The sequence below is a fragment of the Cellulomonas sp. P1_C4 genome (assembly GCF_056406355.1).
The window spans coordinates 1-115343 of sequence record NZ_JBFUAI010000011.1; the positions used below are offsets into that span (position 1 = coordinate 1).

Here is a 115343-nt window from a genome sequence, read left to right on the forward strand (position 1 = left end):
GAATTGTGGCACCCGCCCCCCACGGAGGTGAAGAAACGGACACCAATCTCAACCAAGACCCACCACCTCAGCACCCACACCCCAAACAGGGCATGACCACCTCTGATAGCGAGCCATATGGCATCGACTATTTGGCACACTGTTGAGTTCTCAAGGAACAGACGCGCATCCCTCCAGGCCTTTCAACCTGTCCGGAGGCAACCGTTCTAACTTAGCGGAGCGGCCCCTCCGCGTCAAACCCCCTCGTCAGAGGGTGTTTGTTGCGGTGGGAACCAGAGGTTCCGCTTCCGGACGCTCCACGCTGACCGACGATAAGATCGCCGGTCGAAGCTTCCGATGTGGTCTACCCGGGGGACCAGCCACTGCGGTTCGATCCGCGGTGTCCGTTCCTCCCTGCCGGGCGACATCGAGAACATTACGCAGCGTTCGGCGCAGGTGGCAAATCCGCGGCCGGTGACGCGGGTCACGTGGGCTCGCGGGGCGCTGACCTGCGCGAACGCTCAGTAGAGCGCGTTGGCCATGGCTCGGCGTGCGGCGATGACGCGGGGGTCGTCGCCGCCGATCACCTCGAACAGGTCCACCAGGCGTACGCGGACACGTTCGCGCTCCGGGCCGGCGGTGGCACGCAGCAGGTCGATGAGTCGCGCGAAGGCGTCGTCCACCTTGCCGCCGAGGATGTCGAGGTCGGCGACGGCCAGCTGCGCGTCGACGTCGCCGGGGTCCGCTGCGGCTGCGGCGCGTGCGGCCTGGAGGTCCGCGTCGCGTGTCCGGGCGAGGAGGCCGACCTGAGCCAGGCCGGCTCGGGCCTCGGCGTCGCGGGGGTTCTCCTTGAGCGCCTGCTCGTAGGCGGCTGTCGCGGCGGCGAGGTCGTCGCGCTCGATCGCGTCGTAGGCGGCCTGGTGCAGGGGCGGGAGCTCGGGCTCGGGCTCCTCCTGCGGCGGCTGCTCCCCCGTGCTCGGGGTGGCTCGGCCCGTGATGCCGTTCGCCTCGGCGGCGGCAAGGACCTGGTCGAGGACGGCGCGAACCTGGTCGGGCGGGTAGGCGCCCTGAAAGAGCGGGAGCGGCTGGCCGGCCAGGACGGCGACGACCGTCGGCACGCTCTGCGCCTGGAACGCCTGGGCGATCTGCGGGTTGGCCTCAGCGTCGATCCGCGCCAGCAGCCAGCGGCCGGCGTCCTCGTCGGCGAGCGCGGCGAGGTCGGCGGCGACCGTTGCGCTCGCCTCGCTCCGCGGCGACCAGAGGACGACGACGACCGGGTACTGCGTCGACGACTGCACCAGCGCCGGGAACGACCCCTCGTCCACGTCGACCACGTACGTGCCGGGCGACGGCAGGCCGCCGGGGGTCCCCGGGGCGGGGGTCGCGGGACGGTTGAGCGTCGACAGGTCGACTGCTCCGCGGACGTCGAGGCGGGGGCGGGGTCCGGTGGGCTGGGACATGCGTCGTCTTCCTTCGGGGCCTGCTGCGGTCGGGTCGGGTCGGGTCAGAACAGCTCAGTCGTGCGGCGCTGCGGTGTCACTCGGCCGTCGCCGACGTCACGGCGTGCTCCGCGGCGAGGAGCAGCACCTGCGCGCCGCTGTCCGCCGGGGGCACGTACATGACGAGGACGTCGGTGAAGGTACGGACGAAGTTGCTGCCACCGCTCTGCTTGCCGGTGAGCGCTGCGTAGAACGGGTCGGAGATCGGGATCGTCCCACCCGCAACCGTCAGCGTCACGGTGGACACGGTGGTGAGCTGTCCGACGACGATCGCGCCGCCGTCGACCGTACCGAGGGAGACGGTGGGTGCAGGCTCCGCCGTATAGGTCTCGGTCGCGGTGCCGGCCGCCTGCACGCCCGCTGCCGTCGCCGCCCGCGCCGCCTCGATGCTCGACCGGAACGTGTCCGGGGCGAAGGTGGCGGCGAACGTCGACGCGTCGCCGTTGGCGAGCACGTCGGCGTACTGCTGCAACGCCTCGGTGGGGGTCACCACGAGGCCGGTCGCGTCCGGGGCCAGGACCGGGCTGCCCGTCGCGGGGGCCGCCGTGGCCGGCATCTGGACGCCCGCGCCCATGCGTCCCCAGCCCCAGAGGCGGTAGGGATCGCGCGGGGCGTTCTGCTGCATCACCAGGATGCGCGGGGCCTGCAGGTCGTCGGGCTGCTTGGTGACGACCAGCTGAGTCCGCGGCCACACATCGGTCTGCGGCACGATCAGGGCCTGGGCGTCCGTCGGAAGCGCCGTCGGAGGCTTCGCGCCCGCCGTCGCCGTGGCGCGCACGTACTCCGCGGTGCGCACGGCCAGGGCCGGGCCCTCCACGCGCGGCGGGAGCTGGGCGGGGTCGAGCCCCGCGTCCGCGGAGGCCAGGACGGCGCCGAGGTCGGTGAGGACGTCCTGCGACTGCACGACCGTCGTGGCTGCCGGCGCCACCGCGGGCACGGGTTCGGGCGCAGGCTGCGGGAGCGGGGTGGAGCACGCGGCAAGCCCGAGGAGCAGCACGCTGCCGAGGGCGGCGAGGAGGCGGCGGGATCGCGGGCTGCGGGTCATCGTCCGTCCTCCTTCGTCGTGTCGTCCGTGGGCTGGGTGCCGGCAGTGCCGTCAGCACTCGAGGAGTCCGCGTCGGTCGGCGGGAGTCCCCAGGCGCGGCGCCAGGCGTCGGCGCGCGAGCCCGCGTGGGCGGTCTCTTCCACCGGCGCGGGTGGCTGTTCTGCCGGGACGATCCAGGTGGGACGGCCCGCGTGCACCGGTTCGGCGTCGGGTCCCGAGGGGGAACCCGGCCGGAGCTTCGCGCCGGGCGGCGGGGGGACAGCCGACCACGCCGCGGGTCCCCGGGGGACCGAGGCGGGGGTGGGTGCGGCGGGGGTGGGGACCGGAGCCGTGGTCGGGACCGGGGCCGTGGCGACATGCGCCCAKGACGGGCGGCCGTGCGGGGTGGTGCCCGGCTCGGTGGGCGCGGCGCCTGGCTGAGCGGGATCGGCGCCCGGCTGAGCGGGGGCGTCCGACCGGGTGGTTGCGGTGCCCGACTGGGTAGGTGCGGTGCCGCGCTCGGCGTCGCCTGGCGTAGCCGGGGTGGTGCCCGACTGAGTCGGTGCGGTGCCCGGCTTGGCGTCGCCCGGCTTGGCGTCACCAGCCTTGGCATCGCCTGGCTTGGTCGGTGCGGTACCCGACTGAGTCGGTGCGGTGCCCGGCTTGGCGTCGCCTGGCTTGGCCGGCGTGGCGCCCGACTGCGCGAGTGCGGTGCCTGGCTTAGCCGGCGTGGTGCCCGACTGTGGCGGTGCGGTGCTCGGCTCGGCCGGGGCGGTGCCGGGCTGCGCGGGAGCAGTCGCCCGGGCGGCCGTCGTGGCGCCTGCGGCCGAGGCGGTCGGTGTCCAGCCTGCGGAAGCCGGCACGGCGGACGGAGCGGAGGACGCTGGAACGGCCGGGACCGAGCCGGTCGGCGGGCGCAGGTCGCGACGGCTGGTCACCACCGGGACCGGCGTCGACGTCGGTGCTGGGTCCACGGTGCCCTGCTGCCCGGAGTCGGGCGCGGGCACGCGAGGGATGGAGCCCGTGCGCGGCTTGTTCGCGCGGGCCTGCTCGGCTTCGCGCAGCTGGCGGCGGGTCAGGACGGGCACGGCATCGACATCGCCCACGGCGACGGCCGGGATCGCGCCGGTGTTCACGGGGTGCCACACCGGCTCGTCAAGCCCGGCGCGGCGGCGGCGGACGTCCCGCAGGAGCAGCCAGGCAGCCAGCAGGACGAGCAGGGTTCCGAGGAGGACGCACGGCCACAGCCACGGCGTCGTCACCACGCGGGGCCACTCGAGGGCCAGCGTCGGGGCGGACTCGCCGGTGCTGACGGCGAGAAGGCTCCAGCGCCCCTCCTGGGCGGGCCACTCCAGCTCGGCGGAGCCCGTCCCGGTGACCTCCGCTACCCACAGGTCGGAGCCGGTCGGGTCGGCGACGGGCACCTCGGCGGCCGCCGCACCCTCCGAGGGGGCCGGGGTCGCCGCGTCGGCCGGCGGTGCCGCTGGCGAGTCCGTGGGTGCGGGCGCCGGTGCTGCGACGTCGTCGACGGCCAGCGCGTGCCAGTCGGACAGTCCCGTCACCGTGCCGTGCGCGTCGGTGCCCACCCAGCCGGCGACATCGGTGTCCCGGCCGATGGCAAGGACGACGTTGCCGTCGTCGGGCACGGTCACCTTGACCGTCACAGGATCGCCGCCGAGCTCGAGCACACCCGGCTCGGTGACGAGCGTGTGGGGTCCGCCCGACGTCGTCGCGACGAGGACGTCGTCGGCCCGCCACACCGTCGCGGACGCGATGCCGAGACCGATGACGACCAGTCCGACGACGCCGACGGCGGCGATGATCAGTCGCTTGAGCACGCAGGATCCTCCAGGGAGCGAAAAACCCAGGATAGGCAGAGGCGCACGTGACGGCCGAACCGGGACCGAGTGGACGGATCGGCGCAGGTGTGCGTCGGAGGGCCGACCCCCGTCCCCGGCACCATGAACACGCGTATCCTGTCCGGCGGACTCCCGAAGTCGACGAGCGCCTCGACCGAGGCAGCTCGCACGGGGTCACAGTGCCCAGGAGGACTGCTCGTGCCCGACGCCCGGACCCCCTTCCCCGTCGTCAACTTCCGTGGATACGAACGTGAAGCCGTCGACGCCCGCATCAGCGGGCTCGAGAAGGCCCTCGCGGACGCCCGCGCCCAGGTCGAGTCGCTCGACGGCCGCGCCATGCAGGTGGCCGGCGAGCTGTCGGAGGCGCACCGCCAGCTCCGTGAGGCCGAGCGTCCGACCTACTCGGGGCTCGGGTCGCGCATCGAGCAGCTGCTGCGGTCCGCCGAGGAGCAGTCGTCGGACGTCGTGACGCAGGCCAACGCGCAGGCGGCCGACGCCCTCGCGCGCGCCAAGCTCTCTTCCGGTCAGCTGCGTGCGCGCGCCGAGAACGAGGTCGCCGAGCTCGTCGCCACCGCCCGCCGCGAGGCCGACGAGGTCCGCACCACGGCGTCGGCAGAGGCCGAGAGCACCCTGACCGCCGCGCAGCGTCGCGCGGAGGAGCTCGTGGGGTCCGCCGAGCGCGAGGCTGCCCGCATCCAGAGCGCCATCACGACCGAGGAGAGCGAGCGGCGCAGCTCCCTCGAGCGCGAGCTCGGCACGCTGCGCGCGAGCGTCGAGCACGAGGCCACGCAGCTGCGCGTCGCGACCGAGCGGACCGCGAGCGAGCTGCGGTCACGCGCCGAGATCGAGACCGCCGCGCAGCGCGAGGACGCCGAGCGCTACGCGCAGGACCTGCGCCAGAGCGCCGACGCCGACACCACCGAGCTCCGCCAGCGGGTGGAGGGCGAGCTGGCCGCGGCGCGCGTCGAGGTCGACCGGTACGTCGCGCAGCAGCGCAGCGACGCCGCGGCCGAGGTCGGTGCCGCGCGGCAGCAGGCCGCCGAGGAGGTCACCTCGCTGCGGGTGCAGACCCAGGAGTACGCCGACGGGTTGCGAGCAGCCGCCGAGCGTGACGCCGCCGCGCTGCAGCAGCGCGTGGCCGCCGAGGTCGCGGCCCTGCGGGTCGAGGCCGAGCAGTACGCGGCCTTCGTCCGTGCGCAGGCCGAGCGCGAGACCGGCGAGCTGCGCTCGAAGACGTCCGACGAGCTCGCGGCGGCGCGGGCCGACGCCGAGCAGGTCGTCGTCGCCCTGCGCGGAGACTCCGAGCGGTATGCGGCCGACCTGCGGGCGCAGGCCGAGCGCGAGACCGGCGAGCTCCGCGAGCGGGCCGCGCACGAGACGACGCACCTGCGCGATGTCACGGCGCGCGAGGCTGCCGAGCTGCAGGAGGTCACCGCGCGCGAGACCGGTGAGCTGCGCGCAGCCGCCGACCGCGAGACGGCCGAGCTGCGCGAGCGCACCCGGCTCGAGACCGAGCGCGCACTCACCGACGCGCGCCGAGCGGCCGCCGAGCTGACCGCGTCGGCGAAGGCTCACGCCGACGAGCTGGTGCGGTCCGCCGAGCAGCAGCTCGCGGACGCCGAGCTGACCATCGCGTCCCGCCGCGAGGCCGCCGAGCGCGAGGACGCCGAGCGTCACGAGAACGCGCGAGCCGAGACCGAGCGCCTGGTGCGCGACGCGGAGGCGCACGCGGCCGAGGCCGAGCAGCGGGTGGCCAAGGCGCTGGCACAGGCGGACAAGGTGCGCACGGACGCCGAGCACCACGCGAAGGAGCTCATCTCCAACGCGCGCAAGAACGCCGACCGCGTGGTCGCCGAGGCGCGCGAGCACGCCGAGAAGCAGATCTCCGACGCCATGATCGAGTCGGAGCGCGAGCGCACGTCGGCCACGCGGCAGGTCGAGGACCTCAACCGCCAGCGCGAGTCGATCACTTCCTACCTCGACGAGCTGCGCAACCTGCTCGGCCACAACCCCGACCGCGCGACGCTCGAGCGGGCATCGCGGGCCGAGGCGGCGTTCGAGAAGGAGCAGAAGGCTGCGCCGGCTCCGGCCAAGGCGCCCGCCAAGGGTGCCGACGCGCCGACGCCCGCGAAGCCCGCCCGCCCGACGTCGCGACCGACGAAGTCGCGTCCCGCCCCCGTCTCGGCGGCCGTTCCCGTCGTCGCGGAGCCCGATGCGTCCGACGAGACGAAGCCCGGGCCCGAGGCCGTCGTGGAGAAGTCCGACGTGGTCGTCGAGAAGACCGACGTCACGGACGAGCACACCGGTGCCGACGCCCACGACGAGCAGCCGGCCGAGAAGGACGACGCAGCCGCGCCGACCCGTTGACGGGCACGTCGGAAGGGCAACCGGTGACCGATCAGACGTCGTCCGACGCCGCCCGGTGGCGCGAGGAGCGTCGGGCGGCCGCGGCCGCGCACGGTGAGCTGCTGGCCGAGCGCCAGCGCGCCGAGTCCGCGCGGGCGCAGGAGCTGATCGACGCGTTCCTGGTGCGGGTCACGAGCTCCGGGCCGCAGCCGGTCGGGCTCTCGGCGCGCAGCTACGACGGTCGAGCGCGGTACAAGACGCCGCTGACCGGGTGGTACCTGCGGCGGGACGAGACCGTCGCGATCGACACGGCCGGCAAGTTCTACGTGCTCACCACGCCCTCGAGCCTGGCCGCGCGGTTCCGCGGGGTCACGCCCGAGCCGTCCGCTCCCCCGCTGGTGATCGGCGCGGGCGGCAAGGACGGCGAGTCGCTGGACATGTCCGAGGCGCTGACGCGGGTGCTGGGTCGCTAGCGGCAGAGGACGCAGCCGCTAGCGGCAGAGGACGCAGCCGCTAGCGGCAGGGGACGCAGCCGGTAGCGGCCAGGGTCTTTTCTGCGCGTTAAGCAGAGTCGGTGGCCTGGGCCAGATCGGCGATGGCTGCCGCGACGGCGGCGGGCTGCTCCACGGCCGACAGGTGCCCGGCGTGCGGGATCACGACGAGGCGCGCCTCCGATGCGGTGGCGACGAGGTGCTCGGCGGCCTCGACCGGCGTGACCGTGTCTTCGTCGCCGACCACGACCAGAACGGGTCCGCGGTAGGCGCCGAGCACCTCCGACCGATCGGGGCGTGCCGCCATCGCTCGCTGCGACCAGGCGACGCCCACGGGTTCCTGCTGGTCGATCCAGCGGCCGACCTCGTCGGCAATCTCGGGCCCCGCCGCCCGGGTCGTCTCTCCCACGAGCGACGACGCCATCGGTCGGACCGCGTCGACCGTGCCGGTCGCGTCCACCTCCCCGGCGATGCGGAGCCGGTTGGCGTGCGCCTCGGGGGCGTCGGCGGTGGACTTCGTGTCCACGAGCGCGAGCCCCGCGACCAGGCCAGGGTGCCGCTCGAGCAGAGCGAGCGCGACGTAGCCGCCCATCGACAGGCCGGCGATCACCGCGCGCTCGATGCCGGCCGCGCGCAGGGTCGTCGCGACGTCGTCGGCAGACGCCTCGAGCGCGGGCCCGGGCAGGTCGTCCGCCCGGCCCGGCGTGCCGAGCAGGTCGACCGCGTGCACCGCGCGTCCCGCCGGAATCGCGGCCGCCACGGCGTCCCACATCCGGTGGTCGAGCGGGAACCCGTGCAGCAGGACGACCGGCAGGCCGTCGCCGTCCTCGCGGTAGGTGTGCAGGCTCATGCGTCGTCCTCCGCCGTCGTGCTCGGGCCGGCCCAGTGCGTGGGCAGCGGGACCTCGTGGTCGGGCAGCACGTGCCCGACGATCTCGTCGAGCACCCGCCGGACCGCGGTCTCGCCGACCCACAGGTGCTTGGCACCGTCGACACCGATCACCTCGGCCTGCGAGACGCGCGCGAACCGACGTCGTGCCTCGTCCGGGCGCAGGTAGTCGTCGAGCTCGGGGACCAGGACCACCAGCGGCTTGCCGAACTMCGCCCAGGCGTCGAGGTCCGCGTCCGTGGCCCGGTGCAGCGGCGGCGACAGGAGGATCGCGCCCTCGATCGACGGGTCACGGCCGTGCATGAGCACGAGCTCCGTGCCGAACGACCAGCCGACCAGCCAGCGCTTCGGCAGGTCGTGGAACTCGGCGAACTCGATCGCGGCGTGCACGTCGAACCGCTCGGCGACGCCGCCGTCGAACGCGCCGCCGCTGGTACCGCGGGGGCTGGCCGTGCCGCGCGTGTTGAAGCGGAGGACGGCGAGGTCGGCGAGCGCGGGCAGGCGCCACGCGGCCTTCCGGTAGACGTGCGAGTCCATGTAGCCGCCGTGGGTCGGCAGCGGGTGCAGCGTCACCAGCGTCGCGACCGGTGGCTTCTCGGCCGGCCGTGCCAGCTCGCCGACGAGCGTGAGGCCGTCGGCGGTGTGCAGCTCGACGTCCTGGCGGACGGCCGGCAGGACCGTGAGCGAGCGGATGAGTCCGGGATCGGTCGTGTTCGTGGTCATCGGGACGAGCCTAGGCCGCGCTCGGCGAGGGCACCCGCGAGGTCGAGCACGTCGGCCACGCCGTCGTCGGCGTTGGAGCCGCACCGCTGCGTCGCGGCCGCGAGGACCGTCGGGTGCGCGTTGGCCACGGCGAAGGACACGCCCGCCCAGCCGAGCATCGACAGGTCGTTCGGGGCGTCACCGACGGCCCAGACGTCCTGCGGGTCGATGCCTCGGGCCGCGGACCAGTCGGCGAGCGTCGCGGCCTTGGTCACTCCCGGGCCGGAGATCTCGCCCAGGCCGACGGCGCCCGAGTCCGACACGATCGCCAGGTCGCCGACGACGGTCGCCAGCTCGGTGGCAAACGCGTCGGTGGTCGGCCGCGTGGTGCGCACGAGCAGCTTGTAGGTCGACGATCCGAGCACGTCCTCGATCCGGTCGGCCGTCGGGCTGCCCGGCGGTACGTGGTGCGTGGAGCGGAACCGGGTCTCGTACGCGAAGCCGTCGGCACTCTCGGCGGCGAGGTGCACCTCCTCCGGGCCTCCCCAGGCCGCGCGGACGCGATCGGCGATGCGCCCGACGGTGTGCGGCGGCATCCCGTGCTCCGCAAGCACCCTGCCCGTGCCGACCTCCAGGACGGCGGCGCCGTTGGCGCAGATGGCGACGCCGTGGCCGGCGACGTGCGGCGCCAGGTCGCGCAGCCAGCGTGGCGGTCGGGCCGTCACGAAGACGACCTCGATGCCGGCGTCGGCGGCGCGCACCAGGGCCGCGGCCGTGCGCGCGGACAGCGAGCCGTCGGGGCGCAGGAGGGTGCCGTCGAGGTCGGTGGCGAGGATCCGCGGGGCACGCAGGGTGGGGGTCATCGGCGGGTGGGTCCGCGGCGGGCGCGGGCCTGCCAGCACGACGTGTGCCAGTGCCGACGGTCGTCGAGGGCCTCGCCGAACAGCCCGTCGGTCCGCCACGCCACGACGTGGGCCGTGCCCGGGGTCACCAGCTGGTCGCAGCCGGGGCAGCGGAACTCGCGGTCGGAGCCGCGGACCTGCTGGACGACCCACTCGCCGTCCGTCGCGGACTCGGAGCGTCGGCCGCCGGTCGCCCGGTCGAGGTCGAGCTCGACGTGCTCGGCGCCGTACGGCCGCTTCGTCGATCGTCGTCCCACGCCCCCATCCTCCCCCACGGCTGCGCGACGTCCGCACGATCGAGCGCCCCGACGACCGGATGTGCGGACGCCGGGCGGCGGGTGGAACGCGGAGGTCCGCACTCGTGAGGGTCAGGGGCCTATCGAGTGCGGACGTTAGGAGGGGTGCGCGCGGACGTCCGCACTCGTGCGGGGCAGGATCCCCTCGAATGCGGACGTTAGGAGGTGTGCGCGCGGAGGTCCGCACTGGTGCGGAACAGGGCCTCATCGAGTGCGGACGTTGGGCGGGGTGGCATGCGGACGTCCGCTCTCGTGGGGGTCTTGGGCCCATCGAGTACGGACGTTGGTGGTGCAGACGGCGACGGCCGAGCTCCCCGGAAGGGGGCTCGGCCGTCGGCGGGCGGTGTCAGAGGGCCGCGGAGTCCGGGGTCGGGATGGTGCCGGTGCGCAGGAGCTCGCGGTACCAGCGGCCCGAGTCCTTGACCGTGCGCTCGAGGGTCTCGTAGTCGACGCGGACGACGCCGAAGCGGCGGTCGTAGCCGTAGGACCACTCGAAGTTGTCCATCAGCGACCAGACGAAGTAGCCGCGCACGTCGGCGCCGCGCTCGATGGCCTCGCCGACGGCGTCGATGTGGTCGTGCAGGTAGGCGACGCGGTCGGCGTCGTGGACGCGGCCGTCGGGGCTGACCTCGTCGTAGAACGCGGCGCCGTTCTCGGTGATGGCCATCGGCACGCTCGGGTAGCGCTCGTGCACGTCGAGGAGCAGGTCGACGAGGCCCTGCGGCTCGATGTTCCAGCCCATCGCGGTGTACGGGCCGGGCTGCGGCAGGAACTCGACGTTCGTCGCGCCGACCCACGGGCTGTTCTCCGACGAGCGGTGCCCGTCGGGACCCGGGGTGCCGTCGCCGCCCGCGGGCGTGCCCTGCTGCACGCGGCCGGTCGAGTAGTAGTTGATGCCCAGCAGGGCGAGCGGGACCTGGATGAGGTCGAGGTCGCCGTCGAGGACGAAGGACCAGTCGGTGATCGCCTCGGTGTCGGCGAAGACCTCCTTGGGGTACTCGCCGTCGAGCATCGGGCGCAGGAAGACCTCGTTGGCGATCGTGTCGATGCGGCGCTTTGCCTCGACGTCCTCCGGCGAGTCGGTCGCGGCGCGCGTCACGTGCAGGTTCAGGGTCACCGAGATCGGGGTGTCCTGGCCGAGCACGTCCTTGATCGCCCGACCGGCGAGCCCGTGCGCCAGGTTGAGGTGGTGCACCGCGGCGAGGGCCTTGGCGTCGTCGGTGACGCCGGGGGCGTGCACGCCGGACGCGTAACCGAGGAACGCCGAGCACCACGGCTCGTTGAGCGTGGTCCACAGGTGGATGCGGTCGCCGAGCACCTCGGCGAGCTTGCGCGCGTACTTCTCGAAGTTGAGCGCCGTCTGGCGGTTGGCCCAGCCGCCCTCGTCCTCGAGGGGCTGCGGGAGGTCCCAGTGGTAGAGCGTGGCGACGGGCTTGATGCCCGCGGCGATGAGGCGGTCCGCGAGGTCGACGTAGAAGTCGAGGCCCGCCTGGTTGAACTCGCCCGAGCCGGTCGGCTGCACGCGCGGCCACGCGATGGAGAACCGGTACGCCTGCAGACCGAGGTCCTGCATGATCGCGACGTCTTCCGGGACCCGGTGGTAGTGGTCGGCTGCGACATCACCCGTGTCGCCGTCGAGCACCTTGCCCGGCGTCCGGGAGAACGTGTCCCAGATGGACGGCAGGCGGCCGTCCTCGTCGAAGGCGCCCTCGATCTGGTAGGACGCGGTGGCCGAGCCCCAGAGGAAGTCGGCGGGGAACTGGCGGCCGGAGGGGCGCGTCGTCGGCATGGGGTGGTCCTTCGGTCGGGCGGATGGTCGCGGTGGCCCGGGAGACCGTGGGAGCGCAGCCATGCAACTACCGGACGGTCGGGTCACCGGAAGATCGAATCGATACGATACACGGCTACGGCCCGGTGCGACAGGTGGGCAGGGATGCCCGGTGCCGGCACCCTGCCGCGCGGGCTCTCAGTCGATCGTGAGCGTGAGGACGTCCTGGCCGGCGTCGGCGGTGCCCGCCGGACCACCGCTCACGGCGGCCGACCAGGCGGCGTCCGTGCCTCGCGCCTCGATGCGGACGGTCGACCCGTCGCGCGTCACGACGAAGCTCGCGTCGCCCACGCGCGTGACGGAGCGGTGCCCGTCGGCGAGCTCGAACAGGCGCAGCGTGACGCCGTCGGCCCACGCGTAGTCCGGACGGTCGTCGCGCGCGCCGACGGGCAGCACCGAGTCGGGGCGGACGTAGAGGGGCAGCGACAGGGCGTCGTGCCGCTCGCGGAACCAGCGGGGTCCGGCGACGACCTCGCCGGTGAGCAGCGAGGTCCAGGTGCCCTCGGGCACGTAGACGTCGACCCCGCCGTCTTCCGCGAACACCGGCGCGACCAGCAGGGTGTCGCCGAGCATGTACTGCGTGTCGACGCCGGCGACGCCCGGGTCGTCGGGGAACTCGAGCACCATCGGCCGCATGACCGGCAGCCCGTGCTCGTGGGCGTCCTGCCCGAGCCGGGCCAGGTAGGGCATCAGGGAGAGCTTGAGGCGCGTGAACAGCCGCGCGACGTCGACGGCCTCCTCGTCGAAGGCCCACGGCACCCGGTAGGAGTCGGAGCCGTGCAGGCGGCTGTGCGACGAGAGCAGGCCGAACGCCAGCCACCGCTTGAACACGTCGGCGTCCGGCGTGCCCTCGAAGCCGCCGATGTCGTGGCTCCAGAACCCGAAGCCCGACGACGCCAGCGACAGGCCGCCGCGCAGCGTCTCCGCCATCGACTCGAACGTCGACTCGCTGTCGCCGCCCCAGTGCACGGGGAACTGCTGGCCGCCCGCGGTGGCCGACCGGGCGAACAGGACGGCCTCGCCCTCGCCTCGCTCGGCCTCGAGCAGGTCGAAGACCGCCCGGTTGTACAGGTGCGTGTAGTGGTTGTGCATGCGCTCGGGGTCGGAGCCGTCGTGCCAGACCACGTCGGTGGGGATCCGCTCGCCGAAGTCGGTCTTGAACGCGTCCACGCCCTGGGCCAGCAGCCGGCGCAGGTAGCCCTGGTACCAGGTCACCGCGTCCGGGTTGGTGAAGTCGACCAGCGCCATGCCGGACTGCCACTGGTCCGTCTGCCAGACCGAGCCGTCGCCGCGGGTGACCAGGTAGCCGGCCGCCCGGCCCTCCTCGAACAGGGCGGACCGCTGCGCGATGTACGGGTTGATCCAGACGCAGACCTTCAGGCCCTTGGCGTGCAGCCGGGCCAGAAGGCCCTCCGGGTCCGGGAACGTCGCGGGGTCCCAGGTGAAGTCGGTCCAGTGGTACGCCCGCATCCAGAAGCAGTCGAAGTGGAAGACGCTCAGCGGCAGCCCGCGCTCGGCCATGCCGTCGACGAACGACATCACGGTGGCCTCGTCGTACTGCGTGGTGAACGAGGTCGAGAGCCACAGCCCGTACGACCAGGCGGGGACCTGGGCCGGGCGGCCGGTCAGGGCTGTGTACCGGCGGAGCACGTCCTTGGGCGTCGGCCCGTGGATGACGTAGTACTGCAGCGACTCCCCCGGCACCGAGAACTGCGTGCGCGACACCGCCTCGGAGCCCACCTCGAACGAGACCCGCCCGGGGTGGTCGACGAACACGCCGTAGCCGGCGTCGGAGAAGAAGAACGGGACGTTCTTGTAGGCCAGCTCGCTGGACGTGCCGCCGTCCTCGTTCCAGATGTCGACCGACTGCCCGTTCTTCACCAGCGGTCCGAACCGCTCGCCCAGGCCGTAGACGTGCTCGCGGACCCCGAGCGTCAGCTGCTCGTGCACGTACGCGTCGCCGCGGGCGTCGGTGACCACGCCGACGGACCGGGCGGTCGACGACGTGAGGACACGGCCGTCCGCCTCGAACTCGACGCGCCAGGGGCCCCGGGTCGAGACCCGCGCGGTCAGGCCGCCGGCCCGGAAGGTCGCGACGCCGTCGGCAGCAGCCTCGGCCTCCACAACCGTGACCTCCGCCGTCGCGTGGGCCACGTCGAAGGACGGGCCCCGGTCGACGCCGCCGAGGTGGTGCTCGATCCGCACTCCGATCACGTCGTCCATCGGGCTGTGGAACGAGACCGTCACGAGCGCCTTGTTGAGCGTGTCCCCGCGCGACGTCAGCGGCACCGTCGAGGCGAACACCGTGAGGGTGTCCTCGCCGACGACGACGTCGGCCACATCCCGAGGGCGCAGGACCGTGACGCCGGGAAGGTGCTGCCAGTAGCCGTCCGTGAACTTCATCGGGTCGCCTTCGCGTAGTGGGTGGTTCATCGAAGCGTTTCGATGACGAGAATACGGTAGGGGCCTCGGGGAACACTGTCCAGGACGGGCCGGTCGCGGCCGCCGCTTCGACGGCGGTTCGACTCCCTAGGGTGGGCCCGGCGGGCGACGAGGGGATGATCCGATGGCGACGATCGACGACGTGGCGCGGGCCGCGGGAGTCTCCGTGTCCACCGTCTCCTACACGTTCTCCGGCAAGCGGCCCATCTCCGCCGAGACCCGCGCCCGCGTCGAGCGGGCCGTCCGCGAGCTCGACTACCGACCGCACGCCGGCGCCCGGGCGCTGGCCTCGCAGCGCACCCAGGTGCTGGCCCTCATGGCGCCGCTGCGCGTCGACGTCAACGTCGGCGTCATCATGCAGTTCGTCACGGGCGTGGTCACGCGGGCCGGGTCGTACAAGCACGACGTCCTGCTGCTCACGCAGGACGACCACGACGGAATCGAGCGGGTCGCGGCCGGGTCGATGGTCGACGCCGTGATCATGATGGACGTCGAGGCGGAGGACCCCCGGCTGGCCATCCTGCGCCGGCAGCGGCAGCCCGCCGTGCTCATCGGCCTGCCGCGCGACGCCACCGGGTTCTCCTGCGTCGACCTCGACTTCGAGTCGGTCGGGCGCACGGCGGTCGACCACCTCGCCGGGCTCGGGCACCGGCAGATCGCGCTCATCGGTTCCCCGCGGGCGGTGCTGAGCCGCCGCACCACCTACGCCGCGCGCCTGGTGCGCGGGTTCACGCAGGAGGCCACGCGCCTCGGCATCGACTCGGTGTTCGAGACCTGCGAGTCGTCGCACAGCGGCGCGGTCGAGGCCGTCGACCGGGTGCTGGCGGCTCTGCCGGGCGTGACCGCGCTCATCGTCCACAACGAGGTCGCGCTGCCGGCCGTGCTGGAGACGTTGCGCGCCCGCGGCAAGGAGGTGCCCGGCGACGTCTCCGTGGTCGCGGTCTGCCCGCAGGACGTGGCCCTCGGGCAGACCCAGCCGCTCACGGCCGTGGACATCCCCGCGCACACCATCGGCAGCGTCGCCGTCGACATGGCGATCGGCCGGCTCACCGGGGACGAACCCGCGGAGACCCGCCTGCTCGCGCCGGTGCTCACGACGCGCACCAGCACCGCCGCGCCAAGGGGATAGCGGCCGTGGCGGGGGGCGCCGACCTGCGGTGATGCCCTAGACCCAGGCTCCGCCGCGCAGCACGCGGACCGGCCGGAGGTCGTCGTCGGTCACGACGAGGTCCGCACGGCGGCCCGCCGCGAGCGCCCCGAGGTCGCGCCGACCCAGGACGTCGGCGGGGGTGGTCGCGGCGGCGAGGACGGCGTCCTCCAGCGGGATGCCGGCGGCGACGACGTTGCGCACGACGTCGAGCAGGTGGGCGACCCCTCCCGCGATCGCGCCGGGCCGACCCGTGTCGTCGACGACGCGCGCGACGCCGTCCGCGACCGCGACCTCCATGGGACCGAGCCGGTACGCGCCGTCGGGCATGCCCGCGGCCGCCATCGCGTCCGTGACCAGCGCGACCGACCCGGCGCCCAGCAGGTCGAAGACCGAGCGGACGGTCCCGTCGGCCAGGTGGGTCCCGTCGGCGACGAGCTCCACCACCAGCTCCCCTCGGGCGGCGGCCGCCAGGCACGCGGCGATCGGTCCGGGGTCGCGGTGGTGCAGGGGGCGCATGCCGTTGAACAGGTGCGTGGCGGTCAGGCGACCGTTGCGGCGTGCGGCCAGCAGGTCGAAACCGCGATCGACCGCCTCGTCCACCTGCTCCGCCGACGCGTCGGTGTGCCCGATCGACGGCACCGCGCCCACGTCGACCAGGGCCTCGATGGCCTGCTCTGCGCCGGGCACCTCGGGCGCCACGGTCATGGTCACCAGGTGCCCGCCTGCGGCCTCGGCGATCCGCCGGACGAGCCCGGCGTCGCCCGCCTGCATGTCCGCGGGGTTCTGCGCGCCGCAGCGGTCCGCCGACAGGAACGGCCCCTCGAGGTGGATGCCGACGATCTCGCCGGCGTCCGCCAGGCCGGCGAGCAGGGCCGCGCGCTCGAGCAGGACGTCCGCCGGGGCCGTGACCAGCGACGCCACCAGGCTCGTCGTGCCGTGCCGGCGGTGCTCGTCGACCGCACGCCGGGCGTCGTCGGCGTCGACCGCGTCCGGGAAGCTCGCGCCGCCCCCGCCGTGGCAGTGCAGGTCCACCAGTCCCGGGAGGATCGTGGTGCCGCTCGGCTCCGGGGCCCGCCACCCGGGCGGCAGGCGGTCGACCGGGCCGACCCAGACGAGGGTGGTGCCGTCGACGACCACGACCCCGTCGTCGATCACGCCTCGGGGGGTGACGAGCCGACCGCGCAGGACGAGGGAGGTGTCGGTGCTCACGAGGCAATCCTTCCCCATGGCAGCGCTGCTCCCTGCGCGGCGGACCACGGTTCGCGCCGGAGATGCACCCGACCGGTCCACCACCGCGCGACCCCGGCGCCGATCGCACCCTCGGCAGCGGCGACGAGCGCGAACCACGGGTTGGCGGCCAGGAGGTTCACCATCGCGCAGAGTGCGACCGACAGGACCGCGCCGACCACCGCGAAGGCCGCGACGTGCACCCACTCCCGCGACGAGCTCTGAAGCAGGTTCACGAGCACGAGGCCGGCCGGTATGCCGACCAGGCCGACCGGCACGCAGGCCACCACGAGCGCCACGAACAGCAGGTAGAAGCCGCTAGGCCCGTCGTCCGACGCGCCGTTGCGACGGACTAGAAGAGGCGGGAGCCCGAGTCGTCGACGCCCTTCATGGCGTCGTAGTCGAGCACCAGGCAGCCGATGCCGCGGTCGGTGGCCAGCACGCGCGCCTGAGGCTTGATCTCCTGCGCGGCGAACACCCCGCGGACGGGCGCCAGGTGCGGGTCGCGGTTGAGCAGCTCGAGGTAGCGGGTCAGCTGCTCCACGCCGTCGATGTCCCCGCGGCGCTTGATCTCGACAGCGACGGTGCCGCCGGAGGGGTCCTTGGCCAGGATGTCGACCGGGCCGATCGCCGTCGGGTACTCGCGGCGGACCAGCGTGTGCCCCGTGCCGAGCAGGATGATCTGCGCGGCGAGCAGCTCCTGGAGGTGGGCCTCGACGCCGTCCTTGACCAGGCCCGGGTCGACGCCCAGCTCGTGCGCCGAGTCGTGCTGCACGCCGTAGAGGTCGATCTCGAGGCGGTCGTCGGACTTCTGGTGCTGGACGGTCCAGACCTGCGTCACCCCGGCGGCCCGGGCCTCGTCGGACGGCTCCGAGACCGCGAGTGTGCACGGCGGGCTCATCCAGTTGAGCGGCTTGTACGAGCCGCCGTCCGAGTGCAGCAGCACGCTGCCGTCGGACTTCACCACGAGCAGGCGCGTGGCCAGCGGGAGGTGGGCGTTGAGGCGACCGCTGTAGCGCGCGGAGCAGGACGCGACGACGAGACGCATCGGATGTCTTCCAGACTGTGCAGAAGGAGGGGTCAGATGACCGAGCCGACGCGCGACGGCGTCGCCTCGATCCACGACGTGAGGCCGGCGTACGCCTCGGCGCTCATGAGCAGCTGCACCGTCTCGGTGGAGGAGCCCGGCCGGCACGTCACGACGACCTGGCCGGCGCCGTGCTCGCGGCGCTCCACCACGGTGAGGCCCACGCGCTGCCAGCGCGCACGGGGTCGCGTGGCCAGGGAGCGGTACCGCCACCAGTAGAGCCGGTCGGCGCCGTACTGCGCGACGCCGGACGACCAGGGCCCGTCGGCGGTGCGGCCGACCGCGCAGGAGAACGAGCCGACGCGGCGGTTCAGGGTGTGCACCCGGGAGAACCAGAGTGCGGCGACGGCGAGCAGCAGGACGACGACCACACACCCGAGTGTGACGACGACGCCGCTCACCGTCGCGACGACCTAGTGCGCGGCCGGCGTCGCGGGGCGGGCGCCCTCGACGACGTTGTCGGCGACGATGGTCAGGTGGTTCGAGTCGAAGGACAGGAAACCGCCCTCGACCTGCCAGCGCTTGGGCTGCGCACCCTGCGTGGGGAACACGCGGAGCTCGCCGGGCTGGAGCACGGACAGCACGGGCTCGTGACCGGCCAGGATGCCGATGTCACCCTCGCCCGCCTTGGCCGAGACCATGTAGGCAGTACCGGACCACAGCTTGCCCGCGGTCGCGACGATCTCGACCTCGATCTCAGCCACAGGACCCTCCTTCGATGATGTGCGGGACTACGTGCATCGCGGGGCGCCGTCCATGACAGCGCCCCGCGACGGGCATCGTCAGACGCCGTAGTCCTTCTGGATGCGGGCCCAGTTGCGCTCGAGGTCCTCGAGGCCACCGATGTTGAAGAAGGCCTGCTCGGCGATGTGGTCGAACTCGCCGTCGGCGATCTTGCCGAAGGCCTCGACCGTCTCCGTGAGCGGCACCGTCGAGCCGACGACGCCCGTGAACTTCTCGGCCATGTACGTGTTCTGCGAGAGGAACTGCTGGATGCGACGGGCGCGTGCGACGACCGTCTTGTCCTCCTCCGACAGCTCGTCGACGCCGAGGATCGCGATGATGTCCTGGAGCTCCTTGTTGCGCTGCAGGATCGACTTCACACGGGTCGCGGCGTCGTAGTGCGCCTGGCCGACGTAGCGCGGGTCGAGGATCCGGCTGGTGGAGGTCAGCGGGTCCACGGCGGGGTACAGGCCGCGCGACGCGATCTCGCGCGACAGCTCCGTCGTCGCGTCGAGGTGCGCGAACGTCGTGGCGGGGGCGGGGTCGGTGTAGTCGTCGGCCGGCACGTAGATCGCCTGCAGCGAGGTGATCGAGTGGCCGCGCGTCGAGGTGATGCGCTCCTGGAGGATGCCCATCTCGTCGGCGAGGTTCGGCTGGTAGCCGACGGCGGACGGCATGCGGCCGAGCAGCGTCGACACCTCGGAGCCGGCCTGCGTGAACCGGAAGATGTTGTCGATGAAGAGCAGCACGTCCTGCTTCTGCACGTCGCGGAAGTACTCCGCCATCGTCAGGGCCGACAGGGCGACGCGCAGACGCGTGCCCGGCGGCTCGTCCATCTGGCCGAAGACGAGCGCCGTCTTGTCGAAGACGCCGGCCTCCTCCATCTCGACGATGAGGTCGTTGCCCTCACGGGTGCGCTCGCCGACACCGGCGAACACCGACACACCACCGTGGTTGAGCGCGACGCGCTGGATCATCTCCTGGATGAGGACCGTCTTGCCGACGCCCGCACCCCCGAAGAGGCCGATCTTCCCGCCGAGCACGTACGGCGTGAGCAGGTCGATGACCTTGATGCCGGTCTCGAACATCTGGGTCTTCGACTCGAGCTGGTCGAAGGCCGGGGGCTTGCGGTGGATGGGCCAGCGCTCGGTGATCTCGAGCTTCTCGCCCTCCTTGAGGTTGAGCACCTCGCCGATGACGTTGAAGACGTGGCCCTTGGTGACGTCGCCGACGGGCACGGAGATCGCCTCGCCGGTGTCGCGCACCAGCGCGCCGCGGACCAGGCCGTCGGTCGGCTTGAGCGCGATGGCGCGGATGAGCGAGTCGCCGAGGTGCTGGGCGACCTCGAGGGTCATCGTCGTCGCGCCCTCGGCCTCGCCCTCGCCCTGCGCCGACAGGTCGATGTCGACCTTGAGGGCGTTGTAGATCTCGGGGATCTGGTCGGACGGGAACTCGATGTCGACGACGGGGCCGATGACCCGCGCGACCCGACCCACGCCAGGACCGGACGCGTGCTGGACAGCAGCTTCGGTAGTGGTAGCAGTCATGGTGTTTCTCCGGTTCGTCTCTGTGCGGACGTAGTCGTCAGGAGGCGAGCGCGTCGGCGCCCGACACGATCTCGCTGATCTCTTGGGTGATCTCGGCCTGGCGGGCCTGGTTGGCGAGCCGGGTGTACATGCGCACCAGGTCCTCGGCGTTCTCGGTCGCGGTGTGCATCGCCCGCTGACGGGCGGCGAGCTCGGAGGCCGCGGCCTGCAGGAGGCAGGTGTAGATGCGGCTGCGCACGTACATCGGCAGCAGCGCGTCCAGCACGGCCTCCGGCGACGGCTCGAACTCGTACAGCGGCGGCACCTCGTTCTCGTCGCGCGCCTCGACGCCCTCGACGATCTCGAGCGGGAGCAGCCGGATCACGCGCGGCGTCTGCGACACCATGTTCTTGAAGTTCGTGAACACGACGTGCAGCTCCGCGACGCCACCTTGGTCGACCGGTGCCTCGAACGCCGCGAGCAGCGTCTCGGCGATCTCGGTGGCGGTGTCGACGGACGGCGCGTCCGAGTTGCCCGACCACTGCTCCGCGAGCTCACGACCGCGGAACGCGTAGTACGAGATGGCGCGGCGACCGACGGCGTAGACCACCGGCTCCTTGCCCGCCTCGGTGAGGCGACCGATGAGGCGCTCGGCCTCGCGGATCGCGCTCGCCGAGTACGCACCGGCCATGCCGCGGTCCGACGTCACGACGAGGACCGCGACCCGCTTGGTGTCCGTCCGCTCGGTGACGAGCGGGTGGGTCACGTTGGAGTGCGTGGCCACGGCCGACACCGCACGGGTCAGCGCCCGGGAGTACGGCGTCGCCGCCGTCACCCGGTCCCGCGCCTTGCCGATGCGCGAGGCAGCGATGAGCTCCATCGCGCGGAAGATCTTCTTCAGCGACTGTGTCGACCGGATCCGCTGCCGGTAGACGCGCTGCTGACCTGCCACGGTCAGCCCTTCTTCTGCCGGACGATCTGCTCCTGCTCGACCTCGACCTCGGCGCCGTCGTCGACGGAGCCGACCAGCGTCGAGCCGTCACCCACGAGGAACCCGTTGCGGAACTCGTCGATCGCGTCGCCGAGAGCCTTCTCGGTGTCGTCCTCGAGCTTGCCGGTCGACGCGATGGTCGACAGGACCTCGGTGTTGCGGCGCAGGTGGTCGAGCAGCTCGGTTTCGAACCGGCGGACGTCGGCCAGCGGGACGTCGTCCAGCTTGCCCTTCGTGCCGGCCCAGATCGACGCGACCTGGTCCTCGACCGGGTACGGCGAGTACTGCGCCTGCTTGAGCAGCTCCATGAGGCGGGCGCCACGGGTCAGCTGCGCGCGGGACGCCGCGTCGAGGTCGGACGCGAACATCGCGAACGCCTCGAGCGAGCGGAACTGCGCGAGGTCCAGCTTCAGCGTGCCGGAGACCTTCTTCATCGCCTTGACCTGCGCGGCGCCACCGACGCGGGACACCGAGATGCCCACGTCGACGGCCGGGCGCTGGTCGGCGTTGAACAGGTCCGACTGCAGGAAGATCTGGCCGTCCGTGATGGAGATGACGTTGGTCGGGATGTACGCCGACACGTCGTTGGCCTTGGTCTCGATGACCGGCAGACCCGTCATCGAGCCGCCGCCCAGGTCGTCGGAGAGCTTGGCGCAACGCTCGAGCAGGCGGGAGTGCAGGTAGAAGACGTCACCGGGGTACGCCTCGCGGCCCGGCGGGCGGCGCAGCAGCAGCGACACGGCACGGTAGGCCTCGGCCTGCTTGGACAGGTCGTCGAAGACGATGAGGACGTGCTTGCCCTGGTACATCCAGTGCTGGCCGATGGCCGAGCCGGTGTAGGGCGCGAGGTACTTGAAGCCGGCCGGGTCGGACGCGGGGGCCGCGACGATGGTCGTGTACTCGAGCGCGCCGGCCTCCTCCAGGGCGCCGCGGACGGCGGCGATGGTGGAGCCCTTCTGGCCGATGGCGACGTAGATGCAGCGGACCTGCTGCTTCGGGTCGCCGGTCTCCCAGTTGGCCTTCTGGTTGATGATCGTGTCGATCGCGATCGCCGTCTTGCCGGTCTGGCGGTCGCCGATGATGAGCTGGCGCTGGCCGCGGCCGATCGGGATCATCGCGTCGATGGCCTTGAGGCCGGTCTGCAGCGGCTCGTCGACCGACTTGCGGTGCATGACGCCGGGGGCCTGCAGCTCGAGGGCGCGGCGGCCCTCGGTCTTCAGCTCGCCGAGGCCGTCGATCGGCTGGCCCAGCGGGTCGACGACGCGGCCGAGGTAGCCGTCACCGATCGGGACGGAGAGGACCTCGCCCGTGCGGCGGACCTCCTGGCCCTCCTCGATGCCGGTGAACTCGCCCAGGACGACGACGCCGATCTCGCGGACGTCGAGGTTGAGCGCGAGGCCGAGCGTGCCGTCCTCGAAGCGGAGCAGCTCGTTCGCCATCGCGCCCGGGAGTCCCTCGACCTGCGCGATGCCGTCGGCGGTCAGCGTCACGCGGCCGACCTCTTCGGACACCACGCCGGTCGGCTCGTAGGACTTCACGAAGCTGTCCAGCGCGGCCCGGATCTCGTCCGGCCGGATCGTCAGCTCAGCCATTGCTCTTCTCCTGTCGCGACCGCCGGTCGGGCGGTCAAAGTGTCGTACACGTCGTTCAAGGGGCCGGCCTGGGGCCGATACTCAGCTGGCAAGTCGTCGTCGTGCGTCGGCGAGCCTGGCGAGCACGGTCGAGTCGACCACGTCCGCGCCCACCTGGATGCGCAGTCCCCCGAGGATCTCGGGGTCCACGGTCACGTTGAGCTGCAGGTCCTGCCCGTACGCCTGCTGCAAGATGCTGCCGAGGCGCTCCAGCTGGGCGGGCGAGAGCTCGCTGCCCGACGTCACGGACGCCACGAGGCGCTCACGACGCGCGGCTGCGAGATCGGCCACGTGGCCGAGCGTCGCGACGAAGCGGCGACCGCGGGGGGCCTCCGCCGCGCGCCGGGCCACCGCGAGGGTGGCGTCGGCGACCTTGCCCCGCAGGAGGTTCTCCGCGAGGTCGGCGCGCTTGTCGCCGGGGACCCGGGGGTCGAACAGCGCCTGCCGCACCTCGCGCTGGCCGACGAGCGACCGCGTGATGCGGAACAGCTCGTCCTCGACCCGCTCGAGCTGGCCGCCGGCCTGCGCCGACACGAGCAGGGCGTCGAAGCCCAGCCGCTCGACGGCGTCGACCAGGTCCTCGGCCGACGACCAGTGCGCCTGCGCGAGCAGGGTCACCACGTCGACGACGCGCTTGTCGGACCGGGCGAGCACGCCCGCCACCAGGCCGGCCTTGGCGCCCGACTCGATGGACTGGTCCGACAGGGTCCGCCGCAGCGAGCCCGAGGAGTCCAGCGCGTCCACGACGGCGAACAGCTGCTCGCCGAGCGTGATCGCCTGCGTGCCCGCCGCGGCCAGCACCGGCTCGAACCGGACCTGTGCCGCGGACAGGGACGCCAGACTCGTGCCGCGCATCAGTTCTCCTTGCCTGCGCTCGTCGCTGCCGTGGACGCCTCGAGGTCGGCCAGGAAGCGGTCGACCACGCGCGACTGCCGCGCGGCGTCCTCGAGCGACTCGCCGACGATCTTGGAGGCGAGGTCGGTGGCGAGCGCACCCACGTCGGCACGCAGCGAGACCGCCGCCTGCTGACGCTCGGCCTCGATCTGGCGCTGGGCCGTCTCGACCGTGCGCGCCGCCTCGGATGCTGCCTTCGCCTTGAGCTCGGTGACAATGGCACCGCCCTCGGCGCGGGCGGCCTCCTTGATGCGGGCGGCCTCCGTGCGGGCGTCGGCGAGCTGCTGCTCGTACTCGGCACGCAGAGCAGCGGCCTCGGCCTGGGCAGCCTCGGCGTGCTGCAGCCCGCCTTCGATCTTCTCCGTGCGCTCATCGAGGATCGCCTGGAACTTCGGCAGGGCGTACTTGATGAACACGAGGCCGATGATCACCACGATGACCAGGGACCAGACGATGTCGTAGGTCTCCGGCAGGAGGGGGTTGATGTCCTCCGTCTCGGTGGCCGCCGCCACGCTGTGCGCGGCAGCGACGAGCTGCGCGGTGATCACTTCAAGAAGAACGGCGTGGCGATGGCGAGCAGAGCGAGGATCTCGATGAACGCCAGACCGATGAACATGGTGGAGCGCAGCTGGCCGGACATCTCAGGCTGGCGCGCCATGCCCTCGATCGTCTTGCCGAACAGGATGCCGAGGCCGATGCCGGGGCCGATAGCCGCGAGACCGTAGCCGACGAGGGCGAGACCGGTGATTTCCACTGGATCTGGTTCCTTTCATCTGCGCGCCGCTCGGCGCGTCCGTTTGCGGGCGACGACCCGGGGATCAGGCCGTCGCGGGTTCGATCAGTGATCTTCGACGGTCGCCATCTGCAGGTAGACGGCCGTGAGGATCGCGAAGACGTACGCCTGCAGGGCTGCCACGAAGACCTCGAGCAGGAAGAACCCGAAGCCGGCGACGAAGGTCACGACGCCGAAGGCCTTGAGACCGGCCGAAGCCTCGAAGAGGAGGAAGGAGGTGGCGGCGAAGCACAGCGCCAGCAGGAGGTGACCCGCGAGCATGTTGGCCAGGAGCCGGATGACCAGCGTGGCGGGCCGCAGGATGAAGACCTGCAGGAACTCCACCGGCGTCAGCAGGATGTAGATCGGCCACGGGACGCCCGGGGGGAACAGGCTGTGCTTGAGGTACCCACCGACGCCGAACTTCTTGACGCCCTCGTACTGGTACACGACGTAGACCCAGAGCGCGAAGATGATCGGCAGGCCGATCACCGAGGTGCCCGCGATGTTGAGGAACGGGATCACGCCGGTGATGTTGAAGACGAGCACGGCGAAGAAGATCGTCGTGATCATGGGGACGTACTTCTTGCCCTCTTTCTCGCCGAGGATCTCGTACGCGATCGAGTTGCGGCAGAAGTCCAGGCCCATCTCGAGGACGTTCTGGAAACGGCCGGGGACCAGCTTCGCGCGCCGGGCGCCGATAACGAACACCAGCAGCAGCGCGATGACGGCGACGAACCGGACCAGGATGATCCGGTTGATCTCGAACGGGGTGCCCTCGAACAAGATGGCCGGCGGGAAGAAGTCGATGAGCGACGGGGCGTGGAAGCCCCCGCTACCGTCTTCCTCCGCGGCGAGCGGCAGGATCGTCGCAAGGCTGAACAGGGCGGTCTCCTGTGGTCGTGGGCGCCGAGTGCCGCATCAGTGCGGGCACGAGCACGGCGTCGGGCCGTCTTGGATGGGAGGAAGCCTAACCTATGAACCGGCTTGGTCCGGACCCGCTCCAGCGCTGCCCGACGGCCCCTGGGAGGGTGCCTGACCCGCCGCCGGCTCGAAGTACCCGACCCGTCCGCGCGACACCGCGCGGGCGTCCAGGACGGCCGACCCGATGACCCCGAGGAGCATGACGATCGCCAGCACCTGCGGGTTGTAGAAGTCGAGCGGCTTGAGGGCCACGAGCAGCACGATCACCACGATGATCTTCACCAGCCAGGCGCCGAGGATGACCGCCATCATGGTCGCGGGCGCCGAGTGCGTGGTGCGCTGGACCGAGATCACGGTGGTCCCCGAGAACAGCAGCGCGACGCCGACGCCGATCAGCGCACCCCAGACCCCGGGCAGGCCGTCGACGAGGTAGCCGACGAGCACGCCGGCCACCGTGAGGACGCTGAGCAGCAGGAGCATGTCCCGCAACGCCTGGCGGAAGACGAGGTCGGTCGAAGAGGGGGTCGTGCTCATCGTGGTGCAGCCTCCAGAGGCGGTGTGGCGGCCCGGCCGCGCAGCGGCCCGAGCGTCAGCAGGATGGCGGCGAGCACGGCTGCGCCGAAAGCGATGAGCACCACGGTCGTCGACCAGCGCACGAGGGCGGCGACCCCGAAGGCGAACACCGCGGTCCACACGTACATGATCGCGACGGCACGGCGGTGGGAGTGGCCGAGCTGCAGCATCCGGTGGTGCAGGTGCATGCGGTCGGGGTGGAACGGCGACTTGCCGGCGCCGACGCGGCGGATGATCGCCAGCCCCATGTCGAGCAGCGGGAGCAGCAGCACCGCGAACGGCAGGAGCATCGGCAGGAACGCGGGGAACCGCTGCCGCTGGAGCACCTGCTCGGGGTCGATCTGCCCGGTGACGACGATGGCCGCGGCGCTGAACACGAAGCCGAGCAGCATGGCCCCGGAGTCGCCCATGAAGATGCGCGCCGGGTAGACGTTGTGCGGCAGGAAGCCGATGCACGCGCCCACCAGTACCGCGAGCACGAGCGTGGCCAGGTTGGCGTTGGCGTAGGCGCCCGGGTTGGCGCCCTCGGTCAGCAGGTACGCGTAGAGGAAGAAGGCGGTCCCGCCGATGGCCAGCACCCCGGCCGCGAGCCCGTCCAGGCCGTCGACGAAGTTCACGGCGTTCATCGCGATGACCACGGTGAGCACCGTGAGGAACATGGCCATCCGGGTCGAGCCGAGGGTCGGCATGCTGCCCGTCGGCAGCTGGTAGACCAGCACGCCCTGCCAGGCCAGGAACCCTCCCGCGAGCACCTGGCCCATGAGCTTGGTCAGCCAGTCGAGGTCCCAGATGTCGTCGGCCACGCCCAGGGCACACACGATCGCGGCGCCACCGACGATGCCGACGAGCGGCCGAGGGTTGGAGTACACGCCCTCGAGGAACGGCAGCCGGCTCGCCATGATGATCGCCACGAGGATGCCGGCGAACATGGCCATGCCGCCCAGCCGCGGCGTCGGGATGGCGTGCACGTCCCGGTCGCGGACCGCGGTGATCGCCCCCCAGCGCAGCGCGCACCACCGGGCCACGGGGGTCATGAGGTACGCGACCGTCGCCGAGATCATGAGGGCGAGCAGGTAGACCCTCACGCGGTGGTCCCCTCGACGGGGGTGACCTCGCACAGCTGCTCGAGGCTCAGCGCGCCGGCCCGGACCAGCCGCAGCGTGGCACCGGTGGCGTCGACGATGCTCGAGGCGACCTGGCCCGGGGCGTCGCCGCCGTCGAGGTAGACCGCCACGGAGTCGCCCAGCTGGTCGTACGCCTGCTGGGCCGTGACCGCCGCGGGCGAGCCGGTGGTGTTGGCGCTGGAGACCGCGAGCGGACCCGTGCGGCGCAGCAGCGCCAGGGCGGTCTCGTGGTCGGGGACGCGCAGCGCGACCGTGCCGCGGGTCTCCCCCAGGTCCCAGGCGAGCGACGGCTGCGCGCGGACGATGAGCGTGAGCCCGCCCGGCCAGAACGCCTGGGCCAGGGCCCGCGCGCCCGCGGGCACGTCGGTGGCCAGGCCGTCGAGCGTGCGCACGTCGGGGATGAGCACCGGCGGGGGCATCTGTCGGCCCCGGCCCTTGGCGTCCAGGAGCGCCTGCACGGCGGGCGGGGTGAAGGCGTCGGCGGCGATCCCGTAGACCGTGTCCGTCGGCAGCACGACGAGGCCCCCGCGCGACAGGGCGTTGACCGCCTCGTCGAGCGCGGGGCCCCAGGTCGTGGGGTCGCTCGCGGGGGTGATCCGGTCGTTCACGGCGCCGAGTCTGTCACGTGGAGACGGGCGGCCCGGCGCGCGACGAGCATCCGGGGGCGGCCGGTGAGGTCCGGTCGGGACTCGACGTCGACGAATGCGCCGGTGGCGAGCGCGTCGGCCCGCGCGGCGGCGTCCTGCACCTCGGCGTGCTCCATGACCAGCAGTCCGCCGGGGACCAGCAGCCGCGCGGCGGCGCGCAGGACCGCGCGCGGCACCTCCAGGCCGTCGAGGCCGCCGCCGTAGAGGGCGAGGTCGGGGTCGTGGTCGCGCACCTCGGGGTCCACCGGCTCGGCGTCCGGCGGGATGTAGGGCGGGTTGGCGACGAGCACGTCGACCGTGCCGTCGAGCGCGCTCAGCAGCGTCGGGTCGGCGACGTCGCCGTGCTCGACGCGCAGGGTCGCGCCGTTGTGCTCGGCGTTGCGCCGCGTCAGGTCCACGGCCTCGGGCGACAGGTCCACCGCGACGACCCGGGCGCCCCGGACCTCGGTGGCCACCGCCACGGCGATGCCGCCGGCGCCGCAGCAGAGGTCGACGACGAGCGGGTCGGTGAGCCGGGCCGCCTCGTCGATGGCGACCTGCGCGACCACCTCGGTCTCCGGCCGTGGGACGAAGACCCCCGCCTCGACCAGCAGGGTCAGGTAGCGGAACCCGGTGGTGCCGACGAGGTGCTGCAGCGGCTCGCGCAGGCGGCGACGCTCGACCAGGCCCGCGAACTGCTCCGCGAAGCCGTCGGGTACCGGCGGCGCCAGAGCGAGCTCGAGCCGCTCCTGCCCGAGCACGTGCGCGGCCAGCGCGGTCGCGTCGTGCCGCGGCGACGGCACGCCCGCCTCGGCGAGCAGCCGCGTCGCGCCCTCGACCAGCGCGCGCATGTCGGGTCCGGTCATGAGTCGCCCGCGGCGGCCAGGCGCGCGGCCTCGTCGGCGTCGATCGCGGACTGCACGACGGGCCCCAGCTCGCCGMCCAGGACGGTGTCGAGGTTGTACGCCTTGTAGCCCGTGCGGTGGTCGGCGATGCGGTTCTCCGGGAAGTTGTACGTCCGGATGCGCTCGGAGCGGTCGACCGTGCGGACCTGCGACCGGCGCGCCTCGCTCGCGGCGGCGGCGGCCTCCTCCTGGCGAGCGGCCAGGATCCGGGCGCGCAGCACGCGCATGCCGGCCTCCCGGTTCTGCAGCTGCGACTTCTCGTTCTGCATGGACACGACGATGCCCGTGGGCAGGTGCGTGATGCGGACGGCCGAGTCGGTCGTGTTGACCGACTGCCCGCCCGGGCCGGAGGAGCGGTACACGTCGATGCGCAGGTCGTTCGCGTCGATGGCGACCTCGGCCTCGTCCTCGGCCTCGGGGAACACGAGGACGCCGGCCGCGGAGGTGTGGATGCGGCCCTGCGACTCGGTGACGGGGACGCGCTGGACGCGGTGCACGCCGCCCTCGTACTTCAGGTGCGCCCAGACCCCGTCCTCGGGAGCGACCGTCCCACGGGCCTTGATCGCCAGCTGCGCGTCCTTGTAGCCGCCGAGGTCCGACTCGGTGGCGCCGAGCAGCTGCGTCGCCCAGCCCATCTTCTCGGCGTACCGCGTGTACATCCGCAGCAGGTCCGCGGCGAACAGCGCCGACTCCTCGCCGCCCTCCCCCGCCTTGACCTCGAGGATGACGTCACGCGCGTCGTCGGGGTCGCGCGGGATGAGGACCTCGCGCAGCCGCGCGGACGCCGCGTTCGCGGCCTCCTGCAGGCTCGGCAGCTCGGCGGCGAAGCTCTCGTCGACCTCGGCCAGCTCGGCCGCGGCGTCGGCGTCGTCGGCCGCCGCCCGCCACGCGGTGTACGCCTGCGCGACCCGGCCCAGCTCGGCGTACCGGCGGCCCAGCCTGCGCGCGTTCGCGGCGTCCGCGTGCACCGCGGGGTCGGCCAGCTGGGCCTCGATCTGCGCGTGCTCGGCGAGCAGCGGCTCGGCGGCGGCGAATGCCTCGCTCATCCTCGTGTCCTCTGGCTCGATCGGGCTCCGACAACGACGCAGCGCCGGTGCCCTCGCGGACACCGCCATGGAGGGCGGTCGTCCGCGCCGGGCACCGGCGCTGCGGGAGTGCTAGTTGGCGGCCTTCTTGCCGTACCGCGCCTCGAACCGGGCCACGCGGCCACCGGTGTCGAGAATCTTCTGCTTGCCCGTGTAGAACGGGTGGCAGGCGCTGCAGACGTCGGCGTGGATCTTGCCGGAGGTCACGGTCGAACGCGTGACGAAGGTGCTGCCACAGGTGCAGGTGACCTCGGTCAGGACGTACGCGGGGTGGATGTCAGCCTTCACGAAAACTTCTCCTCGGGTGGATGTCTCCGGGTCCGGACGCGCGAGACGGCGCCGGTGAACCGCAGACCAGCGAACCATTGTGCCAGAACAGCGGGACCGCCCGAAATCATCCCGGGCGCTCGCTCCATGAAGTACGTCACGCGCGCTCAGAACTTCTGCGCGTCGAGCCTGGCCAGCTCGTCCTCGACGTCGAAGTCCGCGGGCGGCCAACCGAGGTGCAGGCCCTCGAGTGCGTCGCGCAGCAGGCGCCCGACGGCCAGCCGCGCGTACCACTTGTTGTCCGCCGGCACCGCGTACCACGGCGCGTGCTCCGTGCTCGTGCGGTCGAGGACGGCCTGGTACGCCTCGCGGTACGCCGGCCACTTGGCCCGCTCGTCGATGTCGCCGGGGTTGAACTTCCAGTACTTGTCCGGGCGCTCCAGGCGCTCGCGCAGCCGGGCCTTCTGCTCCTCGGGCGAGACGAGAAGGGCCACCTTGACGATCACCGTGCCCGAGTCGACGACCTCCTGCTCGAACGCGTTGATCTCGTCGTACCGCGGCTCCCACACCTCGGGCGGCACCAGCTTGTTCACGCGCACCACCAGCACGTCCTCGTAGTGCGACCGGTCGAACACCCCGATGTGCCCGCCGCTGGGCAGCGCCTCGCGGATGCGCTGGAGGTAGTGCTGCGACCGCTCCTTCTCCGTCGGCACCCCGAAGGAGTGCAGCTGGACGCCCTGCGGGTCCACCAGGCCGAGCACGTGCCGGACGATCCCGCCCTTGCCCGCGGTGTCCATGCCCTGCAGGACCAGCAGCACCGAGCGGTTGCCACCCGCGCGGCCCTGGGCGAAGAGCCGCTCCTGCGCGTCGCTCAGGTGCTCCCCGTCGGCGACCAGCCGCTTGTCGGCCGCCTCCTCGCTATGCTCCCAGCCCGGCGTCGCGGACAGGTCCGCTCTCGCCAGGTCGTACCCGGGCCTGACGCGCAGGACCTCGCGCGGGGGTGTGCTCCACGACTTCGCCATCGAAACGCCTCCTGGGTGCGCAGCGGACGAGTGCACGGTAGCGGGACGACGACGGCCCCGCTCCCCTGACCGGGGAACGGGGCCGTGCGCAGGTCAGGTCAGTCGCTGCCGGGCGTCGTCTTCTGCACCTGGAGCAGGAACTCGACGTTCGACTTGGTCTCGCGGAGCTTGCCGATGAGCAGCTCGATGGCCTGGGTCTGGTCGAGCGCACCCATCACGCGGCGCAGCTTGTAGATGATCTTCAGCTCGTCGTGCGGCATGAGGATCTCCTCGCGGCGGGTGCCCGACGCGTTGACGTCGACCGCCGGGAAGATGCGCTTGTCGGCCAGGCCGCGGGAGAGCCGGAGCTCCATGTTCCCGGTGCCCTTGAACTCCTCGAAGATGACCTCGTCCATCTTGGAGCCCGTCTCCACCAGCGCCGAGGCGAGGATGGTGAGCGAGCCGCCGTGCTCGATGTTGCGGGCCGCGCCGAAGAACCGCTTGGGCGGGTAGAGCGCCGAGGCGTCGACACCACCCGACAGGATGCGCCCGGACGCCGGTGCGGCCAGGTTGTAGGCCCGCGAGAGGCGGGTCAGCGAGTCGAGCAGCACGACGACGTCCTGGCCCAGCTCGACCAGGCGCTTGGCGCGCTCGATGGCGAGCTCGGCGACGATCGTGTGGTCCGAGGCGGGGCGGTCGAAGGTCGAGGCGATGACCTCACCCTTGACCGTCCGCTCCATGTCCGTGACCTCTTCGGGGCGCTCGTCGACGAGCACGACCATGAGGTGGACCTCGGGGTTGTTGGTCGTGATCGCGTTCGCGATCTGCTGCATGATGATCGTCTTGCCGGCCTTGGGGGGCGCGACGATGAGGCCGCGCTGGCCCTTGCCGATGGGCGCGACGATGTCGATCACGCGCGGCGACAGCTTGCCGGAGTCGCTCTCGAGGCGCAGGCGCTCCTGCGGGTACAGCGGCGTGAGCTTGTTGAACTCGGGGCGCACGCGGGCGCCGTCCGGCTCCAGGCCGTTGACCGAGTCGAGGCGGACCAGCGCGTTGAACTTGCTGGGCCGGTTGCCCTGCGCCGGCGGCGGCTGCTCGCCCTCGCGGGGCTGGCGCACGGCGCCGGTGACGGCGTCGCCGCGGCGCAGGCCGTAGCGCTTGACCTGGTTGAGCGAGACGTACACGTCGTTCGCGCTGGGCAGGTAGCCGGTGGTGCGGACGAACGCGTAGCTGTCCATCAGGTCGAGGATGCCGGCGACGGGGAGCAGGACGTCGTCGTCGTTGACCTCGATGTCGTCCAGGCCGGCGAGCTCGCCGGGTCCCGGGCGTCCGCGGGTTCCGCGGCCCTTGCGGTCGCGGTCACGGTCGCGATAGCGGTCACGCGAGCGCCGACGACGACCGCCGCGCTCGTCGAGGCCGTCCTCGTCCTGGTCGCGGCGCGGCTGGGTGCCCTGCTGCGGGTTGGCCTGCTGGACGTTGCCGCCCTGCTGACGGGCGCCCTGCTGGGCGTCGCGCTGCTGGCTGCCCTGGCGCTCGCCCTGCTGGGAGTCGCGCTGCTGGCGCTCCTGGCCGTTGGCCTGGGTCGGCTGGCCGTTGGTCTGGGCGCGGTCGGCCTCGTCGCCCTGCGGGGCTCCGGCGCCGCGGCCGGCCCGGCGCGAACGCCGCTCCCCGGTCACGCCGCCGACGGCGTCGGCGGCACGCGCCGCGCGGTCGTCGCGGTGCTCGACGGGTGCGAGCTTGGCGTCGAGCGCGGCCTCGAGGCCGGCCAGCGCGTCGCCGCGAGGGGCACGCGCGGGACGCTCCTGCGAGGTGGCGGGGGCGTCGACCGTCAGGTCGAGCTGGGGCGCCTCGGTGCGCGGCGCGMGCCCGCGACGCGCGGGGGCGTCGGCGACCGCCACGGTCTCGGCACGGCGCGGCTCGAGGGCCTGCGGCCGAGAGCCGCCGCGGGCGTCCGAGATGGCCTGGACGAGGTCGCCCTTGCGCATCTTGGACGTGCCCTTGACGCCCAGCTCGGACGCCATCGCCTGCAGCTCGGGCAGGCGGAGCGCCGAGATCCCGGCGCTGCGGGCGGACCCGCCGGTGGTGCTCACGGCGGGTTCGATGGTGTCTGTCACGAAGGACCCTTCCCCTCGTCGGTGGCCGGGACCCGATGAGACGGGGATCGGCCGACGTCCGGTCGCGGTGACCGAGACGGTGTTGGAGCCACACGCGCTGCGTACGACGACGTCTGCGCGCGGTGGGCTGGATCGTTCCCGGATCGTCTACTCACTCTGAGGCGGCCGGTCACTGACGACGCGGGCCACCGGAGGACGAGATCCGGGGAACGCATCGATGTTATCACTGTCGGCTCGGCCACCCTCCCGGGTGAACGACCTGGCTGTACTTCACCCGGTCAACCCACCCGCAGGACGGTCGCACCCTCGCGATCCACCGGGAGCGGCAGGATCTGCCAGCCCCCCATGGCGCCGCCGAACGCGGCGCGCACGGCATCGTCTGCGTCGGTCGCCACAACGCCGCCGGCGGGGTTCGTGTTCCCGAGCCGCCGCGCGAGCACCAGGACCGTCGGGCCCGCACCGGACACGACCGCAGCGACGCCGCGGGCCCGCAGGACGTCCACGAGCGCGAGCGAGCCCGGCATCACCGCGCGCCGGTACTCCTGGTGCAGCCGGTCCTGCGTGGCGGCGAGCAGCAGCTCGGGGCGCCGGCCCAGGGCCTCGACCAGCAGCGCTGCCCGTCCGGCTTGGAACGCGGCGTCGGCGTGCGGGACCGTCGCCGGGAGGACCCCGCGGGCGGCCTTCGTGGACAGGTGGTGCGGCGGGACGACCGCGAGCAGCGCCACGTCGGCGTGCACCGCGAGGTCGACCGCCCGGAACCGGTCGTCGCGCCAGGCGAGGGTCGCGCCGCCGAGCACCGCGGGCGCGGCGTTGTCGGGGTGGCCCTCGATCTGTGCCGCGAGGTCCAGCGCGACGTCGTCGGACAGCGCGTCGGGGTCCGCGATCAGCCCGCGGGCCGCGACGATGCCGGCGACCACGGCCGCGGCGGACGAGCCCAGACCGCGGCCGTGCGGGATCCGGTTGTGGCACACCAGGTGCAGGCCGGTCTGCGACGCGCCGACCAGGTCGAGGGCGGCCCGCAGCGAGCTGATCACCAGGTGCTGCTCGTCGTCGGGAACCTGCCCGGCCCCCTCCCCCGTGACCTCCACCTTGACGCCCGGCGAGGCGAGCGCCCGCACCTCGAGCTCGTCGTACAGCCCGAGGGCGATGCCGAACGCGTCGAACCCCGGTCCGAGGTTGGCGCTGGTGGCGGGGACGCGGACGCGGACGTGGTCCGCACCCAGGCGCATCGCGAGCCTCAGTCCAGGCCGAGGGCGGTGGCGATGGACACCACGTCCGACGAGATACGCACCGGCACGACGTCGCCGCCGTCGGGCGTGCGAAGCGCCCACTGCGGGTCCTTGAGCCCGTGCCCGGTGACCGTGATGACGATCCTCGCGCCGGCCGGCACGCGGCCCTCGTCGCTCAGGCGCAGCAGGCCCGCCACGCCGGACGCCGAGGCGGGCTCCACGAAGATGCCGACCTCGGCCGACAGCACGCGGTGCGCGGCGAGGATCTCCTCGTCGGTGACCGCCTCGATGAGGCCGCCGGACGAGTCCCGCGCCTCCTCGGCCTGGTGCCAGGACGCGGGGTTGCCGATGCGGATCGCCGTGGCGATGGTCTCGGGGTGGTCGATCGGGTGGCCCTTGACGAGCGGGGCGGCGCCGGCGGCCTGGAAGCCCCACATGATCGGGGTCTTCGTCGCACCGGCCGCGTGGGACGCACCCGCGTCGAGGCCCGCGTACTCGCGGTAGCCCTTCCAGTACGCGGTGATGTTGCCGGCGTTGCCGACGGGCAGCACGTGGATGTCCGGGGCGTCGCCCAGCGCGTCGACGATCTCGAACGCGGCCGTCTTCTGGCCCTCGATGCGGTCGGGGTTGACCGAGTTCACCAGCTCGACCGGGTACGCCTCGGCCAGCTTGCGGGCCGCGACCAGGCAGTCGTCGAAGTTGCCGTCGACCTGCAGCAGCGTCGCGCCGTGCGCGACGGCCTGGCTCAGCTTGCCCATCGCGATCTTGCCGTCCGGCACCAGCACCGCGCAGACCATGCCCGCGCGCGTGGCGTAGGCCGCGGCCGACGCCGAGGTGTTGCCGGTCGACGCGCACACGACGGCCTTGGCGCCGCGACCGGCCGCCGCCGACATCGCCGTCGTCATGCCGCGATCTTTGAACGAGCCGGTCGGGTTCATGCCCTCGACCTTGATGAACACCTCGGCGCCGGTGCGCTGCGAGAGCGTCGGCGACGGAACGAGCGGCGTGCCGCCMTCCCCCAGCGTGACGATGCGCTCCTGGACGTGCGCGGGCAGGCGGTCGGCGTACTCGGCGATGACGCCGCGCCACTGGTGGGCCATCAGGCTCCCTCGACTCTCAGGACGGACACGACACGTCGGACGACGTCGAGGCCGGCGATGGCGTCGACGGTGCTGCGCAGGGCGTGCTCGGGAGCGACGTGCGTGGTGATGACCAGGCGCGCGAAGTCGGCGTCGGGCGTCTCCTTCACCGGCGACTGGCGGACGGCCTCGATCGACACGTCGTGCGACGCCAGCACGGCGGCCACCGTCGCGAGGACGCCGGGGCGGTCCGCGACCTCGAGCCGGACCTGGTACCGGGTCCGCGCGGCGGCCGCGGGCAGCACGGGCAGCTCGGCGTACCGGGACTCGACGGGGCCCTTGCCGCCGAGCACGCGGTGCCGGGCCACGGAGACGACGTCGCCCAGGACGGCCGAGGCCGTGGGCTCCCCGCCCGCGCCGCGCCCGTAGAACATGAGCTCGCCGGCGGCCTCGGCCTCGACGAACACCGCGTTGTAGGCGCCGCGGACGCCGGCCAGCGGGTGGCCGACGGGCACGAGCGCGGGGTGCACGCGGACCTGCACGCCCTCGACACCATCGGCGGACCCGCGCTCGGCGATGGCGAGCAGCTTGAGGACGTAGCCGGTGCGCTGCGCCCACAGGACGTCGTCGGCCGTCAGCGACGTGATGCCCTCGCGGGACACGTCGTCGATGGACACGCGCGTGTGGAACGCGAGCGACGCGAGGATCGCCGCTTTGGCCGCGGCGTCGTACCCCTCGACGTCGGCTGTCGGGTCCGCCTCGGCGTAGCCCAGCGCCTGGGCCTGCTTGACCGCCTGGTCGAGATCCAGGCCCTCCGACGCCATCTTGTCGAGCACGTAGTTGGTGGTGCCGTTGACGATCCCGAGCACGCGCGTCACGCGGTCGCCCGCGAGCGACTCGCGCACCGGGCGCACGATCGGGATGGCACCGGCGACGGCGGCCTCGAAGTACAGGTCCACGCCCGCCTCGTCGGCAGCCGCGTAGAGCGTGGGACCGTCCTGCGCGAGCAGGGCCTTGTTGGCGGTGACCACCGACGCGCCGCCCGCGATCGCCCGCAGCAGCAGGCTCCGGGCGGGCTCGATCCCGCCCATGACCTCGACCACGACGTCGGCGCGCTCGACGAGCGACTCGGCGTCGGTGGTCAGCAGCGCGCGGTCGACGATCTCGTCCCGCGGGGCGTCGACGTCGCGGACCGCGACACCGACCAGCTCGAGCGGCGTGCCGACCCGGGAGGCCAGGTCCGACGCCTGCGTCGTGAGCAGCCGCACCACTTCCGTGCCGACGACGCCGCAGCCGAGGACGGCGACGCGCAGGGGCGGGTGGGCGGGCACGGGCGAGGGCACGGGACGCACCTCCTGATCGGGTCGGGCGGGAGCGCCCCCAGGATAGGGGTGCGTCCCGACCCGTGGGACGCGCGGTCCGACCGGTGAGCCGGGTCAGCCGAGGTCGAGCGCCAGAAGGTCGTCCTCGGTCTCGCGGCGGACCAGGACACGGGAGGTTCCGTCCGCGACGGCGATGACCGGCGGGCGCGGGACGTGGTTGTAGTTGGACGCCATCGACCGCCCGTAGGCGCCCGTCGCGGCGACCGCCAGCAGGTCGCCCGCGCGGACGTCGGCGGGCAGCTGCACCTCGTGCACGAGGATGTCGCCGCTCTCGCAGTGCTTGCCGACGACGCGCGCGAGCACCGTGTCGCCGCTCGCGAGCCGACCGACGACCTCCGCGTGGTACTGCGCGCCGTACAGAGCGGGCCGGATGTTGTCGCTCATGCCGCCGTCGATCGAGACGTACGTGCGGGTGCGGCCGTCGTCGATCCGGACGGGCTTGACCGTGCCGACTGTGTAGAGCGTGAGGCCGGCGGGCCCGACGACCGCGCGGCCGGGCTCGATGGAGAACCGCGGCAGCGGGGTGCCGAGCTCGGAGGCGCTCGCCGCGACGGAGGCCGCGACGTCCTTGGCGATCCGGTCGGGGTCGAGCGCGACCTCCCCGGGCAGGTAGGCGATGCCGTAGCCGCCGCCGAGGTCGACCTCGTCGACCAGCACGCCGGTCCGCTCGGCCAGCTGGGCGCGCAGCGTGAGCACCGCACGCGCGGCGACCTCGAAGCCCGACGGGTCGAGGATCTGGGAGCCGATGTGCGAGTGGATGCCGAGCAGCCGCAGCTCGGGCCTCGCCAGCACGGCGAGCAGCCCGCGCATGGCCGGGCTGTCGCCCTCCGCGGACGCGATCGAGAGGCCGAACTTCTGGTCCTCGTGGGCCGTGGAGATGTACTCGTGGCCGCCCGCGTGCACGCCCGTGGTCACCCGGACCATCACGGGTGCGGGACGGTCGACGGACGCGGCGTCGGCGACCCGCTCGATCTCGACCAGCGAGTCGACGATGATCCGGCCGACGCCGGCGTCGAGCGCGCGCGCGATCTCCGCGTCCGACTTGTTGTTGCCGTGCAGGCCGATGTCCGCCCCGGGGACGCCGGCACGCAGCGCGACGGCGAGCTCGCCGCCCGTCGCCGTGTCGACGCGCAGGCCCTCCTCGTGCACCCAGCGCGCGACCGCGACGCTCAGGAACGCCTTGCCCGCGTAGTACACGTCGACGCCGGCGCCGATCTCGGCGAACGCCGTCTCGAACGCGCGGCGGTAGCCCCGGGCGCGGGCGCGCAGGTCGGCCTCGTCGAGGACGTAGGCGGGGGTGCCGTGCTCGGCCGCGAGCGTCCGGACGTCGACGCCGGCCACGCTCACGATGCCGTCCGCACCCCGCGCGACGCCCGCGGACCAGGGCTCGCCGGGGATGTACGTGGTCACATGCGGTCCGGGGCGGTGACGCCGAGCAGGCCGAGCCCGTTCGCGAGGACCTGGCGGGTGGCGTCGTTGAGCCACAGCCGGGTGCGGTGCGCGTCGGTGACGGGCTCGTCGCCCTCGGGGACCACGCGGCGCTTCTGGTCGTACCACTTGTGGTACGACCCGGCGAGCTCCTCCAGGTAGCGCGCGACGCGGTGTGGCTCGCGCAGCTCGGCAGCCTGCGCGACGACCCGCGGGAGCTCCGCGATCTGGCCGATGAGCACCGACTCGCTCGGGTGGTCGAGCAGCGAGGCGTCGAAGCCGTCCTCGCGGCGCACGCCGGCGTCGGCCGCGTTGCGGGCCACGCTCGACGTGCGCGCGTGGGCGTACTGGACGTAGAACACCGGGTTCTCGTTGGTCGCGCGCGTGAGCAGGTCCAGGTCGAGGTCGATGCTCGAGTCCGCCGACGAGCGCGCCAGCGCGTACCGGGCCGCGTCCACGCCCACGGCGTCGACGAGGTCGTCGATGGTGACGACGGTGCCGGCGCGCTTGCTCATCCGGACGGGTGCGCCGTCCTTGACCAGGTTCACCAGCTGCCCGATGAGGATCTCGAGGTTGACCCCGGGGGTGTCGCCGAACGCGGCGCAGACCGCCATCATCCGACCGATGTACCCATGGTGGTCGGCCCCGAGCATGATCACGACGCGGTCGAACCCGCGCTCGCGCTTGTCGAGGTAGTAGGCGATGTCGCCGGCGATGTAGGCGGCCTCGCCGTTGGACCGGATGATCACGCGGTCCCGGTCGTCGCCGAACGTCGTCGTGCGCAGCCACACCGCGCCGTCGGCCTCGAAGATGTGGCCGAGCTCGCGCAACCGGGCGATCGCGTGGTCGACGGCGCCCGACTCGTGCAGCGAGTCCTCGTGAAAGTAGACGTCGAAGTGGACGCCGAAGTCCTCGAGGGACGTGCGGATCTCCGCGAACATCAGCTCGACGCCGCGCGCTCGGAAGGCCTCGTTCGCCTCGTCGGCAGGCAGCGTGCGCGGGTCGGGCTCGCCGGCGGCCAGGGCGTCGGCCACCACCTGCTCGGCGATCTCGCTGATGTACTGGCCGCCGTAGCCGTCCTCGGGCGCGTCCTGGCCCAGCGCGCGGGCGAGCAGCGAGCGCGAGAAGCGGTCGATCTGCGCGCCGTGGTCGTTGAAGTAGTACTCGCGGGCGACGGATGCGCCGGACGCCTGGAGCACGCGGGCGAGGCTGTCGCCGACCGCCGCCCAGCGCACGCCGCCGATGTGCAGCGGGCCGGTCGGGTTGGCCGAGACGAACTCGAGGTTGAGCGAGACGCCGGCCAGCGTCTCGTTCTGGCCGTACTGCGCGCCCTGCTCGACGACCGAGCGGGCGAGCTCGCCGGCGGCGGACGCCTCGAGCCGGATGTTGAGGAAGCCGGGGCCGGCCACCTCGACCTCGGACACCCCGGGGGTGTTGGTCAGGCGGCGCGCCAGCTCCTCCGCGAACGCGCGCGGGTTGGTGCCGGCCTTCTTCGCCAGCTGCATCGCCACGTTGGTCGCCCAGTCGCCGTGCTCGCGCTGCCGGGGTCGCTCGAGGTGCACGGTCGCGGGGATCGCGGCGGGGTCGAGGGCGAACGTGCCGTCGTCGACGGCGTGCACGAGGGCGGCCTTGAGGGCCTCGGAAAGCTGGGCGGGAGTCACCGGAGAAGGGTACCGAGCCGCCGGGAGCGGTTATGCAGCGGGCTCAGGGCCGAGCATGGTCGGCCGGCAGGCGAACCAGCCCGCCACGAGCAGGAGGGCCACCAGGCCGAGGAGCACGAGGAACGGCTCCCGCCACGAGCCCGTCGCGACGTGCAGGACGCCGATGCCCACCGGTCCGACGACCGCGAGCCCGTACCCGACGCCCTGCACCATCCCGGACAGCGCCACGGCGATCGCGGGCGTGCGCGACCGCAGGCCGATGAGCGCGAGCATGATCGGGAACGACCCGGGCCCGATGCCGACCAGCACCATCCACACCGCCGTCCCGTGCGCGGGAGCGAGCATCAGGCCGAGCAGTCCGACCACCCAGCACGCGACGAAGCCGACCACCAGCGGGTACGGGTTGCGCATCCGCGCGGTGAGCACGGGCGAGACGATGGAGGCCGGCAGGCCGAGGATCGCGAAGACCGCCAGCCACCGGCCGCCCACGTCGGCGCCGAGGCCGGCGTCGGCCAGGATCTCCGGCAGCCAGGCGAACAGCACGTAGGTGCAGGTGGTGTTGGCGAAGAACGTCAGCACCAGGGCCCAGGCAAGCCCCGAGCGCCACACGATCCGGCTCTCCTCCGCCCCGGCGCGCTCCAGCGCCGCGGGCCGGTCCGTCCTCGTTCGGGGCTGCGCCCGTCGCACCAGGATGCGCAGGTGCGAGCGCGCCGACACGGACTGCGCGATCACGATGACCCACGGCACGACGGTCGCGAACCCGAGGACCGCCCACATCCCGACCGACACGCGCCAGCCCACGGCCTGCGCCACCGGCAGCGCCACCAGGGGCGGGACCGCCGCGCTGACGGACATCGCCACCGAGTACGCCGCCGTGACCGTCCCGATGCGGTCGGGGAAGTACCGCTTGACCAGCGGCGGGAGCAGGACGTTGCCCATGCCGAGGCCCCCGAGCGCGACCACCGACCACGCCAGGAACGCCGGTGCCCCGTCGGCGAGCGCCCGCAGGAGCTCCCCGCTCATGGAGAGCAGCAGCGCGAGGATCATCGTCGGTTCGAGGCCCAGGCGGCGGGCCAGCGGCGTGGCCAGCGAGCCGAAGACCGCGAACGCCGCCACGGGGATGGTGCCCAGCAGCCCCACCTGCGTCGCGCTGAGCGCGAAGTCCTCGCGAACCACCCCGATGATCGGCGAGACCGCCGCCACCGCGATGCGCAGGTTGAGCCCGACGAGGACGATGCCCGCCAGGACGACGAGCCGGCCGCGCCAGGGCGCGGGCGAGGGGGTCGACGGGGGCACGGGCACCTCTCTGCTCGGCGTCGGCGCGGGCCCACAGATCATCCGTATGGGGGTCTGGCGCCGGCCGACCCGCCAGTGTTGACTGCACCGCATGCCTGGACACGGAGCGTAACCGGATGGCGCGACGGACCGGACTGATCGACACCGCAGTGGACGAGCTCCGCGGCCGGATCGAGTCGGAGCAGTGGCCGGTGGGGTCCCGGATCCCGCCCGAGCCTGCCCTCGTGGACCTGCTCGGCGTCGGCCGCAACACGGTGCGCGAGGCTGTGCAGTCTCTCGTCCACGCGGGCCTGCTCGAGCGCCGCCAGGGCTCGGGCACCTACGTGCTGTCGCGCTCTGAGCTCGCGGTGACCATGGGCCGGCACATCGCCGACGCCCGGCAGCGCGACGTCGTCGAGGTGCGCCGAGCCCTCGAGGTCGAGGCYGGCCGCCTGGCCGCCCGACGCCGCACGGCGGCGGACGCCGCTGGCCTGCTCCGGCGTCGCGACGAGCGCGCGGCCGCCTACCAGGCGGGCGACCTCGACGCGATGGTGGCCACCGACCTCGACCTGCACCGCGCGATCGTCCGCGCGACCGCCAACCCCGTCCTCGTCTCCCTCTACGAGAACCTGCTCGACGCGATCGGCGAGAACATCCGCTTCAACTTCGTCACCGACACCCACGGGCACGACGCCCACGACGCCCTGGTCGAGGCGATCGTCGCCGGCGACGACGGCCGGGCCGCCAGCGAGACCACGCGATACCTGTCCGCGCTGCTGGGCGAGTGAGCGACGGCTGGTAGTGTCGTGCACCGCATCGACCCCCGGGTCGGTGTGCCCGCCCGCGTAGCTCAGTGGATAGAGCGTCTGCCTCCGGAGCAGAAGGTCGAAGGTTCGAGTCCTTTCGCGGGCACACTCACTGCAGCTCGTCAGGCCTCGTCGAGCCGGGAACGCAGCTCGTCATCGAGCACGAGGTCGAGCGCGCCCAACGACTCGTCGAGCTGCGCGACAGTGTGCGCGCCGACGATCGGGATGACGGGCGTCGGCCCACCGAGCAGCCACGCGAGGGCGACCTGGTTCGCCGTGGCGCCGGCGTCGCGCGCGACCTCGTGCAGCACCTCGACCCGACGCCGGCTGCTCGGGTGGTCGGCGCCGCCGAACAGCGACTTGTCGGCGCGCGTGTACGCCCCCTGGTGCAGCGGCGAGTACACGGTCACGGCGAGCGGCGGGCGGCCGTCGACGCCGGTGGACGCGGCGTAGTCGAGCAGGTCGCCGGACACCCAGCCGGACCGGAACGGCGTCGGGCTCGGGTACACGTAGCTGCCCTGCTGCTGGACGAGGCCGTACGGCTCGACACCCAGGCGCGCGGCCGTCTCGCGGGCCTCGACGACGCGCCACGTCGTGACGTTGGAGATGCCCGGCACGCCGATCACCCCGTCGGCCACGAGCTTGCCGAAGGCTCCGACCGTCTCCTCCAGGGCGGTGTCGCGGTCGTCCACGTGCCCGTAGAGGACGTCGATCCGGTCGACGCCCAGGTGTCGCAGGCTCGTCGCGGCCTCGCGGTGGATGGTCTCGGCGCCCAGGCCCTGGAAGTTCGTCGGCGGTGTGTTCGACAGGGGCAGCGCCGGGTCCTTCTTGGCGGCGCCGCACTTCGTCGCGATGCGGACGCGGTCCCGCAGGCCGCGCGACGCCAGCCAGGCGCCGATCACGTCCTCGCTCTCGTGCCCCTGGCCGCCCTCGTCCCAGGCGTTGTAGTTGTTGGCGGTGTCGAGGAACGTGCCGCCCGCATCCACGAAGCGGTCGAGGACGTCGAAGGCGGTCTCGCGCGGGGTGTGCGTGCCGAAGTGCATGGTGCCGAGGCACAGGACGCTGACGTCGGTGGAGCTGGGGCCGGAGCCGATGGTGCGCTGCTGCATGGTGTTCTCCTCGTGGATCTGGTGACAGATCCGACGCTAGGCACGCAGCGGACCGGGAGTACGGTCCATTCCTGTGGCGGACGACCAGACCAATCGATGGGTCGGCGACGCGCTCGTCACCCTCCAGGGCGGCCAGCCGGTCCACGTCGCGCTCGAGCAGGCACTGCGTGCGGCGGTGCGCGAGGGGCGCCTCCTCCCCGGCGACCCGGTGCCGCCGAGCAGGGCACTGGCCCGCGACCTGGGCGTCTCGCGCTGGGTGGTCACGCAGGCGTACGGGAGCCTCGTGGCCGAGGGCGTGCTGGACGCTCGCACGGGCGCGGGCACCCGCGTCGCGTCCACGTCGTGGCCCACCCTCCCGCCGACCCGAGCTTCCGACCAGGAGATCCATCCGCGGCCTGCGTTCGACCTCGGGCCGGGCGTCCCGGACGTGCGCCACCTGCCGCGTGCGGCCTGGGTCTCGGCAGTTCGCACGGCCGTCGCGTCCGCGACCCCTGGCGACCTCGTCGCGCCGGACCCCCGCGGTGTGCCCTCGCTGCGACGGGCGCTCGCCGATCGACTGACCGTGACGCGTGCGGTGCTCGTCCACGCGGACTCCGTCGTCGTGACGCACGGCGCCGCGGACGGGATGACGCGCCTGGCGAGAGCCCTGCGCGCTGCGGGCCACGATGCTCTGCTCGTCGAGGACCCGAGCTGGCCGCGGCTGCGCGACGTCGCCGCTGCCGCCGGCCTGCGCCCCGTGCCGGTGCCGGTCGACGAGGACGGGGTGGACATCGACGCGCTCGTGGCGGCGGCCGAGCGCACCGGCGCTCGCGCCGCGCTGGTGACCCCCTCGCACCAGTTCCCGGTCGGTGCCGCGCTCGCCCCGGCGCGGCGCGAGGCCCTCGTCCGATGGGCCCGCTCCGTCGACGCAGTGATCGTCGAGGACGACTACGACGCCGAGTTCCGCTACGACCGCCGCCCGGTCGCGGCCCTGCGCGCGCTCGCGCCCGACCGCGTCGCCCTGCTGGGCTCGTGGAGCAAGACGCTCGCTCCGGGGCTCGGCGTGGGGTGGCTGGTCCCTCCTGACGACGTCCCCGCCGCGCGCGCGGGGCTCGACGTCGACGCGAGCGCTCCGCCGTCGCTGCACCAGCTCGCCTGCGCGGCACTGCTCGCCGACGGCGCCTATGACCGGCACCTGCGTGCGGCCCGCGCTCGGTACCGGCGCCGCCGGGCGGCGCTGCTCGCCGCGCTGGAGCGATGGCTGCCCGGCCGGCCCGTGACGGGGCTCGCCGCGGGTCTGCACGTCGTGCTGGGGCTGCCGCCCGGAGTCGACGAGGACCGCGTGGCCCGGCTGGCTGCGCGACGCGACGTGCGCGTGGTGCCGGCAGGTCGCTACCGCGTCGGGGCCACGGCCCGCCCCCCGGCGCTCGTCGTCGGGTACGGCAACCTGGTCGACGCGCGGCTGGACGAGGCGGTGGCCCGCGTCGCCGCGGCCGTCGGCGAGGCGGCGTCGTCGGGCGCTCGCGAGCCTGCCGAGTCATAGCCGGTGCCGTCGGTGCGCTGAGAGGATTACCGCGTTGCCGCGGGTGGCGTGGTCCCCCCGGCGCAACGTCGCTACAGTCGCAGGCGGCCCGCCCCGACAGGAAGACACGATGGACTCCACACTGGATCTCGACGGATACCACCCCGGGGCGGAGGACAACCTCCGCGAGTACATCGACCGCCTCGTGGCCGAGGGCTACACGGTCTCGGGCGGCGAGGGGGCGGACCCCGTCCTCATCGACCCGGGCGGCAAGGCGGTCGAGACCTGGCGCGAGGACTACCCCTACGACGAGCTGATGGATCGCGAGGAGTACGAGGAGGCCAAGTACCGCCTGCAGGTCGAGCTGCTCAAGCTGCAGTACTGGGCGGAGGACAACGGCGAGCGCCACATCGTGGTGTTCGAGGGCCGGGACGCGGCCGGCAAGGGCGGCACGATCAAGCGGTTCATGGAACACCTGAACCCGCGTGCGGCACGCGTGGTGGCGCTGACCAAGCCGACCACCACCGAGCAGGGCCAGTGGTACTTCCAGCGGTACGTCCAGCACTTCCCGACCGCCGGCGAGATCGTGCTGTTCGACCGGTCCTGGTACAACCGCGCGGGCGTCGAGCGGGTGATGGGCTTCTGCTCCGACGACGAGTACGCGACGTTCATGAGCCAGGCCCCCGAGTTCGAGCGGCTGATCGTCGCCGACGGCACCCACCTGACCAAGTTCTGGTTCGGGGTCACGCGTCGCGAGCAGCGCACGCGCTTCGCGATCCGGCAGATCGACCCCGTCCGCCGGTGGAAGCTCTCCCCGATGGACCTCGAGTCGCTCGACCGCTGGGAGCAGTACTCCGCGGCGAAGGAGGCGATGTTCGAGGGCACCGACACCGACCCCTCGCCGTGGATCGCGATCCGCAGCAACGACAAGAAGCGCGCCCGGCTCAACGCCATGCGTTACTTCCTCAGCCAGTTCTCCTACGAGGGCAAGGACGAGGCCGTCATCGGCCAGGTCGACCCACTGCTCGTCCAACGCGGCCGTCAGACGGTCGGCGACTGAGAGGCACCCGTGAAGGTTTTCGCGTCGTACAACATCAAGGGCGGCGTGGGAAAGACCTCCACTGCCGTGAACCTCGCCCACCTGGCGGCCCGGGAGGGGCGACGCACGCTGCTGTGGGACCTGGACCCGCAGGGTGCGGCGACCTACATCTTCCGGGTCCGCCCGCGCGTCAAGGGGGGCGGGCACGCGCTCGTCACCGGGAAGCGCCCGATCGAGGACGCGCTCAAGTCGACCGACTTCGACAACCTTGACCTGCTGCCCGCGGACTTCAGCTACCGCAACATGGACCTCGAGCTCGACGACGCCAAGAAGCGCACCCGCAGGCTGCGGCAGCTGGTGACCAGCCTCTCCGACGACTACGACGTCGTGTTCCTCGACTGCCCGCCGAGCATCTCGCTGATGTCCGAGAACGTCCTGCACGCCGCCGACACCCTGCTGGTGCCGCTGATCCCCGCGACGCTGTCGATGCGGACGTTCGAGCAGCTGAAGGGCTTCGTCGCCGAGTCCGAGAAGCCGCGCCCGAACCTTGTCGCCTTCTTCTCGATGGTCGACCGTCGCAAGCGGCTGCACCGCGACGTGATCGACTCGATCTCCCGGGACGGCGCACGCATCGCGAGCACTGAGATCCCGGCCCTGTCGATCGTCGAGCAGATGGCCGAGCGGCGGGCACCCGTGACCGCGTTCGACCCGACGAGCCGCGTCGCGCAGGCCTACGAGAAGCTCTGGGCCGAGGTCCGCAAGGCGTAGGGCGTTCCCGGCCGTCGTCCGGACGTGTCGCAGCAGACATGAGTGCGGCGAACCCGCCGGTGCGGTAGACGTTGGTCCGACAGATCGCCGTCTTTCGGAACAGGTGACTCGATGGCCGCACCCCAGGACACCGCGAGGCGGCGCTGGTCCGACCACGTCCCCCTCGTCGGCGCCCTGCGCGGCTACCAGCGCCCGTGGCTGCGGACGGACATCGCGGCGGGTGTCGCGGTCGCGGCGCTGATCGTGCCGAAGAACCTGGGGTACGCGGGGATCGCGGGCATCCCGCTGCAGAACGGTCTCTACGCCGCGGCGGCCGGGGCGATCCTCTACGCGATCTTCGGGACGAGCCGACAGATCTCGACCGGGCCGAGCTCGGGCCTGGCCGCCGTCGCGGCGAGCGCCGTGCTCACGGCGGGCGTCGTGGGCGACCAGGTCGCGCCGTTCGTCGCGGGGATCACGCTGGTCTCCGGGCTGATCTTCCTGCTGCTGTCCGTGCTGAAGATGGGGTGGATCGCGCAGTTCCTCTCCCGGGCCGTGGTGACGGGCTTCCTCTTCGGTGCCGCCATCGACGTGGTCATCGGGGAGCTGCCCAAGATCACCGGCACGAGCGTCGAGGGGTCGACGCCGCCGCAGGAGCTCGTGTCGTGGCTCGGGACGCTGGGAGACGCCAACAGGGCGACCGTGCTCGTCGGGGCGCTCGCGCTGGTCACCGTCTTCGGCCTGCGCCGCGTCGCCCCGCGGGTGCCCGGCGCCCTGGTCCTGGTGGTGGGCGGCCTGCTCGCGACGTGGCTGCTGGACCTCGGGGCGCGTGGTGTCGCGCTCGTCGGGGACGTCCCGCGCGGCCTGCCGTCGGTGGTCGTGCCGGCCCCGACGCTGCTGCTCGACAACGCCGCGACCGTCGCGCTCGCCTCGGTTGCCCTCGTGATGATCGGGTTCTCGCAGACTGCCGGCGACGCGCGCATGTTCGCCGCACGGCACCGGTACCGCGTCGACATCGACCAGGAGTCCCTTGCCCAGGGTGCCGCGAACGTCGGCGCTGGGCTGCTGCAGGGGATGCCCGTGTCCACCAGCCTGTCGGCGAGCTCGCTCAACGACCGGTCCGGCGCGAGGTCGCCGGTGGCGTCGCTCACGTCCGGCGTGATGGTGCTGCTCACGCTCATCCTCCTCGCGCCGCTGTTCTCGGGGCTGCCCACCGCGGTGCTCGCGGCGATCATCATCGAGGCCGTCGTCATGGGCATGATGGACGTGGCCGGGCTCCGCCGGCTCTTCCGGGTGCAGCGCTTCGACTTCTGGATCGCGATCGCCGCGCTGGTCAGCACGCTCGTGGTCGGGGTGCTGGCCGGCGTGCTCGTCGGCATCGGGCTGTCGCTGCTGTGGCTCATCTCGGTGACCACGCGGCCGTCCCTGCCGCTCATGGCTCGCGAACAGGGCACCCAGGTGTTCCGCGAGCTCGGCGAGTACCCGAACGACCGGCCCGAACCGGGCATCGCGGTCATCCGCATCGACGGCGGGCTCTTCTTCGCCACCGCCGACGCCGTCCAGGACCGGGTGCGCGAGGTCGCCGACGCCCAGCCCGACGCGCGCATGATCGTCATCGACTGCGGGGCCGTCGCGGTGGTCGACGCCCAGGGTGCCGCGGCGCTCCACGAGATCCTCGACCTCGCCCGGGACACCGGCGTCGCCGTCCGGCTGGCGCGCGTGAAGCCGGCGGTCCGGGCGACCCTGCAGCGCGACGGCGTGGTCGAGCGGCTGGGGGCGGAGCGGATCCACGGGAGCGTGCACCGCGCGGTCGAGGCGCACCGCGCGCAGACGCCCGACGTGACCGCCGACTGAAAACCCTCCCGATCTGGTACGCGTTTGACAGCGGCGGAGGGCGTCGGATTCACTGCCGGAGGGCGTCGAGCTGCTCGCACGCTCCCCCACCCGGCCCGTTCACGGCGCGGGTGGCCGTCGGCTCGCTGCCGACGCACCAACGAGAGGTCGACCGATGGACGCGCGCGTGACCCGCACCCAGACTGCCGAGCCCGCCGGGCCGGCCGTCATGTGTGCGCGCCCGGGCGACTGTCGGTCCCGCTCCCAGCACTGACCTGCTGACGGGCCCCCGCGCCCGATCCGTGCCCCTGGCACCCGCACGCCACGCGACACCGTCGTGACCGGCGCGCCCCCGCACCACCCCGTCGGTCGTCGTCGTCACGGCCGAGTGTCCAACCCAGGAGAACCCATGTCTGAGTCCGCCCCCGTCCTGCCCCCGAAGAACCGGGGAAACCGCACCGGCCTCATCGTCGGCGCCGTCGTCGCCGTCCTCGTGATCGTCGGCGCGATCGTGTTCTTCACCACTCGCGGCTCCTCCGACGAGCCCGCCGCCGCCGACGGTTCGACCGCGCCCACCGTGGTCAAGCTCGGGACGACCGACGTGTCGCAGCCGCACTGGGCGATCCTCAAGGACCTCGCCGCGAAGGAGAACATCGACCTCGAGATCGTCGGGTTCTCGGAGTACACGCAGCCGAACCCCGCGCTGACCGAGGGCGAGATCGACCTCAACTCGTTCCAGCACATCCTGTATCTGGCGGACCACAACAACAACACGGGCGACGACCTGCAGCCCATCGGCTCGACGCTGATCGTGCCGCTGCCCCTGTACTCGGACAAGCACAAGGACGTCAGCGAGTTCACCAAGGGTGAGCAGGTGGCGATCCCGAACGACGCCACCAACCAGGCGCGCGCGCTGTTCGTGCTCGAGAGCGCGGGCTTGATCTCCTTCACCGGCGAGCCCAAGGTCCCGACCCCCGACGACGTCGACACCGCGGCGTCGACCGTGGTCGTGCGCCCCGTCGAGGCCTCGCAGACCGCCGGCCTGATCAGCGACCCGGACATCGCGGGCGTCGTCGTCAACAACAACTTCGCGTCCGACGCCGGGTTCGACCTCGACAGCTACGTCTACGCCGACGACCCGTCCTCGGCCGGCGCCCAGCCGTACATCAACGTCATCGCCGCCCGCCCCGAGGACGTCGACAACCCGGTGTACCAGCGGATCGTCGAGCTCTACCACGACCCGTCCGTGACGAAGTCCGTCGTGGAGTCCTCGGGCGGCACCGCGACGATCGTCGAGGGCTACGACGCGGCGAAGCTCCAGCAGGTCCTCAAGGACACCGAGGCGAACCTCAAGGCCGCCGGCTGACCCACCCCTCCCGGGCGGGGGCGTCCCCCCGACGCCCCCGCCCGTCCCCCGAGAGGCTGCGCGTGTCCCCCATCATCGAGTTCCGCGACGTGAGCAAGGTCTTCGACTCCCCGAGCGGCCCCATCCGTGCGGTCGACGGCGTGAGCCTCACCATCGAGGCCGGGGAGATCTTCGGCGTCATCGGGTACTCCGGTGCCGGCAAGAGCACCCTCGTGCGCCTGATCAACGGCCTCGAGCGCGTGACGTCCGGGCAGCTGGTCGTCGACGGCTCCGACGTCGCGACGCTCACCGAGCGCCAGCTGGAGCTCAAGCGTCGCGACATCGGCATGATCTTCCAGCAGTTCAACCTGTTCTCCTCGCGGACCGTCGCCGGCAACGTCGCGTTCCCGCTCAAGGTCGCCGGCTGGCCCAAGGCCGACCGCGACCGGCGCATCGCCGAGCTGCTCGACTTCGTCGGGCTGCTGGACCGCGCGCACTCCTACCCCGACCAGCTGTCCGGCGGACAGAAGCAGCGCGTCGGCATCGCCCGCGCGCTCGCGGCGTCGCCGAAGATCCTGCTGGCCGACGAGTCCACCAGCGCACTCGACCCGCAGACCACCCAGGACGTGCTGCGCCTCCTGCGCAAGGTCAACGCCGAGCTCGGCGTCACCATCGTCGTGATCACGCACGAGCTCGAGGTGGTCCGGGCGATCGCCGACCGCGTCGCGGTGCTGGAGAACGGCCGGGTGGCGGAGCACGGGACGGTGTTCGACATCTTCACCAAGCCGCGGGCGGAGGTCACGCAGCGCTTCGTGTCGACCGTCATCCACGACCGGCCCCGCGGCGCCAACCTGGACCGCCTGCGCCAGGCCCACGACGGCCGCATCGTCACCGCCACCATCGCGGACGGCAGCCGGCTGGGCGCCGTTCTCGCGTCGGCCGGCGCGCTCGGTGTCACGTTCGAGATCGTCTACGGCGGCATCGGCACCCTGCAGGACCAGTCGTTCGGCTCGCTCACGCTCGCGCTGGACGGCCCCGACGACGCCGTCGAGACCATCGTCGGGCGACTGCGTGAGGTCACGACCATCGAGGAGGCGTCATGATGATCGCCACGCTGCCGACAGAGAACGACTTCGACTGGTCCTTCCACGGTCCCAAGCTGGTCCAGGCCCTGGGCGAGACCCTCTACATGGTGTCCGCCACGCTGCTCATCGGCGGCCTGTTCGGCCTCGCCCTGGGCCTCGCGCTCTACACCACGCGGCGCGGCGGGCTGCTGGCAAACCGCGGGGTGTTCGGGATCTCCAACCTGGCGGTGAACGTCTTCCGGCCGATCCCGTTCCTCATCCTGCTCATGGTCATCGCGCCGGTGACCGTGGCGCTCATCGGCACCCGGCTGGGCAGCACCGCCATGATCGTGCCGCTGTCGTTCGCGGCGACGTTCGGCGTCTCCCGGATCGTCGAGCAGAACCTCGTGGCCATCGACCCGGGCGTGATCGAGGCGGCGCGCGCCACCGGTGCGTCGCGCTGGCGCATCGTCCTCACCCTGCTGGTCCCCGAGGCGCTCGGGCCGCTCATCCTCGGCTTCACGTTCGTCTTCGTGGCGATCGTCGACATGTCCGCGCTCGCCGGCACGCTCGACGGCGGCGGCCTCGGCGCGTTCGCGCTCGACTACGGCTACAAGCGCTGGAACTTCGCGGTCGTCTGGATCACCGTGCTCGTCATCATCCTGCTGGTCCAGGTGGCGCAGGCGATCGGCAACCGCCTGTCCCGGCGCGTCCTGCGCCGCTGAGCTGTCGGCTCGTCCGACGAGCCCGCCGTCGATGACACTGACCCCGTGACCCAGGACCTCCGTGCCGTCCGCTGGCCCGTGCGGACCGACCGCCTCGCGCTGCGGCCGGCGACCCCCGACGATCTCGACGCCGTCTGGCAGGTCCGTCGACGCCCGGGCGTCGACGACTGGCTGAGCCACGACGTCGGCGACCGCGACGCCTACGTCGCGCGCCTGCTCGACCCCGACCGCCTCGCCGGGCTGCTCGTGATCGAGCTCGACGGACGCGTGGTCGGCGACCTGTCGCTGCACCTCGAGGACGCCTGGGCGCAGAGCGCCGACGACGAGGACCGCGTGCGGCAGCAGCAGGCGATCCTCGGCTGGGTGCTCGACCCGGAGGTCGGCGGGCGCGGCTACGCCACGGAGGCCGTCGCGGAGCTGCTGAGGATCTGCTTCGAGGACCTCGGGCTGCGGCGGGTGCGGGCCTACTGCTTCGCCGACAACGAGCCGTCGTGGCGCCTGATGGAGCGGCTCGGCATGCGCCGCGAGGAGCACAGCGTCCGCGACTCCCTGCACCGCAGCCGGGGCTGGCTCGACGGGATGGCGTACGCGCTGCTCGCCGACGAGTGGCGGGACCGGCGCGGCCGTACGCCACACGTGTGACGCCGGTCCGTCGCGCCCAGGCGGCGTCTCTACACTTCGCCGGTGTCCCGCTCCCGTGCCTGGCCGTCCCTCGTCGCCGCCCTGGTCCTGCTCGCGCTCGGCTTCGCCGTGGCCCTGGGCGTCGGGGAGGCGCTCGGCCTGCGCCACGAGCCCGCCGACACCCCGCCGGCCGTCTCGTCCGCCGTGGACGTCGCGTCCGTCGTCCCCGCGCCCTCAATCGCCCGGATCGACGTCCCCGCCGGTGAGCGGGTCGAGCTGGCCGCCGCGGCCRTCGCGGACGCCCTGACGGACCGCGGGGCGCCCGCGCCGACGGTCGGCTCGGACGCCACGGAGGGCGCCGACCTCGCCGTGAGCCTCGTGCCCGCGTTCGCCGACTCGCCCGAGGCCTTCCGGCTGAGCCAGGGTGTGGACGGGCGGTACGAGCTGCAGGCCGCCGGACCGGAGGGGGCGGCCGCGGGGCTGTACTCCCTGGCCGACCGGATCCGGTCGGGCGCCGCGCTCGTGGCCGACGGCACCACGCAGGAGCCGCGGCTCGGGCTCCGGCTCACCGACTCGGGCTCGGTGGGCCGCGAGGCGGACCCCGCCGCGTTCGCCGCCGGCGACGACTACTCGCTGAACACCGACGTCGTCGCGGGTGCCGTGCTGCCCGAGGCGCCCTGGGTGGACCAGGAGGCGGTCGCGCGCATCGACGCGCAGTTCCACCAGCTGGTGCAGCACGCGCTCCGGCAGGGCTACAACGGCGTGGTCGTGCCGGGCTTCCTCGAGTACGTGACGTTCAGCGGCGTGGGCGACGGCCATCAGGTCTACCCCGAGGGCGACCCGCACGTCGCCCGCGCGCAGGCGATGGTCGCGGCGTTCGGGCCGGTGTTCCAGTACGCGGCCGACATGGGCATGCACGTCTACCTGCTCACGGACATGCTCGCCGTCTCGCCGCCGCTCGAGGCGTACCTCGAACGGACCGTCGGCGGCCTGGCCGTCGACGACCCCGCGCTGTGGTCGGTGTACCAGGCGGGCCTGTCCGAGCTGTTCGACAGCATGCCGTTCGTCGACGGCCTCATGGTCCGCATCGGTGAGGGCGGTGCCGTCTACCAGGCCGGCTGGGACTACTCGTCGAAGCTCGCGGTGACCTCCGAGACGTCGGTGCAGGCCATGCTGCACGCCCTGCTGGAGACGGCGGCGGCGCACGACCGCGAGATCATCTTCCGCACGTGGACCGTCGGGGTCGGCGCCGTCGGCGACCTGCACACCAACCCGGCGTCGTACGAGACCGTGCTCGGGGGCATCGACGACCCGCACCTGATCGTCTCCACCAAGTACACGATGGGCGACTTCTACAGCCACCTGCCACTCAACCCCACCCTGGAGACCGGCACGCAGCGCCGCATCGTCGAGTTCCAGGCCCGTCGCGAGTTCGAGGGGTTCGGCGCCCTGCCGAACGACCTCGTGGCCGAGGAGGGCCAGGCGCTCCAGCAGTTCCTGGCCGCGAACCCGCACGTCGAGGGAATCTGGAACTGGACGCAGGACGGCGGTCCGCTGCGGGCGGGACCGATGACGCTGTACCTGCGGACCGGCTTCTGGCAGATGTACGACCTCAACACCTACGGGGCCGCGCGGCTGGCGTGGGACCCCGACGCGGCACCGGCGCAGGTGACCGCCGACTGGGTCCGGCAGACGCTGTCGGACGACCCGGCCACCGCCGCGACCCTCACCGACGCCCTGTCGCGCTCCCGCGAGGCGATCACCCGCGGCCTGTACATCCGGCCGTTCGCCGAGCAGAGCGTCAAGGCGCTGGGCCTCGAGCCGCCGCCGATGATGTGGATCTTCGAGTGGGACATCGTCACGGGCGACTCCGCGGCGCTCGACAGCATCTACGCGGTGAGCCGCGACGACCTGGAGTCCGCCATCGCCGACGGACCGGCCGCGGCCGACGTCGCCGCGGGCATGCGCGACCAGGTCGCGGCGACCGCCCCCGGCATGTGGCACTCCCCCGAGCTCTACGAGTCGTTCGTCGGCGCGCTCGACTACGAGACCGACCTGCTGGGCACGCTGTCGGCGTACCGCGCGACCGTGCTGCGGCACGTGCAGTGGCTCGACACCGGCAGCGCGACGGCCTACGACCAGTGGCGGCAGGCGGAGCGGGAGTACCGCGCGGCGCGCGACGAGCACGTCGCGCGCTACGCCGGGAACGTGGACCTGCCGGCGTACAGCTTCACGGCCGCCGACCTCGGCAGCGCCCGGGCAGACCGCGACCCGGCCATGGCGTGGTCGGCGCGCGCCCTGCTGGTCGGCGTCCTGCTCCTGCTCCTGCTCGGCTCCGGGTGGGGGCAGCGCGTGCTGCGCGTGCCGGGGGCGGCGGCCCTGCGGGCGATGTTCGTGGCCGCCACCCGCCCGTGGCGGCTGGCCGCGGTGCCGGCGGCGACTGCCCGGACGGACCGGATCGTCGTGTGGGCGCTGCCGGCGCTGGTGCTCGTGGTGAGCCGGTGCGTCTACACCTGGTTCGCCGCGCCCGCCCACCTCGTCGTGACCCTCGGCGCCTGGCTCGTGCTGGCGCTCGTCCTGCGCCTCGTCGTGGGCAGGCGCGACCCGTTCCACCTCTGGGCGGCCCTCGGCGGCGTGGTCCTGCTGCGGACGGTGATCCTCCTCGTCGCGCTCGCGATCCGCGGGCCGGGGCGCTACTGGTTCGGCTTCTGGACCGACCCCGGGTCGCGGACCGCCTACATCACCGTCGCGTTCGCGGCGTTCGCGTGGCTGTTCGTCGTCGTCGCCGTGGTGCTCCGCCGCGTCTACGGGCTGGGGTCCGGCCGAGCCGCCGGAGCGACCGCCGTCGCCGGGGGTCTCACGCTGGCCGTGATGGCCGGCGGCGTCGCGATCATCGGGCTCGAGCAGGCCCTTACTGTGTGGAACGACCAGATGGCGCTGCTGCCGTGGGGGCTCAGCCGGATCCTGGGCATCACCGTCTACCTCGGCATCCCGCCCGAGCTCCCCGCCGCGCTCGCCGTCGTCGGCCTCGTCGTGGCGGCCGTCGGCGGGGTGCCCGCGCTGCTCGCGCGGCGTCCCGCTCGGACGTCGGCACCCTGACCGCGCGCCGCGGACCACCCGAACCGGTGGTCCGCGGCGAACGGCTCAGACCCCCGCGGTCACCCGCGCGGCGGCGGGCACGGGCAGGCCGAGGTTGTCGCGCAGCGTCGTGCCCGTGTACTCGGTGCGCAGCGAGCCGCGCTCCTGCAGCAGCGGGACGACCTCATCGACGAACTCGTCGAGGCCGGTCGGGACCAGGTGCGAGCCGATGACGAACCCGTCCGAGCCGTCGTTCTGCACGAAGTCGTCGAGCGCGTCCGCCACCTGGGTGGGCGTGCCGACGAAGCTGCCCCGCGTGAACTCCTCGACCACGGTCTGGCGCAGCGACCAGCCGTTCGCCTCGGCCTGGGCGCGCAGCCGCGCCACGGTGGCCGGACGGTCGGCGTGCGTAAGCGCCCGCCCGGCGATGAAGGACGGTGCGTCGAGAGCGGGCTCGACGTCCGGCAGCGGCCCGTCCGGGTCGTAGCCGGACAGGTCGCGGTTCCAGATCTGCTCGAGCAGGATCTGCGCGGTGCGACCGGTGACCTGCTCCTCCTGCACCCACCGGGCCTTCTCCTGCGCCTCGGCCGCCGTCGCACCGAGGACGAACGACGCGCTGGGCAGGATCTTGAGGTCGTCGGGGTTGCGTCCGAACCCCGCGGCGCGGGCCTTGATGTCCTGGTAGTACTCCCGGGCCTCCTCGAACCGGCCGTACGGCGAGAAGATCGCATCGGAGTTCGCCGCCGCGAAGTCGCGCCCCTGCGGCGAGACGCCGGCCTGCAGTATCACCGGGTGCCCCTGCGGCGAGCGCGGCACGCCGAACCGCCCCGACACGTCGAACTGCGACCCGCTGTGCGCGAACTCGCCGGCGCCGGACCGGGCGAAGATGCCCGCGGCCTTGTCGATGACCAGGTCGTCGGCGGCCCACGAGTCCCACAGCTCGCGCACCACCGCGACGGTCTCGGCCGCCCGCTCGTACCGCTGCGACCGGTCGAGGAAGCCGCCCCGGCGGAAGTTCGCGCCCGTGAACGCGTCGAAGCTGGTGACCACGTTCCACGCGGCCCGACCGCCCGAGAGGTGGTCCAGGCTGGCCAGCTGACGGGCCAGCTCGTACGGCTCGTTGAAGGTGGCGTTGATCGTGCCGGCCAGGCCGAGGTGCTCGGTCACGGCCGCGATCGAGGCGAGCACCGTGAACGTGTCGGGGCGGCCGATGATGTCCTGGTCGAACACCTTCCCGTCCCGCTCGCGCAGCGCCAGGCCCTCGGCGAGGAAGAAGAAGTCGAACTTCCCGCGCTCGGCCGTGCGCGCGGTGTGCTCGAACGACGAGAAGTCGATCTGGCTGCCGGACTCCGGCAGGTGCCACAGCGTGTGGTGGTTCACGCCGCCCAGGTAGGCGCCGAAGATGATCTGCTTCTGGGGCTTGCTCATCGCTGTCACTCCCTCTCAGACGGTGGCGAAACGGTTGGGGACCTGCGTCGGCAGGCCCAGCAGGCCGCGCAGGGTGGGTGCGTCGTACGCGGTGCGGGCCAGGTCGCGGCGGCGCAGCTCGGGCAGCACGTCGGCGACCAGCGCGTCGAGGTCGTCCGGCAGGACGGCCGGTCGGAAGCGCACGCCGTCGTACCCGAGCGAGGTCCAGGCCTCCACCAGGTCGGCCACCTCGGCGGCCGAGCCCGTGACGATGCGTGCGTCGGTGGCCCAGCCCCCGGCCCGGGAGTCGAGGCGGGCGAGCCGCTGCGCACCCGACTCGCCGCCGGCGTCCAGCACGACCGCGAGGTCCGCCACCACGCGGAGCGGCTCGCCGGTGCGCCCGACGGCCTCCTGCGCGGTGCGGACCTCGGCGAGGATCGAGGCCGCCGAGGTGTCGTCGTGCGGCGTCACGAACACGACGTCGGCCGAGCGCGCGGCGAGCTCGTAGGGGACTGTCGCGTGCGCCAGGGCGGTCACCACCGGCTGGCCCTGCGGCGGGCGCGGCGTGATCGAGGGGCCACGCACCGAGAACCACGGCGTCTGGACGTCGACGCGGTGCACCTTGTCGCCGTCGATGAAGCGGCGGGTCTCGACGTCGCGGATCTCGGCGTCGTCCTCCCAGCTGTCCCACAGCGCGCGGACGGTGTCGACGACGGCGGCGGCCTCGTCGAACCGCTCGCCGATGAACTCGGTCCCGCGGCCGGCCAGGTAGTCCTCCAGCGTGAGGGTCGGGAAGTCGCGGCGCCCGGTCAGCGACGTCTCGTCGATCAGGCCCGACACCCGCACCTGCCAGCCCGCGCGGCCGCGGCTCGTGTGGTCGAGCGTGGCCAGCGCCTTCGCGACGTGGAACGGCTCGGTGTGGATGGTCGTGACCACGGGGACCAGGCCCACGTGCTGCGTCGCCGGTGCGACCCGTGCCGCGACGAGCTCGGCGTCGAGCCGCACCCGCACCCGGTCGGTGCGCTCGCCTGCGGGATCGTCCCGCGGGTCGGCGGGGACGCCGAAGCTGTCCTCGAACGTCACCAGGTCGACGACGCCCGCCTCGGCACGACGCGTGAGGTCGACCCAGTACGCGCCGTCGGTGAGCGCCTCCGGACGGGCGGCGTCCTCGCGCCACGCGGCCGGGTGCCAGCCGGCGCCCTCGAGCGCGACGGCGACGATGGGGTGGTGGGCACGGTCGCTCGCCATGGAGCACTCCTCGCGACATCGGGGTGGCCCTCGCGGGCCCTGAGACGGCGGTGACGATAGGTCCGCCGCGCCCCGTGCCAAGCCTTGTGCGCCGTCGTCTCGCATGGTGGATCGGCCGTGGCCGCGCGACCCGTTCTCGCGATCCGGGACGACCGGCGGAGTCGTTGACCCGGGCCCGACGGGTTCCTACTCTCCGCAGTCCGCCCACCGTCAGGAGACCAGCCGTGCCCTCGATCCGCTCGCTCGCGTTCCTCACGCCGGGCAACTTCGCCGACGACGACCCCTACGACGGTCTCGAGTCGACGCTCGCACTCTTCGCGTACGGCGAGCAGCTGGGCTACCGGGGCGCCTGGATCCGGCAGCGCCACCTCGAGCACGGCGTCTCGTCGGCGGCCACCTTCCTCGCCGCCGCCACGCAGCGGACCACCACGATCGAGCTGGGCACCGCCGTGATCCCGATCGGGTACGAGAGCCCGTTCCGCCTGGGCGAGGACCTCGCGACCGTCGACGTGCTGTCCCGCGGCCGCCTGCAGGCCGGCTTCAGCGCCGGGACGCCGCCGCACGCCGAGCTGCTGGCCGAGAAGGTGTTCGACGGCGACTGGCGCGACGTCGACTTCTCCCACGCCCGCATCGAGCGGCTGGCCGACGGCCTGCGCGGCACGTACCTGGGCGACGAGGACACCCGCATCCACTCGCCCGGCAACGTGCAGCGCCCCCGTCTGCAGCCGCACAGCCCGGGCCTGGTGGACCGGCTCTGGTACGGCGCCGCGTCGCGACGCTCCTCGGTCTGGGCCGGCGAGCGCGGGCTGCACCTGCTGACCGGGAACATCGTCGCGGGCGAGGACACGGACGACTTCGTCACCGCCCAGCGCGCCAACCTCGCCGCGTTCCGCGCCGCCTGGTCGGGCGCGCACACCCCGCGCGTGGCCCTCGGCCGCGTGATCGTCCCCACCGACGGCGCGGACCGGGCCACCCGCGAGCGCTACCGCGAGTACGCCCGCAGCCGGCACGAGCGCACGCTCGCGCCCGCCGGCCCGCGTCGCACGCTCTTCGCCCCCGATCTCGTGGGCCCGAGCGACGAGATCGTGGAGCGGCTCGCTGCGGACGCCGCCGTGGCCGAGGTGGACGAGCTGCGGCTCGAGCTGCCGTATGAGTTCACGGCCGCCGACTACGAGCAGATCCTGCACGACACCGTGAACCTGGTGGCGCCGCGCCTGGGGTGGACCTCGGCGGTCCCGTCGACCGTGCCCGCCTAGCCCACCTGCTCCAGCGGTCGCGGGGCCTCGACCGGGCGGGCCGCCGGCGCCGTGGCGTGCAGCCACGGCGTCGCGGCCAGCCCGGCGGCGAGGACCAGCAGGACGGTGCAGAACAGCAGCGCGACGACGAACGACCGGGGCGTGAGCACCGCGTCGGCACCCCGGAAGAGCAGGCCCGACGCGACCGCGACGCAGAACGTGGCCGACAGGCGCTGGGTCAGCTGCAGGAACGACGCCGCCACGCCGTGGAAGCCGGCGGGTGCGAACCCGAGCGTCACGGCGCGCAGCGGCGGCTCGAGCAGCCCGCTCGCGAAGCCGAGGACGACCTCGAGGGCCGCGACCGCGGCGACGAACGCCCCGCCGTGCACCCCGCCCCCGGCCACCGCGGCGAGGGCGACGATGCCGGCGGCCTGCACCAGCAGCGAGAGGGGGATCGCACGGGTGCCGCGCCGGCTGAAGACGCGGGCGGCCAGCGAGGACGCGACGACCCTGCTCAGCGCCGAGGGCACGAGGACGAGCGCGACCGCGAGGCTGGGCAGGCCGGTGCCCTGGATCAGGTAGAGCGTCAGCACGGTGCCGTGCGCCAGCACCGACCCGAACCACAGCAGCGCGACCCCGTTGCCCGCGAGGAACCCGGGCTGGCGGACCAGGGCCGGCGCGAACAGCGGGACCTTCCCCCGGCGCGCGTACCGCCGCTCCCAGACCGTTAGCACGACCACGATCGCCGGCACGGCGACGGCCACCGCCACCAGCGCGACCGAGTGGGCACCGGGGTCGATGACGGGCAGCGTGACCAGGACCGCCAGGGCGCCGAGCAGCACGACGCCKGGCACGTCGAGGTCGAGCCGGCGCGGACCCCGGGGCGCGGCGGGCACGTACCGCAGCGCGAGCACGAGCGTGGCGACCGCGAACGGGATGTTGAGCAGCAGAACTCCCCGCCATGCCCACTCGGACGGCAGGAGCGTGAGGATCGTCGCCGCCGCCAGCGGCCCGACCAGCGCCGCAGCGGCACCCGCGCTGGTGTAGGCCGCGAGCGCCCGCACGCGCCGGGGGCCGGCGAAGAGGTCCTGGATGATCCCGAGCACCTGCGCACTGATCAGGCCGGCGCCGAACCCCTGGATCACGCGCCCGGCGACGACCCACCACACGTCGCCCGCACCGGCCGCGGTGAACCCGCCCAGCACGAAGACGACCAGGCCGGCGACGAAGAGCCAGCGGCGCCCGTAGGCGTCCCCGAGCCGCCCGCCGGGGACGAGCCCGAGGCCGAACGTCAGGGAGTACGACGCGAGCAGCCACTGGACCTGCGCGGTGCTGGCCCCGAGCGCCGCGGTCATGCTCGGCACGGCGAAGCTCAGCACCACGGAGTCGAGGAGCGTCGCGAAGCCCGCGCCGAGGCAGCAGACGAGCGCGAGCCGGGTCTGGCGTTCGGTCACCAGGCACCACGGACGATCTGCGGCACCCACGCGCTCGCCCGGTCAGCCACCGCGAGCTGGTGGGCCGCGCGCAGCCCGAACTGCGGGTCCCGCAGGGCCGCGCGCCCGACAAACACGACGTCCGCGGCGCCGGAGGCGACGATCTGGTCGGCCTGCCGGGCGTCGGTGATGAGCCCGACCACGCCCACCGCGGCGGCGCTCGCCGCCCGGACGTGGGCGCCGTCGGGGACCAGGTAGCCGGGCGCGTGCGGCACGTGCGCCGGCAGCAGCCCAGCGGTGGAGACGTCGACGAGGTCAACCCCGGCGCCCGCGAGGAGTCCGGCGAACCCGGCGACGTCGGCGACGCGCAGGCCGTCGGGCAGCCAGTCGGACGACGAGACCCGCACCAGGAGCGGGTGGTCGCCGATCTCCCGCCGCACCCGCTCGACCACCTCGAGCGGGAACGCGGCGCGCGCCTGCGCCGACCCGCCGTACCGGTCGGTGCGGGTGTTGGTGAGCGGCGACAGGAAGCTGTGCAGCAGGAAGCCGTGCGCGGCCTGCAGCTCGACGACGTCGAACCCGGCCTCGACGGCGAGGCGCGCGCTGCGCGCGAAGTCGTCGGCGATCCGCCGCAGGTCCGCAGGCGTCGCCTCGCGCGGCGCCGCGAAGCCGGGGTGCGGCTCGGCCGTGACGGACAGCGCCGGCCAGGTCGGGGCGGGCGGGTCCGCGCTCCACGGCACCGGGATCGAGGCCTTGCGTCCCGCGTGCGACAGCTGGATGCCGATCGGCGAGCCCACGTCGTGCGCGAAGTCCACGATCCGCGCCCACGCGTCGCGCTGGGCGACGTCCCACAGCCCGGTGTCGGCGGTGGTGATGCGGGCGTCCGCCGACACGGCCGTGGCCTCGGCCATGACCAGCCCATACCCGCCGCGCGCCAGGCCGCCGAGATGGACCACGTGCCAGTCCTGCGGGATCCCGTCACGCGCCGAGTACTGGCACATCGGCGAGACCCAGAGCCGGTTGCGGAACTCGACCCCCCGCAGCGTGAGCGGCTCGAAGAGCGCGCTCACCGGGCGGGCTCGAGGAGGGCCCGCTCGGGCACCCGCCGGCCGACCGACTCCGGCAGACCCAGGTTCTCGCGCAGCGTCGTCCCGGCGTACGCCGCGGGGTAGACGCCGCGGTCCTGCAGGGCCGGCACGAGCAGGTCGACCACGTCGTCCAGGCCGTCGGGGAACGCGTTGGGCGCGACGTTCAGCCCGTCGAACGCGTCGGACCGGACCAGGTGGGCGAGGCGGTCGGCCACCGTGCCGGGCGACCCGACGAACCGCGGACCGTCCGTGAGGTGGTGCACCAGCTGGCGGACGGTGAACCCGCGCTCCGCGGCCAGCTCGCGCCACTGCTGCGCCTTGCGCACGGGGTCGTCGGCACTGTTCACCACGCCGTTGGCGACCGTCTGCTCCGGCACCGACGGGCCGATCGCCGGCAGGTCGCCGTCGACGTCGAGCTCGTCGGCCAGGTCGCGGCCCCACACGGCCTCGACCGCCTGCCGGATGCGCCGGTCGCTCAGCAGGTAGTCGCGGTAGTGCCGCGCCTTGTCCTGCGCCTCGGCGTCCGTCTCGGCGACGACCAGGAACGCCCCGGGGAACACCTTGACGTCGTCTCCCGGTCGACCGTGCTCGCGCGCGCGTCGTCGCAGGTCGGCCGTGAACGCGACGCCGTCGTGCTCCTCGACGCGGTGCGTGAACACGCCCTCGGCGCGACGGGCCGCGAAGTCGCGGCCCTCGTCCGAGTCGCCGGCCTGGAAGTAGACCGTCTGGCCCTGCGGGCTGCGCGGCACCGAGGGGACCGCCGTGAGGTCGTGGAACCGTCCGCCGCGGACCACCGGCGACGCGGCCGCGGCGTCGGCCCACGACGGGCCGGCGGCGTCCGGAGCGATCGCGTCCGCCTCGAAGCCGTCCCAGATCGCCTGCACCGCGGCGACGTACTCCTCGGCGTTGGCGTAGCGGTCCCGCGCGTCCAGGTAGCCGCCGCGGCGGAAGTTCTCCCCCGTCCACGCGTTGTGCGTGGTGACGATGTTCCAACCCGCCCGGCCGCCGCTGAGCAGGTCGACCGTGGCCAGCCGCCGCGCGAGCTCGACGGGATCCGAGTAGGTCGTGTTGAGGGTGGCGACGAAGCCGATGTGGCTGGTGCGCGCCGACAGGTAGGAGAACAGCGTCAGCGCGTCGGGTCGGCCCGTGATGGCGATGTCGTTCAGCTGCCCGAGGTGCTCGCGCAGCCGCAGGCTCTCGCCCAGGAACACGGCGCTGAACAGGCCGCGCTCCGCGGTGCGCACGAGCGTGGCGTACTGCTCGAACTCGTAGAAGTCCTGCGGTCGCGGGGTCCGGTTCCACTCGTAGACCGGGCCGAACGGCTGGAACAGGTTGAGGTGGATGCGGGCGTCGGGCCGGACGTACTCGCTCACGCGGCGTCGCCTTCCTGCTGGGAGCGGGCACGCCGCTCGGTGAACCGGTTGGCGGCCGCCGGCAGGCCGAGCACGTCGCGCAGGGCGCCACCCTGCGGGAACGTCCACGGCGTGAGGACGTCGGTCAGGACCGGCAGGTCGACGTCGAGCACGGCGGGGTCGAACCGCACCGCGTCGACGTGGCCCTCGAGGTCGCGCAGGACCGCGCGCAGGTCGTCGGGGCTGCCGACGACGCGCAGCGCGTCGGTGCGCGCCCATGGCGTCCAGGCGTCCAGGGCGGCGAGCCGCTGGCCTGCCGGGTGGTCGGCGTCGAGCAGCACCTCGACGTCGACCAGCACGCGCACCGCACCCGCGGCCCGCGCGGCATCGGCACAGCGCACGGCATCCGCGACGTCGGTGCCGCCGATGCACACCACGTCGGCCGCGGCACCGTGCCCGAGGACCGGCAGGTGGCCCTGCGGCGGTCGCGGCGTGATGGACGGTCCCTTGATCGAGAAGTGCTCGCCGCGGTAGTCGGCGTAGTGCCACCGGTCGAGGTCGAGGAACCGGCCCGTCTGCTCGTCGGCGAGGAAGACCCCGTCCTCCCAGGTGTCCCACAGCGTGCGGACGGCGTCGACCACGTCGCGCACCTCACCGGCGTCGGCGGTCGTGGTCACGGCCACCGCCCACCCGGCGCGACCCTGCGCGGCCCAGTCGAGGCTCGCGAGGCGGTTGGCCAGGTGGAACGGCTCGGCGCCCACGACCGCGGTCTCGACGACGAGGCCGAGTCGCGAGGTGACCGCGGCGAGGTAGGCCGCGGTCTCCACCGGGTCGAGCCGGCCCTGCACGTTCGGGTAGCCGTCCCCGGGCCGGGCCGCCGCGAGGGTCGCGAACGAGAACCCGGCATCCTCGACCGCGACCGCGACCCGTGCGAGCCGGGCAGGCGCGAGCAGCTCGGCCGGGGCGTGGTGCGCGGCCCGCCACGCGGCCGGGTGCGCGCCGTCCCCGTCGAGCTCGATGCCCACCGCGACCGGCAGGGCGGCCGTCATGCCGTGGCGCCCAGCTCGCGGTCGCGCTTGGCCACCTCGTCCTTCACGATCGGGATGACGTACCGCCCGAAGTCGATGGCGTCGTCGAGCAGGTCGTAGCCCCGCGCGGAGATGATCCGCACCCCCAGGTCGTAGTACGCCAGGAGCGCCTGCGCGACGGTCTCGGGCGTGCCCACCAGGGCGTTCGAGTTGCCCGCGCCGCCGGTCGCCTTGGCCGTCGCGGTCCACAGCGCGGTGTCGAACCGCTCGCCCTGCTCCGCGATCTCGAGGAGCCGCTGCGACCCCGCGTTCTCCGGTGCACCGGCCGGACGCCAGCGGGCCAGTGCCTCCCCCGCCGCCGCCTTGCGCGCCTCGATGCGGTCGAGGACGCGGTGCGCCTTCTCCCAGGCCAGCTCCTCGGTGGGCGCGATGATCGGCCGGAACGCCGCGTGGATGCGCGGCGGCGTGGTCCGACCGGCCGCCGCGGCCTCGGCGTGGATCCGTGCGATCTGCTCGGCGGTGCTGGCCAGGGGCTCGCCCCAGACCGCGAAGATGTCGGCCTCGGCCGCGCCCACGCGGTAGGCGGCCTCGGAGGACCCGCCGAACGAGATCGTCGGGCTGCGCCCCTCGAACGGCTTGGCGTCCAGGACGAAGTCGTCGAAGTCGTAGAACTCGCCGTGGTGGTCGAACGGCTCCGCGCTGGTCCACGCCTGCTTGACGATCTGGATGTACTCGCGGGTGCGTGCGTACCGCTGGTCCTTGGTCAGCCGGTCGCCCTCGCGCGCCTGCTCGTGGTCGCTGCCGCCGGTGATGAAGTGGACCGACAGGCGCCCCTGGGACACCTGGTCCAGCGTCGCGAACGTCTTGGCCGCGAACGTGGGGTACGAGACGTTCGGGCGGTGCGCGAGCAGGAGCTCGATGGTGTCGAGCCGCCCCGCCAGGTAGCCCGCCAGCGCGGAGGGCTCCAGGCCGCTCGAGCCGTAGGCGAACAGCACGCGCGTCCAGCCGTTGTCCTGGTGCGCGCGGACGATGCGCTCCAGGTAGCCGAGGTCGACCGGTCGGGTGGTGGGGGCGGTGGTCTCGGAGGCGTCGCTGGTGGTCGCGATGCCGAGGAACTCGACGGGCATGGTGGGCCTTCCGCTCGGTGATGACGCGGAAGGTAGGAAGTGCTCGGACCAGCGTCAATGGTTGCCCGGGACTGCTCACCATCCGGACCGATCGGGCGCGTGCCGTCCCGGTCGACCAGCCCTAAGGTCGCTACGACCGCAGCCGTCGACGGGAGGGGCTCCGTGCACAACGTCGAGCTCTTCGTGCTGGTCACGGGCGCCGTCGCGGTCACCGCCCTGTGCCGCCGACGCGGCTGGCCCGCTCCGCTCGTCCTGGTCGCGGTGGCGATCGTCGTGTCGTTCGTGCCCGGGGTGCCGCGGTACGAGATCGAGCCGGAGATCCTGCTCCAGTTCGTCCTTCCGCCGCTCTTGTACTCGGCGGCCCTGTCCAGCTCGTACCGCGACTTCCGGTCGTCGCTGAACTCGATCACCCGCCTCGGCGTCGGCCTCGTGCTGGTCAGCGCGACCGCCGTCGCCCTTGCGTTCTGGTGGTTCGAGCCGCCCGTCCCGCTGACGGCGGCCCTCGTGCTCGGCGCGGTGGTCGCGCCGCCCGACGCGGTGGCCGCCGCCGCCGTCGGCAAGCGCCTGGGCCTGCCGCGCCGCGTGATGACGCTGCTGTCCGGCGAGAGCCTGATCAACGACGCGACGTCGCTCACCCTGTACAAGGTGGCGCTCGCGGGCGTGGCCACGGGCGCGCTGGCCTTCGCCGACGGGCTGGGGATCTTCGCGCTCGCCGTCAGCGCCGGGGTGGCGATCGGCCTGGTCATCGCCTGGGTGGTGCACATGGTCCGGCTCCGCCTCGACGACCCGGTCGTCGCCTCCGCGATCGGGCTGCTGACCCCGTTCGCGGCGTACTGGCTGGCGGAGGAGCTGCGGGGCTCCGGAGTGCTCGCCGTGGTCGCCGCCGGGCTCTACCTAGGTCACACGTCGCCGCGGGCGGGCTACGCGACCCGGCTGTACGAGGAGCCGATCTGGTCCACCGTCGACCTCGTGCTGGAGTCGTTCACGTTCGCGCTCATCGGCATGCAGCTGCCGTGGGTGGTGCGCGACGTCATCGCGTCCGACCAGGGCCTTCGGCACGGCATCGCGGTATCGCTGGCGATCCTGCTGGTCGCCATCCTGATCCGGCCGATCTACATCTTCCTCACCGCACGGTTCGACCACGTGCGCCTGCGCGGCAGCCATCGACCGGCCAAGGACTCGCTGTCCGCCCGCGAGTCGGCCGTCGTGTCATGGGCCGGCATGCGCGGGGTGGTCACGCTCGCCGCGGCGGCGGCGATCCCGATCACCAGCAACGGCGCGCCCTTCCCCGAGCGGGCGACCATCCAGCTCGCGGCCTACACCGTGGCCATCGGGACGCTGCTCATCCAGGGCCTCTCGCTGCCGTGGGTCATCACGAGGCTCGGGGTCGGGTCCGCCGACGAGACCGCGCAGGACGCCGCACAGGAGGCCGCCGTCCGGGTGGCCACCGCCGACGCCGTGCACGACGTGCTCGAGCGCCAGCGCGCGGACTGGAGCAGGAACCTCGGCCCGGAGCGCGCGGGCGAGCTGATCGACCGGCTCTCGGCCGTCTGGCGTGCCCGCGCGACMGCGGCGGCGGTGATGCTCGACCCCTCCTCCGCCGACGAGCTGGTGCCCGACGGCGAGCCCGCACCCGAGCTGACCGGCGTCTCGGGTGCGATCCGCGAGGTCAGCCCGGCGCGGGTGCCGACGCCCGAGGAGGGCCTGCGCACCCAGCGGCTCCGGCGCGAGATCGTGGCCGCGCAGCGCGAGGTGCTCATGGAGCGGCGAGACGCGGGCGAGCTCGACGAGACGGTCATGCGCCGGATGATGCGCGAGCTCGACCTGGAGGACGAGAGCCTGTCGTCGTCGTGGATCGAGCGCGTGCGCCGGTCATGAGAGGACGTTCGGCCCACCAACGGACACTCCCGGCTGCGTAACGTCGAGAACGTCGAACCGGAAGGTCCGACACCGCCTCGACAGGGAGAAGAACGGTGACCGTCACGGATCACGCCACGTCCCGCAGCACCAAGAAGAGCACCACCCCCGCCCCCCAGGAGACCGACCCGGCCCCCGCGATCGACCAGCTGGTGGCGCAGGGCGCCAAGGCCCTGGCCGAGTACGCGCGCTTCACGCAGGAGGACGTCGACCACCTGGTGAAGAAGGCGTCCGTCGCCGCCCTGGACAAGCACGGTGAGCTCGCGCTCCTCGCGGTGAACGAGACCGGCCGAGGCGTCTTCGAGGACAAGGCCGTGAAGAACATCTTCGCGTGCGAGCACGTCACCAACTCGATGGCGAACCTCAAGAGCGTCGGGGTGATCTCCCGCGACGAGCTCACGGGCATCACCGAGATCGCCGAGCCCGTGGGCGTCATCTGCGGCGTCACCCCGGTGACCAACCCGACGTCGACCACGATCTTCAAGTCGCTCATCGCGCTCAAGACCCGCAACCCGATCGTGTTCGCGTTCCACCCCAGCGCACAGGCGTCGTCCGTCGCCGCTGCGCGCGTCGTGCGTGACGCCGCGGTCGCCGCAGGCGCCCCCGAGCACTGCATCCAGTGGGTCGAGCAGCCGTCGATCGCCGCGACCACGGCGCTGATGAACCACCCCGGCATCGCGCTCATCCTGGCCACGGGCGGCAACGCCATGGTCCGGGCCGCGTACTCGTGCGGGAAGCCGGCGCTGGGCGTCGGCGCGGGCAACGTGCCCGCCTACATCGAGAAGTCCGCCAAGCTGCAGCGCGCGGTCAACGACGTGGTGCTGTCCAAGGCGTTCGACAACGGCATGGTCTGCGCGTCCGAGCAGGCCGTGATCCTCGACGACGCGATCTACGACGCCGCGATGGCCGAGTTCGCCGTGCTGCACGCGTACCGCGCGAACCCCCGCGAGAAGGCGCTCCTGGAGAGCTTCATCTTCGGCGTGGACGCCGAAGGCTCGAACTGCGCGTCCGCGAAGCTCAACGCGTCCGTCGTCGGGCAGAGCCCGCAGTGGATCGCGGCGCAGGCGGGCTTCACGGTCCCCGAGGACACCTCGATCATCCTGGTCGAGGTCAGCGGTGTCGGCCCGCAGGAGCCCCTGACGCGCGAGAAGCTCGCGCCGGTGCTCGCGGTGCTGCGCGCGGACTCGACCGAGCACGGCATCCGGCTGGCCGAGCAGATGGTCGAGTTCGACGGCCTGGGCCACTCTGCCGCCATCCACACGCAGGACGACGCGTTGACCGACGAGTACGGCAGCCGGGTCAAGGCCGTCCGGATCATCGCCAACGCGCCCTCGTCGCTGGGCGGCATCGGCGACATCTACAACGCGTTCATCCCCTCGCTGACGCTCGGCTGCGGCTCGTACGGCCACAACTCCGTGTCCAACAACGTCTCGGCGGTGAACCTCGTGAACGTCAAGCGGATCGGCCGACGCAACAACAACCTGCAGTGGTTCAAGGTGCCGGCCAAGACGTACTTCGAGCCGAACGCGATCCGCTACCTCGCGGACATGCCGGACGTCGAGCGCGTCACCATCGTCACCGACGCGACCATGACCACGCTCGGCTTCGTCGACAAGATCATCGACGTGCTCAACCGCCGGTCCTCCAAGGTCGCGCTGCAGATCATCGACCAGGTGGAGCCCGAGCCGTCCGTCAAGACGGTGCAGGCCGGGGCCGCGCAGATGCGCCACTTCCGCCCCGACACGATCATCGCGCTGGGCGGTGGCTCGCCCATGGACGCCGCCAAGGTCATGTGGCTGCTCTACGAGCACCCGGAGATCAACTTCTCCGACCTCAAGCAGAAGTTCTTCGACGTCCGCAAGCGCGCCTTCAAGTTCCCCGTGCTGGGCGAGCTCGCGCAGCTGGTGTGCATCCCGACCACCTCGGGCACCGGCGCCGAGGTGACGCCGTTCGCCGTGATCAGCGACCCGGAGGCCGGCAAGAAGTACCCGCTGGCCGACTACGCGCTGACCCCGTCGGTCGCGATCATCGACCCGGTCCTCACGTCCAAGATGCCGGCCTCGCTGGCGGCGGACTCGGGCTTCGACGCCCTCACGCACGCCACCGAGGCGTACGTCAGCGTCTACGCGAACGACTTCACCGACGGCATGGCGCTGCACGCGGTGCGGCTCATCTTCGACAACCTCGCGACGTCGGTGAACGGCGACCCGAGCGACCCTGCGACGCAGGACGCGCGGGCGACCATGCACAACGCCGGGACGATCGCCGGCATGGCCTTCGGCAACTCGTTCCTCGGCATCGTGCACGCGATGGCGCACGTCGTCGGCTCCACGTACCACCTGGTGCACGGCCGGACCAACGCGACGCTGCTCCCCCACGTGATCCGCTACAACGGCACGGTGCCGACGAAGCTGACCAGCTGGCCCAAGTACGAGCACTACGTCGCCCCCGAGCGGTTCCAGCAGCTCGCCGCGGCGCTCGGGCTGCCGGCGTCGACCCCCGCCGAGGGCGTCGAGTCGTACGCCCTGGCCGTGGAGTCGCTGCGGGCCAAGGTKGGCATCCCGTCCTCGTTCCAGGCCCAGGGTGTCGACGAGCAGGAGTTCATCGCGCGGCTCGACGAAGTCGCGATGGGCGCCTACGAGGACCAGTGCGCACCCGCGAACCCGCGGATGCCGATGATCGACGACATGAAGGACCTCATGACTGCGGCGTACTACGGCACGTCCCTGGGAGACGTCCGAGCCCGCCGCAGCGAGCAGGCCGCGACCACCAGGGTCCCCTCCCCCGCGTCGTAGCCGCTCGCCCCGACGCCCCGCCCGCGCACGCGTGGGCGGGGCGTCGGCCTGTGCTCCGTGGGCGTGTCGCGGTGCCGACGGGCAGACTGAGGGACCCGGACCCTGCCCATCAGACCGAGCACCGGAGGACCGCATGCCCAGCCCGATCCGCCCTCGTCTCACCCGCGTCGGGGCTCCCCTCGTCGCCGTCGTCCTGACCCTCGGGCTGGCGGCGTGCTCCGACGGCGACATCGACGACGCCGCGCAGAAGGCCAAGGACGCCGCCAGCCAGGCCCAGAGCGCGGTCGACGACCTCAGGGCGCAGGTCGACGACGCCAAGGCCCAGGCGGACGCCGCCGCGCAGAAGATCAGCGACCTCAAGGAGAAGCTGGGCACCCTCGACGACAAGGCCGCCACGGCCGTCACCGACTCGCAGACCGCCGTCGCCGACGCCCAGGCAGCCCTCGAGAAGGCCAAGACCGACGGCTCGACCGCGTCGCAGCAGGCGGTCGACGACGCCAAGGCCAAGGTGGCCGACGCGCAGGACGAGCTCGACGCGGCCAAGGCGAACGCCAGCGGCTCGGCGGCCGACGCCCTCGACCAGATCTCGCAGCAGCTGTCCACCCTCAGCGACAAGCTCGACGCCGCCAGCAGCTGACCACGGCCCGCGGCGACGAACGCCGCCCGAGTGTGCCCAGGCAGCGATCCGTTGCGTGTCGAAAGGGTGAATTCCCCGCTCATCGGCGCGGGATGTTGTACCTGGCGCGGTCCGTGCCGATCTTCTAGACATGGCCGAACGTCAGGCGCAGCGGGTTCTGCGGCGACACCACGTGGAGTGGTGGATCGTCGCGGCCTGGGCGTCACTTGCGCTCGTCGTGGTCGCGGGCCTCACCGCCGCGACCGGACTGGTGAGCTGAGCGGAGACGCTCCCGGACCCGTCGCTCCGACGGGTCCGCCTCGGACCACCGCCTAACCTTCACCCATGACCGCACCCCGCTGGCAGGACGTCGCCCGCGCGACCGGGCTGATGGGCGACGACGGCGTCCCCCGAGCCACCGTGTTCGCCGAGATGTCGGCCCTGGCCGCCCGCACCGGCGCGGTCAACCTGGGTCAGGGCTTCCCCGACGTCGACGGCCCGGCATCGGTGGCACGGGCGGCGGCCGACGCGATCGCGGCCGGTGCCAACCAGTACCCGCCCGGACCGGGCATCCCCGCGCTGCGCGAGGCGATCGCCGAGCACCAGGCGACGCGGTACGGCCTGCGCTGGGACCCGCATAGCCAGGTGCTGGTCACCGCCGGCGCGACCGAGGCCATCGCGGCGACCGTGCTGGCGCTCGCCGGTCCCGGCGACGAGGTGCTCACGCTGGAGCCGTTCTACGACGCGTACGCCGCGGTCATCGCTCTGGCCGGCGCCACCCACACCACGGCGCCGCTGCGCGCGACGCCCGACGGGTTCCGCCTCGACCTCGACGCGCTGGCCGTGGCGTTCACGCCGCGGACCCGGCTGGTGCTGGTCAACACCCCGCACAACCCCACGGGCACGGTGCTGACGCGCGACGAGCTCGCGGCGATCGCCCGGCTCGCGGTCCAGCACGACGCCCTGGTGGTCACGGACGAGGTGTACGAGCACCTGGTGCTCGACGGGTCCGATGCCGTGCACGTGCCCATCGCGACCCTGCCCGGGATGGCCGAGCGGACGCTCACGATCTCGTCGGCCGGCAAGACGTTCTCGTTCACCGGCTGGAAGATCGGCTGGGTCACCGGGCCGGAACCGCTGGTCACCGCGGTGCGGACCGTCAAGCAGTTCCTCACCTACGTGAACGGCGCGCCGTTCCAGCCGGCGGTCGCGTTCGCGCTGCGCGACCCCGCCGTCGCCGCCTGGGTGGTCGAGCTCGCCGCGTCTCTGTCCCGCCGGCGCGACCTGCTGTGCGGCGGTCTCGAGGACGCCGGCTTCGCGGTCGTCCGGCCGCAGGGCACCTACTTCGTGCTCGCCGACGCGACGCCGCTCGGCTACGACGACGGCGCCGCGCTGTGCCGCGACCTGCCCGGGCTGGCCGGCGTGGTCGGCGTGCCCGTCACGGCGTTCACGCACGCGGGTTCCGACGTCGACACCGCGCTGCGCTCGTGGGTGCGGTTCACGTTCGTGAAGCGCGACGAGGTGCTGACGCAGGCCGTCGCCGGCCTGCACCGGTTGCACCGGGCCTGACCCCGCTCGCGTCAGCGACGGGCACGGATCCTGCGGCGGGCGACCGTGAGCGCCAGACCCGCGCCCACCAGCGAGAACGCGGTGAGCAGACCCACCACGGGGTCGGTCCCCGTCGAGGCCAGGGAGGTGGGCGTCGTGGCGTGCTGCGCGGGCATCCGGACCGTCACCGTCAGCACGGTCGGCTTCCGCACGGTCGCGGTCGGCGTGCTCGTGGTGACCGTCACCGTGAGCACCGGCGCGGCGATCGCCGAGATCGGCGGGGGCGGGTAGGTGACCGTCATGGTCGCCGTCACGGTCTGCCCGCGCGAGCTGGTGACCTGGTAGTCGAGATCCGCGTCGCCGTGGAAGCCCGGCGCGGGCGTGAGCACGACGCGCCCGGCGTCGATGGTCCACGTGCCCTCGCCCGGCACCGTGACGGTGGTCGCGGGCAGGCCGGTCGTGGGGTCGACCAGGCGGACGGTCGAGACGTCCCACGAGAGGTTGTCGCCGGGCGAGTCGTTGGTCAGCTCCGCCAGGGTCGTCGGCTGGCCCGGGACGCCGGTGGCGTCGTCGTCGAACGCGTGCGCGAGCTGCACCGGGATCGAGACGCGGACCGTCACCGTGGCTGTCGTGGTCTGCCCCGCCGTGTCGGTCGCCGTGTAGGTGAACGTGTCTGTGCCGCCCCAGCCGACGGGCGGCGTGTACGCGTAGCCGCCGCCGGGCGTAACGGTGACCGTGCCGTGGGCGGGGGTGCCGACGGCGGTCACCGTAAGACCCGTGCCCGCGTCGTTGACCAGCAGACCGGTGCCGGTGCTCGTCAGGTTGGCCGGGACCGTGCCCAGGTCGTCATCTGCGGCCCTCGGCGTGACCGTGATCGTGACCTTGGCGTCGTCGGAGAGCGAGCCGGCGGACGCGACGTACGTGAACGTGTCCGTGCCCGAGAAGTTGTGCGCCGGCGTGTACACGAGCCCGCCCGTCGGGCCGAGCGTCACCGAGCCGTGCAGCGGCGCCGACGGCGAGCCGGCCGTGAGCCCGGTCCCCGCGTCGTTGGCCAGCACGCCGGTCGCGGGGACCGTCAGCGGGGTGTTCGCCGTGGTCGTCCAGGCGTCGTCGGCGGCGACGGGCGTGACGGTGATCGTGACGACGGCGGACGCGGGTCGGTCGTAGCGGTCGATCACCGTATAGCGGAACGTGTCGGTCCCCACGTACCCGGCGTCCGGGACGTACGTGAAGGACCCGTCCGCTCCGATGGTCACGGATCCGTGCGACGGCTTCGTCGTCGAGGCGGGGACGACGGTGAGCCGGGTGCCCGTGTCGTTGAGCAGCGTGCCCTTGGGTGCGGGGACTGTGAGAGTCGTGTTGACGCGCGTCGTGGCCGCGTCGTCCCTCGCAACCGGCCCAGCGGGCGGCGGCGACTGCGAGAGCACGTCGAGCGACGTCGCGGTGTTCTTCGAGGGGAAGAACGTCCAGAGGTCCAGCCCCTTGGCGTCCCCGAGCGTGCCGCCGGTCTCGGGGCAGTACTGGTTGGCATTGAGCCCGGTGGTGTCACCGAACGCCCGCAGCCCGGCGGTGCTGTCGATGCCGATCCCGGGCGCGGCGAAGAACTGCAGCGGGAGGCCCGGCGAGAACGTGCTGCACAGCGTGCCCGAGCCGACGTCGCCCACCCGGGCGCCGGTGCTCGTGAGGTACGTGCGGTCGTCGAAGAAGACCGTCGTGCAGCTGCCCGTGAACGGGCACACGCCCTGCGGCGGGTTGAGCAGGGTGATCGTCGGACCGCCCAGCGTCGAGCTCTCCACGTCGAGCATCGGCGCGTGGTACTCGCCCGCCCGGATCACGGCGCGCACGCTGTAGGCGTCGTCCCTCGCCGGCAGCGGCAGGCGGCTGTTGTCGTTCCCGTCCCAGGTCACGGTGGTGTCCCCCGGCGGGACGACGCCGCGCAGGGCCCGGTTGCCGGGCAGGCCGGGGTCGAAGTCGACCCCGTCGCGGGAGATCACAATCTCGTAGGTGCCGCCCGACGCCGCCTGGAGCTGGAACGTCCCGCCCTGGCCCTCGTAGCTCCCGTGGCTCGTGGCCCGACCGGCGAAGTCGACGGCGCCGAGGGTGGGCGGCACCGGGGCGGCGGGGATGTGGAGCTCGGCGAGCGTCTCCGCGGCCAGCGGCTCGAAGGAGAGGGGGTACTCCGGCTTGGCCAGGTGCACGCCGCCGACGAGCCCCGGCAGCGTCTGCKGGTTGGTGCCCGTGCCGACGATGTCCCGGTTCAACGGGGTCGTGCCGTCGGCGTCGAGGAAGCCCTCACGGTTGCCGTAGAACACGAACCCGTTCGGGTCGAAGCCGTGGGTGTTCACCGCGTAGCGGTAGCCGTCGAGCGTGTTGAGGAACAGCTTCATGGTCACCGGCCGCGGGTTGCCGCCCGTGAAGCCTGCGAGCACGTAGGTGAAGGMCCGGCCGGGGATGTCGACGACGTCCGCCGGGCTGGTGCCGGCGCGGACCGTGAGGTCCCAGGCGTTGACCGACGAACCCGCCGCGGCCAGGAACCCGTCCGACGGGTTCAGCAGGCTGTCCGGCGCCCCGTCGGCGGCGTTGTTCGTGCCCGCCGCGCCGTAGAACGCCACGCGGTACAGGCCCGTCTTGGGCGCCGTGTAGACGCACGGCACGTAGCCGGCGGTGTTCTGCGTCCCGTCCACCGTCTGTGCGCGCGCCAGCTCCTGCGCACGCGTGGTGAGCTTGCCGACGAGGCTCGCCGCGCCGGGCCGGTGCGCCGCGCAGCTGAACCCGTTGGTGCCGTCGACCAGGGCGGGCAGCGTGACCGCCTCCGTGTCCGTGATCACGCCCGGGTTCCAGATGGTGATGTCCGCACTGCCCGTCCCGATCGACGACGACCCCGTGAGGATCTGCTCGCCCGTCTTGGCGAAGACCGTGAACAGCGTCCGGCGCTGGATCTGCGTCTCGCCCGCCGGCCCGTAGGCGTTGGTCCGCCACTCGAGCGCGGCACGGCACGGGTGGGTCGCGTCGCAGGCGGGGTCGGAGGCGCCCACGCGCGGGAACAGGTCGGCGCTCCCCGAGGCGACGGCGGGCACGGCGGCACCGCCGAGCGCGAGCACGGCGACGAGGAGGCTGAGCACGAGGCGACGCAGCATGTGCGGTTTCGGTCCTTCCGGCAGCCTGGCGCGCCCGGGGTCCGTCAGGGCGGGCGGTCGCCGGGCACGCTAGAGACATCGGCACCGCCGCGGCAGGGCCGGACGTGTCAGGGCACCGGACGAGTGAAGATCACCCGTGCCACTTGTCCAGCGATGGGCGAAACGCCTGGTCAGCCCGCCATCTCGCCGTCACCCGAACGAGGAAGGCCGAGCCGGACGGTCAGACCGCCCAGGCMCCGTCGCGGTGGTACGCGGGGGTGGCCAGGGTGAGCACCAGCAGGGCCGCCATGGACGCGCCGACCATCACGGCCGCCATCGCGACGGCATCGCCGCCGAGCAGGCCCGACAGCGGGCTCACGAGTCCCGCGACGCCCGCCTGCATCGACCCGATCACCGCGGCGGCCGTCCCCGCGATCTCCCCGTGCCGGGTGAGTGCCAGCGCCGAGGCGTTCGGCGGGATGAAGTTCACCAGCGCGAGGATCAGCCACAGCACCGCGAGCAGCGCGATGAGGCCGCCCCAGCCGGTGAGGGCCAGCGCGAGCAGGACGCCGGTGAGCCCGAGCGAGATGGGCAGGACCACGCGCACGATCCGGATCGGGGCAACCCGACGGACGAGGGACGCATTGATCTGCGCACCGAGCACCAGTCCGAGGCCGTTGACGGCGAAGAGCAGCGAGAACGCTCCCGACGACAGCCCGTAGCCCTCGCGGAGCACGAACGGCGACGCGACGACGTAGCTCATCAGCACCGCCATGCCGAGGCCCGGCAGGACGGCCAGCGCGACGAAGTGGCGGTCGCCGAGCAGCGAGCGGTAGCCGGAGATGGCGGTGCGCAGACCACCCTGACGGCGCCGGTCGGGCGGCAACGTCTCGGGGAGCCGACGCCAGACGACGACCCACAGCACGACCCCGAACACGGCGAGCGCGAAGAACACCGACCGCCATCCCCACTGCCCGGCGATGAGCCCACCGAGCGACGGGGCGAACAGCGGCGCGACGCCGATCACGAGCATGAGGCGAGACATCAGCCGCGAGGCGTCAGCACCGACGAACCGGTCGCGGATGATCGCCATGGCCACGACCGTGGCCGACGCGTTGAAGAAGCCCTGCACACTGCGCAGCGCGATGAGCGGCACGATGGCCGGTGCGATCGCGCACAGGAGCGACGTGACGACGTGGAGCACGACGCCGATCAGCACGGGCTTGCGCCGCCCGAACCGGTCCGAGAGCGGCCCGATCACCAGCTGACCGACCGCGCCGCCGATGAGCATCGCCGTCATGGTCAGCTGCGCCGCGGTGGCCGACGTGTGCAGGTCACGCGCCACGTCGGGCAGGGACGGCAGGTACATGTCGGTGGAGATGGCCGGCAGCGCGCACATCAGCCCCAGCATCAGCACGTACTTGGCGTTGGGCCGGAACTGGGGAGCGGGTGCGGCACCCGTCGCCGTCACCACACCCGGAGGTACGACACCGGCGGCCGGCGCTCGGCCGGTCCGTGCGGGAGTGGTGGTGCGTGACGTCATCGGAGCCCATCCTCCCACAAGAAACGAATCGATTCGATGCGAGCGGGCGTGACGCCTGGCACGCTGGAGCCATGTGTGGTCGCTATGCCTCCTTCCGCGAGGACCAGGCGCTGGCCGATGAGTTCGCCATCGCCACCGTCGCCGACGACGTCCGGCTGCTGCCGCCGAGCTGGAACGTCGCCCCGACCGACGGCGTCCGCATGGTGGTCGAGCGCGCGGACCGGGAGACCGGCGAGATCACGCGGCAGCTCCGCGTCGCGCGCTGGGGGCTCGTGCCGTCGTGGGCCAAGGACGTGTCGGTCGGGAACCGGATGATCAACGCCCGCGTGGAGTCGCTCGAGCAGAAGTCGGCGTTCGCCCGCCCCTTCGCGGTCCGCCGCGCCCTCCTGCCCGCCGACGGCTACTACGAGTGGAAGAAGCCCGACCCCGGCGCCGCGACCAAGCGCAAGCAGCCGTTCTACCTGCACCCCGCCGACGGCGACCTCGTCGCCCTGGCCGGGCTGTACGAGTTCTGGAAGGACCCGACCAAGGCCGACGACGACCCCGACCGCTGGGTGGTCAGCGCGACCGTCATCACGCGGCCGGCCTCCGAGGAGCTCGCCCACATCCACGACCGCCAGCCGCTCATGCTCCGCGCCGAGGCGTGGTCGGCGTGGCTGGACCCGGCGGTCGGCGCGGACGGCGCCCGCGAGCTCCTCGAGTCCCCCGCGCCACAGATCGTCGCGACCCCGGTCTCGACCGCGGTCAACACGGTCGCCAACAACGGCCCGTCGCTGGTCGACGAGGTCGAGCCCGACCCAAGCGGCGCCTAGGAGCCCGCGGCCCGCAGCCGCACGGGGTGCACGGACCCGATCCCCGCGAGCCGCCGCACCGGCCGCGGCTCGAGCACGAACCGCGCGTCGACGGACAGCACCTCGGCCGTCGCGGCGTCGACGAGCACGGTGCTGGGCTCGGCGATGTCGGTCAGGCGCGCGGCCAGGTTCACGTCGGGTCCGAACACGTCGCCGAACCGCGACAGGACGCGACCCCACACCAGCCCGACCCGGACGGGCGTGACGCCGCGGGCGCCCTCGAACAGGCCCCCGGTCGTGGTCTCGCGGTCGACGTCGAGCTCCTTGCCCAGGGCCTCGGCCAGCCCGAGCGCGATGACCGCACCGGTGCCGGGGCTGTCGGCGACGAAGAGGATGGCGTCGCCGATCGTCTTGACCACGCGCCCGCCGGCCGCGGCGACGACGTCGCGTGCGGCGGCCTCGAAGCGCTGCACGAACTGCGAGAGGTCCGTCGACCCGAGCCCGGCGGTGCGGCGCGTGAACGACACCATGTCCGCGAACCCGACGGCTCGGGCGAGCGGCAGGGCGGAGCTCTCGGGACCGGGGGCGCGCAGCTGGCCGAACTCGCCCGCGTAACGGCCCGCGATCGCCGCGAGCTGGCGGCGGTACGAGTGCACCAGCTGGGCCTCGAGCACGGGCGCCAGCGACGCGAGCCGGTCGAGCACGAKCAGGCGGGCGGAGGTGTCGTCGAGCTCGTACCGCCCCGCCATGTCCTCCACCAGCGCCTCGACCTGCCACAGCGCGAGGCGGTCGGAGGTGTGGCCGAGGGCTCGCGTGACGGTCATGACGGTCCGCAGGTCGAGGCCGTGCTCGCGGACCAGGGCCGCCGCGCGGTCGATGGCCTCGGCGTCGCGCTCGGTGTAGATCGGGTCGTCCGGGTCGGCGTGCGGCAGGCCCATGGTGGTCCAGAACGCCCGGACGACGTCGACCTCGATGCCGGCCCGCTCGGCCAGGTCACGGGCGCTGAGGCTACGGGTGCCGCCCAGCAGCTCGGCGTCCAGCTCACCCACCGTCGACTCGACGAAGTCGAGGTCCTGCGATCGCTCGTCCGGCACGGGTCGAGGGTAGTTCAAACGGCGGGGCGGACGTGACGTACGTCACCCGCGAGCACGCGGTGCTCGGCACCCGCGTCGTCGACGACCACCAGCGCGCCGTCGTCGTCGAGCCGCGCCGCCCGACCGCTGACGGAACCACCGCCCGGCAGCTCCACCCGCACCACGGTCCCGAGCGTGCTGCACACGGCCGCCACCTCGTCGGCGAGGCCCGACCCGCGGGCGTCGCCCCCGGAGTCCCGCCACCGCTGGGCCACCTCGAGCTGCGCGTCGACGAGCGCCACGAGCATGCCCTCACGGTCCACGTGCTGCGCGCCCGCGAGCGCGAGCGAGGTCGCGCTGGCCACGGGAAGCTCCTCCTGGGTCTGGCTGACGTTGATGCCGATCCCGATGACGACCGCCGGCGGCTGCCCCGCGGGCAGCGCKACGACCTCGGTGAGGATGCCGCCGATCTTGCGGGCGGCACCCCACCCGTCGACCTCGGTGTCGGCCGGCACGAGCAGGTCGTTGGGCCACTTGAGCGTCGCCGGGACCCCACCGGTGGCCCGCAGGGCGTTGACGGCACCGAGGCCCGCGAGCAGGGCGATCCACCCGAAGGACTCCGCCGGCACCGGAGGGTGGGACACGAAGCTGCAGGTCAGCGCGGTCCCCGCTGGCGTCTCCCACGACCGCCCGGCCCGGCCGCGCCCGCCCGCCTGGTGCTCGGCCACGAGCACGCTGGCGTCGGGCCACGAGGTCGGGTCCGCCCGCAGGTCCGCGGCGAGATCGGTGTTCGTCGACTCCGTGCGCTCCACGATCTCGACCCTCGACAAGGGACCGGCGGGGGCGAGCAGGAGGTCGCGGAGCTCGGCGACACGCAGGGCGGCGGGCATCGTGGGCACAGCGCCATGATGGCCTGCGTTGTGGGAACCCGACACCCCGACGCGGGCAACACCGTGATCCGCCTGCACGTGCATGGTGGGCATCGACAACTAGCCTCGGTCGGGTGACAGACACCCAACAGCCCGTCGACACGGCCCCGCGCACCACGGCCGCCAAGCTGGCCGACCTCGCCGACCGCTACGGCGCCGCCCAGGCGGCGGAGCAGGCCGCGGTCGACAAGCAGCACGCGCGCGGCAAGCGGTCCGCCCGCGAGCGCATCGAGCAGCTCCTCGACGAGGGCTCGTTCACCGAGGTCGACGCGTTCGTGCGGCACCGCTCCACCAACTTCGGCCTGGACAAGAAGCGGGTCGAGGGCGACGGGGTCGTCGTCGGGCACGGGACGGTCGACGGCCGCCCGGTCTGCATCTACTCCCAGGACTTCACGGTGTTCGGCGGCAGCCTGGGCGAGGTGCACGGCCAGAAGATCACCAAGGTCATGGACCTCGCGCTGCGCACCGGCGTGCCGCTCGTCGGGATCAGCGACGGCGGCGGCGCGCGCATCCAGGAGGGCGTCGCGGCCCTCACGCAGTTCGCCGAGATCTTCCGTCGCAACGTGGCCGCCTCGGGGGTCATCCCGCAGATCAGCCTCATCCTCGGCCCCTCGGCGGGCGGCGCGGTGTACTCCCCCGCGCTGACCGACTTCATCGTCATGGCCGACGGCACGTCGAACATGTTCATCACCGGCCCCGACGTCATCCGCGCCGTGACCGGCGAGGACGTGGGCTTCGAGGAGCTGGGCGGCGCGACCACCCACAACACCCGCTCGGGCGTCGCGCACTACATGGCCGCGGACGAGGACGACGCGTTCGACTACGTGCGCGCGCTGCTCACCTACCTGCCGCAGAACAACCTCACCGACCCGGTGACGTTCGACCACGAGACCGACCTGTCGGTGAACGAGACGGATGAGGAGCTGGACACGCTCCTGCCCGACTCCGACAGCCAGCCGTACGACATGCGGACGGTGATCGAGCACGTCCTGGACGACGGCGTACTTCTCGAAGTGCAGCCGTTGTACGCCCAGAACGTGCTCATCGGGTTCGGCCACGTCGAGGGGCATCCCGTCGGCATCGTGGCCAACCAGCCCATGTCGATGGCCGGCACGCTGGACATCAACGCCGCCGAGAAGGCCGCGCGCTTCGTGCGCACGTGCGACGCGTTCAACATCCCGGTGCTCACGTTCGTCGACGTCCCGGGCTTCCTGCCGGGCACGGACCAGGAGTGGAACGGCATCATCCGGCGCGGCGCCAAGCTGATCTACGCCTACGCCGAGGCCACCGTCCCGCTCGTCACGGTCATCACCCGCAAGGCGTACGGTGGCGCGTACATCGTGATGGGCTCCAAACAGCTGGGCGCCGACGTGAACCTGGCCTGGCCCACCGCGCAGATCGCGGTCATGGGCGCCGGGGGCGCGGTGAACATCCTGCAGCGCGGCGCTCTCAAGTCCGTCGCCGACGCCGGCGGGGACGTCGAGGCGGAGCGCCGGCGCCTGACGGCCGAGTACGAGGAGGCCATCGTGAATCCCTGGGATGCGGCGGACCGCGGCTACGTGGACGCGGTCATCGCGCCCGCGCAGACGCGCACGCAGATCACCAAGGCCCTGCGACTGCTGCGCACCAAGCGCGCCAGCCTGCCGCCCAAGAAGCACGGGAACATCCCGCTGTGAGCGAGCACGAGCACGGCGGGCACGCCGACGAGCACGGCGGCCACGACGACCCGGCGCACGGCCCGGAGCCGCTGGTCGGGGTCGACGCGACCGCCCTGCACGCCACCGTCGACGCCCTCTCTGCCGCGCTGCACGGCTATGTCGACGCGGCGGTGGGCGTCCGGGCGGAGTTCGGCTCGACGGAGGCGGACGAGGACCCGCGGATCCTGGTGCTCGAGTCGGAGATCGGCGGCCTGAACGCGCAGCTGTACGACCTGCTGCACGAGCGCCTGGGCATCCACGCCGACCTCACGGGCATGTCGTGGGGCGACGACGAGCACGGCGACGCCGACGCGCCCCGCAGCGACGCGGAGATCGACACGTTCCACCTCGGCTTCGTCGTCGGTCCCCCGCCCGGCACGTCGGACCTGTCGCTCGACTCCGTGCTGGACCTGGTCGAGCAGGGTGGCGCCGAGCTGGCGCAGCACCTGGTGGACGCCGGGTTCGAGGTGGGCGAGTGGGGCGTCTCCCGCGGCGCGGCCGTCGCGTTCGAGGAGGACGACGACACGGACGAGGACGACGAGGACCCCGATGACTGACGCCCACGTGCAGGTCGTGCGCGGGACGCCCGACGACATGGAGCTCGCGGCGCTGGTCGCGGGCCTGATGGCGGCGGCGTCCGAGCGCGCCCGCCTCGCGGAGGTCTCGGACCGGGCCGTCGCGGCGCCGTGGGCGGACCGCCGACGCACGATGCGYGGCACGCGGGTCGGCCTGCGCCCGGGCCCGGACGCGTGGCGCTGGAGCCTGCGCGGCTGAGCAGAGAATGCGCGCTACTGGTCAGTAGCCGCCGAGTAAGGTCGTGCGGGTGACTTCGACGACGAACTCCCCCGTGCGCGAAGCCTCCCCGATCGACGCGATCGCCGAGGCCTACATCGCCCAGTACGCGACCCTCGACCCCCTCGGCGCCACCGCCATGGGCATCGCGGGCCACGACGACGAGATGACCGATCTCTCCCCCGCCGGCCTCGACGCGCGGGCGGCGCTGGCCCGTACCACGCTCCAGGCGCTGGACGGCGTGGCGGCGACCGACGACATCGACCAGATCACGCTGGCCGCCATGCAGGAGCGCCTGGGCCTCGAGCTCGAGCTGCACGCCGCGGGCGAGTTCCTGCGGGACCTCAACAACATCGCCTCGCCCGTGCAGGGCCTGCGCGACATCTTCGACATCATGCCGACCGGCAGCGTCGAGGCGTGGTCGAACATCGCCGCCCGCCTCAACGCCCTGCCTACGGCGATCGACGGGTACATCGAGTCCCTGCGGCTCGCCGCGAGCACCGGCGCCGTCGCCGCGAAGCGCCAGGTCGAGGAGTGCGCCCGCCAGGCCGCCGAGCAGGCGGACCCGGAGTCCTCGTTCTTCACCGGGTTCATCACGGGCGAGGCCGTGGACTCCGTGCTCGACGAGTCCGCCGCCTGTTCCCTGGTCCGGGCCGAGCTCGAGCACGGCGCGACCGCGGCTCGGAGCGCCTACGCGACGCTGGCGACGTTCCTGTCCGACGAGCTGGCGCCCCAGGCCCCGGAGGCGGACGCCGCCGGTCGTGAGCGGTACGCGCTGTGGTCGCGGGCGTTCCTGGGCGCCACGGTGGACCTCGAGGAGACCTACCGGTGGGGGCTCGAGGAGCTCGCGCGCGTGGTCGCCGAGCAGGAGGCCGTCGCCGCCCAGATCGCCGGGCCCGGCGCCACGGTCGAGCAGGCCGTCGCCGTGCTCGACGAGGACCCCGCACGCACGCTGCACGGCACGGACGCGCTCCAGGCGTGGATGCAGGAGACGTCGGACGCCGCGATCCAGGCGCTCAACGGGAAGCACTTCGACATCCCGGTCCCCGTCCTCACGCTCGAGTGCAAGATCGCCCCGACGCAGAGCGGCGGCATCTACTACACGGGCCCCAGCGACGACTTCAGCCGGCCGGGCCGCATGTGGTGGTCCGTTCCGCCGGAGGTCACCACCTTCAACACCTGGCGCGAGAAGACGACGGTCTACCACGAGGGCGTCCCGGGCCATCACCTGCAGGTCGGGCAGGCGGTCTTCGAGCGCGCGACGCTCAACACCTGGCGCCGGCTCGCGTGCTGGACGTCGGGCCACGGGGAGGGCTGGGCGCTCTACGCCGAGCGCCTCATGGCCGACCTCGGCTTCCTCGACGACCCGGGCGACCGGCTCGGCATGCTCGACGGGCAGCGGATGCGCGCCGCCCGCGTGGTCTTCGACCTCGGCGTGCACCTCGGGCTGGAGGCCCCCGAGGAGTGGGGCGGCGGCACCTGGGACGCCGACAAGGGCTGGGAGTTCCTGCGGGCCAACGTCAACATGCCCGAGGCGTTCATCCGCTTCGAGTGGAACCGGTACCTGGGCTGGCCGGGCCAGGCGCCCTCGTACAAGATCGGGCAGCGCCTCTGGGAGCAGACGCGTGACGCCGCCAAGGCGAAGGCGGACGCGGCCGGCGAGGAGTTCGACATCCGTGCCTTCCACGCCCGCGCGCTGGCCATGGGCTCCCTCCCGCTGGACGTGCTGAAGGCGGCCTTCGCGAGCTGACGACGAACGACCAGGGGCCGGTGGCGCACCGCCACCGGCCCCTCGTCGTCCCTCCAGGTCAGAGGAAGGACGAGCCGTACTTGAGGACGATCGCAGCCGCCAGCAGCACGATGAGCGCGACGGTGACGAACCAGTCGTTGCCGTGCGCGACGAACCGTCGGGCGGACGGACCCCACCGGCCCGGGAAGTTGATCGCGTGCTCGCGCACGTTCAGGCGCGTCAGGCCCGCCCACACCAGCGTCGTCGTCACCGTGATGAGCAGGCACCACGGGCATAGCGCCTTGATGACGAAGTACGCCTCGAAGAACAGCCACCACGCGAACAGGAAGCCGACGGTGTAGATCGCCTGCGCCGAGAGCATGAACCAGCGCGGGAACCGCACCGCGCCGAGGATCGCCACGGCCACGGTGATGACGACGGCCTCGGCGGCGATCCCGAGGAACGCGTTGGGGAAGAACTCGCCCAAGATGTGCGCCTGCCACGTCTGGGCCACGGCCTTGCAGTCGATGACCGAGTTGATCGAGCACCCGAGGTTGGCGTCCGGGTTGGCCGCCAGCTTGACCGCGTCGATCGAGAGCACGAACGACGCCAGCAGACCGAGCGCGCCGGAGATGACCATCTCGATCGCGGTCCGCGTCCGCCACGCCTGCGTGGGCGGCTCGAGCAGGTCGGGGTCCGGGTCGACGAGCTCATCGTCAAGCTCGTCGATCTCGTCGGGGTCGCCGTCGTGCAACGACCTCGTCGCGTCTCCCACAGGGCGCCTCCTCGTGACCTCGGGCCGGCGGAACCGCCCGCGCGCGCCCATTGTGCCTTGGCAACCCGTGCTCCGGGCCAGGACCTTGGGTCCGGCCGTCACGGGTTCTCGCGACGACGGCGTGCGTCCCGCCCAGCGCTCTCGCGCGCGGCGACGACGAACTAGGCTCGCCACCCGTGACCCGCCTGCTGCTCGCCTCCGCCTCGCCCGCCCGCCGCGCCACCCTTCTCGCCGCCGGGATCGACCCGCTCGTCGCGGTGTCGGGCGTCGACGAGGAGGCCGTGCTGGCCGCCGCGACCGAGCGGTTCGGCGCGCTGGAGCCCGCGGACGCGGTGCTGCTGCTGGCGCAGGCCAAGGTCGAGGACGTGTCCCGGAACCTGCCCGAGGAGCTCGAGGACGCCGACGACCTGCTCCTGCTCGGCTGCGACTCGATGCTCGAGCTGGGCGGCGAGATCTACGGCAAGCCCCGGGACGCCGCCKAGGCGACGGCCCGCTGGCGCGCGATGCGGGGCCGCACGGGCGTGCTGCACACCGGGCACTGGCTCATGGACGAGCGCGACGTGCCCGCGATGCTCGGGGCGACGTCGTCGACGACGGTGACGTGGGCGAACCTGTCCGACGAGGAGATCGACGCCTACGTCGCGACGGGCGAGCCGCTCGCGGTGGCCGGTGCGTTCACCATCGACGGCCTGGGCGGACCCTTCGTCGAGCGGATCGAGGGCGACCACCACGGCGTGGTCGGGCTGAGCCTGCCGCTGCTGCGCGAGCTGCTCGGCGAGGTGGGCGTGCGTATCCCCGACCTCTGGCGCTAGTCCTGACCTAGGTCCTAGGGAAGGGCGTTCCCGCAGGTGAACGATCTACCTGTGGGCCAGCCCGAGAGGCCCATCGGGGCCGGGTAGGCCGGGCCCGCGAGGGGCGTCCAAGGACATGACATGTCGACCGACACTGCTAAGAACAACCGCTTCGTCCGGATCTCCGGCCTGCTGGCGATCATCGCCGGTGCCGTGATGGTCATCGCGGGCGCAGTGACCTGGGGGGCCGTCTCCTCCCACCTGACCGCCGAGAACATCACCGTCAGCGAGGACGCTGCGGCCTTCGGCGGGCAGACCGTGAACACGCCGTGGGAGGCCTACGCACAGGCCGAGATCATCAACCACCACGCGCTCGAGGCGACCGGCGGCAAGACCTACGCCGAGCTGGACAAGGAAGACCCGCTGCGCGCCGTCGCCATGAACGGCTCGTTCCTGCGGGCGTCGCTCTTCACCTCGGTCGTCGCCTTCGGCGTCGCGGCCCTGGTGGTGGGTGTCGGCCTGGTCTTCGGTCTGATCGGCTTCGCGCTGCGCAAGGTCGCGCCGGCCGCCGAGGTCGTCGCACCGGCCGTCGACGAGAACCTCGTCGCCCGCGTCTGACAGCACGCCAGCCGAGCCCGGTCTCCCCAGGGGGCCGGGCTCGGCTGCGTTCGCGGTGATTGTGGCGTTGCGACAACCGCGCCGTCGCAGATCCGTCATGACGGGCGGCGCACCTGAGGATCCCTACAAACCCGTGCCCTGGAAGGTTGGTCGGATCGACAATCTTGGGAGGGCGCGCGCCCCGGGCGCGGGTCCGGCACGCACCGGGCGTTACGGTGAGCCGTGCCCGCCATCTCCAAGGTCCTCATCGCCAACCGCGGTGAGATCGCCGTCCGCATCGCCCGAGCCTGTCGCGACGCTGGGATCGGCTCCGTCGCCGTCTACGCCGACACCGATCGCGAGGCCGTGCACGCGCGGATCGCCGACGAGGCGTTCGCGCTGAACGGTGCGCGCGCGGCGGAGACGTACCTCGACATCCCCAAGCTGCTCGACGTGGCCCGGCGGTCGGGCGCCGACGCCGTGCACCCGGGCTACGGCTTCCTCGCCGAGAACGCCGCGTTCGCGCAGGCCGTCCTCGATGCGGGGCTCGTCTGGATCGGTCCCCCGCCGTCGGCCATCGAGTCCCTCGGCGACAAGGTCAGCGCGCGGCACATCGCGCAGAAGGCCGGCGCGCCCCTGGTCGCCGGAACCGCCGACCCCGTGCAGGGCGTCGCGGAGATCCACGCGTTCGTCGCCGAGCACGGCCTGCCCGTGGCCATCAAGGCGGCGTTCGGCGGCGGCGGTCGCGGCCTGAAGGTCGCGCGCGAGTCCGGCGAGATCGACGAGATGTTCGAGTCCGCCACGCGCGAGGCCGTCGCGGCGTTCGGGCGCGGCGAGTGCTTCGTCGAGCGGTACCTCGACCGCCCGCGGCACGTCGAGACGCAGTGCCTCGCCGACGCCTACGGCACGGTGGTCGTCGTCTCCACGCGTGACTGCTCGCTGCAGCGCCGCCACCAGAAGCTGGTCGAGGAGGCGCCCGCGCCGTTCCTCACCGACGCGCAGCGCACTCAGCTGGTCGAGTCCTCGAAGGCGATCCTGCGGGAGGCCGGGTACGTCGGCGCCGGGACCTGCGAGTTCCTGGTCGCCGCCGACGGCACGATCTCGTTCCTCGAGGTCAACACGCGCCTGCAGGTCGAGCACCCGGTCTCCGAGGAGATCAGCGGCATCGACCTGGTCCGCGAGCAGCTGCGCATCGCGGCAGGCGAGCCGCTCGGTTACGACCACGTGGAGACCCGCGGCCACTCGCTCGAGTTCCGGATCAACGGCGAGGACCCGGGCGCGGGCTTCCTGCCGGCGCCGGGGCGCATCACCACACTGCGCTTCCCCTCCGGCCCCGGCGTGCGCGTCGACTCCGGCGTGGTCGAGGGCGACAGCGTCTCGGGCCTCTTCGACTCGATGATCGCCAAGGTCATCGTCACCGGCGCCGACCGGCCCCAGGCGCTCGCCCGGGCCCGCCGGGCGCTGGCGGAGCTCGAGGTCGTCGGCATCCCCACGGTCGTCCCGTTCCACCGCGCGGTGCTGGACGCCGAGGCGTTCGCCCCGAAGGACCCAGCCCAGCCGTTCTCCGTGCACACGCGCTGGATCGAGACGGAGTTCGCGGAGACCGTCGCCGCGCTCGCGCCGGCCGCACCGCAGGAGGAAGACGAGGACGACGAGCCCGCCGCGCTGGAGCGCGTGGTCGTCGAGGTCGGCGGCAAGCGGCTCGAGGTCGTCCTCCCGGCCGCGCTCGCGCTCGGTCGCGGCCCGGGCGGCGCCGGTCGTGGGCCCGGCGGCCCGGGCGCGCGCCGACCCGTGCGTCGCGCGGCCCGTGCGAACGGGAGCAGCAACGGCACCACCCTGGCGTCCCCGATGCAGGGCACCATCGTCAAGGTCGCGGTCGCGGAGGGCGCGCAGGTGGCCGAGGGCGACCTGGTCGTCGTGCTCGAGGCTATGAAGATGGAGCAGCCGCTGCTGGCGCACCGCGCCGGAACCGTGACGTCGCTGTCCGCGGGCGTCGGGTCGAGCGTGAGCGCCGGCACCGCCATCTGCGAGATCGTCGGCTGACGCAGGCGTGCCGGACGGACCACCTCCCCACCGCCAGCGCCAGCCGGGCGACGGCTGGGTCGAGTGCGCGTGCGGCCGGCGCCACTGGGGGCTGCACGGCGCCGCGGGCCTGCTGCTCGCCCGGCGCGACGCCGACGGCACGCCGACCGCGGTCGTCCTGCAGCACCGCGCCGTGTGGAGCGACCAGGGAGACACCTGGGGCGTGCCCGGCGGGGCCCGGATGCCCGACGAGTCCGCGGAAGACGCGGCGCTGCGCGAGGCCGAGGAGGAGGCCGGGATCGACCGCCAGGCCGTGCGGCTGCGCGAGTCGTCGGTCCTGCAGCACCCCGACTGGTCCTACACGACCGTCCTGGCCGACGAGATCACGCCCGTGCACCCCGCCGTGACCGACGCGGAGAGCGTGGAGCTGCGCTGGGTGCCGATCGACGCGGTGGCGGATCTCCCGCTGCTGCCCGCGTTCGCCGACGCCTGGCCGCGGCTGCGCGACCGCCTGGTGGCTCTCGGCGGCCGGTGACGGGCCTCACAGCACCGGCCGCCGGACCGTCTCGCGCCCGGACGGCTCGCCGGGGTAGTGTCCCCTCAGTGAGGTAAGCCTGCCCTCATCCGATGCCCGACCGGGTGTCAGCCCCTGCACTCGGAAGACGCTCCATGGTCGCCAACTACCTCATCGGTCTGCGCGAGGGCCTCGAGGCCGCGCTGGTCGTCAGCATCCTCGTCGCGTACCTGGTCAAGACCGGGCGCCGCGACCAGCTGCCGGCGCTCTGGGCCGGGGTCGGCATCGCGGTGCTCGCGTCGCTCGCGTTCGGCGCGATCCTCACGTTCGGGCCGTCGGGGCTGTCGTTCGAGGCGCAGGAGGCCATCGGCGGCACGCTCTCGATCATCGCCGTCGGCCTGGTCACCTGGATGATCTTCTGGATGGCTCGCACGGCCCGGCACATGAAGTCCGACCTGCACCACAAGCTCGACGACGCGATGAGCGCGGGCAAGAAGGCGGTCCTCGTGGTCGCGATGCTCGCCGTCGGGCGCGAGGGCCTCGAGACCGCGCTGTTCCTGTGGGCCAGCGCACAGGCGACCAGCGGCACCGCCGTCAACGCCAGCCCCAACCTTGGCCCCCTGATCGGCGCGGCCCTCGGGCTCGGCACCGCGGTGCTGTGCGGCTGGCTGCTCTACCGCGGCGCCCTCAAGCTCAACCTTCGCCTGTTCTTCGCCTGGACCGGCCTGTTCCTCGTGGTCGTCGCCGCGGGCGTGCTGTCGTACGGCGTGCACGACCTGCAGGAGGCCGGCATCCTGCCCGGCCTGAACAACCTGGCGTTCGACGTCTCGGCGACCATCCCGCCCAGCAGCTGGTACGGCTCGCTGCTCAAGGGCGTCTTCAACTTCTCGCCCGCCACCACGTGGCTCCAGCTGTTCGCCTGGTTCGCCTACATCGTGCCGACGATGTACTTCTTCATCCGCATCACGTGGGGCTCCGCACCCGCCCGCCCGTCGGCGCCCGCCGTCGCGCCGGCCGCGCGCGCGACCGCCGCCTGACATCCACCGCGCCCGTTTCCTAGGAGACCCATGTCCCGCCGCACCACAGTCGTCGCCGCCGCCGTGGCCGCGCTCGTCCTGCCGCTCGTCGCCGCGTGTGTCCCCAACGACACGTCGACGCCGGGCGCCAGCGGCTCCGCGGGCGCGCTGACGGTCACCTCGACGGCCGACACGTGCGACGTCTCCGCCACCGAGGCCGACTCCGGCACGGTCCGCTTCGCGGTCACCAACGCGGGCGACGACGTCACCGAGTTCTACCTGCTGGGCGACGACGGGCTGCGGGTCGTCGCCGAGGTCGAGAACGTGGGCCCCGGCCTCTCGCGCGACCTCATCGCGCAGGTCAAGCCGGGCACGTACTACACCGCCTGCAAGCCGGGCATGGTCGGCGACGGCATCCGCGCCGAGTTCACGGTGAACGACAGCGGCGCCCAGGTGGGCCCCACGGGCGACACCGCCGACCAGCTTGCGGCCGCCGAGGCGTCCTACGTCGCGTACGTGAAGGACCAGGTGGGCGCGCTGATCGCCGGCACGCAGGAGTTCGCCGACGCGTACACCGCGGGTGACGACGAGCAGGCGAAGGACCTGTACGCCGACACGCGGGCGCACTGGGAGCGCATCGAGCCCGTCGCCGAGTCGTTCGGCGACCTCGACCCCAAGCTGGACCTGCGCGAGGCCGACGTCGAGGAGGGTGACACCTGGACCGGCTGGCACCTGGTCGAGAAGGACCTGTGGCAGCCGACCGCCGACGCGAACGGCGGCGTCACCTACGTGCCACTGACGCCGGAGCAGCGTGCGGCCGCGGCGGCCGACATCGTCGCGAACACGCAAGCGCTGGTCGACGAGGTCAACGCCACCGACTTCACGTTCGAGGCCTTCCAGATCGCCAACGGCGCCAAGGAGCTGCTCGACGAGGTCGCCACCGGCAAGGTCACCGGCGAGGAGGAGATCTGGTCGCACACCGACCTCTGGGACTTCCAGGCGAACGTCGACGGCGCCCGCGTGGGCTACGAGGTGCTCGCGGACGTCGTCGAGGCCGAGGACCCGGACCTCGCGGCTACGCTGGCCACCCGGTTCGAGGAGCTCGACACGCTGCTGGCGGCGCAGGGCTCGCTCGACACCGGCTTCACGTACTACGACAAGCTCACGGACGCGCAGGTCAAGCAGCTCGCCGCTGCGGTCGACGCGCTCTCCGAGCCCCTCTCCCAGCTCACCGCGACGGTGACGGGCGCCTGACCGAAGAGGAGTGCCCGTGTCCGCCCCCACGGACCCGCACGACGAGCCCACCGCCCCGACCAGCGGCCTGTCCCGGCGCGCTGTCCTCGGACTCGGCGGTGGGCTCGCCGCCGTCGGCGTGGCCGCCGGCTTCGGGCTCGGCCGCGCCACGGCTCCCGAGCCCGCTGCCGGCGCGACGGCCTCCGCGGGGACGTACCCGTTCACGGGCGAGCACCAGGCCGGCATCGTCACGCCCGCGCAGGACCGGCTCTACCTCGCCGCCTTCGACCTGACGACGACCTCGCGCGATGAGCTGGTCGAGCTGCTGCGCCGCTGGACCACGATCGCGGCGCGGCTCACCCAGGGCCTGTCGGCGGGTCCGTTCGGGCCGGCGTCGGGACCGTACGACGCCCCGCCCGACGACACCGGCGAGGCCGCCGACCTGCCCCCGGCCGGGCTGACGATCACGTTCGGGTTCGGCCGGTCGCTGTTCGTCGGCACCCCGTCGCCCGACGGCACGCCCGGCGAGGACCGCTTCGGCCTGGCCGACCGCCTGCCCGGCGGGCTCGTCGACCTCCCGCACTTCGCCGCCGACGACCTCGACCCGGCCCGCAGCGACGGCGACCTCGTGGTGCAGGCCTGCGCGGACGACCCGCAGATCGCCGTGCACGCCATCCGCAACCTGTCCCGCGCCGCGTTCGGCAGCGCGACGATCCGCTGGACGCAGCTGGGGTACGGCCGCACGTCGTCGACGAGCACCGCCCAGCGCACACCGCGCAACCTGTTCGGGTTCAAGGACGGCACGGCCAACGTCAAGGCCGAGGAGACCAAGGCGCTCGACGAGCACGTCTGGGTGCCCGCGAGCGCGGCCCGGGACGACGAGACCGACTCGGCCTGGCTCACGGGCGGCTCCTACCTCGTCGCACGCCGGATCCGGATGCGCATCGAGACGTGGGACCGCACGTCGCTGCGCGAGCAGGAGAACCTCATCGGCCGCACCAAGGGTGTCGGCGCCCCGCTGTCCGGCGGCACCGAGTTCACCGAGCCGGACTTCACCACCGAGGGCAAGGGGGCCGCCCCGCTCATCGCGGTCGACTCGCACGTCCGGCTGGCGCACCCCGACTTCAACGACGGCGTCCGGCTGCTGCGCCGCGGCTACAACTTCACCGACGGCAACGACGCGCTGGGCCGGCTCGACGCGGGGCTGTTCTTCCTCGCGTTCGTCCGCGACCCCCGCACGCACTTCATCCCGATGCAGTCGTCGCTCTCGAGCAACGACGCCCTCATGGAGTACCTCACGCACACGGCGTCGGGCCTCTACGCCGTGCCGCCGGGCATTCCGGACGGTGCGCTGGTCACCGGCCCGGACGGCACGCCGGTGACCACGGACGACAGCCCGTTCGTCGGGCAGCAGCTGTTCGCCTGACGGCGGGAGTACTCTGCCGCGCGTGACGACGACGCCCGACGAGACCCCCGCCCGGACGCCGCCCGACGCCGGCACGCCCACGCGCGTGTGGCTCGTCGCGCTGCTCACCGTGATGTGCCTGGAGATGGTCCGGGCCTCCGGTCCGCTGCTCGACCGCGCGTTCGCCGCCGGCACGGTGAACGCCGCGGTCACGGCGCTGGGCACCTACGCGGGCGCCGGTGTGGTCGCCGCGGTGATCCTGCTCCTGGTCGGGCGCTCGTCCGGCACCCCCGACGCCCGCACGCTGCTGCTGGGCGCCTCCGTGCTGGCCGTGCTGCGCGTGGTCGTCCAGGCGCTCGACGGGCTCGCGCTCGACGTCGTCGGGCTCGTCACGGTCGCCGTGTCGGTCGGCGTGCTGACGCTGGCGGTCGCGTTCGTCGCGGGGCGCCCGGCGGGCGGTCGGCAGGCCGCCACCGGGCTCGTCATCGGGTCGGGGCTGTCCGTCGGCCTGCAGCTGGTGCTCGGCACGTGGGACGCGGTGTGGCGCGACAGCTGGACGGGCTGGGTGGTCGCAGTCGTGCTCGCGCTCGCCGTCGTCGCCACGGCCCGCGGCCTCGTCGCCTTCACCACGCCCGACGAGCAGGCCACGGGACGGCCGCGCCGGCTCTGGGGGCTCGGGCTGTACCTGGCGCTGGCCGCGATGATCGTCGCCAACCCCGCGTTCGTCGCGTCGCAGTCGGGCGTCGCGCTCGGGTGGGCCGGGCTCGCGGTCGTCGTCGCCAACGCGCTCGGTGCCTGGTCCCTGCTGCGGGCCAACCCCTGGTCGGCGGGCGTGCGGGTGGGGGCCGCGGTGCTGCTCGTCGCGGGTGTCGCCTGCGCGCTGTGGCTCACGGGGATCGCCGCGCTCGTCGCCGTGCTCGTGCTGCAGCTCTGCGTCGGCATCGTCCTGTCGGCCGCGCTGAGCGCCCACCGGCCCGCCCCCCGCGGCATCCCCCGGACGGGCGCGGCGACCCTGGTGGTCGGCCTCGGCACCATCGGGCCGCTGCTGCTCTACATGCTCGACTACGACGTCCCGCTGCCCGTCGACAACGTCTGGGTCGTCGTCCTGACCGCGCTCGGCCTGGCACTCTCGGGCCTGCGTCGGCGCACCCCGGGCGCCGTCCCGGCGCTCACCAGCCCCGACCGCATGCCCACCCGCCTGAGCTCGGTGCGGCTGCTGATCCTGCCCGCGATCGTCCTCGCGCTCCTCGGCCTCATCCCGTCGACCATCAGCACCACCGGCGCCGACGTGCCTGCGCAGGCGGCCGGCGACGACCTCACGCTGGTCGACTGGAACCTGCACTACGGCGTCTCCCCGCTCACCGCGGTGGACCTGGAGGGCATCGCGGCGACCATCGAGGCGCAGGACCCCGACGTCGTCACGCTCCAGGAGGTCGAGCGCGGCTGGGTGTTCGGCGGCGGCGCCGACATGGCGACGTGGCTGGCGCACCGGCTCGACATGACCATCCACTTCGCCCCCGCGGCGGACCACCAGTTCGGCAACGCCGTGCTGGCGCGGTCGGCGCTGACCGACGCCGTCGTCCACCCGCTGCCGTACGGCGCGGGTCCGCAGAGCCGGTCCGCCCTGTCCACCACGCTGACCACCGCGTCCGGCGCGGACGTGCGCGTCACGTCGATCCACCTGCAGCACCGCGAGTCGAACACCCCCACCCGGCTGGAGCAGCTGACGGCCTTCACCGGGGTGCCGGTGACCCCGCCGGCCGTGCTGGCCGGTGACCTCAACGCCGAGCCGGGCTCGCCCGAGATCCGGCTGCTGGAGACCGCGGGCTGGATGAGTGCGGGTCCCGCCGAGGTGCCCACGTCCCCGTCCCAACGTCCCCGGCAGAAGATCGACTGGGTGTTCGGGCAGGGCGTGACGTTCGGCCAGGCGACCGTGCTGGTCTCGCCGCAGCAGTCCGACCACCTCCCGCTCGTCACGCAGTTCCGGATCGCCGACTGACACACCGGGCCCGTCGGCGGCGTGGCCCGACCGCTCGTGTTGAAGCCTGTACCGCCCGAGAGGACCCTCGACCACATGACGCCCCGCCGGCCCCTGCCCTCCCGCCCCGTCGCCGACCCCGGCGCGATCGTCGTCGGAGCGGACTGGCGGATCACCGTGCTGACCGACGGGCTGGTGCGGCTCGAGCACTCCCCCGACGGCGGCTTCGAGGACCGCGCATCGACCTTCGCGCTCAACCGCGACCTGCCGGTTCCGTCGTTCCGGGTGGTCGAGACCGACACCCACGTCGAGGTGCTCACCGCCCGGTTCCACCTCGTCTATGACCGCCGACCCTTCAGCACGAGCGGGCTCAGCGTCTCGGTGCTGGGCGACATCAGCGCCTACCACTCGGTGTGGCGTTACGGCGAGGACGGCGACGGCCTCGGCGGCACCGCGCGCACGCTCGACCTGGCCGACGGCGCTATCCCGCTGGAGCCGGGCGTCGCGTCCCGGCAGGGGTTCGCGGTCCTCGACGACTCGCGCTCGATGGTGTTCGACGACGAGGGCTGGGTGACCCCTCGCGACGGCTCGCGCACCGACCTCTACGTCTTCGCGTACGGCCACGACTACCGCGCGGCCCTCGACGCCTTCTACGCCGTGTCCGGGCCGACGCCCCTGCTCCCCCGCTTCGCGCTGGGCAACTGGTGGAGCCGTTTCCACCGGTACACCGCCGACAGCTACGCGGCCCTGCTCGACCGGTTCGACGCCGAGGGCCTCCCGTTCAGCGTCGCGGTCCTCGACATGGACTGGCACCTCACCGACATCGACCCCGCGCTCGGCAGCGGCTGGACCGGCTACACCTGGAACCGGTCGCTCTTCCCCGACCCCGCCAAGTTCCTGGCCTCCCTGCACGAGCGCGGCCTGCGCGTGACGCTCAACGTGCACCCCGCGGACGGCGTCCGCACGCACGAGGACGCGTACCCGGCGATGGTCCGGGCGCTCGGGGTGCCGTCCGGCGACCCGATCCCGTTCGACGTCACCGACCGGGCGTTCCTGGACGCGTACTTCGACGTGCTGCACCGCGGGCTCGAGGACGACGGCGTCGACTTCTGGTGGCTGGACTGGCAGTCGGGCCCGCACTCCCGCGTCGCGGGCATCGACCCGCTGTGGATGCTCAACCACTTCCACTTCCTCGACAACGCGCGCGACGGGCGCCGGCCGCTGACGTTCTCCCGCTACGCCGGCCCCGGCAGCCACCGGTACCCGGTCGGGTTCAGCGGCGACACCGTCATCTCGTGGGCGTCGCTGGCGTTCCAGCCGTACTTCACGGCCACCGCGTCGAACATCGGCTACGGCTGGTGGAGCCACGACATCGGCGGCCACATGTTCGGCGGCAAGGACGACGAGCTGGCCACCCGGTGGCTCCAGCTCGGCGTGTTCTCCCCGATCCTGCGGCTGCACTCGTCGGCCAACGAGTTCACGACGAAGGAGCCGTGGACGTACTCGCACGAGGCCCGCGCCGTGATGACGTCGCACCTGCGCCTGCGCCACCGCCTCGTGCCGTACCTGCACACCATGAACCACCGGGCCGCGGCCGGTCGACCGCTGGTCGAGCCGCTGTACCACCAGTGGCCGTCGGCTCCCGAGGCGTACGACCAGCCAAACCAGTACCTCTTCGGCAGCTCCCTGCTGGTGGCGCCGCTGACCACGCCGGCCGACCCGCGCACGCGCCTCGCCGCCGTCCGCGGCTGGCTCCCGTCGGGCACCTGGGTGGACGTGTTCACCGGTCTCGTCTACGACGGCGGTCGCGAGCTCCTGCTGCACCGCGACCTGTCGACCATCCCCGTGCTCGCGCCCGCCGGCGCGATCGTGCCGCTCGACGGCGCCGCCGTTCCGTCCAACGACCCCGTGAACCCGGCGTCGCTCGAGGTGCTCGTCGTCGTCGGCGCGGACGGGTCGTTCACGCTGGTCGAGGACGACGGAAGCCTCGACGGCGTCGCGACGACCCCGCTCGCGTTTTCGCAGGCCACGGGCACGTTCTCTGCGGGCCCGGCTCGCGGCACTCTCGACTGCCTGCCGGCCACACGCACCTGGACCATCACGTTCTTGGCGTCCGACGGCTCCCCGAACGCCTCGGTCGACGGCGTCGTCGCTGCCGGTTCCCTGCTGCGCGCCGACGACCGGGTCTCGCTCAGGGTCGAGGACATCCCGGTCGGCGCGACGCTCACGGTCACGCTCGGCGACGACCCGCGGCTCGCGCCGAACGACGTCGCCGGCCGCCTGTTCACCCTCCTGGACCGCGCGCAGATCAGCTACGACCTCAAGACGCGCGTGCAGTCGATCGCCACGTCCGACGCCCCGCTGTCCGTCCGCATCAGCCACCTGCAGGCCCTGCAGCTGGACGCGTCGCTCTCGGCGGCGGTCAACGAGCTCCTGCTGGCCCGCCCCTGACCAAGCCATGAGCGCCGTCACGCGGGCCGATGACGTCTGCCAGGGCTTGCTCGTCGCGCGAACCCGACATGAGGACCGCGTGGACCCACGCACACGGCACTGATGTCGGGGTCGGCGGACGGTCGTCAGACGAGGTGCTGCACCAGGGTGCCGACGCCGTCCGCCAGCGTGATGTCCGCGAGCGCGCCGTTGACCAGCGCCAGCTGCGGCGGGACGTGCCCGATGTCCAGGTCGTACAGGACGGGGACGTCGAGCGGGCCGAGGGCGTCCCGCACGGCGTCGAGCTGCGTGAACCCCGGCGACCCCGGCGCCGACGTGCGGCCGACCAGCACCGCGTTCGCCCGGTCGAACCACCCGGCGAGGCGCAGGTGGTGGAGCATGCGCCCGGCGGTGAACGCGTCGACCTCGGCGACCTCGACGTAGACCAGCAGCCCCTCCGGCGCGTGCCGGTCCGCGAACCCCGCGACGTCGCCGTACGGCGTCCCGGGCAGCATCGAGATCGTCTCCAGGCAGCCGCCGATGAGTCGCCCGCGCACCGTGTCGACCTCGTCGCGCGCGAGGCTCTTCCATCGCGCGGGCGTCGTGAGCACCTGCTTCGTGACCTCGGGATGCACCACGAAGTCCGGCCACGACTCCTGGGACCAGCGCGCGGCACCCTGCGCGACCCCGGCGCCCGGCGGTGCCGACGCGAGGTCGAGCCAGTGCCGGAGCGGGTCGGGCACGACGAACGGGGTGTCCATGAGCGCCGGCCCGTGCAGGGTCGCCGTGCCCGTCAGGAGCGTCAGCGGGAGCAGCAGGGTGCTGGTGTCGGAGTAGCCGACGAGCCACGTCGGGGCGGACCGGGCGACCGCGTCGAAGTCCAGCAGCGGCAGCAGGTCGATCGCGAGCTCACCGCCCCACGGCGGGACGATCGCGCGGATGCGCGGATCGGTGAGCATCGCGATCAGCTCCGCGGCCCGCTCGGCCGCCGGCGCGCTCGTCGGACCCGTCCCGTCCATGCACCGCCCGACCTCGACCTCGAAGCCGCGCCGGCGCAGGTCGTCGAGGCAGAAGTCGAGGCGCGGCTGCATGTCGTCAGAGACGCCCGACGACGGCGACGTCACCCCGATGACGTCGCCGCGCTGCAGCGGAGCCGGGTAGCGCACGATGAGGTCCTCTCCGCAGCGGCCGACCAAGCCATCGGCGTCGTCAACCGACCGTATGGCGGCGCTGAGGGCTTGGTCGACACGGAGCGCCTCGAGGCCCGCCCGCGTTGCGCTGCGGGTCAGTCCTCGGAGCGGTGGTGGAGGATGCGGGCCACCTCGGCGATCGTGCCCGACATCGACGGGTAGACCGTGGCGGTCTCGGCCAGCTGGTCGGTGGTCAGGCGGTGGGTCACGGCGAGGGTCAGCGGGTAGATGGACTCGCTGGCGCGCGGTCCGACGACGACTGCGCCGAGGACCGTGCCGCTGCCGGCGTGGGCGAAGATCTTGATGAACCCGTCGCGGACGCCCAGCATCTTGGCGCGCGGGTTGCGGGCCAGCGGCAGCATGCTCACGGTGTACTTCACACCCTCGGCGTGCAGCTGCGTCTCGGACCAGCCGACGGTCGCGATCTCGGGCAACGTGAAGATATTGGCGGACACGCCGCGCAGCGACAGCGGCTTCACGGCGTCGCCGAGCGCGTGGGCCATGGCGAGGCGGCCCTGCATGGCGGCGACCGACGCGAGCGGCAGCACGCCGGTCACGTCGCCGGCCGCGTAGATCCCGCGGACGTTGGTCCGCGAGACCTTGTCCACCTCGATGTGACCGGACGGCGTGAGCCGCACGCCGGCCTCCTCGAGGCCGAGACCCGAGGTGGTGGGGATGGAGCCGACCGCGAACAGCACGTGCGACCCCTCGATGACGCGGCCGTCGGACAGGGTCACCTCGACGCCGTCGGCGGTGCGCCGGGCACCGGACGCCCGCGACTGGGACATGACCGTCATGCCGCGGGTCTTGAACACGTCCTCGAGCAGCTGGGCGGCGTCGGCGTCCTCGCCGGGCAGCACGCGGTCGCGGCTGGACACCAGCACGACGTCGGCGCCGAGCGACGTGTAGGCGCCGGCGAACTCGGCGCCGGTCACGCCCGAGCCGACGACGATGAGCCGCGTCGGCAGCGCCGGCAGGTCGTACACCTGGGTCCACGTGAGGATGCGCTCGCCGTCCGGCCGGGCCTCGGGGAGCTTGCGGGGGGTCGCGCCGGTGGCCACGAGGATGACGTCGGCGTCGAGCGCGAGGTCGTCGGCACCCTGCGGGGTCGTCACGACGACGCGGGACGGCCCGTCGAGGTGCCCGTGGCCGAGGACGATCTTCACGCCCTCGCGCTCGAGGCGCGCCCGGATGTCCGCAGACTGGGCGGCCGCGAGCGCCTTGACGCGCGTGTTCACCGCAGCGAGGTCGATGCGGTGTCTCAGCTGCTCGAGGGTGCCGCCCACGGCGCCGGACAGCAGGGTGCCGTCGAGCCGGATGCCCAGCTCGGGGGCGCGGTCCGCGATGGTCATCCACTCGGCGGTCGCGATCAGCGTCTTGGACGGGACGACGTCGGTCAGGACCGCGGCGCCACCCATCCCGGCGGCCTCGACGACGGTGACGTCCGCCCCGAGCCGGCGGCCGACGAGGGCCGCCTCGTACCCGCCGGGGCCCCCTCCGACGATGACGACGCGAGGAGCGGGCGATGACGGCGCGGGGGTGCTCACGGAGACCCATTCTGCCGGTCCGGCGGCGCGAGGCCAGGCGGGAACCGAGCGTTAACCTCGGACCATGAGCGACGTCACACCCCTCCCCGACCTCGACGACCCCACGACCGACCCGTTCGACGTCGCCCGGGCGGCCGCCGCATACCTCGCGCAGGCCACCGGCGTGGAGCGCCACGACGTGCTCCTGGTGCTCGGATCTGGCTGGGGCGGCGCCGCCGACCTGCTCGGTGAGACGGTCGCGGAGGTGCCGAGCCACGAGATCCCCGGCTTCTCGGCACCGGCGGTGGCCGGCCACGGCGCGACGACCCGGTCCATCCGGATCGAGGGCACCGACCGGCACGCGCTCGTGCTCGGATCGCGCACCCACCTGTACGAGGGCCGCGGCGTGCGGCGGGTGGTGCACGGGGTCCGCACCGCGGCGGCCGCCGGCGCCACGACGGTCGTCCTCACCAACGGCTGCGGCGGCCTCAACCCCGCCTGGCTGCCCGGGACGCCCGTGCTCATCCGCGACCACATCAACCTCACGGCCACCTCCCCCCTCGAGGGCGCGACGTTCGTCGACCTCACCGACCTGTACTCGGCTCGGCTCCGGGCGGTCGCGCGGGAGATCGACCCCACGCTCGACGACGGCGTCTACGTGCAGTTCCCAGGCCCCCACTACGAGACGCCCGCCGAGGTGAAGATGGCCGGGATCCTCGGCGGCGACCTCGTCGGCATGTCCACCACGCTCGAGGCCATCGCGGCCCGGCACGCCGGGCTCGAGGTGCTCGGCATCTCGCTCATGACGAACCTCGGCGCGGGGATCTCCGCCGTCCCGTTGTCCCACGCCGAGGTGCTCGAGGCCGGCGTCGCGGCGGGACCCCGGATCAGCGCCCTGCTGGCCCAGATCGTCCGCAGGCTCTAGGGAAGCGCGCGCGGGTCGTCCTGAGTACGTTGGCCCCATGACCGGCGACGATGCGTGGGCAGGCCTCGAGGCGCGGGTGCGAACCTGGATCGACGACGACCCCGATCCCCAGACGGCGGACGAGCTCCGCGAGCTGCTCGACCTCGCCCGAGCCGAACCGCCGGCGATCGCGGAAGGCGACGAGCCCGACCCGACGCAGCGGCAGGAGCTCGACGCCCGGTCGGCGGCCCGCGCCGAGCTGGCGGACCGGTTCAGCGGGCTGCTCCAGTTCGGCACCGCGGGACTGCGCGGCCGGCTCGGCGGCGGTCCGCACCGGATGAACCGCGCGGTCGTCATCCGCGCCGCCTCCGGCCTGGCCGACTACCTGCTCGGCGAGCTCGACGGCGTGCACCCCGCGCCGCGCGTGGTCATCGGGTACGACGCCCGGCACAAGTCCGTGGACTTCGCGCGCGACTCGGCGGCGGTGCTGACCGCGGTCGGCATCGAGGTGCTGGTCCTGCCGTCGGCGCTCCCGACCCCGGTGCTGGCCTTCGCGGTCCGGCACCTCGCCGCCGACGCCGGGATCATGGTCACGGCGTCGCACAACCCGCCGCAGGACAACGGCTACAAGGTCTACCTGGGCGGCCGGGTGGTCACCGACTCCGGCCAGGGCGCGCAGATCGTGCCCCCGGCCGACGCGGCCATCGCCGCCGAGATCGCGCACGTGCCCTCGGTCGCGTCGGTCCCGCGCGCCGCGAGCGGCTGGACGATCCTCGGGCCGGAGGTCGTCGACGACTACGTCCGCAACGTCGTCGCCCTCGCGCCGACCGACGAGGCGACCCGGGCCGCCGCCAAGCGCCTCCGCATCGTGCTCACGCCGCTGCACGGCGTCGGCGGCGAGGTCGCGCAGCGCGTGCTGAACGAGGCCGGGTTCACCGACGTGCTCGTCGTGCCGGAGCAGGCCGAGCCGGACGGCGACTTCCCGAGCATCGCGTTCCCCAACCCGGAGGAGCCGGGCGCCATCGACCTGGCCATCGGCCTGGCCAGCGACGAGCTCGCCGACCTGGTGATCGCGCTCGACCCCGACGCCGACCGCTGCGGCGTCGGCGCCCAGGACCTGCGCCACCGATCGTTCCGTGGCCCGGACACGGCCGAGGCCGAGGGCTGGCGCATCCTGCACGGCGACGAGACCGGGTCGCTGCTCGGCGCGGCCTTCGCGGCCGGCGGCGGCAACCCGAACGGGTCGTACTTCGCCAGCTCGATCGTCTCGTCGCGCCTGCTGGGCAAGATCGCGAGCGCCGCGGGCTACGGCTACGCGCAGACGCTCACGGGATTCAAGTGGATCTCCCGCGTCGACGGCCTGGTGTTCGGGTACGAGGAGGCGCTCGGCTACTGCGTCGACCCCGCGCACGTGCGCGACAAGGACGGCATCTCGGCCGCGTTGCTGGTCGCGGGCCTGGCCGCCCGGCTCAAGGCGGAGGGCCGCACGGTGGTCGACGCCCTCGACGACCTGGCCCGGGTGCACGGCCTGCACCTGACCGACCAGGTCTCAGCCCGGTTCGTCGACCTCGCGCAGATCGGCGAGACCGTGCACCGCGTGCGCAACCGACCGCCGAGAACCCTCGGCGGGTCGCGCGTGACCGAGGTGGTGGACCTGGCCACCGGCACCGACGACGACCGCGACGGCCTGCCGCCCACCGAGGGCCTACGCCTGCTCACGGAGGACGGCACCCGCGTGATCGTGCGGCCCAGCGGCACGGAGCCCAAGGTCAAGTGCTACCTGGAGGTCGTCGTGCCCGTGGCGCCGTCAGCCGACCACAAAGCGGTCGGGCGGGCCCGCACGCAGGCCCGCGCGCGGCTCGACGCGGTCGCCACGGACGTCCGGGCGGCCTTGGGTATCTAGCGCGTCTTGGAGCAGCTCACCTGCGGCACCAGCACCCCGGCGTCCCCGGGCGCGGTGCCCTGGAACCCGAAGGTCGTGGTGGCACCCTCCTTCAGGCTGCCGTTGTAGTCCATGTTCTCGGCGGTCACCTGACTGCCGCGGGTGCCCAGGCGCGAGTTCCACACCGTGGAGATCTGCTCCCCCGCGGGCATGACCCAGGTGACGGCCCAGCCCTCCACCCCTGTGCTGCCCCCGGTGACGACCACCTGGCCCTGGAACCAGTTCTGGCCCTCGGAGGACCAGTGGTTGGTCACCGTGTACACGGCCTGGCAGGCGCTCGCGGGCATGGGCTCCGGGGGCGCGACTCCGCCCTCGGTAGGGCTCGGGCTCGACGGCACGGGTGCCGGGTTCGGCTGCGCGGCGGGCGGCTGCCTCGTCGGGGTGGGCGTCGGCGTGGGGGTGGCGGGCGGCTCCGTCGGCTCYGGCGTCGGCTCGGCCGTCGGCGCGGGGGCCACGACCCCGCTGAGGGCGAGGTCGGCGGCGGCGAAGGGTGTGACGGCCACGTTGACGTCGGGCGTCGCCGGCCGGCCGTCGCAGCTGCGCGCGGGGTCGAAGCTGGCGTACGCCCCGGAGGTGCACGTGAAGTCCACGACCGCGTCCCCGGCGACGACGACGGTCCCGCCGAGCCGTGCGCCGGACCGGACGACCGCGACGTCCCGCACGACCGCGTCCTCGCCGACCACGGCGCCGGCCTCCACCCATGCCCGACCCTCGATGCGGGCGTTCCCGTGCACCTGCGAGTCGCCGCGCACCACGGCGTCGGGGCCGACGAACGCCGTGGGGTCGACGCTCGCGGCGTCGTCCACCCAGCCGCCCCCGTTCGGGTGCCGGTGACCACCGGCCGTCGCGGGCCGGGACGCGTCGTCCGCGACGGTCGCGCCCGACAGCCGGAACTCGTACGGGTACCGGGTCACGTCGCCGTACCCGTCGGTCGCTGCGTGGGGGCGGTGCTCCGTGGGCGTCCCGGCGACGACCAGGTACAGCTCCTGCTCCCCCGCGCGCAGCGTGAACTGGACGTCCTGGTCGAGGCTCTCCGTCACGGGGCTGTACCGGGGTGTCTGGCCGCGCAGTGCGACGAAGCCGAAGCTCAGGCCGGCGTCGGCGGCCTCGCCGTGCCCTCGCAGGCGCAGGTGGACGTCCGAGGTTCCCGGGTCCGGGGTCAGCCGCACGATGGTGAAGCCGTAGTCGGAGGGCGCGAACGCGTCGAGCACGCGGTAGTGCCCGGGGTCGCCCTCGACGCTCTCGACCGGCGTCGTCCGGTCGGCGAGCAGCACCGGGTCCAGGCCCGCGACGGCCGCCGTGATCGCGCTGCGGTCGGTGAAGTCCCAGGTGACGGTGCGCAGGGCGTACTCCGCGACGCGGCGGTTCAGGTCCGCCTGCGTGAGCCCGGTGAGCCGCTTGTACGCGCTGAGGGGGTCCTCGCCGGCCTGCGCGTCCCGCCACAGCTCGCCGAGCAGCTGCTCTCCGTCGCGCTCGGCCAGGTACTGCAGCAGGAGCCAGCTGCCGTCGCCCAGCCGCGGGCTCGCCCAGTGCAGCTGCGGGCTGCGGACGAGGTCGGCGGCGTCACCGATCCCGCCCGGGGCGGCCACGGTGGCGAGGTAGGCGGCGCTGGCGGACCGGAACGTCGCGGCGTCGTCGGACGCGAGGCCGCGACCGGGCGTGTCCAGGGCCGCGAAGCCCTGCACCACCTCGGCGAATCCCCGGGCCAGCTCCCACGACGGGTCGAACTCCGAGCCGCCCACCGGGTCGGCCCCGGCGGTCGCGGTCGCGGACTCGTGCCCACGGGCGGTCAGCGCCGAGACGTCCACGCGCAGCAGCCCGACGCCGTCGACCACGCTGCCGGTCGCCCCGCGCGGCTGCTGCGACAGACCGCCGGTCGGCGGGACGACCCCATCGCCCGTCGACGAGCCGGGGCCGTCCGACCACGTCCCGTCGACGACGACGACGACCGCGTGATCGGCGATCGCCCCGTCGTCGGCCGCGACGCCCAGGTCGTGCACGTCGAGCGCGTACAGGGCGTCGAGCTGCGCGACGGCGCGCTCGGGGTCGAACCGGAGCGCGCCGGGAGCGTCCGACGGGTGCGCACCGGCGCGGTCGCCCCAGGCGAGGACGACGTCGCGACCCTCGCGCACATGGGCGAGCTTCCAGGACTCCGCCCACGCCGCGGGCACCTCGAGGGACTTGTCGKGGCGCAGGTGCTGCACGACGGCGGCGAGCCCGAGACCGACCGCCAGCGCGGTCACGAGCGCGACAGCGAGCGTCGCGCCGCGTCCCCACCGACCCATGCCGTGCCTGTCCCCTCGCCATGGCCGCCAACGGCCGCCCCACTGTCTCCGACGCCCCGCGACCAGTCAATCGCGGGCACAACCACCGACGGGTGATTCTGGGTCGCGTGCTCATATGAGCAGAGAACGCTACGAGTGTTGCGGGACCTCCACGGGGTGCCTACTGTGGAGACGTGATCGAGTCGGACGAGCTGCTGTCCATCCGCGCAGCCGAGCTGTACTACGAGGACGACAAGACGCAGGACGAGATCGGGTCGATCCTGCGACTCACGCGATGGAAGGTCGGCCGGCTGCTCGCGCAGGCCAAGGCGGACGGCTTCATCCGCATCGAGATCGTGCACCCCCGCGCCCGTCGGCTGCCGATCGAGCGTCGACTGCGCGAGACGTGCGGCCTGGCGGACGCGATCGTCGTCTCGTCGGCCGGCATCGACGACCAGGAGGACCTCCAGTCGCGCGTGGCACAGGCGGCCGCCGACTACCTCACCGCCCTGCGGCCCGTGCCGCGCACGCTCGGCATCAGCTGGGGCCGTACGCTGCACGAGATCTCGGTGCACCTCGAGGACGGCTGGGCGCCCGGCGTCGACGTCGTGCAGGTCAACGGCGGCGTGAGCCTGACCCGGCGGACGGGCACCGCGGCGACCACCGCGGTCACCATCGCGCAGAAGGGCCGGGGTCAGGCGGCGCTGCTGCCCAGCCCGGCCATCCTCGAGCGCCTCGAGACCAAGCAGGCGATCGAGGCGGACCGCGCGGTCGCCGCCGTCCTCGGTCTGGCCTCGACCGCCAACGCGTACCTGTTCAGCGCGGGGCCGGCCGACGAGACGTCGGTCCTGGTGGACAGCGGCTACCTCACGGCCGCCGACGTCGCCGGGCTGGTGCAGCGGGGGGCCGTCGGCGACGTCCTCGGCAGGTACATCGACGCCGCCGGTGGCATCGTCGATGTCGAGCTCGACGAGCGGACGGTCGGCCTGCCGCTCGAGAACCTCCGCGCGGCGGCGCACAGCATCGCCGTCATCTCCGGCCCGACCAAGCACGCCGTCGCCGCGGCCGTCGTCGGCAGCGGACTCTGCACGGTKCTCGTCACGGACGAGGACACTGCGACAAGCCTCATCGAGAAGCACACGAACAGCGAGGATCACGCATGACAGGCACTCAGATCGCCCACGCCGACCGCGCGCTCGCGCTGCTCGGCGGTGAGGCGAACGACGCCAACCTGCGGCGCTACCTGCAGGGCATCCCGGGGGTCGACGCCGTCGGGCTCGAGCAGCGGGCGGCCGGCCTCGGCACGCGCTCCATCAAGACCACGTCGAAGGCGTGGGCGCTGGACCGGATCATCGGGCTCATCGACCTGACCACGCTCGAGGGCGCGGACACGCCCGGCAAGGTGCGCTCGCTCGTCGCGAAGGCCGTCACGCCCGACCCGGCCGACCCGAGCTGCCCGCGCGTCGCCGCGGTGTGCGTGTACGGCGACATGGTCCCGCACGCCGTGCAGGCGCTCGGGTCCTCGCACGGCGACCCCGACCGGGGTGGCATCGCGGTGGCGGCGGTCGCGACGGCGTTCCCCAGCGGGCGCGCCTCGCGGTCGATCAAGCTGGAGGACACCAAGGACGCGGTCGCGGCGGGGGCCGACGAGATCGACATGGTCATCGACCGCGGCGCCTTCCTCGCCGGCAGGTACGGCCAGGTCTACGACGAGATCGTCGCCGTCAAGGAGGCCTGCCGCCGCACGGACGGCACCTCCGCGCACCTCAAGGTGATCCTCGAGACGGGCGAGCTGACCACCTACGACAACGTGCGCCGGGCGTCCTGGCTCGCGATCCTCGCGGGCGGCGACTTCATCAAGACGTCGACGGGCAAGGTCGCGCCCGCCGCGACGCTGCCGGTCACCCTGCTCATGCTCGAGGTCGTGCGCGACTGGTACCGGCTCAGCGGGGACAAGGTCGGCGTGAAGCCGGCCGGCGGCATCCGGGCGTCGAAGGACGCGATCAAGTACCTGGTGACGGTCGCCGAGACGGTCGGTGAGGAGTGGCTGACCCCGCACCTGTTCCGGTTCGGCGCCTCGAGCCTGCTCAACGACGTGCTGCTGCAGCGCCAGAAGATGACGACCGGCCACTACTCCGGTCCCGACTACGTGACGATCGACTGAGGGGCCCTTCTGATGTCATTCCTCGAGTACGCCCCGGCGCCCGAGTCGCAGGCGATCCTGAACCTGCGCAGCGAGTACGGCCTGTTCATCGGCGGTGAGTTCCGCGAGGGCCACGGCACGCCGTTCGCCTCGATCTCGCCGGCCACCGAGAAGCACCTCGCGACGATCGCGACCGCCGACGAAGCCGACGTGGACGCCGCGGTGGCCGCCGCCCGCCGCGCCTACGACAAGGTCTGGTCGCGGATGTCGGGCGCCGACCGCGGCAAGTACCTGTTCCGGATCGCGCGCCTGCTGCAGGAGCGCGCCCGGGAGCTCGCCGTCGCCGAGAGCCTCGACAACGGCAAGCCCATCAAGGAGTCGCGCGACGTCGACGTCCCGCTGGTCGCGGCGTGGTTCTTCTACTACGCAGGCTGGGCCGACAAGCTCGACCACGTGGGCCTGGGCGCGAACCCGGCTCCCCTGGGCGTCGCCGCGCAGGTGATCCCGTGGAACTTCCCGCTGCTCATGCTCGCGTGGAAGATCGCCCCGGCGCTGGCCGCCGGCAACACGGTCGTGCTCAAGCCGGCCGAGACCACGTCGCTGACCGCGCTGCTGTTCGCCGAGATCGTGCAGCAGGCCGACCTGCCGGCCGGCGTCGTCAACATCGTCACGGGCGCGGGCCAGACGGGCGCGACGCTCGTGGGCCACGGCGACGTGGACAAGGTGGCGTTCACCGGGTCGACGTCCGTGGGCCGGGCGATCGCGAAGCAGGTGGCGGGCACGCGCAAGAAGCTGACCCTCGAGCTGGGCGGCAAGGCGGCGAACATCGTGTTCGACGACGCACCCATCGACCAGGCCATCGAGGGCATCGTCAACGGGATCTTCTTCAACCAGGGCCACGTGTGCTGCGCGGGCAGCCGCCTGCTGGTGCAGGAGTCGATCCACGACGAGGTCGTCGACCGGCTGAAGAACCGGCTCTCGACCCTGCGCCTGGGCGACCCGCTGGACAAGAACACCGACATCGGCGCGATCAACAGCGCCGAGCAGCTGGAGCGGATCCGGACGCTCAGCGACATCGGCGAGGCCGAGGGGGCCGAGCGCTGGACGGCCGCGTGCACGATCCCCGAGAACGGGTTCTGGTACGCACCGACCATCTTCACCAACGTGTCCACCAGCCACCGCATCGCCCGTGAGGAGATCTTCGGGCCGGTGCTGAGCGTGCTCACGTTCCGCACGCCGGCCGAGGCGATCGCCAAGGCCAACAACACGCCCTACGGCCTGTCCGCCGGCATCTGGACCGACAAGGGCAGCCGCATCCTCGCGGTCGCGGACAAGCTCCGCGCGGGCGTCGTCTGGGCCAACACGTTCAACCGCTTCGACCCGTCCAGCCCCTTCGGCGGCTACAAGGAGTCCGGGTACGGCCGCGAGGGCGGCCGGCACGGCATCGCCGCGTACCTCAAGAACGGAGCCGCCAAGTGAGCCGCCTGGCCGTGCCCAAGACGTACAAGCTCTACATCGGTGGTGCGTTCCCGCGCAGCGAGTCGGGCCGCACCTACGAGATCGTCGGCGCCAAGGGGGCGTTCCTGGCCAACGCCGCCAAGGCGTCCCGCAAGGACGCCCGCGACGCGGTCGTTGCCGCGCGGGGTGCCGTCGCCGGCTGGTCGGGTGCGACCGCGTACAACCGCGGCCAGGTCCTCTACCGCGTCGCCGAGATCCTCGAGGGCCGTCGGGCGCAGTTCGTCGCCGAGATCGTCGACGCCGAGGGCGTCTCGAACTCCGTCGCGACCGCGCAGGTCGACGCGGCCATCGACCGCTGGGTCTGGTACGCGGGCTGGTGCGACAAGTACGCGCAGGTGGCCGGAAACGCCAACCCCGTGGCCGGGCCGTACTTCAACATCTCGGTGCCGGAGCCCACGGGCGTGGTCGCGATCATCGCGCCGCAGGACTCGTCGCTGCTCGGCCTGGTGTCGGCGGTGGCCCCCGCGCTGGTCGGCGGCAACACGGTCGTCGTGGTGGCCAGCGAGAAGCTACCCCTGTCGGCGATCAGCCTGGCCGAGGTGCTCGCGACGAGCGACGTGCCCAAGGGCGTCGTCAACGTGCTTACGGGCTCCCCGGCCGAGATCGCACCGTGGCTGGCCAGCCACGCGGACGTCAACGCGCTCGACCTCGTGGGCGCCGGCGACCTCGACTGGATCGACCTGCAGATCGCGGCGGCGGACACGCTCAAGCGCGTGCTGCCGCCAGAGAACGGGCCGGACGCCGCGGCGCCCTCCCTGGACCGGATCACCGCCTTCTCCGAGACGAAGACGGTGTGGCACACGAAGGGCCTGATCTAGGCGGTCGCGTGGCCCCGCACWTGCGGGGCCACGGACCACTCAGGCGCGGTGCCGGCTGCCCCGGGCGGTGGCGTACGCGGGCAGCAGCACCTGCTCGATGAGCGCCATCCGCTCGTCGTGGTGCAGGAACGTGTGCTGGGCCGCGGTCACCGCGACGTCGCGCATGTCGGCGAGCGTCCAGCCGGCCTCCTCGACGAGGAGCGTGAGCTCGCGGGTCAGCGACGTGCCGGACTGCAGCCGGTTGTCGGTGTTGACCGTGACCGCGAAGCCGAGCTCCTTGAGCTTGGTGATCGGGTGCGCAGCCACCGACTCGGCGGCGCCGGTCTGCACGTTCGAGGACGGGCACAGCTCGAGCGGGATGCGCCGGTCGCGGACCCAGTGGGCGAGCCGGCCGAGCTTGTCGCCCAGCTCGTCGGCCGTCACGTCGTCGATGAGCCGGACGCCGTGGCCGATGCGGCTGGCGTGGGCCACGTGCAGGGCCTCGGCGATCGACTCCAGGCCGGCCGCCTCGCCCGCGTGCACCGTCGCCGGGAAGTCGGCGTTCTCGAGGGTGGCGAAGGCCGTGGCCTGCCGCGACGGCGGGAAGCCGATCTCGGCGCCGGCGATGTCGAAGCCGACCACGCCGTTGTCGCGGTTCTCCAGGGCCAGGGCGGCGATCTCGTCACCCCGGTCCGCGTGCCGCATCGCGGTGATCAGGGTGCCGATGCGGATCGAGCGTCCCTGCGACGCCGCCTCGGCGATGCCCTCGGCGAAGCCGGCCTGCACGGCGTCGACCACCTGCTGCAGGCTGAGCCCCTTGCTGAGGTGCTGCTCTGGCGCGTAGCGCTGCTCGGCGTAGACCACGCCGTCCGCGGCGAGGTCGAGCACGGACTCGCGCGCCACCCGGCGCAGGCCGTCCTCGGTCTGCATCACCGCGACGGTGTGGTCGAAGGTCTCGAGGTAGCGCACCAGGGTCCCGGAGCTCGCCGCCTCGACGAACCAGCGGCCCAGCTCGTCCGCGTCGGTGGACGGCAGCTCGTAGCCGATCTCGGCGGCCAGCTCGATGATGGTCGCGGGGCGCAGGCCCCCGTCGAGGTGGTCGTGCAGCACGACCTTGGGCAGTCCGGGGATCAGTGCGACGAGCGACGCGACGGCGTCGGTGGCCGCGGGCGCGTCGGTGGCCTCGGGCGTGTCGGAAGGGGACGTCATGGCCTCACCGTAGCGGGACGAACCGCCCAGGGCCGTGTCAGCCGGCGTCGACCCCGTCGTCGTCCGGCACCTCGGAGTCCTGCTCGACGACGTCCGCCTCGTCCGCGCGGCCGTCCCGGTCGGCGCGGGCGAAGTCCGGTTCGTAATCCTCGGGATCCACCGCGTCGTCGGCGGCATCGCCGAGGCGTCGGGGCTCGTCCGGGTCGACCGGCGCTAGCCCGCCATCCCGCCACGCGTCGTTCCCGGGCACCGTGCTCATTGCTCCATCGTCCCCCCGTCGCGGCCGGGTGGCGAGGGGTCAGGCGTCGATGCGGTCGATCACGAGCGGCCGAGCCTGCACGGTGGTGCCGGCGGGTGCGACGACGACCGCGCCGGCGAGCGCCTCGCGCGCGCGGCCGAACCGCTCGGGGGTGTCCGTGTGCAGTGTCATGAGCGGCTGCCCGGCACGCACCGCGTCGCCCGGCTTGGCGTGCAGCTCGACGCCGGCGCCGGCCTGCACCGGGTCCTCCTTGCGAGCGCGCCCGGCCCCGAGCCGCCAGGCGGCGATCCCGACCGCATAGGCATCCAGCTCGGTGAGGACGCCGTCGCTCGCGGCCAGCACCTGCTCCGTCTCGCGGGCCACGGGCAGCGTGGCGTCCGGGTCACCGCCCTGGGCCGCGATCATCCGCTTCCACGCATCCATCGCCCGACCGTCCCGCAGGGCCGCCTCGACGTCCTCGGACGGTCGCCCGGCCGCCGCGAGCATCTCGCGCGCCAGCGCGACCGTGAGCTCGACGACATCCGCCGGTCCGCCACCGGCCAGCACCTCGACCGACTCGCGGACCTCGAGCGCGTTGCCCGCGGTGAGCCCCAGCGGCGTCGACATGTCGGTGAGCAGCGCGACCGTCTTCACGCCCGCGTCGGTGCCCAACGCGACCATCGTGCGGGCGAGCTCGCGGGCGCGGTCCACGTCCTTCATGAACGCGCCGGAGCCCACCTTGACGTCGAGCACGAGGGCGCCGGTGCCCTCGGCGATCTTCTTGCTCATGATCGAGCTGGCGATCAGGGGGATGGCCTCGACGGTGCCCGTGACGTCGCGCAGCGCGTAGAGCTTGCGATCGGCGGGCGCGAGGCCCGAGCCGGCCTGGCAGATGACCGCGCCGACGTCGTCGAGCTGGGCCATCATCTCGTCGTTGCTCAGCGCGGCCCGCCAGCCGGGGATCGACTCGAGCTTGTCCAGCGTGCCGCCCGTGTGGCCCAGCCCGCGCCCGGACAGCTGCGGCACCGCGACCCCGAACACGGCGACGAGGGGCGCGAGGGGCAGCGTGATCTTGTCGCCCACGCCACCGGTCGAGTGCTTGTCCGCGGTCGGTTGCGACAGCCCGGAGAAGTCCATCCGCTCGCCGCTCGCGATCATCGCGGCGGTCCACCGGGCGATCTCGGCGCGGTCCATCCCGTTGAGCAGGATCGCCATGTTCAGGGCGGACATCTGCTCCTCGGCCACGACCCCGCGCGTGTAGGCGTCGATGACCCAGTCGATCTGCGCGTCGGACAGGCGGTGCCCGTCGCGCTTGGTGACGATGACGTCGACGGCGTCGAACGACTCGGTCATGCGCGTTCCTCCAGGTCAGCGGGCCCGAAGGCGTCGGGGAGCACCTCGGTCATCGGCTTGATGCCGTGCGTGGTCTCCACCAGCAGGCGCGCTCCCCCGTGCTCCCACAGCAGCTGCCGGCACCGGCCGCACGGCATGAGCACGTTGCCGTGCTTGTCCACGCACGTGAACGCCACGAGCCGGCCGCCGCCCGAGACGTGCAGTCCCGAGACGAGCGCGCACTCGGCGCACAAGGTCACGCCGTACGAGGCGTTCTCGACGTTGCAGCCGACGACCACCCGCCCGTCGTCGACCAGCGCGGCGGCGCCGACCGGGAAGTTCGAGTACGGCGCGTAGGCGCGGTGCATGACGTCCGTGGCGGCCGCCTTCAAGGCGGCCCAGTCGATGTCCACAGGAACACTCACTTCGTGTAGGGGATGCCCTCGGCCGCCGGCGGGCGCACCCGGCCGACCAGCCCCGCGACGGCGAAGATCGTCACGATGTAGGGCGTCATCAGCATGATCTGGCTGGGGATCGGCGTCTGGATGATGCTCAGCTGCAGCTGCAGGTTGTTGGCGAAGCCGAACAGCAGGGCGGCCGCCAGCGCGCCCTTGGGGCTCCAGCGGCCCAAGATCATGGCGGCGAGCGCGATGTACCCCTTGCCGTTGGTCATCTCCTTGCCGAACGCCAGCCCGGCCGCGACCGTGAAGAACGCGCCTCCCAGGCCGGCGACCGCACCGCCGAGGACCGTGGAGCGCAGCCGGGTCCGGTTGACCTTGATGCCCACGGTGTCCGCGGCCTTGGGGTGCTCGCCGACCGACCGCAGGCGCAGGCCCCAGCGCGACCGGAACACCATGATCTGCAGCACGACCACGACGACGTACATGATGTAGACGAGCGCGGTCTGGCGGAACAGCACCGGGCCGATGATCGGGATCTGCGAGAGCACCGGGATGCTGATGACGGGCAGCCCGGGCGGGTTGTTCCACGTGTCCGGGTTCTGCTTGAGCACGGTGGAGAACAGGTAGCTAGTCACGCCGATCACCAGCACGTTGAGCACCACGCCGACGATGATCTGGTTGACCACGTACTTGATCGCGAAGAGCACCAGCAGGAGGCCGACGAGCGCGCCGGCGATCGGTGCGGCGATGAGGCCCGCGTAGGCGCTGCCGGTGAGGGTCGCGACGACGGCGGCGAGGAACGCGCCGCCCAGCAGCTGCCCCTCGATGGCGATGTTGATGATGCCGGACCGCTCGCACAGCAGGCCGGCCAGGGCGCCGAACACCAGCGGGATCGCGAGGAACAGCGAGCCCTGCAGCAGGCCCGTGAGCGGCAGGCCGCTCGTCTTGCCCGCGACGGCCCAGACCAGGAACGCGAACACCATGAGCACGCCGTAGGTGATCGGGAGCCACGGCCCGACCTTCCGGCGCTGCCGAGTCGCGTTGAACGACACGCCCGCGAGCACCAGGGCCGCGACGCACAGGACGATCGCGGTCGCCTTCGAGGGCACGGAGAACGGGTCGAACTGGATGAAGTCCTTGGACGTCGAGATCGAGAAGGTGCTGACGTCGCCGCTCTTGCCGAGGAGCCCGAACACGATCAGGCCGAGCAGGGCGACGGCCCCGTAGGCGATCGGCGCGTGCCACTTGATCGGGGGCAGGACGGGCTCGGCGGCCGACCGGGCCGGAGCCGGGGCCGTGGAGTCGATCGTGGGGGCGCTCACGCGCTGACCTCCTTCGCGGCGACGGGGACGACGGGCTTCGGTGCGCGTGGCGTGTCCGGCGACGGCAGCCGGAAGACCGCCCGGACCAGCGGCGGTGCCGCGATGAACAGGACGATGAGCGACTGCACGACGAGCACGATGTCGATCGGGGTCCCCGTGCGCGCCTGCATGACCACGCCGCCGGCGCGCAGCGCGCCGAACAGGATGCCCGCGAACACCGTGCCGAGGGGCTTGGACCGGCCGAGCAGCGCGACCGTGATGGCGTCGAACCCGTAGCTCGCCGCGACGCCGGCCGTGAGCACGCGCTCGGTGCCCAGCACCTGCGCCGACCCGGCCAGACCGGCGAGGGCACCGGCCGTGAGCATGACCCAGATGTAGGTCGAGTTCACCGAGATGCCGGCCGTCCGCGCCGCGTTCGGGTTGGACCCCACCGCGCGCCACCGGAAGCCGATGGTCGAGCGCTCCATGAGCCACCAGGTGAACACCGCGGCGGCGAGGGCCACCAGGAAGCCGGCGTGCAGGCGGTAGCCCTCGCCCAGCAGCAGCGGATAGGCCGCGCTGTCGGGGATGGGCGGGCTGACCGGGTTGTTGCTGCCCGGGCGCTGGAACGCGTCGAGGCTCAGCAGGTACGCCACCAGGTAGACGGCGATGTTGTTGAGCATGATCGTGACGATCACCTCGTGTGCACCGGTGCGCGCCTTGAGCACGCCGGCGATGCCGGCCCACAGGGCACCACCGAGGGCGGCGCCGATGACGCAGAGCAGCAGGTGCAGCGGGAACGGGAGGTCGAACGTGAACCCGATGAACCCGGCGAAGATGCCACCGAGGATGATCTGGCCCTGCGCACCGATGTTGAACAGTCCGGCGCGGAACCCGATCCCCAGGCCGAGGCCGGCGAGGATCAGGGGCGTCGCCACGGTCAGGGTCTCGGTCAGCGGCCGGATGGCGCGCGCGAACGTCTCCGCCCGCGGGTCGTAGATCGCGCCGGCGAACAGGGCCTTGTAGGCCTCGGACACCGCAGTCCACGCCGCCGAGATCAGGTCGCCGGGCTTCGCGAAGAAGTACTGGGCCGCCGCCTGGACCTCGGCGTCGGCCGCCGCGATGAGCAGCCCGCCCAGGATCAGGGCCAGGACGACCGCGAGCACCGAGACGAGCCAGCTGCTCGAGAGCATCTCGTGCAGGATCCGGCGCCCACCGTCGGACTCCTCGGTCGTCGGCTCGACGACACCGGTCTGCCCCGGCGGCGGCACCTGCGCGTCGGGCAGCGGGTCCGGCGTCTGGCTGCTCACAGCTCCTCCTGGGGGAACGTCGGGGCGGAGGTCGGCGCGCCGGGCACGTCGGTCTCGAGGTCGAGCTCGCCGAGGGTGGTGTGGTGCTCCGCCGCCTGCCGCACGGCGTCGTCCAGGGGCACGCCGGCCATCATCAGGCCGAGCACGTCGCGGTCGGTGCCTCCGGGCACGTCGCCGACGATGCGGCCGCGGTACATCACGAGGATGCGGTCGGCCAGCGCGAGCACCTCGTCCAGCTCGGTCGACACGATGATGACGGGCGTCCCGCTGTCGCGCTCCTCGACGATCCGGGAGTGCACGAACTCGATCGACCCGACGTCCAGGCCGCGGGTGGGCTGGGAGGCGATGAGCAGGCGCAGCGGACGCGACATCTCCCGCGCCAGCACGACCTTCTGCTGGTTGCCGCCGGACAGGGTGCTCGCGTGGGCGTCGATCGACCCGGTGCGCACGTCGAACTCCGCGATCCGCCGCTCGGCGTTCTCCCGGACCGCGGCGGGCCGCAGCGCGACGCCGCGGGAGAACGGCTCGTGGCGGTGCAGGTCGAGGATGAGGTTCTCGGCGATGGAGAAGTCGGCGATGACGCCGTCGGTGGACCGGTCCTCCGGCACGAACCCGAGGCCGGCGTCGAGCACCTCGCGCACCGACCGGCCGACCAGCTCGACGCCGTCCAGCTGCACCGAGCCGGCCACGGGTGCCTGCAGCCCGAGCATGACCTCGGTGAGCTCCGTCTGGCCGTTGCCCTGCACACCGGCGATCGCGACGATCTGGCCGCGCGCGACGTCGAACGACACGTCGTCGATCTGCCGCACACCGGCCTCGTCGATGACCGTGAGGTTGCGCACCTGGACGGTGGCCTCGCCCGGCACGGCCTCGCTGCGCGCGACGCCCAGCTCGACCGAGCGGCCCACCATGAGCGAGGCCAGCTCGGTCTCGGAGCTGGTGGGCTCGGCGGTGCCGACGACCTTGCCGCGGCGGATGACGGTGATCCGGTCCGCGACCGCGCGCACCTCGCGCAGCTTGTGGGTGATGAAGACGATCGAGGTGCCCGACTCCTTGAGCTGGCGCATGATCGCGATGAGCTCGTCGGTCTCCTGCGGTGTGAGCACGGCGGTGGGCTCGTCGAGGATGAGGACCTTGGCGTGGCGCGAGAGCGCCTTGATGATCTCGACGCGCTGCTGGACACCGACCGGCAGGTCCTCGATATAGGCGTCGGGGTCGACGTGGAACCCGAACCGGTCGGAGATC

97 protein-coding genes and 1 tRNA gene (1 of these 98 running past the window's edge) are annotated in these 115343 nt (G+C 73.0%); 40 read left to right on the plus strand and 58 right to left on the minus strand.

Going from position 1 to position 115343, the window contains the following annotated elements; translation table 11 throughout:
• Positions 1-500: 500 nt before the first annotated feature.
• From AC1DYZ_RS10090 to AC1DYZ_RS10100, 3 genes are all read right to left on the minus strand, one after another.
• Complete coding sequence (locus AC1DYZ_RS10090; protein WP_477065067.1) at positions 501-1439, minus strand: co-chaperone YbbN; 939 nt, start codon at positions 1437-1439, stop codon at positions 501-503.
• A gap of 76 nt (positions 1440-1515) precedes the next feature.
• Positions 1516-2523 (minus strand): DUF8094 domain-containing protein, encoded by a 1008-nt coding sequence (locus AC1DYZ_RS10095; RefSeq protein WP_477065068.1) that lies wholly within the window; start codon positions 2521-2523, stop codon positions 1516-1518.
• Positions 2520-4340: a hypothetical protein gene (locus AC1DYZ_RS10100; RefSeq protein WP_477065069.1), complete on the minus strand. Its 1821-nt coding sequence runs from the start codon at positions 4338-4340 to the stop codon at positions 2520-2522. The genes AC1DYZ_RS10095 and AC1DYZ_RS10100 overlap by 4 nt, the downstream gene beginning before the upstream one ends.
• A 219-nt stretch (positions 4341-4559) precedes the next feature.
• Between AC1DYZ_RS10100 and AC1DYZ_RS10105 the strand changes: the two genes are divergently transcribed.
• Together AC1DYZ_RS10105 and AC1DYZ_RS10110 are read left to right on the plus strand one after the other, a co-directional pair.
• Complete coding sequence (locus tag AC1DYZ_RS10105; RefSeq protein WP_477065070.1) at positions 4560-6728, plus strand: coiled-coil domain-containing protein; 2169 nt, start codon at positions 4560-4562, stop codon at positions 6726-6728.
• A gap of 23 nt (positions 6729-6751) precedes the next feature.
• Positions 6752-7180, plus strand: coding sequence for a hypothetical protein (locus AC1DYZ_RS10110; RefSeq protein WP_477065071.1), 429 nt, complete (start codon positions 6752-6754; stop codon positions 7178-7180).
• Positions 7181-7268: 88 nt separating this feature from the next.
• Here AC1DYZ_RS10110 and AC1DYZ_RS10115 read toward each other — a convergent pair whose 3' ends face one another.
• The 6 genes from AC1DYZ_RS10115 to yicI all read right to left on the minus strand — a co-directional run bounded on the left by AC1DYZ_RS10115 (position 7269) and on the right by yicI (position 14217).
• A complete protein-coding gene (locus AC1DYZ_RS10115) occupies positions 7269-8048 on the minus strand; it encodes an alpha/beta fold hydrolase (RefSeq protein ID WP_477065072.1) in 780 nt (259 codons plus the stop codon).
• Positions 8045-8809, minus strand: a complete 765-nt coding sequence (locus tag AC1DYZ_RS10120) for an alpha/beta hydrolase (RefSeq protein WP_477065073.1) — start codon at positions 8807-8809, stop codon at positions 8045-8047. Before AC1DYZ_RS10120 ends, AC1DYZ_RS10115 begins: the two co-directional genes overlap by 4 nt.
• On the minus strand, positions 8806-9651 hold the full coding sequence (locus tag AC1DYZ_RS10125; RefSeq protein WP_477065074.1) for an HAD family hydrolase: 846 nt from the start codon (positions 9649-9651) through the stop codon (positions 8806-8808). Before AC1DYZ_RS10125 ends, AC1DYZ_RS10120 begins: the two co-directional genes overlap by 4 nt.
• Positions 9648-9947, minus strand: coding sequence for a hypothetical protein (locus tag AC1DYZ_RS10130; RefSeq protein WP_477065075.1), 300 nt, complete (start codon positions 9945-9947; stop codon positions 9648-9650). The genes AC1DYZ_RS10125 and AC1DYZ_RS10130 overlap by 4 nt, the downstream gene beginning before the upstream one ends.
• Before the next feature lie 385 nt (positions 9948-10332).
• Entirely contained in the window at positions 10333-11775 is a 1443-nt protein-coding gene (locus tag AC1DYZ_RS10135; RefSeq protein ID WP_477065076.1) for a GH1 family beta-glucosidase, read from the minus strand.
• A 177-nt stretch (positions 11776-11952) separates the two neighbouring features.
• Complete coding sequence (yicI, locus tag AC1DYZ_RS10140; RefSeq protein ID WP_477065077.1) at positions 11953-14217, minus strand: alpha-xylosidase; 2265 nt, start codon at positions 14215-14217, stop codon at positions 11953-11955.
• Positions 14218-14380: 163 nt separating this feature from the next.
• On the opposite strand from yicI, the gene AC1DYZ_RS10145 reads away from it, so the two are divergent.
• On the plus strand, positions 14381-15385 hold the full coding sequence (locus AC1DYZ_RS10145; protein ID WP_477065078.1) for a LacI family DNA-binding transcriptional regulator: 1005 nt from the start codon (positions 14381-14383) through the stop codon (positions 15383-15385).
• Between the two features lie 36 nt (positions 15386-15421).
• Here AC1DYZ_RS10145 and AC1DYZ_RS10150 read toward each other — a convergent pair whose 3' ends face one another.
• The 26 genes from AC1DYZ_RS10150 to AC1DYZ_RS10275 form a co-directional block, all read right to left on the minus strand.
• Positions 15422-16633: an N-acetylglucosamine-6-phosphate deacetylase gene (locus AC1DYZ_RS10150; RefSeq protein WP_477065079.1), complete on the minus strand. Its 1212-nt coding sequence runs from the start codon at positions 16631-16633 to the stop codon at positions 15422-15424.
• A complete protein-coding gene (locus tag AC1DYZ_RS10155; protein ID WP_477065080.1) occupies positions 16612-16932 on the minus strand; it encodes a hypothetical protein in 321 nt (106 codons plus the stop codon). The genes AC1DYZ_RS10150 and AC1DYZ_RS10155 overlap by 22 nt, the downstream gene beginning before the upstream one ends.
• 53 nt (positions 16933-16985) lie before the next feature.
• Entirely contained in the window at positions 16986-17681 is a 696-nt protein-coding gene (gene nucS, locus AC1DYZ_RS10160; RefSeq protein ID WP_477065081.1) for an endonuclease NucS, read from the minus strand.
• 32 nt (positions 17682-17713) lie between these two features.
• Positions 17714-18091 carry a DUF2550 family protein gene (locus AC1DYZ_RS10165; protein ID WP_477065082.1) on the minus strand — a complete coding sequence of 126 codons (378 nt, stop codon included), beginning with the start codon at positions 18089-18091 and terminating at the stop codon, positions 17714-17716.
• A gap of 42 nt (positions 18092-18133) precedes the next feature.
• Complete coding sequence (locus AC1DYZ_RS10170; protein ID WP_477065083.1) at positions 18134-18424, minus strand: F0F1 ATP synthase subunit epsilon; 291 nt, start codon at positions 18422-18424, stop codon at positions 18134-18136.
• 78 nt (positions 18425-18502) lie between these two features.
• Positions 18503-19990 (minus strand): F0F1 ATP synthase subunit beta, encoded by a 1488-nt coding sequence (atpD, locus tag AC1DYZ_RS10175; RefSeq protein WP_477065084.1) that lies wholly within the window; start codon positions 19988-19990, stop codon positions 18503-18505.
• A gap of 37 nt (positions 19991-20027) precedes the next feature.
• Positions 20028-20921 (minus strand): F0F1 ATP synthase subunit gamma, encoded by an 894-nt coding sequence (locus tag AC1DYZ_RS10180; protein ID WP_477065085.1) that lies wholly within the window; start codon positions 20919-20921, stop codon positions 20028-20030.
• A gap of 2 nt (positions 20922-20923) precedes the next feature.
• A complete protein-coding gene (gene atpA, locus AC1DYZ_RS10185) occupies positions 20924-22552 on the minus strand; it encodes a F0F1 ATP synthase subunit alpha (RefSeq protein WP_477065086.1) in 1629 nt (542 codons plus the stop codon).
• 81 nt (positions 22553-22633) lie between these two features.
• Complete coding sequence (locus AC1DYZ_RS10190) at positions 22634-23446, minus strand: F0F1 ATP synthase subunit delta (RefSeq protein WP_477065087.1); 813 nt, start codon at positions 23444-23446, stop codon at positions 22634-22636.
• Positions 23446-24030 carry a F0F1 ATP synthase subunit B gene (locus AC1DYZ_RS10195; RefSeq protein WP_477065182.1) on the minus strand — a complete coding sequence of 195 codons (585 nt, stop codon included), beginning with the start codon at positions 24028-24030 and terminating at the stop codon, positions 23446-23448. The genes AC1DYZ_RS10190 and AC1DYZ_RS10195 overlap by 1 nt, the downstream gene beginning before the upstream one ends.
• The gene (atpE, locus tag AC1DYZ_RS10200) at positions 24030-24239 is read right to left on the minus strand and encodes an ATP synthase F0 subunit C (RefSeq protein ID WP_370504580.1); all 210 of its coding nucleotides are present in this window, start codon (positions 24237-24239) and stop codon (positions 24030-24032) included. The genes AC1DYZ_RS10195 and atpE overlap by 1 nt, the downstream gene beginning before the upstream one ends.
• Positions 24240-24323: 84 nt before the next feature.
• The gene (gene atpB, locus AC1DYZ_RS10205; RefSeq protein WP_477065183.1) at positions 24324-25142 is read right to left on the minus strand and encodes a F0F1 ATP synthase subunit A; all 819 of its coding nucleotides are present in this window, start codon (positions 25140-25142) and stop codon (positions 24324-24326) included.
• Between the two features lie 90 nt (positions 25143-25232).
• Positions 25233-25715 (minus strand): hypothetical protein, encoded by a 483-nt coding sequence (locus AC1DYZ_RS10210; protein ID WP_477065088.1) that lies wholly within the window; start codon positions 25713-25715, stop codon positions 25233-25235.
• A complete protein-coding gene (locus AC1DYZ_RS10215; protein WP_477065089.1) occupies positions 25712-26839 on the minus strand; it encodes a glycosyltransferase family 4 protein in 1128 nt (375 codons plus the stop codon). Before AC1DYZ_RS10215 ends, AC1DYZ_RS10210 begins: the two co-directional genes overlap by 4 nt.
• The gene (locus tag AC1DYZ_RS10220) at positions 26836-27486 is read right to left on the minus strand and encodes an L-threonylcarbamoyladenylate synthase (RefSeq protein WP_477065090.1); all 651 of its coding nucleotides are present in this window, start codon (positions 27484-27486) and stop codon (positions 26836-26838) included. Before AC1DYZ_RS10220 ends, AC1DYZ_RS10215 begins: the two co-directional genes overlap by 4 nt.
• Positions 27483-28370, minus strand: a complete 888-nt coding sequence (prmC, locus tag AC1DYZ_RS10225; protein WP_477065091.1) for a peptide chain release factor N(5)-glutamine methyltransferase — start codon at positions 28368-28370, stop codon at positions 27483-27485. The genes AC1DYZ_RS10220 and prmC overlap by 4 nt, the downstream gene beginning before the upstream one ends.
• Positions 28367-29455, minus strand: coding sequence for a peptide chain release factor 1 (prfA, locus tag AC1DYZ_RS10230; RefSeq protein WP_477065092.1), 1089 nt, complete (start codon positions 29453-29455; stop codon positions 28367-28369). The genes prmC and prfA overlap by 4 nt, the downstream gene beginning before the upstream one ends.
• 111 nt (positions 29456-29566) lie before the next feature.
• Positions 29567-29782: a 50S ribosomal protein L31 gene (rpmE, locus tag AC1DYZ_RS10235; protein ID WP_456823338.1), complete on the minus strand. Its 216-nt coding sequence runs from the start codon at positions 29780-29782 to the stop codon at positions 29567-29569.
• A gap of 146 nt (positions 29783-29928) precedes the next feature.
• Positions 29929-30783, minus strand: a complete 855-nt coding sequence (locus tag AC1DYZ_RS10240; protein WP_477065093.1) for a PPK2 family polyphosphate kinase — start codon at positions 30781-30783, stop codon at positions 29929-29931.
• A gap of 98 nt (positions 30784-30881) precedes the next feature.
• Positions 30882-32876, minus strand: a complete 1995-nt coding sequence (gene rho / locus AC1DYZ_RS10245) for a transcription termination factor Rho (RefSeq protein ID WP_477065094.1) — start codon at positions 32874-32876, stop codon at positions 30882-30884.
• A 278-nt stretch (positions 32877-33154) separates the two neighbouring features.
• On the minus strand, positions 33155-34105 hold the full coding sequence (thrB, locus tag AC1DYZ_RS10250) for a homoserine kinase (protein ID WP_477065095.1): 951 nt from the start codon (positions 34103-34105) through the stop codon (positions 33155-33157).
• An 8-nt stretch (positions 34106-34113) separates the two neighbouring features.
• On the minus strand, positions 34114-35205 hold the full coding sequence (thrC, locus tag AC1DYZ_RS10255) for a threonine synthase (protein ID WP_477065096.1): 1092 nt from the start codon (positions 35203-35205) through the stop codon (positions 34114-34116).
• On the minus strand, positions 35205-36527 hold the full coding sequence (locus tag AC1DYZ_RS10260) for a homoserine dehydrogenase (RefSeq protein WP_477065097.1): 1323 nt from the start codon (positions 36525-36527) through the stop codon (positions 35205-35207). Before AC1DYZ_RS10260 ends, thrC begins: the two co-directional genes overlap by 1 nt.
• 93 nt (positions 36528-36620) lie before the next feature.
• Positions 36621-37976 (minus strand): diaminopimelate decarboxylase, encoded by a 1356-nt coding sequence (lysA, locus tag AC1DYZ_RS10265; RefSeq protein ID WP_477065098.1) that lies wholly within the window; start codon positions 37974-37976, stop codon positions 36621-36623.
• Entirely contained in the window at positions 37973-39655 is a 1683-nt protein-coding gene (gene argS, locus AC1DYZ_RS10270) for an arginine--tRNA ligase (protein WP_477065099.1), read from the minus strand. The genes lysA and argS overlap by 4 nt, the downstream gene beginning before the upstream one ends.
• A 30-nt stretch (positions 39656-39685) precedes the next feature.
• Positions 39686-40951 (minus strand): MFS transporter, encoded by a 1266-nt coding sequence (locus tag AC1DYZ_RS10275; protein WP_477065100.1) that lies wholly within the window; start codon positions 40949-40951, stop codon positions 39686-39688.
• A 116-nt stretch (positions 40952-41067) separates the two neighbouring features.
• Here AC1DYZ_RS10275 and AC1DYZ_RS10280 point away from each other — a divergent pair, with 116 nt between their 5' ends.
• Together AC1DYZ_RS10280 and AC1DYZ_RS10285 are read left to right on the plus strand one after the other, a co-directional pair.
• Positions 41068-41718, plus strand: a complete 651-nt coding sequence (locus AC1DYZ_RS10280; protein WP_477065101.1) for a FadR/GntR family transcriptional regulator — start codon at positions 41068-41070, stop codon at positions 41716-41718.
• Positions 41719-41769: 51 nt separating this feature from the next.
• Positions 41770-41842, plus strand: a tRNA-Arg gene (locus AC1DYZ_RS10285).
• Positions 41843-41858: 16 nt separating this feature from the next.
• Here the strand turns inward: AC1DYZ_RS10285 and AC1DYZ_RS10290 are convergent.
• Entirely contained in the window at positions 41859-42845 is a 987-nt protein-coding gene (locus tag AC1DYZ_RS10290; protein ID WP_477065102.1) for an aldo/keto reductase, read from the minus strand.
• Positions 42846-42918: 73 nt separating this feature from the next.
• Here AC1DYZ_RS10290 and pdxR point away from each other — a divergent pair, with 73 nt between their 5' ends.
• The 9 genes from pdxR (at position 42919) to AC1DYZ_RS10335 (ending at position 54819) form a co-directional block, all read left to right on the plus strand.
• Positions 42919-44367, plus strand: a complete 1449-nt coding sequence (gene pdxR / locus AC1DYZ_RS10295; protein ID WP_477065103.1) for a MocR-like pyridoxine biosynthesis transcription factor PdxR — start codon at positions 42919-42921, stop codon at positions 44365-44367.
• A 109-nt stretch (positions 44368-44476) separates the two neighbouring features.
• Entirely contained in the window at positions 44477-45406 is a 930-nt protein-coding gene (gene ppk2, locus AC1DYZ_RS10300) for a polyphosphate kinase 2 (RefSeq protein WP_477065104.1), read from the plus strand.
• 9 nt (positions 45407-45415) lie between these two features.
• Complete coding sequence (locus AC1DYZ_RS10305; RefSeq protein ID WP_477065105.1) at positions 45416-46153, plus strand: ParA family protein; 738 nt, start codon at positions 45416-45418, stop codon at positions 46151-46153.
• A gap of 111 nt (positions 46154-46264) precedes the next feature.
• Positions 46265-47986 carry a SulP family inorganic anion transporter gene (locus AC1DYZ_RS10310; protein ID WP_477065106.1) on the plus strand — a complete coding sequence of 574 codons (1722 nt, stop codon included), beginning with the start codon at positions 46265-46267 and terminating at the stop codon, positions 47984-47986.
• Positions 47987-48374: 388 nt separating this feature from the next.
• Positions 48375-49331 carry a MetQ/NlpA family ABC transporter substrate-binding protein gene (locus AC1DYZ_RS10315; RefSeq protein ID WP_477065107.1) on the plus strand — a complete coding sequence of 319 codons (957 nt, stop codon included), beginning with the start codon at positions 48375-48377 and terminating at the stop codon, positions 49329-49331.
• Positions 49332-49393: 62 nt separating this feature from the next.
• Entirely contained in the window at positions 49394-50413 is a 1020-nt protein-coding gene (locus AC1DYZ_RS10320) for a methionine ABC transporter ATP-binding protein (RefSeq protein ID WP_456823322.1), read from the plus strand.
• Positions 50410-51099 (plus strand): methionine ABC transporter permease, encoded by a 690-nt coding sequence (locus AC1DYZ_RS10325; RefSeq protein WP_477065108.1) that lies wholly within the window; start codon positions 50410-50412, stop codon positions 51097-51099. Before AC1DYZ_RS10320 ends, AC1DYZ_RS10325 begins: the two co-directional genes overlap by 4 nt.
• A gap of 45 nt (positions 51100-51144) precedes the next feature.
• Positions 51145-51741 (plus strand): GNAT family N-acetyltransferase, encoded by a 597-nt coding sequence (locus tag AC1DYZ_RS10330; protein ID WP_477065109.1) that lies wholly within the window; start codon positions 51145-51147, stop codon positions 51739-51741.
• A gap of 42 nt (positions 51742-51783) precedes the next feature.
• Positions 51784-54819, plus strand: a complete 3036-nt coding sequence (locus AC1DYZ_RS10335) for a hypothetical protein (RefSeq protein ID WP_477065110.1) — start codon at positions 51784-51786, stop codon at positions 54817-54819.
• A gap of 45 nt (positions 54820-54864) precedes the next feature.
• Here AC1DYZ_RS10335 and AC1DYZ_RS10340 read toward each other — a convergent pair whose 3' ends face one another.
• Together AC1DYZ_RS10340 and AC1DYZ_RS10345 are read right to left on the minus strand one after the other, a co-directional pair.
• A complete protein-coding gene (locus AC1DYZ_RS10340) occupies positions 54865-56226 on the minus strand; it encodes an NtaA/DmoA family FMN-dependent monooxygenase (RefSeq protein WP_477065111.1) in 1362 nt (453 codons plus the stop codon).
• A 15-nt stretch (positions 56227-56241) separates the two neighbouring features.
• Complete coding sequence (locus AC1DYZ_RS10345; RefSeq protein ID WP_477065112.1) at positions 56242-57453, minus strand: LLM class flavin-dependent oxidoreductase; 1212 nt, start codon at positions 57451-57453, stop codon at positions 56242-56244.
• Positions 57454-57677: 224 nt separating this feature from the next.
• On the opposite strand from AC1DYZ_RS10345, the gene AC1DYZ_RS10350 reads away from it, so the two are divergent.
• A complete protein-coding gene (locus AC1DYZ_RS10350) occupies positions 57678-58709 on the plus strand; it encodes an LLM class flavin-dependent oxidoreductase (RefSeq protein WP_477065113.1) in 1032 nt (343 codons plus the stop codon).
• Here the strand turns inward: AC1DYZ_RS10350 and AC1DYZ_RS10355 are convergent.
• From AC1DYZ_RS10355 to AC1DYZ_RS10375, 5 genes are read right to left on the minus strand one after another with little or no spacing between them, the layout of a single operon-like run.
• A complete protein-coding gene (locus AC1DYZ_RS10355; RefSeq protein ID WP_477065114.1) occupies positions 58706-60142 on the minus strand; it encodes an MFS transporter in 1437 nt (478 codons plus the stop codon). The genes AC1DYZ_RS10350 and AC1DYZ_RS10355 overlap by 4 nt on opposite strands.
• On the minus strand, positions 60139-61191 hold the full coding sequence (locus tag AC1DYZ_RS10360; protein ID WP_477065115.1) for an oxidoreductase: 1053 nt from the start codon (positions 61189-61191) through the stop codon (positions 60139-60141). The genes AC1DYZ_RS10355 and AC1DYZ_RS10360 overlap by 4 nt, the downstream gene beginning before the upstream one ends.
• A complete protein-coding gene (locus AC1DYZ_RS10365; RefSeq protein ID WP_477065116.1) occupies positions 61188-62582 on the minus strand; it encodes an NtaA/DmoA family FMN-dependent monooxygenase in 1395 nt (464 codons plus the stop codon). The genes AC1DYZ_RS10360 and AC1DYZ_RS10365 overlap by 4 nt, the downstream gene beginning before the upstream one ends.
• Entirely contained in the window at positions 62579-63610 is a 1032-nt protein-coding gene (locus AC1DYZ_RS10370; protein WP_477065117.1) for an LLM class flavin-dependent oxidoreductase, read from the minus strand. Before AC1DYZ_RS10370 ends, AC1DYZ_RS10365 begins: the two co-directional genes overlap by 4 nt.
• Positions 63607-64716: an LLM class flavin-dependent oxidoreductase gene (locus AC1DYZ_RS10375; protein WP_456823311.1), complete on the minus strand. Its 1110-nt coding sequence runs from the start codon at positions 64714-64716 to the stop codon at positions 63607-63609. Before AC1DYZ_RS10375 ends, AC1DYZ_RS10370 begins: the two co-directional genes overlap by 4 nt.
• Before the next feature lie 162 nt (positions 64717-64878).
• Between AC1DYZ_RS10375 and AC1DYZ_RS10380 the strand changes: the two genes are divergently transcribed.
• From AC1DYZ_RS10380 to AC1DYZ_RS10400, 5 genes are all read left to right on the plus strand, one after another.
• Positions 64879-66594 carry a cation:proton antiporter gene (locus AC1DYZ_RS10380; protein ID WP_477065118.1) on the plus strand — a complete coding sequence of 572 codons (1716 nt, stop codon included), beginning with the start codon at positions 64879-64881 and terminating at the stop codon, positions 66592-66594.
• Between the two features lie 95 nt (positions 66595-66689).
• Complete coding sequence (adhE, locus tag AC1DYZ_RS10385; protein WP_477065119.1) at positions 66690-69428, plus strand: bifunctional acetaldehyde-CoA/alcohol dehydrogenase; 2739 nt, start codon at positions 66690-66692, stop codon at positions 69426-69428.
• Positions 69429-69561: 133 nt separating this feature from the next.
• Positions 69562-70065, plus strand: coding sequence for a hypothetical protein (locus AC1DYZ_RS10390; protein ID WP_477065120.1), 504 nt, complete (start codon positions 69562-69564; stop codon positions 70063-70065).
• 130 nt (positions 70066-70195) lie between these two features.
• Positions 70196-70324: a molybdopterin oxidoreductase gene (locus AC1DYZ_RS10395; protein WP_175346467.1), complete on the plus strand. Its 129-nt coding sequence runs from the start codon at positions 70196-70198 to the stop codon at positions 70322-70324.
• Positions 70325-70389: 65 nt separating this feature from the next.
• Positions 70390-71613, plus strand: coding sequence for a pyridoxal phosphate-dependent aminotransferase (locus AC1DYZ_RS10400; protein WP_477065121.1), 1224 nt, complete (start codon positions 70390-70392; stop codon positions 71611-71613).
• An 11-nt stretch (positions 71614-71624) separates the two neighbouring features.
• Here the strand turns inward: AC1DYZ_RS10400 and AC1DYZ_RS10405 are convergent, their stop codons facing one another.
• On the minus strand, positions 71625-74729 hold the full coding sequence (locus tag AC1DYZ_RS10405; protein ID WP_477065122.1) for an Ig-like domain-containing protein: 3105 nt from the start codon (positions 74727-74729) through the stop codon (positions 71625-71627).
• A 220-nt stretch (positions 74730-74949) separates the two neighbouring features.
• Positions 74950-76251 carry a multidrug effflux MFS transporter gene (locus tag AC1DYZ_RS10410; RefSeq protein WP_477065123.1) on the minus strand — a complete coding sequence of 434 codons (1302 nt, stop codon included), beginning with the start codon at positions 76249-76251 and terminating at the stop codon, positions 74950-74952.
• Positions 76252-76322: 71 nt separating this feature from the next.
• On the opposite strand from AC1DYZ_RS10410, the gene AC1DYZ_RS10415 reads away from it, so the two are divergent.
• Complete coding sequence (locus AC1DYZ_RS10415) at positions 76323-77063, plus strand: SOS response-associated peptidase (RefSeq protein ID WP_477065124.1); 741 nt, start codon at positions 76323-76325, stop codon at positions 77061-77063.
• Here AC1DYZ_RS10415 and AC1DYZ_RS10420 read toward each other — a convergent pair.
• Positions 77060-78136: an adenylate/guanylate cyclase domain-containing protein gene (locus AC1DYZ_RS10420; protein WP_477065125.1), complete on the minus strand. Its 1077-nt coding sequence runs from the start codon at positions 78134-78136 to the stop codon at positions 77060-77062. The two genes, AC1DYZ_RS10415 and AC1DYZ_RS10420, sit on opposite strands and share 4 nt — an antisense overlap.
• Positions 78137-78150: 14 nt before the next feature.
• Complete coding sequence (locus AC1DYZ_RS10425) at positions 78151-79005, minus strand: biotin--[acetyl-CoA-carboxylase] ligase (RefSeq protein WP_477065184.1); 855 nt, start codon at positions 79003-79005, stop codon at positions 78151-78153.
• A 113-nt stretch (positions 79006-79118) separates the two neighbouring features.
• Between AC1DYZ_RS10425 and AC1DYZ_RS10430 the strand changes: the two genes are divergently transcribed.
• From AC1DYZ_RS10430 to AC1DYZ_RS10445, 4 genes are read left to right on the plus strand one after another with little or no spacing between them, the layout of a single operon-like run.
• Complete coding sequence (locus tag AC1DYZ_RS10430) at positions 79119-80720, plus strand: acyl-CoA carboxylase subunit beta (protein ID WP_477065126.1); 1602 nt, start codon at positions 79119-79121, stop codon at positions 80718-80720.
• On the plus strand, positions 80717-81298 hold the full coding sequence (locus AC1DYZ_RS10435) for a hypothetical protein (RefSeq protein ID WP_477065127.1): 582 nt from the start codon (positions 80717-80719) through the stop codon (positions 81296-81298). The genes AC1DYZ_RS10430 and AC1DYZ_RS10435 overlap by 4 nt, the downstream gene beginning before the upstream one ends.
• Positions 81291-81515: an acyl-CoA carboxylase subunit epsilon gene (locus tag AC1DYZ_RS10440; RefSeq protein ID WP_456823301.1), complete on the plus strand. Its 225-nt coding sequence runs from the start codon at positions 81291-81293 to the stop codon at positions 81513-81515. The genes AC1DYZ_RS10435 and AC1DYZ_RS10440 overlap by 8 nt, the downstream gene beginning before the upstream one ends.
• Positions 81516-81564: 49 nt before the next feature.
• Positions 81565-83283, plus strand: coding sequence for a DUF885 domain-containing protein (locus tag AC1DYZ_RS10445; protein WP_477065128.1), 1719 nt, complete (start codon positions 81565-81567; stop codon positions 83281-83283).
• A gap of 58 nt (positions 83284-83341) precedes the next feature.
• Here AC1DYZ_RS10445 and AC1DYZ_RS10450 read toward each other — a convergent pair whose 3' ends face one another.
• The gene (locus AC1DYZ_RS10450; protein ID WP_477065129.1) at positions 83342-84037 is read right to left on the minus strand and encodes a vitamin K epoxide reductase family protein; all 696 of its coding nucleotides are present in this window, start codon (positions 84035-84037) and stop codon (positions 83342-83344) included.
• A 176-nt stretch (positions 84038-84213) separates the two neighbouring features.
• On the opposite strand from AC1DYZ_RS10450, the gene AC1DYZ_RS10455 reads away from it, so the two are divergent.
• From AC1DYZ_RS10455 to AC1DYZ_RS10495, 9 genes are all read left to right on the plus strand, one after another.
• Entirely contained in the window at positions 84214-84849 is a 636-nt protein-coding gene (locus tag AC1DYZ_RS10455) for a nucleoside triphosphate pyrophosphatase (protein ID WP_477065130.1), read from the plus strand.
• A gap of 120 nt (positions 84850-84969) precedes the next feature.
• Positions 84970-85446 carry an aromatic ring-opening dioxygenase LigA gene (locus tag AC1DYZ_RS10460; RefSeq protein WP_477065131.1) on the plus strand — a complete coding sequence of 159 codons (477 nt, stop codon included), beginning with the start codon at positions 84970-84972 and terminating at the stop codon, positions 85444-85446.
• Positions 85447-85668: 222 nt separating this feature from the next.
• Entirely contained in the window at positions 85669-87468 is a 1800-nt protein-coding gene (locus AC1DYZ_RS10465; protein ID WP_477065132.1) for an acetyl/propionyl/methylcrotonyl-CoA carboxylase subunit alpha, read from the plus strand.
• A 7-nt stretch (positions 87469-87475) separates the two neighbouring features.
• On the plus strand, positions 87476-87982 hold the full coding sequence (locus tag AC1DYZ_RS10470) for an NUDIX domain-containing protein (RefSeq protein WP_477065133.1): 507 nt from the start codon (positions 87476-87478) through the stop codon (positions 87980-87982).
• Between the two features lie 134 nt (positions 87983-88116).
• Entirely contained in the window at positions 88117-88998 is an 882-nt protein-coding gene (gene efeU / locus AC1DYZ_RS10475; RefSeq protein WP_477065134.1) for an iron uptake transporter permease EfeU, read from the plus strand.
• A gap of 30 nt (positions 88999-89028) precedes the next feature.
• Positions 89029-90231: an iron uptake system protein EfeO gene (efeO, locus tag AC1DYZ_RS10480; protein ID WP_477065135.1), complete on the plus strand. Its 1203-nt coding sequence runs from the start codon at positions 89029-89031 to the stop codon at positions 90229-90231.
• Positions 90232-90247: 16 nt separating this feature from the next.
• Positions 90248-91636 (plus strand): iron uptake transporter deferrochelatase/peroxidase subunit, encoded by a 1389-nt coding sequence (gene efeB / locus AC1DYZ_RS10485; RefSeq protein WP_477065136.1) that lies wholly within the window; start codon positions 90248-90250, stop codon positions 91634-91636.
• A gap of 22 nt (positions 91637-91658) precedes the next feature.
• Entirely contained in the window at positions 91659-93614 is a 1956-nt protein-coding gene (locus AC1DYZ_RS10490) for an endonuclease/exonuclease/phosphatase family protein (protein ID WP_477065137.1), read from the plus strand.
• 75 nt (positions 93615-93689) lie between these two features.
• Positions 93690-96044 carry a glycoside hydrolase family 31 protein gene (locus tag AC1DYZ_RS10495; protein WP_477065138.1) on the plus strand — a complete coding sequence of 785 codons (2355 nt, stop codon included), beginning with the start codon at positions 93690-93692 and terminating at the stop codon, positions 96042-96044.
• Positions 96045-96169: 125 nt separating this feature from the next.
• Here the strand turns inward: AC1DYZ_RS10495 and AC1DYZ_RS10500 are convergent, their stop codons facing one another.
• Complete coding sequence (locus AC1DYZ_RS10500; RefSeq protein ID WP_477065139.1) at positions 96170-97189, minus strand: S66 family peptidase; 1020 nt, start codon at positions 97187-97189, stop codon at positions 96170-96172.
• 119 nt (positions 97190-97308) lie between these two features.
• Positions 97309-98760 carry an NAD(P)H-quinone dehydrogenase gene (locus tag AC1DYZ_RS10505; RefSeq protein WP_477065140.1) on the minus strand — a complete coding sequence of 484 codons (1452 nt, stop codon included), beginning with the start codon at positions 98758-98760 and terminating at the stop codon, positions 97309-97311.
• A gap of 64 nt (positions 98761-98824) precedes the next feature.
• Between AC1DYZ_RS10505 and AC1DYZ_RS10510 the strand changes: the two genes are divergently transcribed.
• On the plus strand, positions 98825-99664 hold the full coding sequence (locus AC1DYZ_RS10510; RefSeq protein ID WP_477065141.1) for a purine-nucleoside phosphorylase: 840 nt from the start codon (positions 98825-98827) through the stop codon (positions 99662-99664).
• 37 nt (positions 99665-99701) lie between these two features.
• On the plus strand, positions 99702-101546 hold the full coding sequence (locus AC1DYZ_RS10515) for a phospho-sugar mutase (protein WP_477065142.1): 1845 nt from the start codon (positions 99702-99704) through the stop codon (positions 101544-101546).
• On the opposite strand, the gene AC1DYZ_RS10520 is transcribed toward AC1DYZ_RS10515, so the two are convergent.
• A complete protein-coding gene (locus AC1DYZ_RS10520) occupies positions 101543-103870 on the minus strand; it encodes a DUF6055 domain-containing protein (protein WP_477065143.1) in 2328 nt (775 codons plus the stop codon). The genes AC1DYZ_RS10515 and AC1DYZ_RS10520 overlap by 4 nt on opposite strands.
• Positions 103871-104043: 173 nt before the next feature.
• Here AC1DYZ_RS10520 and AC1DYZ_RS10525 point away from each other — a divergent pair, with 173 nt between their 5' ends.
• Genes AC1DYZ_RS10525 through AC1DYZ_RS10540 form a run of 4 tightly spaced genes read left to right on the plus strand, consistent with a single transcriptional unit; the run spans position 104044 to position 108328 of the window.
• A complete protein-coding gene (locus AC1DYZ_RS10525; protein WP_477065144.1) occupies positions 104044-105012 on the plus strand; it encodes a sugar-binding transcriptional regulator in 969 nt (322 codons plus the stop codon).
• A complete protein-coding gene (gene deoC / locus AC1DYZ_RS10530; RefSeq protein WP_477065145.1) occupies positions 105009-106013 on the plus strand; it encodes a deoxyribose-phosphate aldolase in 1005 nt (334 codons plus the stop codon). The genes AC1DYZ_RS10525 and deoC overlap by 4 nt, the downstream gene beginning before the upstream one ends.
• 12 nt (positions 106014-106025) lie before the next feature.
• Positions 106026-107471, plus strand: a complete 1446-nt coding sequence (locus AC1DYZ_RS10535) for an aldehyde dehydrogenase family protein (protein WP_477065146.1) — start codon at positions 106026-106028, stop codon at positions 107469-107471.
• The gene (locus AC1DYZ_RS10540; protein WP_477065147.1) at positions 107468-108328 is read left to right on the plus strand and encodes an aldehyde dehydrogenase family protein; all 861 of its coding nucleotides are present in this window, start codon (positions 107468-107470) and stop codon (positions 108326-108328) included. The genes AC1DYZ_RS10535 and AC1DYZ_RS10540 overlap by 4 nt, the downstream gene beginning before the upstream one ends.
• Positions 108329-108367: 39 nt before the next feature.
• Here the strand turns inward: AC1DYZ_RS10540 and AC1DYZ_RS10545 are convergent, their stop codons facing one another.
• The 7 genes in view from AC1DYZ_RS10545 to AC1DYZ_RS10575 are tightly spaced (at most 39 nt apart) and all read right to left on the minus strand, a layout consistent with a single transcriptional unit that may run on beyond the window.
• Positions 108368-109516 carry an adenosine deaminase gene (locus AC1DYZ_RS10545; protein WP_477065148.1) on the minus strand — a complete coding sequence of 383 codons (1149 nt, stop codon included), beginning with the start codon at positions 109514-109516 and terminating at the stop codon, positions 108368-108370.
• A gap of 37 nt (positions 109517-109553) precedes the next feature.
• A complete protein-coding gene (locus AC1DYZ_RS10550) occupies positions 109554-109775 on the minus strand; it encodes a hypothetical protein (RefSeq protein WP_477065149.1) in 222 nt (73 codons plus the stop codon).
• Positions 109776-109814: 39 nt separating this feature from the next.
• On the minus strand, positions 109815-111107 hold the full coding sequence (locus AC1DYZ_RS10555; RefSeq protein ID WP_477065150.1) for a thymidine phosphorylase: 1293 nt from the start codon (positions 111105-111107) through the stop codon (positions 109815-109817).
• Positions 111104-111511 carry a cytidine deaminase gene (locus AC1DYZ_RS10560; protein ID WP_477065151.1) on the minus strand — a complete coding sequence of 136 codons (408 nt, stop codon included), beginning with the start codon at positions 111509-111511 and terminating at the stop codon, positions 111104-111106. Before AC1DYZ_RS10560 ends, AC1DYZ_RS10555 begins: the two co-directional genes overlap by 4 nt.
• The gene (locus AC1DYZ_RS10565) at positions 111508-112809 is read right to left on the minus strand and encodes an ABC transporter permease (RefSeq protein ID WP_477065152.1); all 1302 of its coding nucleotides are present in this window, start codon (positions 112807-112809) and stop codon (positions 111508-111510) included. The genes AC1DYZ_RS10560 and AC1DYZ_RS10565 overlap by 4 nt, the downstream gene beginning before the upstream one ends.
• Positions 112806-114098, minus strand: coding sequence for an ABC transporter permease (locus AC1DYZ_RS10570; protein WP_477065153.1), 1293 nt, complete (start codon positions 114096-114098; stop codon positions 112806-112808). The genes AC1DYZ_RS10565 and AC1DYZ_RS10570 overlap by 4 nt, the downstream gene beginning before the upstream one ends.
• A protein-coding gene (locus AC1DYZ_RS10575) for an ABC transporter ATP-binding protein (protein WP_477065154.1) crosses the window boundary here: on the minus strand, positions 114095-115343 show its 3' portion. The gene runs 365 nt beyond the window's last position; 1249 of the gene's 1614 nt are visible here — the last part of the coding sequence; its start codon lies off the right edge, out of view; the stop codon is at positions 114095-114097. Before AC1DYZ_RS10575 ends, AC1DYZ_RS10570 begins: the two co-directional genes overlap by 4 nt.

What these genes read in the sequence shown, in the direction of transcription:
- AC1DYZ_RS10090 (WP_477065067.1), bottom strand. Translation starts at nt 1,439, where the DNA reads ATGTCCCAGCCCACCGGACCCCGCCCCCGCCTCGACGTCCGCGGAGCA.
- AC1DYZ_RS10095 (WP_477065068.1), bottom strand. Translation starts at nt 2,523, where the DNA reads ATGACCCGCAGCCCGCGATCCCGCCGCCTCCTCGCCGCCCTCGGCAGC.
- AC1DYZ_RS10115 (WP_477065072.1), bottom strand. Translation starts at nt 8,048, where the DNA reads ATGAGCCTGCACACCTACCGCGAGGACGGCGACGGCCTGCCGGTCGTC.
- AC1DYZ_RS10125 (WP_477065074.1), bottom strand. Translation starts at nt 9,651, where the DNA reads ATGACCCCCACCCTGCGTGCCCCGCGGATCCTCGCCACCGACCTCGAC.
- AC1DYZ_RS10135 (WP_477065076.1), bottom strand. Translation starts at nt 11,775, where the DNA reads ATGCCGACGACGCGCCCCTCCGGCCGCCAGTTCCCCGCCGACTTCCTC.
- yicI (WP_477065077.1), bottom strand. Translation starts at nt 14,217, where the DNA reads ATGAAGTTCACGGACGGCTACTGGCAGCACCTTCCCGGCGTCACGGTC.
- AC1DYZ_RS10145 (WP_477065078.1), top strand. Translation starts at nt 14,381, where the DNA reads ATGGCGACGATCGACGACGTGGCGCGGGCCGCGGGAGTCTCCGTGTCC.
- AC1DYZ_RS10150 (WP_477065079.1), bottom strand. Translation starts at nt 16,633, where the DNA reads ATGGGGAAGGATTGCCTCGTGAGCACCGACACCTCCCTCGTCCTGCGC.
- nucS (WP_477065081.1), bottom strand. Translation starts at nt 17,681, where the DNA reads ATGCGTCTCGTCGTCGCGTCCTGCTCCGCGCGCTACAGCGGTCGCCTC.
- atpD (WP_477065084.1), bottom strand. Translation starts at nt 19,990, where the DNA reads ATGACTGCTACCACTACCGAAGCTGCTGTCCAGCACGCGTCCGGTCCT.
- atpA (WP_477065086.1), bottom strand. Translation starts at nt 22,552, where the DNA reads ATGGCTGAGCTGACGATCCGGCCGGACGAGATCCGGGCCGCGCTGGAC.
- AC1DYZ_RS10190 (WP_477065087.1), bottom strand. Translation starts at nt 23,446, where the DNA reads ATGCGCGGCACGAGTCTGGCGTCCCTGTCCGCGGCACAGGTCCGGTTC.
- AC1DYZ_RS10210 (WP_477065088.1), bottom strand. Translation starts at nt 25,715, where the DNA reads ATGAGCACGACCCCCTCTTCGACCGACCTCGTCTTCCGCCAGGCGTTG.
- prmC (WP_477065091.1), bottom strand. Translation starts at nt 28,370, where the DNA reads ATGACCGGACCCGACATGCGCGCGCTGGTCGAGGGCGCGACGCGGCTG.
- AC1DYZ_RS10240 (WP_477065093.1), bottom strand. Translation starts at nt 30,783, where the DNA reads ATGGCGAAGTCGTGGAGCACACCCCCGCGCGAGGTCCTGCGCGTCAGG.
- thrB (WP_477065095.1), bottom strand. Translation starts at nt 34,105, where the DNA reads ATGCGCCTGGGTGCGGACCACGTCCGCGTCCGCGTCCCCGCCACCAGC.
- AC1DYZ_RS10290 (WP_477065102.1), bottom strand. Translation starts at nt 42,845, where the DNA reads ATGCAGCAGCGCACCATCGGCTCCGGCCCCAGCTCCACCGACGTCAGC.
- ppk2 (WP_477065104.1), top strand. Translation starts at nt 44,477, where the DNA reads ATGGACTCCACACTGGATCTCGACGGATACCACCCCGGGGCGGAGGAC.
- AC1DYZ_RS10310 (WP_477065106.1), top strand. Translation starts at nt 46,265, where the DNA reads ATGGCCGCACCCCAGGACACCGCGAGGCGGCGCTGGTCCGACCACGTC.
- AC1DYZ_RS10315 (WP_477065107.1), top strand. Translation starts at nt 48,375, where the DNA reads ATGTCTGAGTCCGCCCCCGTCCTGCCCCCGAAGAACCGGGGAAACCGC.
- AC1DYZ_RS10325 (WP_477065108.1), top strand. Translation starts at nt 50,410, where the DNA reads ATGATGATCGCCACGCTGCCGACAGAGAACGACTTCGACTGGTCCTTC.
- AC1DYZ_RS10340 (WP_477065111.1), bottom strand. Translation starts at nt 56,226, where the DNA reads ATGAGCAAGCCCCAGAAGCAGATCATCTTCGGCGCCTACCTGGGCGGC.
- AC1DYZ_RS10345 (WP_477065112.1), bottom strand. Translation starts at nt 57,453, where the DNA reads ATGGCGAGCGACCGTGCCCACCACCCCATCGTCGCCGTCGCGCTCGAG.
- AC1DYZ_RS10370 (WP_477065117.1), bottom strand. Translation starts at nt 63,610, where the DNA reads ATGACGGCCGCCCTGCCGGTCGCGGTGGGCATCGAGCTCGACGGGGAC.
- AC1DYZ_RS10375 (WP_456823311.1), bottom strand. Translation starts at nt 64,716, where the DNA reads ATGCCCGTCGAGTTCCTCGGCATCGCGACCACCAGCGACGCCTCCGAG.
- AC1DYZ_RS10390 (WP_477065120.1), top strand. Translation starts at nt 69,562, where the DNA reads ATGCCCAGCCCGATCCGCCCTCGTCTCACCCGCGTCGGGGCTCCCCTC.
- AC1DYZ_RS10395 (WP_175346467.1), top strand. Translation starts at nt 70,196, where the DNA reads ATGGCCGAACGTCAGGCGCAGCGGGTTCTGCGGCGACACCACGTGGAG.
- AC1DYZ_RS10400 (WP_477065121.1), top strand. Translation starts at nt 70,390, where the DNA reads ATGACCGCACCCCGCTGGCAGGACGTCGCCCGCGCGACCGGGCTGATG.
- AC1DYZ_RS10415 (WP_477065124.1), top strand. Translation starts at nt 76,323, where the DNA reads ATGTGTGGTCGCTATGCCTCCTTCCGCGAGGACCAGGCGCTGGCCGAT.
- AC1DYZ_RS10460 (WP_477065131.1), top strand. Translation starts at nt 84,970, where the DNA reads ATGTCGACCGACACTGCTAAGAACAACCGCTTCGTCCGGATCTCCGGC.
- efeU (WP_477065134.1), top strand. Translation starts at nt 88,117, where the DNA reads ATGGTCGCCAACTACCTCATCGGTCTGCGCGAGGGCCTCGAGGCCGCG.
- efeO (WP_477065135.1), top strand. Translation starts at nt 89,029, where the DNA reads ATGTCCCGCCGCACCACAGTCGTCGCCGCCGCCGTGGCCGCGCTCGTC.
- AC1DYZ_RS10495 (WP_477065138.1), top strand. Translation starts at nt 93,690, where the DNA reads ATGACGCCCCGCCGGCCCCTGCCCTCCCGCCCCGTCGCCGACCCCGGC.
- AC1DYZ_RS10510 (WP_477065141.1), top strand. Translation starts at nt 98,825, where the DNA reads ATGAGCGACGTCACACCCCTCCCCGACCTCGACGACCCCACGACCGAC.
- AC1DYZ_RS10515 (WP_477065142.1), top strand. Translation starts at nt 99,702, where the DNA reads ATGACCGGCGACGATGCGTGGGCAGGCCTCGAGGCGCGGGTGCGAACC.
- deoC (WP_477065145.1), top strand. Translation starts at nt 105,009, where the DNA reads ATGACAGGCACTCAGATCGCCCACGCCGACCGCGCGCTCGCGCTGCTC.
- AC1DYZ_RS10535 (WP_477065146.1), top strand. Translation starts at nt 106,026, where the DNA reads ATGTCATTCCTCGAGTACGCCCCGGCGCCCGAGTCGCAGGCGATCCTG.
- AC1DYZ_RS10545 (WP_477065148.1), bottom strand. Translation starts at nt 109,516, where the DNA reads ATGACGTCCCCTTCCGACACGCCCGAGGCCACCGACGCGCCCGCGGCC.
- AC1DYZ_RS10550 (WP_477065149.1), bottom strand. Translation starts at nt 109,775, where the DNA reads ATGAGCACGGTGCCCGGGAACGACGCGTGGCGGGATGGCGGGCTAGCG.
- AC1DYZ_RS10555 (WP_477065150.1), bottom strand. Translation starts at nt 111,107, where the DNA reads ATGACCGAGTCGTTCGACGCCGTCGACGTCATCGTCACCAAGCGCGAC.